At 48.9% G+C, this 115343-nt stretch carries 114 protein-coding genes and 2 riboswitches (2 of these 116 cut by a window edge); of the genes, 27 read left to right on the top strand and 87 right to left on the bottom strand.

The annotated features are described in order from the left end of the window. A protein-coding gene (locus AR333_RS08610; RefSeq protein WP_068774846.1) for a LysR family transcriptional regulator crosses the window boundary here: on the top strand, positions 1–277 show its 3' portion. It extends 605 nt beyond the left edge of the window; only the last 277 of its 882 coding nucleotides appear in the window; its start codon lies beyond the left edge, outside the window; it ends in the stop codon at positions 275–277. 128 nt (positions 278–405) lie between these two features. Continuing rightward, complete coding sequence (locus AR333_RS08605; RefSeq protein WP_068774845.1) at positions 406–1053, top strand: metal-dependent hydrolase; 648 nt, start codon at positions 406–408, stop codon at positions 1051–1053. Between the two features lie 129 nt (positions 1054–1182). On the opposite strand, the gene AR333_RS08600 is transcribed toward AR333_RS08605, so the two are convergent. The 10 genes from AR333_RS08600 to AR333_RS08555 form a co-directional block, all read right to left on the bottom strand. After that, positions 1183–1707 carry a GNAT family N-acetyltransferase gene (locus tag AR333_RS08600; RefSeq protein WP_068774844.1) on the bottom strand — a complete coding sequence of 175 codons (525 nt, stop codon included), beginning with the start codon at positions 1705–1707 and terminating at the stop codon, positions 1183–1185. A 172-nt stretch (positions 1708–1879) separates the two neighbouring features. Beyond that, positions 1880–2350 carry an SRPBCC family protein gene (locus AR333_RS08595; protein WP_068774843.1) on the bottom strand — a complete coding sequence of 157 codons (471 nt, stop codon included), beginning with the start codon at positions 2348–2350 and terminating at the stop codon, positions 1880–1882. A 144-nt stretch (positions 2351–2494) separates the two neighbouring features. Further along, complete coding sequence (locus tag AR333_RS08590) at positions 2495–3070, bottom strand: DUF1572 family protein (RefSeq protein WP_068774842.1); 576 nt, start codon at positions 3068–3070, stop codon at positions 2495–2497. 295 nt (positions 3071–3365) lie between these two features. Continuing rightward, the gene (locus tag AR333_RS08585; protein WP_068775182.1) at positions 3366–4655 is read right to left on the bottom strand and encodes a multi antimicrobial extrusion protein MatE; all 1290 of its coding nucleotides are present in this window, start codon (positions 4653–4655) and stop codon (positions 3366–3368) included. A 431-nt stretch (positions 4656–5086) separates the two neighbouring features. Further along, complete coding sequence (locus AR333_RS08580) at positions 5087–7330, bottom strand: MMPL family transporter (protein WP_068774841.1); 2244 nt, start codon at positions 7328–7330, stop codon at positions 5087–5089. 46 nt (positions 7331–7376) lie between these two features. Beyond that, positions 7377–8645, bottom strand: coding sequence for an NAD(P)/FAD-dependent oxidoreductase (locus tag AR333_RS08575; protein WP_068774840.1), 1269 nt, complete (start codon positions 8643–8645; stop codon positions 7377–7379). Between the two features lie 85 nt (positions 8646–8730). After that, positions 8731–9435 (bottom strand): methyltransferase domain-containing protein, encoded by a 705-nt coding sequence (locus tag AR333_RS08570; protein ID WP_068774839.1) that lies wholly within the window; start codon positions 9433–9435, stop codon positions 8731–8733. Beyond that, the gene (locus tag AR333_RS08565; RefSeq protein WP_068774838.1) at positions 9428–10588 is read right to left on the bottom strand and encodes a type III polyketide synthase; all 1161 of its coding nucleotides are present in this window, start codon (positions 10586–10588) and stop codon (positions 9428–9430) included. The genes AR333_RS08570 and AR333_RS08565 overlap by 8 nt, the downstream gene beginning before the upstream one ends. A gap of 286 nt (positions 10589–10874) precedes the next feature. After that, positions 10875–12044, bottom strand: coding sequence for an MFS transporter (locus tag AR333_RS08560; RefSeq protein ID WP_253735795.1), 1170 nt, complete (start codon positions 12042–12044; stop codon positions 10875–10877). Positions 12045–12172: 128 nt separating this feature from the next. Next, positions 12173–13381 (bottom strand): MFS transporter, encoded by a 1209-nt coding sequence (locus AR333_RS08555; RefSeq protein ID WP_068774836.1) that lies wholly within the window; start codon positions 13379–13381, stop codon positions 12173–12175. Between the two features lie 269 nt (positions 13382–13650). On the opposite strand from AR333_RS08555, the gene AR333_RS08550 reads away from it, so the two are divergent. Beyond that, positions 13651–14232 carry a DUF1003 domain-containing protein gene (locus AR333_RS08550; protein ID WP_068774835.1) on the top strand — a complete coding sequence of 194 codons (582 nt, stop codon included), beginning with the start codon at positions 13651–13653 and terminating at the stop codon, positions 14230–14232. A 94-nt stretch (positions 14233–14326) separates the two neighbouring features. Here AR333_RS08550 and glsA read toward each other — a convergent pair whose 3' ends face one another. The 9 genes from glsA to AR333_RS08510 all read right to left on the bottom strand — a co-directional run bounded on the left by glsA (position 14327) and on the right by AR333_RS08510 (position 24133). Beyond that, positions 14327–15271, bottom strand: a complete 945-nt coding sequence (gene glsA / locus AR333_RS08545) for a glutaminase A (protein ID WP_068774834.1) — start codon at positions 15269–15271, stop codon at positions 14327–14329. A 133-nt stretch (positions 15272–15404) separates the two neighbouring features. Further along, entirely contained in the window at positions 15405–16421 is a 1017-nt protein-coding gene (locus AR333_RS08540) for an aromatic ring-hydroxylating dioxygenase subunit alpha (protein ID WP_068774833.1), read from the bottom strand. Continuing rightward, positions 16418–17578 (bottom strand): GNAT family N-acetyltransferase, encoded by a 1161-nt coding sequence (locus tag AR333_RS08535; RefSeq protein ID WP_068774832.1) that lies wholly within the window; start codon positions 17576–17578, stop codon positions 16418–16420. The genes AR333_RS08540 and AR333_RS08535 overlap by 4 nt, the downstream gene beginning before the upstream one ends. Next, positions 17566–18768: an ATP-grasp domain-containing protein gene (locus tag AR333_RS08530; protein WP_068774831.1), complete on the bottom strand. Its 1203-nt coding sequence runs from the start codon at positions 18766–18768 to the stop codon at positions 17566–17568. The genes AR333_RS08535 and AR333_RS08530 overlap by 13 nt, the downstream gene beginning before the upstream one ends. 7 nt (positions 18769–18775) lie before the next feature. Beyond that, a complete protein-coding gene (locus AR333_RS08525) occupies positions 18776–20092 on the bottom strand; it encodes a F390 synthetase-related protein (RefSeq protein ID WP_068774830.1) in 1317 nt (438 codons plus the stop codon). Then, on the bottom strand, positions 20089–20955 hold the full coding sequence (locus AR333_RS08520; RefSeq protein WP_253735748.1) for an MBL fold metallo-hydrolase: 867 nt from the start codon (positions 20953–20955) through the stop codon (positions 20089–20091). The genes AR333_RS08525 and AR333_RS08520 overlap by 4 nt, the downstream gene beginning before the upstream one ends. A 2-nt stretch (positions 20956–20957) precedes the next feature. Then, positions 20958–21953, bottom strand: coding sequence for an NAD(P)-dependent oxidoreductase (locus AR333_RS08515; RefSeq protein WP_253735747.1), 996 nt, complete (start codon positions 21951–21953; stop codon positions 20958–20960). After that, positions 21838–23148, bottom strand: coding sequence for an ATP-dependent carboxylate-amine ligase (locus AR333_RS25335; RefSeq protein WP_253735746.1), 1311 nt, complete (start codon positions 23146–23148; stop codon positions 21838–21840). Before AR333_RS25335 ends, AR333_RS08515 begins: the two co-directional genes overlap by 116 nt. Then, positions 23138–24133, bottom strand: coding sequence for a beta-ketoacyl-ACP synthase III (locus AR333_RS08510; protein ID WP_068775180.1), 996 nt, complete (start codon positions 24131–24133; stop codon positions 23138–23140). The genes AR333_RS25335 and AR333_RS08510 overlap by 11 nt, the downstream gene beginning before the upstream one ends. A gap of 391 nt (positions 24134–24524) precedes the next feature. Between AR333_RS08510 and AR333_RS08505 the strand changes: the two genes are divergently transcribed. Together AR333_RS08505 and AR333_RS08500 are read left to right on the top strand one after the other, a co-directional pair. Continuing rightward, positions 24525–25316, top strand: a complete 792-nt coding sequence (locus AR333_RS08505; RefSeq protein WP_068774828.1) for a DUF6492 family protein — start codon at positions 24525–24527, stop codon at positions 25314–25316. Positions 25317–25410: 94 nt separating this feature from the next. After that, positions 25411–26808 (top strand): sugar phosphate nucleotidyltransferase, encoded by a 1398-nt coding sequence (locus AR333_RS08500; RefSeq protein WP_068774827.1) that lies wholly within the window; start codon positions 25411–25413, stop codon positions 26806–26808. A gap of 69 nt (positions 26809–26877) precedes the next feature. On the opposite strand, the gene AR333_RS08495 is transcribed toward AR333_RS08500, so the two are convergent. From AR333_RS08495 to AR333_RS08460, 8 genes are all read right to left on the bottom strand, one after another. Further along, positions 26878–28284 carry an SMI1/KNR4 family protein gene (locus AR333_RS08495; RefSeq protein WP_068774826.1) on the bottom strand — a complete coding sequence of 469 codons (1407 nt, stop codon included), beginning with the start codon at positions 28282–28284 and terminating at the stop codon, positions 26878–26880. Between the two features lie 117 nt (positions 28285–28401). After that, a complete protein-coding gene (locus AR333_RS08490; RefSeq protein WP_068774825.1) occupies positions 28402–28623 on the bottom strand; it encodes a hypothetical protein in 222 nt (73 codons plus the stop codon). 38 nt (positions 28624–28661) lie between these two features. After that, the gene (locus AR333_RS08485; protein ID WP_068774824.1) at positions 28662–29072 is read right to left on the bottom strand and encodes an NUDIX hydrolase; all 411 of its coding nucleotides are present in this window, start codon (positions 29070–29072) and stop codon (positions 28662–28664) included. A 270-nt stretch (positions 29073–29342) separates the two neighbouring features. Next, positions 29343–30833 (bottom strand): FGGY-family carbohydrate kinase, encoded by a 1491-nt coding sequence (locus AR333_RS08480; RefSeq protein WP_068774823.1) that lies wholly within the window; start codon positions 30831–30833, stop codon positions 29343–29345. 159 nt (positions 30834–30992) lie between these two features. Further along, positions 30993–31952 (bottom strand): ABC transporter permease, encoded by a 960-nt coding sequence (locus tag AR333_RS08475; RefSeq protein ID WP_084783536.1) that lies wholly within the window; start codon positions 31950–31952, stop codon positions 30993–30995. Further along, on the bottom strand, positions 31945–33477 hold the full coding sequence (locus AR333_RS08470) for a sugar ABC transporter ATP-binding protein (protein WP_216638962.1): 1533 nt from the start codon (positions 33475–33477) through the stop codon (positions 31945–31947). Before AR333_RS08470 ends, AR333_RS08475 begins: the two co-directional genes overlap by 8 nt. A 135-nt stretch (positions 33478–33612) precedes the next feature. Beyond that, on the bottom strand, positions 33613–34557 hold the full coding sequence (locus tag AR333_RS08465) for a substrate-binding domain-containing protein (protein WP_068774821.1): 945 nt from the start codon (positions 34555–34557) through the stop codon (positions 33613–33615). 224 nt (positions 34558–34781) lie between these two features. Next, a complete protein-coding gene (locus AR333_RS08460; protein ID WP_068774820.1) occupies positions 34782–35150 on the bottom strand; it encodes a GIY-YIG nuclease family protein in 369 nt (122 codons plus the stop codon). Positions 35151–35425: 275 nt separating this feature from the next. Here AR333_RS08460 and AR333_RS08455 point away from each other — a divergent pair, with 275 nt between their 5' ends. Continuing rightward, on the top strand, positions 35426–37048 hold the full coding sequence (locus AR333_RS08455) for a diguanylate cyclase (RefSeq protein WP_253735745.1): 1623 nt from the start codon (positions 35426–35428) through the stop codon (positions 37046–37048). Positions 37049–37150: 102 nt separating this feature from the next. Here AR333_RS08455 and AR333_RS08450 read toward each other — a convergent pair whose 3' ends face one another. Beyond that, the gene (locus AR333_RS08450; protein WP_301336114.1) at positions 37151–37708 is read right to left on the bottom strand and encodes a M15 family metallopeptidase; all 558 of its coding nucleotides are present in this window, start codon (positions 37706–37708) and stop codon (positions 37151–37153) included. Positions 37709–37791: 83 nt separating this feature from the next. Continuing rightward, positions 37792–38685, bottom strand: coding sequence for a hypothetical protein (locus tag AR333_RS08445; protein ID WP_068775178.1), 894 nt, complete (start codon positions 38683–38685; stop codon positions 37792–37794). 192 nt (positions 38686–38877) lie between these two features. Here AR333_RS08445 and AR333_RS08440 point away from each other — a divergent pair, with 192 nt between their 5' ends. Then, positions 38878–39093, top strand: a complete 216-nt coding sequence (locus tag AR333_RS08440; RefSeq protein ID WP_068774817.1) for a hypothetical protein — start codon at positions 38878–38880, stop codon at positions 39091–39093. Positions 39094–39196: 103 nt separating this feature from the next. Here the strand turns inward: AR333_RS08440 and AR333_RS08435 are convergent, their stop codons facing one another. After that, on the bottom strand, positions 39197–39664 hold the full coding sequence (locus AR333_RS08435) for a hypothetical protein (RefSeq protein WP_068774816.1): 468 nt from the start codon (positions 39662–39664) through the stop codon (positions 39197–39199). Positions 39665–39849: 185 nt separating this feature from the next. Further along, positions 39850–40065: a hypothetical protein gene (locus AR333_RS08430; RefSeq protein WP_068774815.1), complete on the bottom strand. Its 216-nt coding sequence runs from the start codon at positions 40063–40065 to the stop codon at positions 39850–39852. A 128-nt stretch (positions 40066–40193) separates the two neighbouring features. Here AR333_RS08430 and AR333_RS08425 point away from each other — a divergent pair, with 128 nt between their 5' ends. Next, positions 40194–40931 (top strand): TIGR02206 family membrane protein, encoded by a 738-nt coding sequence (locus tag AR333_RS08425; RefSeq protein WP_068774814.1) that lies wholly within the window; start codon positions 40194–40196, stop codon positions 40929–40931. 125 nt (positions 40932–41056) lie between these two features. Here the strand turns inward: AR333_RS08425 and AR333_RS08420 are convergent, their stop codons facing one another. The 12 genes from AR333_RS08420 to AR333_RS08365 form a co-directional block, all read right to left on the bottom strand. Further along, positions 41057–41485 carry a response regulator gene (locus AR333_RS08420; RefSeq protein WP_068774813.1) on the bottom strand — a complete coding sequence of 143 codons (429 nt, stop codon included), beginning with the start codon at positions 41483–41485 and terminating at the stop codon, positions 41057–41059. A 153-nt stretch (positions 41486–41638) separates the two neighbouring features. After that, entirely contained in the window at positions 41639–42316 is a 678-nt protein-coding gene (locus AR333_RS08415; protein WP_068775177.1) for a Na-translocating system protein MpsC family protein, read from the bottom strand. A 214-nt stretch (positions 42317–42530) separates the two neighbouring features. Beyond that, positions 42531–43418, bottom strand: a complete 888-nt coding sequence (locus tag AR333_RS08410; RefSeq protein WP_084783535.1) for a carbohydrate ABC transporter permease — start codon at positions 43416–43418, stop codon at positions 42531–42533. Between the two features lie 2 nt (positions 43419–43420). Then, complete coding sequence (locus AR333_RS08405) at positions 43421–44275, bottom strand: carbohydrate ABC transporter permease (RefSeq protein WP_068774812.1); 855 nt, start codon at positions 44273–44275, stop codon at positions 43421–43423. 79 nt (positions 44276–44354) lie between these two features. Beyond that, entirely contained in the window at positions 44355–45641 is a 1287-nt protein-coding gene (locus tag AR333_RS08400; RefSeq protein WP_253735744.1) for a sugar ABC transporter substrate-binding protein, read from the bottom strand. Between the two features lie 226 nt (positions 45642–45867). Further along, the gene (locus tag AR333_RS08395) at positions 45868–46206 is read right to left on the bottom strand and encodes a hypothetical protein (protein WP_068774811.1); all 339 of its coding nucleotides are present in this window, start codon (positions 46204–46206) and stop codon (positions 45868–45870) included. Between the two features lie 184 nt (positions 46207–46390). Continuing rightward, positions 46391–46708 (bottom strand): co-chaperone YbbN, encoded by a 318-nt coding sequence (locus AR333_RS08390; protein WP_068774810.1) that lies wholly within the window; start codon positions 46706–46708, stop codon positions 46391–46393. Further along, positions 46705–47076, bottom strand: a complete 372-nt coding sequence (locus AR333_RS08385; RefSeq protein WP_068774809.1) for a MerR family transcriptional regulator — start codon at positions 47074–47076, stop codon at positions 46705–46707. The genes AR333_RS08390 and AR333_RS08385 overlap by 4 nt, the downstream gene beginning before the upstream one ends. Before the next feature lie 113 nt (positions 47077–47189). After that, on the bottom strand, positions 47190–48113 hold the full coding sequence (locus AR333_RS08380) for a phosphotransferase family protein (protein WP_068774808.1): 924 nt from the start codon (positions 48111–48113) through the stop codon (positions 47190–47192). A 44-nt stretch (positions 48114–48157) separates the two neighbouring features. Further along, positions 48158–49180: a TrkA family potassium uptake protein gene (locus tag AR333_RS08375; RefSeq protein WP_068774807.1), complete on the bottom strand. Its 1023-nt coding sequence runs from the start codon at positions 49178–49180 to the stop codon at positions 48158–48160. A 138-nt stretch (positions 49181–49318) separates the two neighbouring features. Then, positions 49319–49579 carry a YqkE family protein gene (locus AR333_RS08370; RefSeq protein ID WP_068774806.1) on the bottom strand — a complete coding sequence of 87 codons (261 nt, stop codon included), beginning with the start codon at positions 49577–49579 and terminating at the stop codon, positions 49319–49321. A 115-nt stretch (positions 49580–49694) separates the two neighbouring features. Further along, positions 49695–50699 carry a formylglycine-generating enzyme family protein gene (locus tag AR333_RS08365; RefSeq protein ID WP_068774805.1) on the bottom strand — a complete coding sequence of 335 codons (1005 nt, stop codon included), beginning with the start codon at positions 50697–50699 and terminating at the stop codon, positions 49695–49697. 193 nt (positions 50700–50892) lie between these two features. Between AR333_RS08365 and AR333_RS08360 the strand changes: the two genes are divergently transcribed. From AR333_RS08360 to AR333_RS08350, 3 genes are read left to right on the top strand one after another with little or no spacing between them, the layout of a single operon-like run. Further along, positions 50893–52386: a spore germination protein gene (locus AR333_RS08360; protein ID WP_068774804.1), complete on the top strand. Its 1494-nt coding sequence runs from the start codon at positions 50893–50895 to the stop codon at positions 52384–52386. A gap of 10 nt (positions 52387–52396) precedes the next feature. Beyond that, the gene (locus tag AR333_RS08355) at positions 52397–53509 is read left to right on the top strand and encodes a GerAB/ArcD/ProY family transporter (RefSeq protein ID WP_068774803.1); all 1113 of its coding nucleotides are present in this window, start codon (positions 52397–52399) and stop codon (positions 53507–53509) included. Further along, complete coding sequence (locus AR333_RS08350) at positions 53506–54639, top strand: Ger(x)C family spore germination protein (protein WP_068774802.1); 1134 nt, start codon at positions 53506–53508, stop codon at positions 54637–54639. Before AR333_RS08355 ends, AR333_RS08350 begins: the two co-directional genes overlap by 4 nt. Positions 54640–54889: 250 nt before the next feature. On the opposite strand, the gene AR333_RS08345 is transcribed toward AR333_RS08350, so the two are convergent. From AR333_RS08345 to AR333_RS08305, 9 genes are all read right to left on the bottom strand, one after another. Continuing rightward, positions 54890–56122: a cell wall-binding repeat-containing protein gene (locus AR333_RS08345; protein ID WP_068774801.1), complete on the bottom strand. Its 1233-nt coding sequence runs from the start codon at positions 56120–56122 to the stop codon at positions 54890–54892. Between the two features lie 217 nt (positions 56123–56339). Next, on the bottom strand, positions 56340–57410 hold the full coding sequence (locus AR333_RS08340; protein WP_068774800.1) for a cell wall metabolism sensor histidine kinase WalK: 1071 nt from the start codon (positions 57408–57410) through the stop codon (positions 56340–56342). Next, positions 57407–58099: a response regulator transcription factor gene (locus AR333_RS08335; RefSeq protein ID WP_068774799.1), complete on the bottom strand. Its 693-nt coding sequence runs from the start codon at positions 58097–58099 to the stop codon at positions 57407–57409. The genes AR333_RS08340 and AR333_RS08335 overlap by 4 nt, the downstream gene beginning before the upstream one ends. A gap of 121 nt (positions 58100–58220) precedes the next feature. Next, the gene (locus tag AR333_RS08330) at positions 58221–59249 is read right to left on the bottom strand and encodes an S-layer homology domain-containing protein (protein WP_068774798.1); all 1029 of its coding nucleotides are present in this window, start codon (positions 59247–59249) and stop codon (positions 58221–58223) included. A gap of 13 nt (positions 59250–59262) precedes the next feature. Beyond that, on the bottom strand, positions 59263–60294 hold the full coding sequence (locus tag AR333_RS08325) for a hypothetical protein (RefSeq protein ID WP_068774797.1): 1032 nt from the start codon (positions 60292–60294) through the stop codon (positions 59263–59265). A 36-nt stretch (positions 60295–60330) separates the two neighbouring features. Continuing rightward, entirely contained in the window at positions 60331–61335 is a 1005-nt protein-coding gene (locus tag AR333_RS08320; protein ID WP_068774796.1) for a PD40 domain-containing protein, read from the bottom strand. 141 nt (positions 61336–61476) lie between these two features. Next, positions 61477–62874 (bottom strand): cell wall metabolism sensor histidine kinase WalK, encoded by a 1398-nt coding sequence (locus tag AR333_RS08315; protein ID WP_068774795.1) that lies wholly within the window; start codon positions 62872–62874, stop codon positions 61477–61479. Further along, positions 62871–63560, bottom strand: coding sequence for a response regulator transcription factor (locus AR333_RS08310; RefSeq protein WP_068774794.1), 690 nt, complete (start codon positions 63558–63560; stop codon positions 62871–62873). The genes AR333_RS08315 and AR333_RS08310 overlap by 4 nt, the downstream gene beginning before the upstream one ends. Before the next feature lie 149 nt (positions 63561–63709). Then, positions 63710–64441, bottom strand: coding sequence for a ZIP family metal transporter (locus AR333_RS08305; RefSeq protein WP_068774793.1), 732 nt, complete (start codon positions 64439–64441; stop codon positions 63710–63712). Positions 64442–64768: 327 nt separating this feature from the next. On the opposite strand from AR333_RS08305, the gene AR333_RS08300 reads away from it, so the two are divergent. Continuing rightward, a complete protein-coding gene (locus AR333_RS08300; protein WP_068774792.1) occupies positions 64769–65368 on the top strand; it encodes a nitroreductase in 600 nt (199 codons plus the stop codon). 169 nt (positions 65369–65537) lie between these two features. Here AR333_RS08300 and AR333_RS08295 read toward each other — a convergent pair whose 3' ends face one another. The 3 genes from AR333_RS08295 to AR333_RS08285 form a co-directional block, all read right to left on the bottom strand. After that, positions 65538–66314 carry a MerR family transcriptional regulator gene (locus AR333_RS08295; RefSeq protein ID WP_068774791.1) on the bottom strand — a complete coding sequence of 259 codons (777 nt, stop codon included), beginning with the start codon at positions 66312–66314 and terminating at the stop codon, positions 65538–65540. A 206-nt stretch (positions 66315–66520) separates the two neighbouring features. Next, entirely contained in the window at positions 66521–67663 is a 1143-nt protein-coding gene (locus AR333_RS08290; protein ID WP_068774790.1) for a zinc-dependent alcohol dehydrogenase, read from the bottom strand. Positions 67664–67745: 82 nt separating this feature from the next. Beyond that, positions 67746–69272, bottom strand: a complete 1527-nt coding sequence (locus AR333_RS08285) for a BCCT family transporter (protein WP_068774789.1) — start codon at positions 69270–69272, stop codon at positions 67746–67748. Between the two features lie 883 nt (positions 69273–70155). Here AR333_RS08285 and AR333_RS08280 point away from each other — a divergent pair. Further along, positions 70156–71196: a lytic polysaccharide monooxygenase gene (locus tag AR333_RS08280; RefSeq protein WP_068774788.1), complete on the top strand. Its 1041-nt coding sequence runs from the start codon at positions 70156–70158 to the stop codon at positions 71194–71196. 65 nt (positions 71197–71261) lie between these two features. Here AR333_RS08280 and AR333_RS08275 read toward each other — a convergent pair whose 3' ends face one another. The 4 genes from AR333_RS08275 to AR333_RS08260 form a co-directional block, all read right to left on the bottom strand. Continuing rightward, complete coding sequence (locus tag AR333_RS08275; RefSeq protein WP_068774787.1) at positions 71262–71846, bottom strand: MFS transporter; 585 nt, start codon at positions 71844–71846, stop codon at positions 71262–71264. After that, positions 71839–73281: an FAD-binding oxidoreductase gene (locus tag AR333_RS08270; protein WP_068774786.1), complete on the bottom strand. Its 1443-nt coding sequence runs from the start codon at positions 73279–73281 to the stop codon at positions 71839–71841. The genes AR333_RS08275 and AR333_RS08270 overlap by 8 nt, the downstream gene beginning before the upstream one ends. A gap of 187 nt (positions 73282–73468) precedes the next feature. After that, positions 73469–73708: a hypothetical protein gene (locus AR333_RS08265; protein ID WP_068774785.1), complete on the bottom strand. Its 240-nt coding sequence runs from the start codon at positions 73706–73708 to the stop codon at positions 73469–73471. Positions 73709–73825: 117 nt separating this feature from the next. Beyond that, positions 73826–74377 (bottom strand): hypothetical protein, encoded by a 552-nt coding sequence (locus AR333_RS08260; RefSeq protein ID WP_068774784.1) that lies wholly within the window; start codon positions 74375–74377, stop codon positions 73826–73828. Between the two features lie 343 nt (positions 74378–74720). On the opposite strand from AR333_RS08260, the gene AR333_RS24935 reads away from it, so the two are divergent. After that, positions 74721–74864 (top strand): hypothetical protein, encoded by a 144-nt coding sequence (locus AR333_RS24935; RefSeq protein ID WP_172798808.1) that lies wholly within the window; start codon positions 74721–74723, stop codon positions 74862–74864. 171 nt (positions 74865–75035) lie between these two features. On the opposite strand, the gene AR333_RS08255 is transcribed toward AR333_RS24935, so the two are convergent. The 4 genes from AR333_RS08255 to AR333_RS08240 all read right to left on the bottom strand — a co-directional run bounded on the left by AR333_RS08255 (position 75036) and on the right by AR333_RS08240 (position 79871). Next, positions 75036–76328 (bottom strand): N-acetylmuramoyl-L-alanine amidase, encoded by a 1293-nt coding sequence (locus tag AR333_RS08255; RefSeq protein ID WP_253735743.1) that lies wholly within the window; start codon positions 76326–76328, stop codon positions 75036–75038. 154 nt (positions 76329–76482) lie between these two features. After that, positions 76483–77085, bottom strand: a complete 603-nt coding sequence (locus AR333_RS08250) for a nitroreductase family protein (RefSeq protein ID WP_068774783.1) — start codon at positions 77083–77085, stop codon at positions 76483–76485. Between the two features lie 217 nt (positions 77086–77302). Next, complete coding sequence (locus AR333_RS08245) at positions 77303–78568, bottom strand: multidrug effflux MFS transporter (RefSeq protein ID WP_068774782.1); 1266 nt, start codon at positions 78566–78568, stop codon at positions 77303–77305. 220 nt (positions 78569–78788) lie between these two features. Continuing rightward, complete coding sequence (locus AR333_RS08240; protein WP_068775173.1) at positions 78789–79871, bottom strand: lactonase family protein; 1083 nt, start codon at positions 79869–79871, stop codon at positions 78789–78791. A gap of 249 nt (positions 79872–80120) precedes the next feature. Between AR333_RS08240 and cdaS the strand changes: the two genes are divergently transcribed. Beyond that, positions 80121–80765: a sporulation-specific diadenylate cyclase CdaS gene (gene cdaS / locus AR333_RS08235; protein WP_068774781.1), complete on the top strand. Its 645-nt coding sequence runs from the start codon at positions 80121–80123 to the stop codon at positions 80763–80765. Here cdaS and AR333_RS08230 read toward each other — a convergent pair. Genes AR333_RS08230 through AR333_RS08220 form a run of 3 tightly spaced genes read right to left on the bottom strand, consistent with a single transcriptional unit; the run spans position 80762 to position 82249 of the window. Beyond that, positions 80762–81088: an AzlD domain-containing protein gene (locus AR333_RS08230; RefSeq protein WP_068774780.1), complete on the bottom strand. Its 327-nt coding sequence runs from the start codon at positions 81086–81088 to the stop codon at positions 80762–80764. The two genes, cdaS and AR333_RS08230, sit on opposite strands and share 4 nt — an antisense overlap. After that, positions 81079–81819 (bottom strand): AzlC family ABC transporter permease, encoded by a 741-nt coding sequence (locus AR333_RS08225; protein WP_253735742.1) that lies wholly within the window; start codon positions 81817–81819, stop codon positions 81079–81081. The genes AR333_RS08230 and AR333_RS08225 overlap by 10 nt, the downstream gene beginning before the upstream one ends. Continuing rightward, positions 81806–82249, bottom strand: coding sequence for a MarR family winged helix-turn-helix transcriptional regulator (locus AR333_RS08220; protein WP_068775171.1), 444 nt, complete (start codon positions 82247–82249; stop codon positions 81806–81808). The genes AR333_RS08225 and AR333_RS08220 overlap by 14 nt, the downstream gene beginning before the upstream one ends. Before the next feature lie 150 nt (positions 82250–82399). Here AR333_RS08220 and AR333_RS08215 point away from each other — a divergent pair, with 150 nt between their 5' ends. Further along, positions 82400–83944: an MDR family MFS transporter gene (locus AR333_RS08215; protein WP_068774779.1), complete on the top strand. Its 1545-nt coding sequence runs from the start codon at positions 82400–82402 to the stop codon at positions 83942–83944. Positions 83945–84067: 123 nt separating this feature from the next. Here the strand turns inward: AR333_RS08215 and AR333_RS08210 are convergent, their stop codons facing one another. Together AR333_RS08210 and AR333_RS08205 are read right to left on the bottom strand one after the other, a co-directional pair. Continuing rightward, complete coding sequence (locus tag AR333_RS08210) at positions 84068–84343, bottom strand: HesB/YadR/YfhF family protein (protein WP_068774778.1); 276 nt, start codon at positions 84341–84343, stop codon at positions 84068–84070. A gap of 58 nt (positions 84344–84401) precedes the next feature. Beyond that, a complete protein-coding gene (locus tag AR333_RS08205; protein ID WP_068774777.1) occupies positions 84402–85634 on the bottom strand; it encodes an aminopeptidase in 1233 nt (410 codons plus the stop codon). 425 nt (positions 85635–86059) lie between these two features. Here AR333_RS08205 and AR333_RS08200 point away from each other — a divergent pair, with 425 nt between their 5' ends. From AR333_RS08200 to AR333_RS08190, 3 genes are all read left to right on the top strand, one after another. After that, positions 86060–87508, top strand: coding sequence for a SulP family inorganic anion transporter (locus tag AR333_RS08200; protein WP_068774776.1), 1449 nt, complete (start codon positions 86060–86062; stop codon positions 87506–87508). A 255-nt stretch (positions 87509–87763) separates the two neighbouring features. Continuing rightward, on the top strand, positions 87764–88744 hold the full coding sequence (locus AR333_RS08195) for a YpdA family putative bacillithiol disulfide reductase (protein WP_068774775.1): 981 nt from the start codon (positions 87764–87766) through the stop codon (positions 88742–88744). A 98-nt stretch (positions 88745–88842) separates the two neighbouring features. Then, complete coding sequence (locus AR333_RS08190) at positions 88843–89529, top strand: DUF6483 family protein (protein WP_068774774.1); 687 nt, start codon at positions 88843–88845, stop codon at positions 89527–89529. A 176-nt stretch (positions 89530–89705) separates the two neighbouring features. Here the strand turns inward: AR333_RS08190 and AR333_RS08185 are convergent, their stop codons facing one another. Then, entirely contained in the window at positions 89706–90491 is a 786-nt protein-coding gene (locus AR333_RS08185) for an alpha/beta hydrolase family protein (RefSeq protein ID WP_068774773.1), read from the bottom strand. A gap of 154 nt (positions 90492–90645) precedes the next feature. After that, positions 90646–90766, top strand: a riboswitch (SAM riboswitch). A gap of 84 nt (positions 90767–90850) precedes the next feature. Here AR333_RS08185 and AR333_RS08180 point away from each other — a divergent pair. The 3 genes from AR333_RS08180 to AR333_RS08170 are packed head-to-tail and all read left to right on the top strand — an operon-like array spanning position 90851 to position 93413. Beyond that, a complete protein-coding gene (locus tag AR333_RS08180) occupies positions 90851–91876 on the top strand; it encodes a methionine ABC transporter ATP-binding protein (protein ID WP_068774772.1) in 1026 nt (341 codons plus the stop codon). Then, positions 91863–92522, top strand: coding sequence for a methionine ABC transporter permease (locus AR333_RS08175; RefSeq protein WP_068774771.1), 660 nt, complete (start codon positions 91863–91865; stop codon positions 92520–92522). The genes AR333_RS08180 and AR333_RS08175 overlap by 14 nt, the downstream gene beginning before the upstream one ends. A gap of 39 nt (positions 92523–92561) precedes the next feature. Further along, positions 92562–93413, top strand: coding sequence for a MetQ/NlpA family ABC transporter substrate-binding protein (locus AR333_RS08170; protein WP_068774770.1), 852 nt, complete (start codon positions 92562–92564; stop codon positions 93411–93413). Between the two features lie 151 nt (positions 93414–93564). On the opposite strand, the gene AR333_RS08165 is transcribed toward AR333_RS08170, so the two are convergent. The 4 genes from AR333_RS08165 to AR333_RS08150 all read right to left on the bottom strand — a co-directional run bounded on the left by AR333_RS08165 (position 93565) and on the right by AR333_RS08150 (position 98802). Further along, positions 93565–94437, bottom strand: coding sequence for a sugar phosphate isomerase/epimerase (locus tag AR333_RS08165; RefSeq protein ID WP_068774769.1), 873 nt, complete (start codon positions 94435–94437; stop codon positions 93565–93567). A 21-nt stretch (positions 94438–94458) separates the two neighbouring features. Then, complete coding sequence (locus tag AR333_RS08160; RefSeq protein ID WP_068774768.1) at positions 94459–95517, bottom strand: Gfo/Idh/MocA family protein; 1059 nt, start codon at positions 95515–95517, stop codon at positions 94459–94461. A 253-nt stretch (positions 95518–95770) separates the two neighbouring features. Beyond that, complete coding sequence (locus AR333_RS08155) at positions 95771–98095, bottom strand: ABC transporter permease (RefSeq protein WP_068775170.1); 2325 nt, start codon at positions 98093–98095, stop codon at positions 95771–95773. A gap of 2 nt (positions 98096–98097) precedes the next feature. After that, positions 98098–98802, bottom strand: a complete 705-nt coding sequence (locus tag AR333_RS08150; protein WP_068774767.1) for an ABC transporter ATP-binding protein — start codon at positions 98800–98802, stop codon at positions 98098–98100. 508 nt (positions 98803–99310) lie between these two features. Here AR333_RS08150 and AR333_RS08145 point away from each other — a divergent pair. Continuing rightward, positions 99311–99610: a hypothetical protein gene (locus AR333_RS08145; protein WP_068774766.1), complete on the top strand. Its 300-nt coding sequence runs from the start codon at positions 99311–99313 to the stop codon at positions 99608–99610. 126 nt (positions 99611–99736) lie between these two features. Here the strand turns inward: AR333_RS08145 and AR333_RS08140 are convergent, their stop codons facing one another. From AR333_RS08140 to AR333_RS24930, 8 genes are all read right to left on the bottom strand, one after another. Further along, a complete protein-coding gene (locus AR333_RS08140; RefSeq protein WP_068775169.1) occupies positions 99737–100300 on the bottom strand; it encodes a DNA-3-methyladenine glycosylase I in 564 nt (187 codons plus the stop codon). A 31-nt stretch (positions 100301–100331) separates the two neighbouring features. Further along, complete coding sequence (locus AR333_RS08135; protein WP_253735741.1) at positions 100332–101180, bottom strand: TatD family hydrolase; 849 nt, start codon at positions 101178–101180, stop codon at positions 100332–100334. Between the two features lie 79 nt (positions 101181–101259). After that, positions 101260–102030 carry an ABC transporter ATP-binding protein gene (locus tag AR333_RS08130; protein WP_068774765.1) on the bottom strand — a complete coding sequence of 257 codons (771 nt, stop codon included), beginning with the start codon at positions 102028–102030 and terminating at the stop codon, positions 101260–101262. Between the two features lie 15 nt (positions 102031–102045). Then, positions 102046–102807, bottom strand: a complete 762-nt coding sequence (locus AR333_RS08125; protein WP_068774764.1) for an ABC transporter permease — start codon at positions 102805–102807, stop codon at positions 102046–102048. After that, positions 102804–103097, bottom strand: a complete 294-nt coding sequence (locus AR333_RS08120; RefSeq protein ID WP_068774763.1) for an MTH1187 family thiamine-binding protein — start codon at positions 103095–103097, stop codon at positions 102804–102806. The genes AR333_RS08125 and AR333_RS08120 overlap by 4 nt, the downstream gene beginning before the upstream one ends. Before the next feature lie 44 nt (positions 103098–103141). Further along, on the bottom strand, positions 103142–104161 hold the full coding sequence (locus AR333_RS08115; protein ID WP_068774762.1) for an ABC transporter substrate-binding protein: 1020 nt from the start codon (positions 104159–104161) through the stop codon (positions 103142–103144). A 72-nt stretch (positions 104162–104233) separates the two neighbouring features. Then, a riboswitch (TPP riboswitch) is annotated at positions 104234–104346 on the bottom strand. A gap of 95 nt (positions 104347–104441) precedes the next feature. Next, positions 104442–105290 (bottom strand): patatin family protein, encoded by an 849-nt coding sequence (locus AR333_RS08110; RefSeq protein ID WP_068774761.1) that lies wholly within the window; start codon positions 105288–105290, stop codon positions 104442–104444. Between the two features lie 220 nt (positions 105291–105510). After that, positions 105511–105651 (bottom strand): hypothetical protein, encoded by a 141-nt coding sequence (locus AR333_RS24930; protein ID WP_172798807.1) that lies wholly within the window; start codon positions 105649–105651, stop codon positions 105511–105513. A 244-nt stretch (positions 105652–105895) separates the two neighbouring features. On the opposite strand from AR333_RS24930, the gene AR333_RS08105 reads away from it, so the two are divergent. Next, positions 105896–106213 carry a hypothetical protein gene (locus tag AR333_RS08105; RefSeq protein ID WP_068774760.1) on the top strand — a complete coding sequence of 106 codons (318 nt, stop codon included), beginning with the start codon at positions 105896–105898 and terminating at the stop codon, positions 106211–106213. A gap of 98 nt (positions 106214–106311) precedes the next feature. Next, positions 106312–106941 carry a uridine kinase gene (udk, locus tag AR333_RS08100; protein WP_068774759.1) on the top strand — a complete coding sequence of 210 codons (630 nt, stop codon included), beginning with the start codon at positions 106312–106314 and terminating at the stop codon, positions 106939–106941. A gap of 303 nt (positions 106942–107244) precedes the next feature. Here the strand turns inward: udk and AR333_RS08095 are convergent, their stop codons facing one another. Next, the gene (locus AR333_RS08095; protein ID WP_068774758.1) at positions 107245–108447 is read right to left on the bottom strand and encodes an MFS transporter; all 1203 of its coding nucleotides are present in this window, start codon (positions 108445–108447) and stop codon (positions 107245–107247) included. A gap of 82 nt (positions 108448–108529) precedes the next feature. Next, positions 108530–109096: a hypothetical protein gene (locus AR333_RS08090; protein ID WP_068774757.1), complete on the bottom strand. Its 567-nt coding sequence runs from the start codon at positions 109094–109096 to the stop codon at positions 108530–108532. 229 nt (positions 109097–109325) lie between these two features. Between AR333_RS08090 and AR333_RS08085 the strand changes: the two genes are divergently transcribed. Then, on the top strand, positions 109326–110441 hold the full coding sequence (locus AR333_RS08085; RefSeq protein WP_068774756.1) for an aminopeptidase: 1116 nt from the start codon (positions 109326–109328) through the stop codon (positions 110439–110441). 156 nt (positions 110442–110597) lie between these two features. On the opposite strand, the gene AR333_RS08080 is transcribed toward AR333_RS08085, so the two are convergent. From AR333_RS08080 to AR333_RS08070, 3 genes are all read right to left on the bottom strand, one after another. Continuing rightward, positions 110598–111788: a hypothetical protein gene (locus AR333_RS08080; protein WP_068774755.1), complete on the bottom strand. Its 1191-nt coding sequence runs from the start codon at positions 111786–111788 to the stop codon at positions 110598–110600. 182 nt (positions 111789–111970) lie between these two features. Continuing rightward, complete coding sequence (gene infC, locus AR333_RS08075; RefSeq protein WP_068774754.1) at positions 111971–112465, bottom strand: translation initiation factor IF-3; 495 nt, start codon at positions 112463–112465, stop codon at positions 111971–111973. Positions 112466–112761: 296 nt separating this feature from the next. Further along, complete coding sequence (locus AR333_RS08070) at positions 112762–114477, bottom strand: L,D-transpeptidase (protein WP_068774753.1); 1716 nt, start codon at positions 114475–114477, stop codon at positions 112762–112764. Positions 114478–114741: 264 nt separating this feature from the next. Between AR333_RS08070 and AR333_RS25605 the strand changes: the two genes are divergently transcribed. Then, positions 114742–114873: a hypothetical protein gene (locus AR333_RS25605; RefSeq protein WP_301336113.1), complete on the top strand. Its 132-nt coding sequence runs from the start codon at positions 114742–114744 to the stop codon at positions 114871–114873. A gap of 123 nt (positions 114874–114996) precedes the next feature. Here the strand turns inward: AR333_RS25605 and AR333_RS08065 are convergent, their stop codons facing one another. Further along, positions 114997–115343: the 3' portion of a PH domain-containing protein gene (locus AR333_RS08065; protein WP_068774752.1), read on the bottom strand. Its footprint extends 31 nt past the window's final position; 347 of the gene's 378 nt are visible here — the last part of the coding sequence; its start codon lies off the right edge, out of view — the gene reads right to left on this strand; the stop codon is at positions 114997–114999.

The raw sequence follows: 115343 nt of genomic DNA, 5'->3' as shown, positions 1-115343 counted from the left end.
ACGGGCATCTTTCGATAGCTATACCAAACAATTGGGGTTGGACATTCAGCCGGAGATCGAATTAGGCAGTCTCGATTTGCTGCTTGAATTCGCAAGTATGGGATTTGGTCTGGCTTGTGTCGTTCGGGAGTTTGCCCGGGATGACCTCATTCGGATGGGACTAGGTGAGGTTCGCCTGGAGCACCCCTTACCACCCCGGAAGGCCGGTATCATCACACTAAAAGATGTACCCCTGACCACCGCTGCCAAACGTTTCGTTGAATTACTTACTAAATGACGCCTGGTGACCACTAGAAGTTCTTCACTTTTTTTATTTGTTCGCTTGTCAGCTTTTTTAAGACCCCGTATAATAACAAAGCAAACATACGTTTGCCAAAACTATCCTGGTCAGTCTACGGAGGTCTTATGAAAGGTACAACACATCTTATGATCGGCACGGCTATCGGCCTGACCGCTTCTGCTTTTCAACCGTTTACTGTGCAGAATTTCGCCTTATACATAACCGTTGCGGCATTCTCAGCATTAAGCGCTGATCTGGACGGGCCAAGTATGCTAAGCAGCAAACTGAGCAAAATCTCCAAAATGCTCCGTGAATTTTTTCTTTGGGGCGGAGCTATTTTTCTCGCGGGGGTTAGCTTTCAATACTTCGTGCAGCATCTGTTCTATCCCAAGCTAATGACTGCGGCCGTTATGATATTCCTCATCGGTTTTGTAACCAAACAGGGATTTATCCGTAACGCTTTGGTCAGCGTTGTCGGGATCGCACTTATTTATATGGGCTGGGTCATGACGATGAGGTGGTTGATCGGACTCGGTATATTCGTCGCCTGGGCTCCTTGGCTGAAGCACCGGGGGATGACTCATACAGTCTGGGCACTGGCCTTCTGGGGAGCTATCGGTTACGAGCTCGAGCAGCAGCTTCAAATTGAAGGTATCATGTTCGTTGCTTTTGCCGGTTATTTCTCCCATCTATTCGCGGATACCTTGACACCAAGCGGTGTGAAGTGGCTCTATCCGATCTACAGGAAATCCATTAAGATTCCTTTTCTGTAGGTCAAAGATAATCCTTACTTAACTGTTGAGTGCAAATGTACATAGGGAGCACACGAAGAAGTATCCGCGCACCTTTCGGATACTTCCCTCCTTTATGACACGTTAATCACGAACTTTGCCTGTGATAGCTTAGCAATCCAGATCCCTCTCTGTACTGTATAGACAGGTCAAGATATTCCGGTTCCGCTCATTAACGAATTCAAGCTCTTTCTTCATCCCCAGCTTCTCGGCCGTCTTCCGGGATGCAGTATGATTGTATGGCATGTTGGCAACTATCCGGTTAAATCCTAACCGACTCTGGCCATAATCCAGGCACGCCTGCGCCGCTTCCGCACCATAGCCTTGCTTCCAATACCGGTGATCGATTATATAGCCCAGATCGACTTCCACTTTCCCGTTGATTTCTAAATGTCCGAAGCCGCAGTCTCCAATCATTTTATTGTTCCCGATTAGAGCTGTAACCCATCTTCCATAACCGAACTCCTTGTAATTTGATGCACTCTTTACCATCCACTTCCTAACCTGCTCCACGCCGAAAGGTTCGGGCCAGAAGGACATCGTTTGTGGATTGGAGAATATACGCAGTGCATCTTCATAATCCGACTCTTCGTACTCTCTCAGAATTAGCCTGCACGTTGTTACTATTGTGTTCATAGGACCTCCATTAATAAAGATTTTTTGATAGTCTGTCAGGAAATTAGTTCAATCATTTCCCGGGCAAGCGCACAAATCGATAAGTTTAGCGCCAGAATGACAAATCATTCACTCTTCTGCAGCAACAACGAGTCTGTTGTCGGATGCAGCAATCTGTCTGAGGTTTCCGGATTCAAAGAAGATCATTTTGCCCCTCGGCTATCTTCTTTAGTTCTATATTTCTGTGGTTAATGAAGCTTTCCATATATCTTCTTAGAATCAAGCGCTCCACCAGCCACCCGATCATGCCGAAAGGCGCTTCGAATAGAAGCGTATCCTTCATCAACGTTCTGGAATCGTTCAATTCAACAAATTCATGTGTATGTTTAAGACTTTTAAAAGCTCCTCTGAGCATGGAATCGACAAATATATACGGTCTCTTAAATTCTGTGATTTGAGACGTTAATTTCTGCCGTACTCCCAAATGCGTCGCTTGAAAAGTTACGGTCTCCCCAGCGCCGATACAACCTGTTACAGTCCCCCTAATTGCTTTTTCTCTTGTATGTTTCCATACGGTCCTGGTATGAACGTCAATGTTGCTGGCTAAATCGAAACACCGTTCAATGGGTGCATCAATTTCAATTTCAGTCGTAACCTTAATCATCTTATCCCGCCCCTGCTACTGGTCTCTAGACTTCATTATATATAAAAAAGTCCCGCAGCTTCCACAAAGGAACGCAGAACTCATATACTTGACTTCATTTATCTAATATCTGTTAGTTAACACCGTAAATCATAGTCATCCAATCTATTGCAGCTTTTCCAATTCATCTTCTGTAAAATTCTTTATCGTCTTGTCTTTAGCAAATTTGTTCTCGTTATAAGCGCGGGAATTATTCTTTGGAATAGATAGGCTTTTCCATTCACTTTCCTTCAATAGCTTCGCTGCGTAGATCATTTGGCCGATATGATAAGGATAATGAGCCAATTGGCGGCTTAGTGCTTCCATAATGGTATGCCCTTCATTCCGTATATAAATAATCTCTGTTAACTGATTAGGCTCAGTGGAATCAAGTGCGCCCAATAAGCATCTCCAGCCCTCTTCCCAGATCAGAAGCAGCCGCTCCAAGTCCGGGATGTCGTTCTCGAATTCACCATCTCTGTCTCGCCATTCTTTTTCGCCGTCCGTTGTGCGGAAATCCGTCCATCTGGATATCATGTTGCCCGATAGGTGCTTAACAATAGTAGCGATACTGTTGCTGTTCTCGTTAGGTCTGACGAATAACAACTCCGGCGTCAACTGATCCATTGCTTTTTCTCCCAGCGTTTTGTAATACAGAAATTGTTTCTTAAGCGTATCTAAGAAAACTTGATTGCTGTCCATTTCAACCTCTCCTTTTGCGGTTTAACTGACTGCCGTAAGCAGCAGCCATACTATGATACTGCCCATGTAACAACGTCTCCTTTGCGGATTTTGATAAACTCTTCTTGTCGTAAAAGCTTCGCATGGACTGCGCGTTCTACCGGAATTTCTTGTAAATCAGGAATCTGACCTTCATTATACCCGTCAATTTGCACATTTGGGAATAACAAGAAGACGATTCCAATCCATTAAAGAACGGAACCATCTTCTATGTTAGAGATACTATTTCAAGGCGGACATTATTCGAAAGCGGAAATCATGCTTCCTGTGAAGGATGCAGAAGTACGGACTCCCTGCCACGCTTAACAGCTATCATCACGACAGTCAGCTCCGCTAAAGTACCTAACGACTGGGCAAAAGCTCCAATCATTCCGTTCCATCCTGGCGTCATCACGATGAGGATGATCAATGTACTGAGCATAACGCTTACGTTAGCAGACTGGGAGTACACCATCGTTTTTGTTTGTCGGCGCAGCATGAGAATGCCGTTCCCGTAATCCAGCCAAGGAAAGACCAGTGTTAAGATCAGGAACACTCGCAGGGCTTTGATTATTTCAGTCAGCAAACGGTCACTTACACCGATCACGTTACTAAGAAACCACGGGCCTGCTTCTGTATAAGCAAGAATGCCAACAAGTACTGATGGGATAAATGCGATCATCAGGACGAACGAAGTCACCCGTCCCGGATTGATCCGGTAGAAGTTCAATACGATTTGATGAATGTAGGAAAAAAAACTTTGCATCAGCTGCGTCAAATTGAAAGCAATGGCGAATGCCGCAATGGCTATCTCCGCATCCCCTGCTTTTCCGAGCATCGCGTTAAGGGCAGGTCCGATCGTGACCGCAATAAAAGACGAGAACAATAGGGGCCGGTAAAAACGGAAAACATCCGCTGGCTTCTCTACACTATGCCCGGGGCTCTTCTCCGGAATTTTACGTTTAAGAAGTGAGCTTCCTTCCCAGAAAGCAACTGCGCTTTCTATCATCATGCCAACAAGAAAAATAATTGCCCCGACACTGCTGCCCTGTACTCCCGGTCCCAGAATAAAGAACTGAGCGACCGCGTACATACCGATTAAACGGACCACCATCCCTATCGTGAGCCAGAAGGTCCTTTTGTTGTATATAATCAATCCATGATACAAACAGCGCAGACCCGAGAAGAAACTAACGAACATGAGGATCCGGTACACATTCAACACATTCTCAAGCTGTGACTCGCCGATTCCAAAAATAGCGCCGATCATCCAGCGTCCTGGCGGTAAATAAGAGAAAGCCAGACCGACTACCATAATGGCGGCAAACACGTACACTGCCACTGTGCGCATAGCCCTGAACGATACACGATCTCGAACTAGTGCCGAGCAAGTTTGGCGCAGTAATGTTGCCGGTTTTTCCGTAATTCCGAGCAAACTCATGGCTATCGCGTACCCGGCAATCACATATTCGGGATCAGGAGAACGCGCAAGGGTACTGTTAATGATGGAATGGGATAATGTAACCAGACTTGCCGAAATTCCCAAGGGCACGAAGAAAATTAACATTTTCCAGAAAGTGACCGTTTCTTTCAGGGAATGAGGGGACTTCGCATTCCCCTTATACTTGTCATTCTCGCCCTCTTCCTCAATGATCAAGATGTCGCTTGCAACTGCAGCCGGCTGAACATCTGTATCCCCAACCCTCCGCAGACCGGGAATTTGCACAGATTCCTTACTCTCTTCCGGCTTTCGTACATTCGCAGCATGTAAAGCTTGTACAGGACTGCTGCTGTCCTTCTTATCGTGGGATTCATCGTCTGACATATGGGGTCTCCTTACCCAACCAGTGTAGGAACAATTAATAGACCGAGATCTTAACCTAACCCGATTGTAGCATAAATTGGCGGATCGTCCCCTCAAATTGTTAAAAGTTCGTAAATAAAGCAAACAGACCTTTCTCCTCGGAGAAAGATCTTAACAGAGTGAACCATTTTCATTTAAGGTGCCCACCAGTTCCACTTGCCCATCAGCTTCATCAGTGAAGGCACCAGAATCAACCGGATAATCGTCGCATCTATAAAAATAGCAGCGGCGATACCAATGCCGAGCTGCTTGACTCCAACCACATCTCCCAGCGCAAATGGTAATGTTACCGCGATCATGATGGCAGCTGCTGAAGTAATGATACGGCTGGTCGAGGCAGTCCCCAGGAGAACCGATGCGTGATTATCACCGGTGATCCGGTAGCTCTCAGCGATTCGTGATACGAGAAATATCCCATAATCCATACTGATCCCAAAGACAAGACCAAATATAAAGACTGGTATCATTATGGCAATACGGCCGGGCTCCGTGCCAAGGCCCCATTCTTCCGTGCTGAATACCCATGCCAATATCCCAAACGAAGCTCCGAGACTAAGAAAATTCATTAGCACGGTTTTGATCGGTACGAGAATGGAGCGGAAAGCTAAAAATAATACGATCAAATTCGATCCGACAATAAATAGAAGTGCTCCAGGTAAATATTCAAGAATGGTATCTCTAATTTCTTGCTCATATTTAGCCTTGCCTCCAAGCAAGAAAGTAATGTTATTCCCGTGTGAATTTTTATCCGGAGTCTGTTCAACCTGTAATCGATGATCGATAAGTTTACTCTTCACACTATCACGTATTTCCGCTAAGGAATGATCACCTTTTCCTAACCGCTCCCATTTCCGAACCCAATTGATCGCTTGTTTAGAATCAGCCGCATTTTTAAGCTTTACAGCTATTAACATTCGATTGTTGTGCACAAAATGCCTGGTGTAAGACTCATATAATTTGAACAGACCCGGTTTAGCAGCTAGTTCAGCCCATTGATCCCCAGACAAGCCTCTATGAGAAAAAACAGAATCGACACGCTGCACATCCGGATCTGTAGCCAGTATCTGTGTTAGCATATGTGCGTTTATCCAATCTTTTTCTTCTAACCGGTCCCCCCTGCCCTCCAGAAGCAGATATACAGTTTCCTCTAGGGGGCCGTCAAAATGTGTATGGAGCACGTCAGCAACAAAGCGGGATTCCGCCTTCACCGGCAAGGAGGTCTCATCCGGAATCGACACCTTCATCGCCAAAACGGGAAGTGTGCATACAACAAGCAAAAGACAGGAAACAACGACCATGCGAATCGGCCTCTGCATGACATAGTACGTCATAGAATGCATTAAATTTGCATGTGACAAGCTCCGACTTCTGCGGGTGCCCCGGTTTTCTTTAAGAACGTAACCCACAGCCAAGGAAAGCAGTGCAGGCAGCAGTGTAAAGGTAAGCAGAACAGATACAACGAGGACTACAACCGCTCCAGCCGCAACTGTACTGAAGATCGGCAGAGGAATGAACATGACCCCTGTCAAACCAAGCAATACACAGCCCGCGGATAGCAGTACAGCCCGGCCAGCCGTCTTCATCGTAACCGACATCGCTTCCTCCGGACGATGAAACCGGATTTCCTCTCTGAACCTGCTGACTACGATTAGAGCAAAATCTACACTCAAAGCAAGCCCCGCCATCGGTATTACGTTATACACGAAATTAGACAACTCCACATGAACACCTATCGCGTACATGATTCCCATTGCAATAACTACGCCGGATACCCCGATCAACAGAGGGATGACGGCCAGTACCACACCGCCAAAAGCAATAAGCATGATGATGAATGCCGCTGGTATTCCAATAAGCTCAGCTTTCTGCAAATCTGCTGTACTGGCAGCGTTCACATCTTCTTGAACTGCTGCTTTACCCGTTATTTTCACTGAAATGTGAGGATCTTCCGGCAGCAGCTTGCGAAGCTCTCCAAGTACCGCTCTCATTTCATGGGGCTGTTGTCTAAATGCGGCTAATGTATAGGCGAAATTACCTTCTTGCCTGTCCTCCCTCTCCCACGAAGACTCGGCAAACATAAATCCGGAAATACGCTGTAGAGACGACTCTATCTGATAAGTAACCTTACGAAAATAATCCGAATTGACCCCGCCTTCATTCTCATACAGAAGAATAACAGGGTCTGCCGGGATTCCGAATTCAGACGCAAGTTTATTCTGCACTTGATGGTAGGAGCCTTCAAGCTGCAGACCATGTCCTTGGAGGACGGAAGGCAGCTTGAAGGCGTAGTATCCGCCGAAGACTAGGAAGATCAGAACAAGCCCGATAATTCTCGCCGGTCTTCGAAAGGAGAGTATGGCTAGCTTGTGTGCGCTCATACTCCACACCCCTTTCGTTCATATTGACCGGCAGGAAATACTCGGGCTAGCGTTCCGGTTTCAGACGGGTGGCTTGGATAAGCCCCGCTGCCAGGGCCGGGGAGAGCTGAGCCAAGCCCATCACAGCCCGTGGCATCCAGCTTACGCCGAGGGCAGCTTGCAGCAGCCGCCCCCAGCGGAGCGGGCTGTTGAATTCTCGCTGCAGCGCGGCGGTGTATCTCTCTTCCCAGAGGGCGAGACCGATCTCTCCAAGCAGGTAGCTGTTTGCCAGCGGCGCACACAGTGCAGCCGAGCGAAGCGCCATCGACATTCCGTCACCGCACAGCGGCGGAATCATGACGGTGGCGTCGCCGACCTGCGGGATGACATCCCACGCAGTAAGCCCGCGCTGCAGGTCGACTGGCGCCACGGCCGCCTGCGAGCCGGCCACCGGAGCAGCCGGCTCCAGCCGCTGCTGCAGCTTCGGATTCATTCTCGCCGCCGCGGCGATAATCCCGGCAACCGAAGAATCGGTTCCCCGGACAAGCTCACGCGGCAGCAGCGCCGCGGCGTTCACGATCCCGCCCTCGACAGGTGCGAGGCCTACATAGCCGCCGGGCACGAAATACAGCTCGACGGACGACCCCATCCCGATGCCTGTGAAATGAGACTTCACGCCTACGTGCGCAGTTCCGCCTGCAGCCGGAAGACGCCGGTTCGCGCTATATACTGGCTCTGCTCCGGCAGAGCGGCTGGCTGCGCGAACCGTTGTTCCCGGCTGCCCGATGAGATCAGCCCCGCCTCTCCAGCCTGCGCCTGTAACAGGCACACGCCGGCCTGCCCCCCATGCCGCGATAACTGCTCTCGCTTCAAGCTTGAAGTTATGCCCGTGCCTCCTGACTTCAATGGTGTACCCGTGGCCCTGAGTAGAATGAGCAGGATGAACAGGAGGAGCATGGATACCCGTCACGGTGGATGCCGTATACACCTGAGCCCCTGACTTAACCGCAGCCTCATGCAGGGCTGCGTCCAGGCAGTAGCGGCTGATGCCGATAGCCCGTCCAGGCAGTGGAATGCGTACGGAGCTTCCTCCGCTCTCAACAAGATATGCCTCTGTTATGGTGCGAGGGCCAAGGCTTTCGACCAGCTGCAACAGGCCGCACTCTTCCAGCGATTGAAGAGATTCAGGCGAAAGAAATTCACCGCAGACCTTGTGCCTCGGGAATTGCTGCCGGTCGATTAAAGAGACGCTCCAGCCCATATCCGCCAGCATCTTGGCCAGTGTACTTCCGGCGAGACCTGCACCGAGAACAGCCACATCTACTTTATCTATCATCTGGCTCAGCTCCGCTGATCAATATTGTATTCGGCTTTCTTTGATTCCCAGCACCACCCGGATCGTTGACCATCGCTAAGCCGGCTCACTTAGGAATAACCACTGCATGCCGGAACAGCGGCCTCCACGAGATGTGAAAATTCGAGACGGCCAGCTCAGATTCCAGCTTCTTCCATTCGGAAGACCGGAATCCCTTGGCAACCGACAGCGGACCGTCATTCAGAATATAACGGTTCCTGGAAATAAATCTTGTAGTGAGCCACACGGCCGCCCAGGCAATCCAGTGCCGGTGTATATCGTTAAGGACGACACCGTACCGTGAAGCTTCTCGCATACTTTGCACCGCAGCGGCAAGCTCATCAGAGGCGAAATGATGAACAAACTGAGTGCCCGTCACAATATCTGCGCACTGTACGGGCAAGGCAAACAAGTCTCCACGTACGACCTGTACACGGGGCTCGTTCTCAAACAGCTTACGGGCCTCCCGGCAGGCTTCGTCCGTAATATCCATAAGTGTAATCTCCAGTGCGATTCCGTTCCGGTCCGCCCAGCGGAGAAGCTGCTGATTAACATCTCCCGATCCCGCACCAATATCCAGCACAGTCAAACTCCCGGGCTTTCCGGCCGCGATCCACAGCCTGTGTACCCCGTATACGGTCGGCCCTGCTGCTGCAAAAATTTTATTCAGCAGCCGCAGATGAACCAAAGCCTCTTGCAGCTCTTCCCCGCCTGTTGTCAGATCATCCATCAATTCCGGCTCCGCAGCCCGCAGCTTCAACCGCTTAAACATATAGTTGATCCGGTTTTGGCATGACTTGTGCTCCAGAGGGGATATAGGAGATACGGAGCAGCTCCGCCGTTAAACCCGGCCCGAATGCCAAGGCAACGCCTTCCGCTTCGGCGGACTGATCTGCTGCCAGACGTTCTCTTAATTCACGAAGCACGAACAGCAAAGTAGCCGATGACAAATTGCCAAAATTACTGAGAACAGTACGGCTCGGACTCACTTGCTCATCGGTCAGCCCGTACATCGCCTGGACAGCGTCGACAATTCCTCTGCCCCCAGGATGAATCGCCCACAGCTCAGGCAAATGATCGGCGCCTAACAAACGTTCTACTTCGGCTGGTATGTACTGACTAATATGCTTCGGAATATGAGGTGAAAGATACAAGTTGAAGCCGTGATTCCCTATTTCCCATACCATTTCTTCGGCCGTATCCGGCAAAAGCACAGACCGGTAGTCGCCCAGTGTGAATACTGCCTGTTCTTGAGGCTGCTTTATTCCTGGAACCGCTACAACACAAGCGGATGATCCATCACCGAAGAAAGAAGCCCCGAAGAGATCCTCCCGGCGGGCAGATGGCTGTATATGCAGGGTGCATAATTCAACGCAGACAATGAGCACCTTAGCCTGCGGCGAAGCACTCACCAGATCTTTTGCCATACAGATCGCTTTCAAACCGGCGGCGCAGCCTTGGAATTGGAACGGATACCGGACGATATCCCGCTCGAGACCCAACTGGTCGATTAACGCACTGTCAAGTCCGGGCAGGAATTGTCCCGTACAGCTGACAGTTAACAGGTGTGTGATCTCCGCTGACTTAGTGCCGCTGTCCGCCAGTGCTTGTCCGGCTGCTTCAAGCGCTAGAGGAACCGATTCTTTTTTATACAGCTGCATGCGCTCTTCGGTTGAAGGAACCTCATCCAGAGATTCACGGATCAAGTACCGGCACTGTTCCGGGGGCTCGAGCAAATTAGGCTCGCAGGTAAAGCGGTTTACAACCCCGCATTGGTGAAAGATCCTTCTCGCCCAGCGGGCAGAGTCCGGATAATCCTGTAATGCCTCCGCTAACCGGGAGGCAACCTCCCGCTGTTCCAGACGGTAAACAGGAACAGCGGTCCCGATTCCAAGTATGGCGGGTTTAATCGATATCTGTTTCATCCCGTGCCCATCCCCTCATTCAATGAATACAAAGGTTAACCCAACTGTACGCGGACAGTAATGGAACAAGCTTTACGTATATGTATTCATAGGAAAGACTAATTAGTACTATACTCGTACTACTTTTCTGCAGGATTCCATCTTCGTACGGGCTCATTAGTTGAATGCCAGACAAAGAAAAAAGACCGCGTTTCCGCGGCCTTTTATCCGTATTTTATATTCATTCTCAATACAGCATGTCCTGTTCACTATTCCTAACCGCTGCTAAACAGCATGCTCCAAAACGTCATTTATCCCCTGCCGGTTCTATATAACGGTTACTTCCTGCACTCCATCCGACAATGAACATCAGGCTCGCGACAAGAATAAGCAGCAGAATAGGAATACGCCACCCTCCGCTGACATCGTGTAAATAGCCGAATAAGGTTGGAGCTGCAGCAGCAAGTAAATAGCCGAATGACTGCGCCATACCTGATAATTCCGATGCTTCCTGTGTCGTCCGGGTCCGCAGCGTAAAGAACATCATCGCCAGACTGAAGGCACTCCCCCCGGCAACACCGCACATCGCTACCCAGAGGGGAATCCACTGCGCACTTCCAAGCTCCAGCCCCGAGAATCCCGCCATGAACAACACGAAAGTAAAGGTAACCAGCAGACGCTGATTTGCCATACGTCCCGCTAGTATGGGAACAAGGAAAGTAAACGGTAACTGGGCCAATTGCATCAGGGACAACATCCAGCCCGCTTGATCAGGAGGAAGTCCGCGAGACGTTAGGATTTCGGGCAGCCAGGCAACGAATGAATAGAAGAACATCGACTGGAGGCCCATAAACAGAGTAATTTTCCAGGCAAGAGATGAACGCCACATCTGGACGGGCTTATGTTCGGATACTGCGCTTATCGCAGCCACAGCTAATCGGCTTCGCCGCTTGAGCACTTGCGGTGCCCAGAGCAGCAGAGAAACCAAGCTTAACAGCGCCCATCCGCCGAGTGAGCCTTTCCAACCCATACCCGCTGTAGTGACAAGCGGAACACTTATTCCCGATGCAATAGCTCCGCACAGATTCATAGATACCGTATAAATCCCGGTCATGAGACCGATCCGTGCGGGGAACTCTCTTTTAATAAGTCCAGGCATAAGTACGTTGCCGAGCGCGATTCCAAGCCCGAGCAGGGCTGTACCTAGAAACAGCGTGCCTGCGCCTGAGGAAGAACGGATTAGAATACCGAGAGTCAGCAGGCCCATAGCCCCCAACAGCACCATTTCTACGCCGTACCTTCGTGCCAGCTTGGGTGCAAACGGCGAGAAGAAAGCAAAAACCAGGAGCGGCAAGGTCGTCAAAGATCCTGCCATCGTGTTGGACAGATTTAAATCATCCCGGATCGTTCCGACTAACGGTCCTACCGATGTCATGGGAGCCCGGAGTACAGCGGCCACAAAAATAATTCCGATCAATAAAGCCCAGGTCGTGCGCTTATCTGATACGACTTCTGGTGATAAGGAAGAATTCGGCCCGGTTGTCTGCTTGCTGCTTGAAGCCAATCTCTATCCCTCCATCCCCATTTGTTATAGTCCGGCAACTTTCAATCCAGTTCTTTCCCCTTGGTCTCTTTGCCCAGGAACAGCACGGCCATTGCACCGACAATAATAGTGACAAAGAACAGGATGAAAATCGTCTGAATTTCTACTTTCCAGCCGACAAGCATACCGACAAGCAGCGGGGCAATAATGCCTCCGATTCTGCCGACAGATGCGGCAAGCCCGACACCCGTGGAACGTGTGGAAGTCGGATACAGCTCAGGCGTGTAAGCATAGAGTCCGCCCCATGCGCCCAGGTTGAAGAAGGACAGACAAATCCCGGCTGCTATCAGCATTCCGACCGATTCTGCACTTCCGAACCAGATTGCGCTTACGGCAGTCAGAAGCAAGTAAGTCACGAGGACGAATTTCCGTCCGTATTTCTCGATAAAATAAGCGGCCGTAAAATAACCCGGCAGTTGGGCAAGCGTCATAATGAGCACATACTGGAAGCTTTTTACCAGACTGAATCCTTTCATAACCATAACGGTAGGAAGCCACAAGAACATGCCATAATAGGAAAACACCACCGTAAACCACAGCACCCACAGCATAATCGTGGAACGGCGGTAATCGGCGGACCAGACGGATTGCAGCTTGTGCAGAAAGGACGTCTTCAGCTCCTGCCGTATGAACTTGGGCGAGTCTTCTATCGCCCGTCTTAAGTAAAGGGCATACAGGGCGGGTACGGCTCCTATAATAAACGCGGACTTCCATCCGTAATACGGAATGACGAAGTACGCAATCAGAGCGGCCAGAATCCATCCGCCTGCCCAGAAGCTTTCCAGCAGAACAACGGCTCTCCCGCGCTCCTTAACCGGCATACTCTCGGACACTAAGGTGGAGGCGACCGGCAGCTCGCCGCCAAGACCGACCCCCGCAATAAATCTTAGTGCGCACAGTACCGTAAAACTCGCTGCGAGGGCAGATAAACCGCTGGCGGCCGAGAAGAGCAGCAGCGTCCAGAGCAGCACGGATTTGCGGCCGTAGCGGTCCGCCATATATCCGGCTAAAGCGGCCCCGACCGCCATTCCCACGGAATTAATGCTCGTCAAGACTCCCACCTGCCCGGGGGATAAATTCCAGTCTATCGCAAGTGCGGCTACAATAAAGGAAATAATTCCGACATCCATCGCATCAAACATCCAGCTCAGACCTGCACTGAACAATAATTTGCGTTGTTTGGGGTTTCGCAGCATGGCTAAGGTACTCATAACCTGTCTCCCTTGTATAAGCTCATCTTTTTGCAGCCGAGCCTGTATTCATTCGTTTTTTGAGAAATCCACCGGCACCTTTTGCCCCGGATATCTTGTATCGAACTAATCCCGCAGCTATCTTACCATAACCCGACTAAATTATCCCAAAGAAATGAAAATTTCCTTAAGAATCTCTCATATATGATTAAGTCGGGACCTTAGGGGTAAAAATTAAAGGGCAACCCCCATAACACCTTAGAATACGCTTTAGCAGGGAGGATTACCAAATGGAGAGCGAGAAAAGTACAGACGACATCAAATCCGAAGAACTTCTTCTAAAGGAACTCGAAAAATATCCCGAGAAAAAGTTGAGTAAACACGATGTCTATCGGGTTTCGCAAATGGTTCATGAATACCAAGGCAAAATTAAATCTTATTTATATGAACAGCAGGAGAAGAAAGCCGACCGCTGGGACCGGATTGCGGACAAAGTTGCCATCGCTGTCGGCAGCTGGTGGTTCCTTATTATTTTCGGCAGCATCATCTTTGCCTGGACATTCATTAACAATGAAAGGAATTCCTTGTTTATACTGAGCTTTGCTCTGACCATTCTTTCTTTCTACCAATCGACCATGATTCAGATGAGCCAGAACCGGCAGGCGACCAAAGATAAGCAGGAACAGATGCTGGACATTGCGATTAATTATAAAGCAGAACAAGAAAATCTGGAGATCCAGCAGCATTTACTGGAACTGGAGAAACGTCTTCATATTATGGAGAGCAGCCTTACTTCTATCAACCGGAACCAAAGGAGAACTAGACATTTGCCGAAATCGCCCAGGGCAAAACGGTCCCATCGCAGCAAGTAACATGATAAGACTGAGCTAACCCCTCACGTCAAAAATGACATGGTAAGAGACATGTCTTTTTTGTGGTCTTGAACCACTCCGCGGCCGATATTGCTCAGAATAAACTCCAATCAAACTGCCGGGACATCCGCTGCAGAAGATGCACGCCCGCAACACTGTTGCCTTTCTCATTTAATGCTGGCCCTATAATTCCGATCCCATACCGTCCCGGCACAAGTGCCAGAATACCGCCCGATACGCCGCTTTTAGCGGGTAGACCTACACTAATGGCGAATTCACCGGAAGCATTGTACATGCCGCACGTTGTCATGAACGTTTTGGCGATTTGGACGAAACGCCGCGGAATCAGATTTCTGCCGGTAATAGGATCCGTGCCGTCATATGCCAGCACAAGCCCCATTCTTGCTAAATCCGCACAAGTAGCACGTATAGAGCAGTGACGAAAATAAACATGAAGGACTTCTTCCACACTTCCTTCAAGTACGCCATTATGCTTGAGAAAATAACCCAATGACCGGTTCAGATGCCCGCTGTCAAGCTCGGATTCGAATACTTTCTCATCATAATCAAGCGACTCGTTATTCGCCAACTCCCGGAAAAATGTTAGAATTCTTGCGGATTGTTCTTGAGAGGAACGCCCGCGAATCAAGGAAGAAACTGTAATAGCCCCCGCGTTAATAAGCGGATTAAAGGGGATACCCGGCTCGACCAGCTCCAGTTTCAACATGGAGTTAAAATCATCACCCGTAGGTTCTTTGCCCACCTTGGCAAAAACCTCCTCTTCCCCTCTATCCATCAGCGCCAGAATCAGCGTGAATACTTTGGAGACGCTTTGCATCGTAAAGGGGAACCCGCAATCACCCGCTGACGAAAATTCTCCCTGGCCATTCATAAGATGAATACCTAAAGCATCCGCCTGTATCTTCGCCAGCTCAGGAATATAGGTAGCGACTGCTCCTTCTGACGTCGTCAACCGGCTCGTCTCAAGCCAGTGAGGCAAAGATTCTCGAATCCGCTGAAATTCAGGTTGAGCCTCCATCCTCTGTCCCCCCGTACATTTGTCCTCTTCTGTTCCTATACCCTCACTATTAACACGATCCTACTTTCGTATTCCGTTACTATCCGTTTCGGGTATAAAAATTAGAGGATTGAGCTAGTTCAGAGGGAACTCCCTACACATGCAAATAAACCGTCTTTTCCAACCGGCTCGAATAAATTCTCCCGCGCATTAACTGCTCCAGATACGGGCGGATCAGATCTGCCTGTGTCGAATGAAAATCTTCTCCGCCGCCTCTTTCCAGAGCCGCCTGCTGCACTTCAACGATGCGGATATCCTGCTTGAGCGCTTTTTTCAGAAAAGGTGTGATGACGAGCTTCTTAAGGCTGCCTGGAATAAGTCCGCGTTTAACGGTGACAATGGCATAAATATCTTGATAATCTGCCGAAGTCGGTTTCATCAGTGCTGTAATGAGCAGCGTCAGCCCTTTGGAGGAACGGTATTCAATTTGTGCTATGCCGGGCATCAGGAACCGGCCATAGCTGGTCTGTCTGTCCCGTTCAAAAATGCGGGAAATCAAGCCTGCTTGGCCCGATTCGCCGCTGTACTCAATCTCAACTCCACTGCCGGAAGCCGTGATGCAGGCCTTCACCCGCTGCCTATTCTTGTCCGTACGAATAAGACCAGCATGAACATAATGCGTATGGGTTGCATCCAGCAAATTCTCGGCCGCATTAAGCAAAGTACCGCGGACAGCCGTCTTCCAAACGAACGAGTACAAGGTCGGGTCCTTCATAAAGGGCAGCGAAGCGGGAGCGCTCTCTCCTTCAGCGGCTGGCGCCTCTTCAGGCAGCTTGATCCATATAAATCCATCCTGCTCGGCAACGCGTACGGCAGCAGCATTCATATGCTCACCCGGCTTGAACGAACAAAGTCCGGGAACGCGCGTGCACACACCGCTGCCGTCAAATTCCCATCCATGATAAGGACATGTGATGGAGTTCCCGTGCACAACACCCCCGGATAAGGGAACGTTACGGTGCGGGCAGCGGTCCACCAGAGCATGGACACCCGCCTGGGTCCGGAATAATACAAACTCCTGATCCAGCACGGTAACAGCTAATGGTTTACGACGCAATTCCTCCACACGGCAGGCCGGAAGCCAGTGGCTCTGAAGTGTATGGGTGCTCATAGTTGATACTTCCTCATCACCGGTACCCCTATTCTATTTAAAATACCGCCAAGCACCGACCACATCATTCTTCTTCCAGGAGGAAGATGGCGGGTATAAACAGCGCTGTATTCGATGGCGGGTTCCCCTCCCCGGATGCGCTTATAATGAGCGGCGCCGGAGCTCAGATGAAGCAGCTGCCTCTGCCGCGCCGCCCGGTTCAAGACCAGACTCATCAGCATCCGGTACAAACCGAGTTTTTGAGGCAGAGAGGTGTCGTAGCCAACCAACGGAACCGTCATTATTCCCCCTCGGATAAAGCAGCCGACAACTCCTTGAAGAACTCCATCTGCATCTTTCAAGCCCTGCATGTACATCAAGCCGTTTCTATGGCAGTTTGATATATAAGCTTCGGTGAACTGGGGATTCAGCGCCGAATATTTTTGTATGTACAGCTGTTCATACAGGTCCACAATCCGTTTATAATCGCTTTCGGTAAAGTCTTCATGGTCCAGAATGGTATAACCTGACTTCTTGAGCAGCCTGGCATCCCAGCGATTATTCTGCTTCTCCAGATACTGGGGATTCCGGCCGTCAAAAAAATAGACCTGCCTGCTGGGAACAAAGCGGTATCCGAGACTTTTCAGAATCTCCATCAGACCGGAATTGGTTCTCTCGTTAAGCGAGCGCAGCACGATGGCATGCCCGGGGTAGCGGCTAACCAGCCTCTCGGTAGCCAGCCGGAGATCTTCCTTACCCATCTCTTCGTACAGATTGGTGGATAGCAGCCAGTTGTTCAGGTGGATGTTGCGGTTGATCCGTCCGGCTTTGAGCAGCGGCGCGATCGTCCCTATAACGCCCGCCAGCACAGCTCTCAGTGCTCTGCTGCGAAAAAGCACAAGTTCCTCATAGGCGTATGAGACATAAGTGGAATAAGGAGAACACACGTATGAATTCGAGTATTCCTTGTCGTTATACGTCATCGGAATAAGGTGCGGACCTACTTGAACCATTTGAACTTGTGTCCTTACATTTGCCATGTAGGCAGCGGCTCCATCTTCTATCAGAGGCAGCGTGTAGGCTTCCACCATCCCGTCCGGATTCGGTTCAGGCTCCGTATGAGGCTTAAGAGAGTCCGTTTCTCCAATACCGTTAAGATATGCAGTTATCGGTTCCATTCCGGTTCTCCGTCCCATTCGATATTCGCCGTTGCGGCGTTTTTGAAGCTGATCCTGCGTGTTAGACTGTCATAGACCGTTTCAACCAAACTCAATACATGATAAGGAATGACCCATGGGTCCGTCCGGTCCCACAGGACATCCCCGGCCCGGCCGTAGTCCCGCAGCCAGCATTTCATTCCTCGCAAGCCGTGATAAAACGGATTACCCAGCATCGCATAGGCAATCATTCTTGGTTTGGCGCTTGGCGCAGAGCGAGCAGTCCTGCCTTCGAGCCTGGCGTCTGTCAACGGTTCGTCTCCATCGAAAGAAGCTCTTGCACGCACGAACTCCAGCAGCGGCTTTACAAAATCATGCCGAGACACCAAATGTAAACCGCTGGTGGATCTCGGATTACATTCAAGCACGAATACATTCCCGGATTCTTCTTCGATAAAATCAAACGAGATGTGTCCGGTAAAATCCAGCTTCCGCACCAGTTCTGCCGCAAAATTCGAGATCCGCGGATGTTGCACAGGCTCAAAGTAGTAACCCGAAGCCTTACCCAGTCGATAGACGGGCTCGTAGCAGGACTCGGCGGCAATGACTCTGTCAACAGCCAGATGATAGCTGCACAGTTCCCTGCCGTGCACATATTTCTGTGCGATCCAGGGATCTTCCGGACTCGGGTTAACTGTATGCGGAAGCCCGGCAGGGGCAATGACGGTCCGTGAAGCGAATCTGCTGTAGACAGGTTTGAACACATAGCTGCTGGCAGGCAGCTTGAGCCCGGACATATCTTCCGGCGTAAGCATCAGCACCGTCTCCGGAGTTTGAATCAGGCAATCTGAGGTCAGCTGCGAGAATGTCCACTTGTTATGCAGCATCTTTAATTGCTCGAAAGGAGCGCAGAAGACACGGCAATCTGCCTCTAGCTCTTCCAGGAAAGGGGCCAGATAGAGAATCTCCTCGCTGCTTGGAAGCAGAAGCTGAATCCGCTCGCGTCGGATGACCTCCTGCAAACCCCGGATAAATCCTCGCAAGTCTTCTCTGGGAGAGGTTAGATAGAAGAAGCCCTTCAGAGCCCGTGAACCGGCACTGACGGGAAACCGCACACAGTCCGCGGCATACACCGAGCAGCCGCCAAGCTGTAAACGTCTGGCCATGTCCAGTGCCGTATAGGACCTTGCTCCTGTTAGCAGTACTCTCATCCCTTGCCTACTCCCAAACAAAGCGCCGCTCAACCCTGCGGAGCTTCTGCAGTCCCGGCTGGAACACATAGGGGACGAATCTTACCTGCGGAACCCGGCATCTCCGCTGCCGGAACGTGTCTTCCAGCTGCCGGCGCACAGCTTGTTCAACAGGCGTCTTTACGCCAGTGACACGCAGAGCAACTTCCAGCTCCGTCTCTGCCAGCTGGATCACTTTAAATTCCAGAATCTCGTCCGATGCCATCAGGACAGCCCGTCTGATAAAATCCGGAAAGATAGGAGCTCTTGTTCCAGACGGTTCCTCTAAGCCGCAGAACATATCATCCGTTCGCCCGCTGATCGAGTCAATGGCGGTAAAAACCGATCCGCACGGGCACGGCTGCTCACGCAGCGTCAGCAGGTCATTCAGCCGGTAGCGGATTATGGGCTGCGTCTTCCTGGAGAAATCCGTAATAACCGGCACGAATATTCTTCTGGATGCATCTACATACTCCCGCTGAATGACGAGAATATCCTCATTCAGATGAAGCGTGCCGTGGTCGCACGTGGCGCCCAGGAACCCTTCCGTGCACTGGTAAATGCTGTGCACCTCTCTGCCGAACGCTTCACGTATGCACATTTCATCGATCGGCTCCAGCACCTCCGCCACCGAGATGATCTTCTCCGGCTCGATGGGCAGCCGGCCGGACAGCTTCGCTTCGGCCAGCAGTCGCAGCATAGAGGGCGGTCCGATGAGCAGAGTCGGCTCCAGCTCGCAGAGTCTTTGAACGTGCTCCTCTATCGGCCGGATCAGATCAAAGAAGCAGAAGCGGATGCGCTTCGAGTTGACGGTCTGATACAGATTGCTGTCCGCCCGCAGGAAGAAAGCGATGCGGTGTTTGCGGAGCAGAGAGCCCGGCAGCGCCTTGGCCAGCGCAGCCCCTGCCCAGGCCGCCCGCTCATCGGCGCTGACAAGGAATAGTCCCCGGCTCCCTGAAGTTCCGGAGGATAAGCCGATCGTGATACCGCCGAGCTCCGGGGAGAAATCGCGCTCCGATTCGGCACGGAAGGCTGCCTCGAATGCTTCTTCTTTGGTAATACCAGCTGTATTCAGGCTATCAAAAGCATCCATCATCCTCGCTTTGTCCATAAGCGGCCAGTCACGCCAGTCCTGAAGCCTTAAATCTTTGTAGTGCTCCCGGTAAAACGGAGACTTCCGGAGGGTTTCCGTTAAATGCGCGATAACCTGCCGGTGCTGCCAGGCTTCAAGCGCTTCACGGTTCTTCCAATGGGTCCGGCGGTAACGGGTGAGCATATATTGCTTCAATAAACGGCTGAGCTTCACTCACAGTCACCTCCGTCATAAGGCAACTCGCACAGCGCCCGCGCTTCCGGACAATGCGTAAACACTTGTCTAAGACCCGGATTCTTCCGGCTGAGCTCCACCAGACGGCCAAAGGTGGCTTTGTAATCCCTGCTGCTGTCGAATACGGTAAACGCAAGCGGATGCGGGAGCCGGTTCTCCTGAACAGCCTTCCGTGACCAGCCCGCATCTGCTCCCAGCAGCACGGGCGGTGATGTCCCGTCTGTCAGCAGAATACCGATCTGATGGTCCGCATGGCCGGGGAGGGCAATCGCTATCAGCTTGCCGTCCCCGAATAAATCATACCCCTCAGCGAATGGAGCATACTCAGCGGGCAGCTTTACCCGGTCTGCGGATTCGATCCAAACCGCCCTAGCTTCGAAATCTGCGGGCATCAAGTCAGGCAGGAACGCTCTCTTCACTGCCGCAAATCCTTTCCGTACAGAAATGGCCGAATACCCCTCACGGGAGCATATAAACTTCGCATTCGGAAAATCCCGGAGGCCGCAGATATGATCCGCATGAAAATGCGAAATGATAATCGTGCGGACTTCATCCGGGGAATAGCCTGCGGCTCTTACATGATCTGCGGCCGTGAAATCATTCTCCATGTCAACGGGTGTCATCCAGCGGTAAATCCGATAGGGAAACTTGCGGGTCGCTTCCATAAAACGCGGAGCATATCCCGTGTCAAACAAAATCAATCCCTTCTCAGGATGTTCGATCATGCCGAAAATCCCGGGGAAAGAAATAAAGCGCCAGCGGCCTCCTCTTATCGAAAAAGCCTCCAGCTGCTTGCATGAACCTGTACTGCGCAGATTGAGCGTCAAGCGTTCCGGTCTCAATCTTATCCTCTCCCCTCCTGCTGTCTCCACCAGTTGCTAAAGCGATATATGCCCTCGTCTACGCTGATAACCGGCTGGTAACCAAGATCGCTCCGGGCACGGGAAATATCAAGCGTCTGGTTAAAAGCGAGAATGCCGACTGTATAGCGTGTCAGCATCGGTTCCCGGTCAACAAACGGCAGCATAGCGGCCGCTTCCATAGCCGATGCCAGAGAATATGCAGCGAGGTACGGAATCTGCCTGGACCGGAAAGGCGTATCAAGCAAAGCGAACAGCCTCTTCAGCAAGTCGTACAAATAGACGGGCTGTCCATTCGTAATATTGTACTTGCACCCCAAGGCATGATTCCCCGCATGCAGGGAGCACAGCAGCGCTTCCGTTACGTTGTCGACATACGTCACGTCCATGAAGGCTCTTCCCTTGCCGATAACCGGTACGAATCTCCGTTCATTGGCGCGCAGCAGACGGGGGAAGATCGCGTTATCTCCCGGTCCGAAGATTCCTCTCGGACGCAGGGTAATAACGGGGAGCCCCTTGGCAAATGCCTGGTCGATTTCCTGCTCGGCCAGCCGCTTCGTCCGTGCATACGCATTGACGCCGCGGGCAGGCAGCGGCTCTTCTTCCCCGATATTCAACCGGTCTTTGTAATCAAAATAGATCGATGGCGTGGAGACATGGATAAGCCTCTGCACCCCATGATCCAGACACCCTTGTATGACGTTTCTCGTTCCGATTACGTTCGTCCGGTAAAATTCATCGTAAGGTCCCCACGGAGCCGAGAAAGCCCCGCAATGAAAGACGGCCGAATGGCCTTTGAGCGTGCGGGGCATTTCCTCGGACGCCAAATCCATGCGCACAAAAGCCGCGCCCGCCGCTTCCAGTTCACGGCCGATCTCCGGACTCCGTCCTATTGCCGTTACCTCGAAGTCTTCGCTCAGCAGACGCCCGATCAAATTGCGTCCCAGAAATCCCGTCGCGCCTGTCACAAGGACTTTCATATTCCCCATTCCATTCCATATCATATGTCGTCATTTCTTTAACCGGTCTGCCTGCAGCGCGGGCTTGTTTCCAGAGATCAAGCAGTATCATCCCCTGAGCCAGGAATGGTCCGGGGTCGCGCCACTCAAAGATCACGTCCCGGCCGCGGAACATGCAGCCCATCCAGCGACGCAGTCCCGCCGGATTCGGCTCCCGGCCAAGACCGTAGAGCAGCATGGCGGCTGTAATCATTCGTTCGGCCGGCTTCCTTGGAATTAGACAAGGTGATTCTGGATTTACAGCCGCCTTAGCGGGCGCAAAAAAGGCATCGCCGATTCTATCCTCCGCCGAGAATAGGTGCAATCCGCTCGTTGCCCGCGGATTGCACTCAAGCGGCCAGATCGTTCCGTCCCGGTCGATTATAAAATCGAAAGCGAGTTGTCCGGTAAAACGGAACCTACGTACAAAGGCTTGCACCCATTCGAACAGTTCCGGATGACGCTGCTGTTTGAAATAAATACTAGCGCCCTTCCCTGCGGTGTAATCAACACAATAATCGGTGTATGCCTTCAGCTCTCCGTCTGCGGCTATCGCGTAGGTACAGTACTCAAGGCCTGTGACGAACGTCTGCGCCACCCAGGGAAACTCCTGCGATATCTCCAGTTCGGGAGGAATCTCGCCTGCTTCATACGTTAAAGTACGGGAAGCAAAGCGGGAATAGACCGGCTTCAACACCCATTTGCGTAAGCTCCGGGTATTATGAAGCTGGCTCAGCTCGCCGCATGACGTCAACAGCAAGGTCCCGGGCGCCGGCAGCCCCATTGCCTGCAACAGCTGGTTAAATGCCCATTTGCTGTGAAGCTGCAGCAGCTTATCGAGATCATCCGTGAACACCCGGCATCCGCCTGCTTCCAGCTCGGCTTTGCCCTCTGCCACATAAAAGATCTCTTCACAAGTCGGAATGAGCACCTGAATCCGGTGGATCGCAATAATGTCCAGCAAGCTGCTGAGAAATTGTTTTCTGTTAAATCTGGGACCCGGCACCTGATAAAACTGCTGAATACTGGCGGAATATCGAATCAGCGGTCTCGCCACACTATCTGCTGCATATACCCGGCATCCGGCAGCATCAAGCTGTCTAGCCAGTTCCAGGGCTGCAGGCGCCCTTCCCCCCGTTATCAATACCGCAGCACCCGCATTGTGATTAGTATTCAAACACAATCCCGCCCAGTGAGACTCCGGCTGAAATCCCTATGATCGCCGCCAGGTTGCCGCGTTCCAAGTGGCTTTGACGAATCGCTTCGTGAAGCCCCATCGGCAAGGATGCCGCAATCGTGTTGCCATGATTGCCGATAATGTTCATCAGCTTAGAATCGGGAATCCCTAATTTATGCTGGAGCAATCTCATCGCCATCGCGCTTCCCTGGTGGGGGATTACGATAGATAACTCCGACAAGCCAACACCTGCATCACGGAAAAGTTCTTCCATAAATCGCGGAAGGAGTTTGGAAGTTTTCTTAAATAGGGCTTCGCCCTGCATATCAAACAAGTAATCGGCGGCACGGCTGGCTTCATAAGAAGCGGCCGGCAGCTTCGTGCCGCCTCCCCGCACCTCGGATAGCGCATAGCCTGAGCCGTAAGTTTCCATGCGTGAAGCAAGAATGCGTGAAGTTTCCCCATCCTTGCTCATTCCCACTACCACCGCCGCAGCGCCGTCACCGAACAGGATCGAACTCTCCGACTGCTCGTAGTTTAGACCGGCTGAAGCAATCTCCGGTGCAACAAGGAGCACCTGTCTGTATTTGCCCATGGCCATGGTATAGGAGATCAGATCCAGTCCTGCCAAGAAAGACAAGCACGTTGAATTGACATCAAAGCAAGGTGTCCCGGAGTCGCCATACCCCATCTCGTTCTGGATTAAAGCTGCTGTGCATGGAATGGGCTGTTCGGGTACGGAGTTGGTGCAAACGATGCAGTCCAGGTCCGCGAAAGTCAGCCCAGCAGCCTTCAGTGCTTCTTCAGCCGCACGGGCTCCCATCTGCGAAACTGTCTCGCCTTCTGTGTAGTGCCTTACCTTCACTCCGGATTTCTTAAGTACCCATCCTGCGGGTTTGCCCAGACGTTCATCCAGTTCTTCCGAAGTCACCTGTCTTCCCGGTAAATATTTGCCGGTTCCAAGAATTCTAAGTTTTCTCTGCATTATGCTGGACACGTCACTTTCTCCTTAAGGCTGATACACACAAGGCCATCTATTTGTAGAGATAACGCTTACGGCAAAGATATTCATTCATTGAGCAAAGAACTGCGCCGGTTTTTGTATAGAACAAAAACGACCCGAATTTATTCGGCCCAGCAGCCGCTCAATTAGGTCTATAGTCTCTCTCATTCGACATGGAACGGGCATATCCTTCTTTTTTTTACCATCTGACGGACCGGTTGAAACTCTATTTCTCAAAATCTGTTGAATCTTCTTTTCTTTCTGGAGCCAAGAGTAGACAGCTACACAATCGGCTGCCTTATGCCTGGCATATTCTACTGCATAGCTTTAAAAGCTGGCCCGACACCCTATCCTTTGGTATGGAGATGAAGAGATGACGACTCATTCCGTGACTGGCAGGACCAAAATCGATGTCATCATTCCTGCGATCGACAAAGATCTCGCGACGCTTCCGCATGTGATTGATGGAATCCGCAAATATGTAAAGCATAAGATCGGCCATATTTTCATTATTTCCCCGGACAGTCCGCGCATTAAAAGCCTGTGCCTGCGCAAGAAATGTAAGTTTGTCCATGAGAACAGCGTACTGCCTATTACTAAGAGGCATATCCATTACCGCAACCACAAATGGGACCGCTCCGGATGGCTTTTCCAGCAGCTGCTTAAACTCAGCGCAGACAAAATCTCAACCCAGCGCTACTTTCTCGTCATGGATGCCGATACGGTTTTAATCCGCCCCCATACATTTCTGGAAAATGGAAAAACCATTTTTTACACCAGAAGCCGGAGCCATCAAGCCTACTTTAAAGTACACACTAAGCTGTTGGGGCAGAAAACATTCGCAGCAAGATCCTTTGTTAACCACTACATGCTGTTTGATTCCAGAAAACTCCGTCATCTTAAGCAAGAAATCGAAGCCCAGAGCGGCACAGCATGGTATAAGGCCATTCTTCGGAAGATTGATAAGACGTACAAATTCAGTTTCTCGGAATTCGAGACCTACGGCAATTTCGTCCGTGCCCGCTATCCGGGAACCTCGGTAATCAGAAGAAATCTCAATAAAGAAATTCGAACCGGCATTCGAACATTAACTCCTGCTCTGCGAAGTACACTGTCCGTTAAATTCCGCTCCTTATCCTTCCATGTTCGCAGAACGTATTATTGATTTTGTCTGCCCCAAAGTTTAATGCTCATACCGATTAGCAGAAAAACGCAGACCCTATTTGCCAGGCTGCTTTTTGATGAGGAGGAGGATCTTGTTGAAAATCATTTTGCTGTCCGGAGGTTCCGGCAAACGGCTTTGGCCTCTTTCCAACGAAGTCAGATCCAAAGCCTTTCTTAAACTTCTGCCGGCAGCAGACGGCGGAATGGAATCGATGATCCAGCGGGTGTGCAGGCAGCTCAGCGATGCGGGGCTGCTGTCTTCCACTCTGATCGTAACTCACAGCAGCCAGCTGGAAATCATGCAAAGTCAAATCGGCAGCCTCGTTCCGATTCTTACGGAGCCGCACAAAAGAGGCACGTTCACAGCCATTGCTTTAGCGACTGCCTATTTGCACGGGCAAGAGCCATTTACGGATGAAGTTTTGTGCTTTCTGCCGGTCGATCCCTTCGTCCAAACTGAATTTTTTGAACTGCTTCCCTCACTCCCCGCTGTCCTTAAACAGTCCGATTCCGATCTGGCACTGCTGGGAACCCGGCCGCATTTCGCCTCAACCCAGTACGGGTATATCGTCCCTGCCCTAACAACGGACACCGGTGCCTCATCCTATCTGCCTGTATCACGGTTTGCAGAAAAACCAGATTTAGCAACAGCCGAACAATTAATCGGGCAGAAGGCTTTCTGGAATTGCGGCGTATTTGCTTTTCACCGTTCATTCATGCTGGAAGCCATGCGCAAGAGAGGTCTGCCAACCTCGTACAAGGATTTGATCCGGTTATACGACAAACTTCCTGTAGCCAGCTTTGATGAAGAAATTGCCGAGAAAACCCATCATTCGGTTGTCGTTCCTTACGACGGGATGTGGGAAGATTTGGGGAGCTGGGGGGCATTAACTACCCATCTGGCCCAACCCGCTAACGGCCTAGGTTCGGTATCGGATGATTCCGTGAATACTCACTTGGTCAATGAGCTTCAAATTCCTGTTCATATCATAGAGGTACCCGATATTATCGTAGCCGCCAATGCCGAAGGAATACTCGTAGCCAGTAAACAAAGCAGCAGTCGGATCAAGGAGTTAAAACCGAATGAAGGCTTCCCTCCCATGTATGAGGAGAAAAGCTGGGGATCGTACCGCGTCCTGGATCTTCACCCCAGGAAAGCGGAAGGACTGTTAACGGAAGGAACCGTCACACGGAAAGTAAGACTTGAGGCGGGTAAACATATGCCCTATCAAAAGCATGCCCGCCGCAAAGAAGTATGGACCCTGCTGAGCGGGTCCGGAGAATTCGTCCTCAACGGCATGCTAATACCCGTTCAAGCGGGCGATGTGCTGTTAATCGCTCCCGAGACGGGCTGTGCCATTAAAGCGGAGCAGCCGATCGAACTGATTCAGGTTCTCATTGGAACCGATGTGAATCAAGAAGAAGTCCCGCCGTTCCCGGCTACCTGGGAAGAAATCGTACGTGCCTGCCGGAATGGACAGGACCCTTACTAACACGCCCATAAACACAAAAGGCTATCCCAGTTCCCGAGGATAGCTTTTTGTGTTTATGAAATGAATGGATTAGTTCATCACATACTCGTGGTAGTCCGCATGTTCTTCATCGGTCATTTCTCCGCTGATGGTGTAACTTATTTTAGAATCCCAAAGAGAACGGGTCTTCTTAAAGACGGAAAATTCACAAGTTATTGACTTCATACGTTTAAGCTTCCCGAGAACCGAATAATCTCCGTCCCGGCTGCTGCTAATCCGTAAATCTTTCAGCGTGGACAAGCTTCCCAGGAATCCGATATTATCCAGAGGCAGGTACATGATATCCAGCTCAATCAATTTCTTCAATTGCCCGATTTCGTGTAACGTCTGTGTCCTGATCTTAGACACATTCAGTATCTTCAAGTCAGGAATATCTCTCAAAGGTGCAAGATCCGCAACGGACAAATTCTCCAGAGACAATTCTTCCAGCGAGGAAAGTTCCCGCAGCTGACCGACGTCCCTCACCTGCGTGTTGCCGATGAATAGACGTTTTAAGTTCTTTAGGGGCAAAAGCGGAGTTACGTCCGCAAGCGGAGTTTTGGCCAGGAACAGTTCAGTCAGCTCGGTTAGCGAGGACAATGCCCCGAAATCCACTGTTTCCAGACCGCTTGCAATAAGTATTCGGAGATGTCCCATTTTCTTCAGCGGTGTCAGATCCGTAATTCCGGATCTCAGCAGATTCAAGCTTTTGATCCGGGCGACATCCTCCCAGGACAGGGGTACTGAGCCAACATGCTGGAGATATACGGATTTCCAATTCTCATCGAGAGACTTCCAGTAATCAGCGAATTCGCTCTCTATTTCTGATAAACCTTCTCTTTGGATCAAAGAGCTGTTCCTGCTGCTCGTTAGCAGCTCTTTCAGATCATCAAAAACATGGCCGTCTTCATGCCAAGAAGCGTAGAACTCGCCTTCGTCTTCACCTTCCAACACTTTACAGTTTCCGTTCTTAAACTGCTCCAGAATCAAATCAAGGAGCTCTTGGAAGCTATCCGCGATAACAAAGAGTTCTGTCTCATCGCTCCCGTAGTTAATAATTTGGCCGCTTACCCCAGATTCTCCAGGTGCAAAATCGATGCCCAAGTAATTGCCGCCCCCGTCATCCGCAATTGGAAGCCAGCACGGATGATAAGCGTACTCCTGAATTTTGCCGCTTTCAAATGAAATAACGGAACCCCAAACTTCATCCTCAAGCTCCCGGTAGGAATTCCAGTTACGGAGCATCTCCTGCGTGGAAAGAAAACCCAGACCCATGAAAATTCCCCGGTAATCCTTCTCTCCATTATGAATCCGCAAAAGCCGCTTGAACGCTTCTGGAAGCCGGAAACCCGTCTGGGCTTCAAGCTCTTGAATTTCTTCTTCGGCGGCTCCCTCATTCATTCCGCTGGAAAACTGAGGGAAATACATATTCAGTTCCTGAATAAAATGATGGCTCATTCGGATTCCTCCTGTATTGGCGGTGAGAAAATTTATGTAAATAAAGAGGATGATTAACCCTATTAAATATTTACTCTATGTATAGAAGTGCGAGTTACGGCTATTCAACCATCGCACTTATTCCTTCAGCCCGGGAAACCTTTTCTCGACTGTATCAAGGATCTCGGCGTAAGAATCCCGGAGTTCCCGGAGCGTAAGCAGTTCCGGCGTGTTCTCGATTTCTTCGGAGGTATGATTATTCAGTAAGCTGCTTAACCCCTGCACGTTAAAGCTCAATTCTTTGTGGGTTTGATCCAGTTTTTCCAGAATTACTCCGATCATGGTCTGGTAATGTTCCATAGCTGGCTCCTTTGCTTTCCATGTTAATTCGGCGGATCTCAGATCAGTTTCATGGACCGGGCTACCGCTACCGCAAGACCAAGCCTGAGATCGCTCCATTCTCCCGTATAGATCCGGCGTGTGACCTCATGAATCGGAGCCAGTATCACCTCGATCTCCTCATCGGCGTCAAGCTGCTGCCCTCCGCCCTCGGATACGGTATTCGCAAAAAACAACCGGGCGCGTACGTTGCCCGAGCTGTTGACATAAGCTCCAAGCGGGAGCAATTTGGCCGCCGAGAAACCCGTCTCTTCTCTTAACTCCCGCTGAGCGGCTTTCTCCGCTTCTTCTCCCGGCTCCACTTTCCCTCCGGGCAGTTCAATCGTATATGATCTCCGCTGTTTTCTATACTGGCGTATCAGCACAGCTTGTCCTTCTCTGAGCGCTAGAACTTTAACGACCTCTTTCATGGCTGTGCCTCCCTTTCCTGTGAGAATAAAGCATCCGCTGATTATCTTCTTCGATCATCTTATCTAAAACAGGCCGCCGGCACAACGACAGCTTGCTTGGATATACCGCAAGTAGGGGTTAACCGCTTGTGAAAGATGGGACCGTATATAATCCGCTTTATTTTATTTAAAACAATGAGCGGCAGAAAGTCAAAAAGGACAGCCCTGAGCTGTCCCGTTTTCCCTATTCTTAAGCTTATCCGACAAAAAGAAACCGCTGCTTCGCCCTCTTCAGAATACAGGACGAAGAGCCGGATAAAGCTTGAGGAATTTCTCGAACTTCCCCTGATAATGTTCGGCAATATCCGGATCGGGCGAGAATACCTCACATTGCCGGACGGTTCTGAGCAGCCCCGTCAGATCCTGATAATCTCCGCCCCAGCCTGCTTCTCTGAATCCGAGCAGAGCGGCACCCAGACACGGAAGAAACTGCGATTCCGACGGTACCGACACTTCCGTCTGGAAGATATCCGCGATGATCTGACACCAGACTCTGCTGCCCGCTCCTCCTCCGATCAGCGTGAGCTGGCCGGGAGCAGCTTCTCGCGCGCCCAGCCCCAGCATTTGTTTCATCGCGAGCGCAACTCCCTCCAGAACGGCAGCCGCCATATCGGTTCTGGATGTAGAAGGCCGGATGCCGACATAGCAGCCTGAGGCATGCTCATCCTGTACCGGGCAGCGTTCGCCATTCAGATAGGGCAGGAAAATCACCCCGCTGCTGCGGCGGTCCGCTGCCCCGATGAGGCGCTCCATCTCCTCATACGGGCTGCCGCCCTCAGATGCCTCGCCGCAGAACAGCTCGGCCGCCCATTGGTGGGCGTTACCTGCGTTCATCAGCGGCGCGATGTTGATATAACGGCCCGGCTCTACGTAGGCCAGGTTGAAGATCCCGGTACCGGAATCGGCAGGCTGGGCAGCGGCGCTGGCAATCCAGCCGGTTGTCCCGATGTAGGCATACAGCTCCTCGGGACGGTATACCCCGGCCCCGAGCGTCGCGGCGCCGGCATCCCCGATGCCGCAGAGCACCGGTGTCCCCTCGGCAAATCCGGTCAGCTGAGCGCCGGCGGCGTGCACGGTTCCGGCTATTTCATCCGGCCGCACAATGGCTGGCATTTTGCCGGAATCCAGGCCCAGCCGCCGGAACCAGTCCTGCGTCCACGACCGGGTCCGGATGTCCATGCATCCGGTCGTGGACGCGGATGTCGGGTCTGTCACGAAGCGGCCGGTCAGCTGGGCGATAACGTAATCCTTGGAGCTGATCAAGAAGCTCACCGTCTGATTGTAGAGTTCCCGCTCATGCCGGTGCAGCCACAAAATCTTCGGAAACGTGAGTGTACCGTCCATCCTGTTCTCCACAGTTTGGCGGATCGAATCTTCACCAAGTTCCTCTATGATCCCGGCGGCTTCTTCCCCAGCCCGGCTGTCCGAATAGAGAATGGCCGGGCGCAGTGCATCCATTCCGCTCCCCACCGGAATGCAGTCCTGCATTTGGCCGCTGAAGCTGATCAGGCCGATTTCCTGCGGATGCACACCGCCGCGCAGCCACTCGGCGGCGATAGTGATGACGGCCTGAAACCACTGATCGGGGTCTTGCTCGATCCGCTGAGGCTCCTGCCGGAGGGCGAGCGGCACATTGTGTTCGAATGAGAAACCGCCGTCCCGGTTGACCAGTATGCCTTTAACGTTCGTTGTTCCGATATCGAACGAAGCGATAAATTTCATGTTGAGTGCCCCTCCCGGCGGGCAAGCCTGAAGCTTCCCACGCCTTGAATCACTATAGTCGTTAGTACTCCATGACCAATAAACATCGCAAGTTATTTATTAATAGCATTAATAATATATGGGACTAACTAAATTTTAAAACCTGCTGTTTTTACTGATTTACGCAGTCGCTCTGCCGATCTTCTGCATTAACACGGCGGCGATGACAATACAGCCTGTAATCACGTCCTGCATAAAGGTCGGAACTTCAAGTATCGTTAGACCGTTGGCTACAATTCCGATAATCGCCGCACCCACGAAGGTCCCCCAAATATTCGGCACCCCTTCTTTGAAAGAAGTCATCCCGAGAAAAGCAGCGGCATAGGCCGACAGGAACAGACCGGAGCCCGCAGTCGGATGTGCCGAACCAAGGCGGGATGCCATCAGAATCCCGGTTAATGCGGCCAGCATCGCGCAAAGTGCAAATGCCATGTTCTTATTCCGCGCCACATGGACACCCGCGACACGCGAAGCCGATTCGTTCCCGCCGATCGCATACAGTTTTCTGCCGAATGACGTCTGGGACATGATGTACCAGAAAAGAATGCACATGGCGACCATAATGACGGATAGCAGCGGCAGCGCCCCCCACTCGGTCTGGCCCAGATATCCGAACGATTCGGGAATATTCTCGAAAACCGTCGCCCCGCCCGTCAGCCTGAATGTTATGCCTCCCAGGATCGTTCCCATCGCGAGTGTCGTAATGAAGGAGAGAACACGAAAACGCGTCACAATCCACCCGTTGACAAAACCAATCAGGAACGCTGCAGCCAGCGGCACCAGCAGACTGAGCCATAACGGATACCCGGCTACTGCAAGCTGGGCGGCAATGACTCCTCCGAAACTGGCCATGGAACCGACCGATAAGTCGAATTCGCCGACTGCCATGACGAGTGTAGCGCCTAACGCTATGATGACCAGAAATGAAATCTGCCTGCTGATGTTAATCATATTATCTAATGTAAAGAAAGAATCCGGACTTAAAACCGAAAATACCGCGAGAATCAGAAATCCTGCCATCACCGTCCCATACGAACGGATCAGACGCATAATTTGAATAGAATTGCGCTGCTCAGCCATGATGCTGCTCACTTCCTTTGTACGGGTTGTAACATATTGCCAGAACCTGCTCAGGAGTTATGCCCTCATTATCGAGCTCGCCGGCAATGCGTCCCTCGTGGAGCACATACAGACGATCGGATAATTCCAGTACCTCCTGAAGATCCGAGGATACGAAAAGCACTCCTCGTCCCTCGCGGGCCTGCTCGGTCAGCAGCCGGTGAATCTCTTCCCTTGTCATTACGTCGACAGCCTGCGTAGGCTCATCGCAGAGGAATAACGCAGGCTTCGATAGAAGCGCCTTGGCGAAGACCACCTTCTGCTGATTGCCTCCGCTGAGCTCGTGTGCCGGCTGCTCCATGCCGGATGCCTTCACTTGCATAGCGGTCATCCAGCCGCTTACTTCCTGCCGCTCGGCTCCTGCACGCATCCGCCATCCGGATGACAGCCTATTGAGGACGGAAAGCGTCATATTCTCCCGGATCGACAGATTCATAACGAGGCCGTCTCTTTTACGTTCTTCCGGGATTAGGACTATCCCCTGATCGAGCGATTGCCGCGGGCTGTCCGTCCGTATCTCATTTCCATGGAGCGAAATCTTGCCGGCACTCTGCTTGCGGAGACCGTAAATCGTCTCCAGAAGCTCGGTACGCCCCGCACCCGCTAATCCGAAAATCCCGACAACCTCGCCTTTGCGGACCTTCAGACTGACCTCTTTCACTTTGCCGTCTGCCGATGCCAGTGATTCAACCTCCAGCAGCTTCTCATCTGATGCACGGGAGTTTAAGCTTTGACGCTCCTTAAAGCCCGGACCTTCAGACGTAACACTACTCATCTGCTGGATAAGGAGCTCCCGGTTCGTCTGCCTGGTATCCGTAGTTGCGACGAATTGCCCGTTACGGAACACAGTCACCCGGTCTGAGATACGGGTGATCTCATCCATCCGGTGCGACACGTAGAGAATAGCCGTGCCCCGCTGCGCAAGTTTGCGGATTAAGGTGAAGAGACTTGCCGTCTCCTGATCTGTCAAAGAGGCGGTAGGCTCATCCAGAATGAGCAGGCGGCATTCCTGCATCATCGCCCGCATAATTTCCAGGAGTGTCTTCTCGGGCGGGGACATTCGAGCTGCAGGCTTGTTCAAATCAAGCTGCAGTCCCAGCTCTGTCATCAGCTCTTGCGCACGCTCTTGCATCTGCTTCCAGCCGATACCGAGTTTGTAACGATTCCGGGGATACGGAAGACCAAGGTATAAATTCTCCACTCCCGTAAAAGAAGGAATCAGATTGCGGTCCTGATGAACTACATTAATGCCCAGCTTCCTGGCGTAACCCGGATTCGTGATGTGCTCCGCTCTGCCGTCCCAGACAATCCGGCCTGCATCGGGGGTGTAGACGCCTGTCAGGATTTTGATAAACGTCGATTTGCCGGCGCCGTTCTCCCCGATCAATGCATGTACTTCTCCCGGGACAATGTCAAAACCGACTTTATATAAAGCATAATGGGGACCGAACGCTTTGTTCAGTCCCTCTACGTGCAGCAAAGTCAATTTCATCCTCTCCTCAGCTCTGCTTTTCGGACAAATCAAGTTTCACTAAAGCGCTAAAGCGCGAAGGCGAAAGAGGGACATGGAAGAGGAATCCGATCCTTAGGAGCAGATCATGCCCTCCGCCATGTCCTTTGTTTATTTCCCTGCGTTATCTTTCGTAATCAGGCTTGCAGGTGCATAGAGTTCTGTTGACTCAACCGGTTTCCCTTGGAAAACGAGATCCATCTGCTTGGCAACAATATCGGCCATGCCTGCGAAGTTCTGTTTGACCGTCGCTCCGAGCGGAGATCCTTTTTTAATCATATCCACAGCCTGGCTGTTCCCGTCGATACCTGTAACGAGAATGTTTTTGCGTCCGGCTGCTTCAATAGCCTGCGCCGCTCCGATGGCCGCTTCATCCCATCCGGCCCATACCGCTGTAATGGAGCCTTCTTCTTTATTAGCGAGCAGCAGACTCTCCATTTGCTTGCGCGCGTTTTCAATCGGCCCCGGAACTTGTACTTGCTGCTCTGTCACTTTAGTAATTGCCGGCTGACTCTTAAGCATTTCATCCAGCTGCTGGGTACGCTTCAGTACACCGGGATGCGGGCGGTGAGTCAGAACAACAACATTGCCTTTGCTCCCGATAGCTTGAGTCATGTGCTCGGTAATCATTTTGGACATGGCCACGTTGTCGCTTGTCGCATTCATGCTCATGCCTTCTATATAACCGGAGTCACATCCGAAAACAGGAATTTTTTTGTCAGCTGCTTTTTTGATTTGAGTTTTGAGCTGGTTCGGATCGGTACTTACAATAACAATGGCATCTGTTTTGGTGGAAATAACGTCTTCCATGCGGCTTGCAAGCTGTCCGACATCCCCTTTGGTATCTATCACATTGGTTTTCCAGCCTCTTTCGGCCGCCTGCTTCTTGAGTGATTCCACCATCTCGTTCGTTGTTACGGATGACAAGTATGGAGTCAGAATCGACACTGTTTTCTTCGCTTCACTTTCACCTGATTCACCTGAGTCACCTTTTCCACATGCCGTCAGACTCGTAATCAGCATAATTGCCATTAGGACGATCCATCCTCTTCTCATGCCCATATCCCCCTGCTATCTTTTCATCATGTTACGTGACATTATAAGAGCAATAGATGACATTGGCAAGAATAACCTTTTAAATCGCCTGTGATTGCTGGAAATCACCATTGTTATAATAACACGCTCACCTATCCGTTTCTTTTCTAATACACAAAAAAACAGCGGGTTCTACCTGCCCCCGCTGCTTCAATACCGCCTTATTCAGGACCTCCCGGAAAATTTCATTTCCCTGAAGCATCCGGATTCTCTTTGTTATATCCCCGGTCACCAAACGGTTTAAGTTTCTCTAACCATGCCTCTTCCAGCTTTTTGAGTTCATCTTTCTCATCAAAAAATTCGGACTTTTTCTTTTCCAGCAATTCGAGTATTTCAAAAACAAAAGCCTCTTCCCCATATTCGTTCCACTCTGCCTGCAGTAAACGCTGCATGCTCGAGCCTGCATTAAGTTCAAAGCGTTTTCCATTTAAATTTCTCAAATTACGGCTGCTGCTCACATAAATCTTGCCGTTAACGGTATTGCGTATCTGGAAAATTCCGGCTTCGATTTCTGTTTCCTTATATTGCTGGGCTAATTCTTTTCTCCGGTCCATCATATCTCCTCTTTCAATGAAATCTGATCAAGTTTGAAGAACACAATACACAAATCTAATTTCAAACAAAATCATTTTACGTTTACATTATAATAGATATAATATATTATCGTTTGCATTTATGTCAAACATTACTTTTGATTTTCAAATTTCTCCGCGAAACTTGAATTTCCCTCTAATCGTATGCCCTTACAAAGTCGATAAGAAGGGTAGGTCAGGATTTATCCTGCTCCTATTGAGCATGTAACCCAAAATGAAAGAGGAGTATGTGAATAATGCTCAACTTACGTACCGCTTTTGCGCTCGTTTTAGCTGTGATCATCTTTTTACTTACGTTTTTATTAAGCATCGTCATTAGCCAGAGAACAACAACACAAGTAGAAGAAAACATCGGAGCCTCGCTTTCTCAGGTCGCTTATCAGATGGCTGACAAACTCGATTACTTCATGTGGTCACACGCCGGCGAAGTCGATATGCTTAGTCAGATGCTCACATATGCGAATGCCGATAATCCGGATGAACTCCGCACACTGATCGAACAGCTCAAGAAAAGCTTTCCTTCCTTTACATGGGTAGCCTTTATAGACCCTTCCGGGAAGGTGAAGGCATCCAGTGACGGAATATTAACCGGATCGGACATCTCTGCCCGGCCCGTATTTACCGAAGGCAGGAAAGGACGGTTCATTGGCGATGTACATGAAGCTGTCCTTTTGTCCAAACTGCTGCCTAATCCAAGCGGAGAACCGCTGCAATTTGTAGATATCAGTACTCCGGTCTTCAATAAGAAAGGCGAGTGGATCGGGGTACTGGCTGCACACCTGAGCTGGGAGTGGGCTCGTGAAGTGGAGAAATCCATTCTGAAGCCGCTGCAGGACCGGATGAATCAGCTGGACGTATTTATTGTAAGCAAAAAGGATAACACTGTTCTGCTCGGACCCCGGAAATATGTATTCCGACCGATGGATACGGGAAGTATTCAACAAGCACAGAAAGAATCCAATGGCTGGACAACAGAACAGTGGCCGGAGGATAACGGAAGCTACTTGACGGGCTATGCTTATGGAGCGGGTTATATGAATTATCCCGGACTTGGCTGGAGCGTGCTCGTTCGTCAACCAGCTGATATTGCTTTTAGCTCCGTCAATGAACTGAACCGGTTTATCGTTGTGACAGGCATCATTATGGCCATCGTTTTCGCTGTCCTTGGCGCGCTTGTAGCAGGCTGGATCGCCAAACCGCTCAGAAGGATCGCACAGGCTGCCGATCAGCTCCGTAGCGGCTATCATGTGAAGATCCCAATATTTCATGCCATTAAGGATCTTAACATCTTATCTTCCTCCTTAAATAATCTGGTGGACAACTTGACGAGAACGGAAAGCGCCCTGGATCATATGGCCGATCTCGCCCATCACGATAAATTGACCGGTTTGCCTAACCGCATTGCACTCGATACTTATATGGAAATAGCCATGAAACAGGCCAGGGAGAACAACACCACATTGACCTTTCTCTATCTGGATCTGGATGGCTTCAAGCTTGTGAACGACACCTGGGGACACCCCTTTGGAGATAAACTCCTAAGGCATGTCGCCGAACGTCTCGGTGCTTATATGCAGGCCCAGGATGTCGTTTTCCGCATAGGCGGCGATGAGTTCGTTATCCTTCTAAAGACTCAGACCTCTACTCCGTCCGAGGAGACATTAAACATGGCAAATGACTTAATCCGTCTGCTCAACGAGCCGTTCCTGATCGAAGATGAAGTAATTCGGATCGGCTGCAGCATTGGCGGGGCGATCTGGCCGAGCAATGCAGGTGATCCTATCGAAACGATCCGGCTTGCGGATAAAGCCCTCTATGTTTCGAAGCAGAAGGGCAAGAACTGCGTAACCTTTTATTAGACGGTTCCAGCGAACCCAAAGAACCTCAAATCCTTCCGAGAAAGGATTGAGGTTCTTTATTATACGTCCGATGTCCATTCCGGGCGGTTCATTCATCATTCATCATTTGTCCAACAGAGCGGTTTTGGTACCACGCTGAAGCTGGGCGATACTTAGCCCGAAGCTCATCTGCAAATGAGGATAATCAGGGAAGTTTTCCCAGTCCCCTCCCCATTCGAAGCCTAAATCTTTGGCGATCTTAACTACCTGCATCCAATCTTTCTTACCGTCACTATTGCCATCGTAGTTCATATCCCATATAACTTTGCCGTCCTTCTTGCGAAGAGCGAAATCGACAGCCAGGCCGTAATTATGATACGATTCTCCACCTTTGGCTTTGGTCACAATGCTGCCGTCAGCCGAGCGGCCCTTCTTATATAATTCATCCTGAGCTTCTATGCTCCGAAAATCATCGGTTATGAGAATCGTGATGCCGATGGCCGCCGTTTTTTTGACAAGCTCCGCTTTTTTCTCAGCGACGACCGGATTCAGTTCCGTCAACAGGCTTTCACGGCTGAGCCCTTTTCTTTCCAGATTCTTTTCTGCCCGGTCCGTAAAAAATAATGGAATAAACAATAAAGCGGCGGAAACCGCGATAAGAAGGAATACCCATTTTTTCAATTTCTGCCGCTCCTTTAAGATCTAGCATTCTCTCTACTCTAGTTCTTAATTCTAGCAGCAATTAAATAGGGTTGCAAAATGGATTATACGCTGAGGCGCTGTTTTAGAATAAGTGCCAGTTCCTCCGGGGTGTTCCATGAAAAAGGACGGATTTGCTCCGATGCTACCGGAAGCATGCCTGCTGCGCTCTGCTCCACCGTCCATATCACAGGGATATCCAGTCCAAAGGCATATCCGCCTGCCAGATACACTTCCGGGGAAGCTTCGGTCAGATCCGCGATAACAAGCTTGCTGCCCGCGATCAGCTTGAAATTCAGATCCGCCCGCTTCTCTCCTGCTGTTTTCTCCGCCACCTGCGGCAGATAGCCGCACTGCTGGATAACGGGCAGCACCTTATCGAACCACTCCCTGCGGCGCTCCTCGTCAGCCGGAAGCAGCACACAGCAAGGCTTTAACAGCTTGCCGCCAAAACTGGCTTCGGCCGCTTTCCAGCCTGCTTCCGTCAGCTTAAATGTAGAACCCATCCGTTCAATCATCTGCTCATCCTTAAGCTTTTCAATAATATAGATGAGTTCCTGCAGGTTAGGCGAGTAGGTTAAATTGAATGACTTAGGCAGCTGATGCAGTACGACAGCTTTGCCTGGAGCGCCCGCATGCCGGTAGAAGAACTGAAGCAAGCGCGTGCTTTTATCTTCGATCGTCACCGGAACACGCGGCGAATGCCGGATCAGCTCGACATCTTCTATGGACAATTCCACTTGTTCCCCGCAGTCGGTCAATTCCCTTATATAGGCCGAAATAATCGGGAACATTTCGTGTTTGATTTGATACGAAAGCGCATGATAGGCTTCATAGCTCGCCTGCTGCATCCCGTATTTTCCATCCGGTGAACACAGGCATTTTTCATAATAATCGTAGTCGCCTTTCACTTGTATAGGAACGATCGCATCGCAGAATAAACAACGTTTTTTTTCCATAACCGTCAATCCCCCTCCTCCTTACTCTTTCGTAAACTATCCTGGATATGAGGGTGCGCATCAATAACTTCCAGTAAATTACCAGAACGTATATTCCTATCCGTTTATTTCTTAGACACTTCTCTTACCTGACGCCGTACCCTTTTTTGTGTTACCATCTAACTATTGGATGCAAGAAAAAGGAGACCAAAGATGGCCCATAACATGCGGTTATTAACCGACGATGATTTCCAGGACGCAATGGACCGCCGCTATCTTGTCCGTGTCTTTAAAAACGATCATATTGTGGATTCGGATGCGGTAATCAGCCGCTTCGACGATACCCTCATTGTGGTCCAGACCCGGGTTAGCGAGCTGACCTACCATGACCGCAAATCATGTGAGTTCTTTACGATGAAAAAAAGATAACAAATCTTATGCGGAAATGAATACGTAAAAAGGCTGCCGGATGGCAGCCTTTTTGCTAGAAGCTTGGTGCGGCCTTGCGCTTAACAGATGAAGAATTGGCACGTCAGCCCACTTTAGAATAAACGGCTACTTTCTCAACAGCCGGAATTACATGTAAAGATTGACTTAAGACACTGACAAAAGCCGGACGGCTAATCGTTGGGATAACCCATACGGTATGATCATGAATCATTGATTTAGGAAGACGGAAACTGTTCATCTTCAATTCTTTCTCAACCTTATCGCTGGTCTGAAGACTAAGCCGCAGCTTTATTTGCCCGCTAACTTTATACCGGTTGCTGTCATGCATATCCTGGGCCTCAGTCCATTCCGGCTCCTCCAAGCTCTCTACCTTAAACCACTTCGCAGTCCCCTGTTCATTGACCAGTCTGACCTGCCCCAGCTGTATGCAGCTCTCATTCAACTGTACTTGGGCCGCCTCCAGGGCATGTGTCCGGTTCGCAGCACGTACCAGATAGGAAATGGAAGCTTGAAAAAACATTTCTACCGTTTTCTGTTCTTTTTTATCCATAAATAACTAATCTACTCCTTCTGTCTATTTCTAGCAACGGGTCTTGCTTTAAAACTTTTAAGCCTTTGATTCTTTCATACTTATGACTGAAGAGTGTGAATTATGCTTTCTTTCTCAAGCAACAGATTAGAGTATACCTTTGCTAGACAGCGAAGTATGTCAAACCAACAGTGAAAATTATCCAATTAATTGTTGGAATTTGGCTCAATTCTGTCCGGTATTTCCGGAATAGGATCCGGTTTAATCTCCGGGGGAGTTGCTGGCGGACCTTCCGGTACGTCTCTTGGGGGCATTTCCGGTGTTACGTCCGGTTTAATCTCCGGTATAACCTTGGGCGGCATTTCAGGAATATCTGGAATCTCTTCTCTGCTGCGGTTAGAGTTATCAGGTTGGTTCATCATTCTCGACACCTCCTGCTCCTGTATTACCCCGATTCTTCTATTTTGATTGATCAATCTGTAAAAATTTGAAAGCCTGTCAAAAACCTGTGCTATGATAGAAAAAATCACTTTCTCAATCGGAGGTTCTTATGTACGCATTCTGGGATGCAAACAGTCCGGACTCGTTTGCCGCATACACCACGTCCCATCTGGTTGCTCTGGCTTTCCTGGCCGCAGCCGTCCTCCTCTTATTTGTTTGCCGCAGGCAGCTAAGGCAAAGTTCAGTTAAACGCCGGACAGTAAGCCTCACCATCGTATCCATCCTGGTCCTATCGGAGGTCACCCTGAACGTCTGGTATGTCCAGCAGGGCATTTATTCCATCCGGCATTCATTGCCGCTGGAGCTGTGCAGCATAACGCTCTACCTATGTGTAGCGATGCTTTTGCTGCGGAGCCGCTTCCTCTTTCAAATCGTTTATTTCACCGGAATCGGAGGTGCGCTTCAGGCTCTCTTGACTCCGGTCCTGGGTTACGCTTATCCCCATTACCGGTTCCTGGAGTTCTTTGCAGCCCATATCGCGATTATCTCAGCTGTTCTGTATATGGTCTGGGCCGAGAATATGCGGCCTACTTTCAGATCCATACTGTTAACTATGGGATTCCTGAATCTGCTTCTGCTGATCGTCATTCCGGTTAACGTTTATACAGGTGCCAACTATATGTTCCTGGCCCGCAAGCCCGACACGTCTTCGATTCTTGATTATCTCGGTCCATACCCCTGGTACTTGCTTTCTATGGAGGCAGTAGCGTTCATCTTATTTCTCTTCTTATATTTGCCTTTTGCGATCTCTGCTTCGGCCAAAGAAAAAAAGCTGTCCCTGCCGTAAGGAGCTACAGCAAGACAGCTTGGAGTTCAAGTTAAAATGAATTAGGAGTAGGTACACCGAAAGAGCCGGCGACTGCCCGCATCGGCTCTTCTTGTCGCTGCTTCAAGATTAACTCTTATACAGCGTTAAACTTTCGATTTGTAAGTATGAATATAAGGAGTCCATTTATCCAGCAGAGCGTCTATATGAGGTATTCTAAACGGCTTGCTCAAATAATCCTGCATGCCGCTGGCCATGCTCTGAATCTGATCTTCTTCTCTTGCATAGGCTGTTACCGCAATGATGACAGGCAAGTGCGGCGAATTCATCTTGTCACGAATGTTTCTGGCGGCTTCGAACCCATCCATCACGGGCATTGCAATATCCATGAACACAAGATCGTACGCTTTTCTTAAGACTGCTTCAACCGCTTCAACACCATTCTCAGCTATATCCGTCTCGTGTCCTCTTTTGGCAAGGATCATTCTCAATAGCTTCTGATTGATAAAATTATCCTCCACAATCAGAATTTGGAGGTGATCACTAGCTGCCGTACTTTGTTGCTCAATAGGCATAGCGGTCAACACTTCCTTCACATGATTTGAAACCGGATCGTTTAAATGGGCTTAGCTGAGGAAATAAAAAACCAAGAAAATACGCAGCGCGCGCTTTCCTTGGCTCATGACCAGCGTATGTATCCATATCTAGGCATTTTGACCAATATTCTGTTATTGGAATGTGTAGACGGCCACACTTTTATCTTTGTCAAAGCTCCAGTCGAGATACAGCCCGTTTACCTTCTTCCCGAGCGCCTCCACCAGATCCGTGTCTTCTACAAGATGAAGTTTTTCCAGAGAACGTTTGGCAACCCTCAGAGCATTTTCGTAACCGGTCTTCAGAAGTTCTTTCTCTAGCTTGATGAGTATACCTTCTCTTACAATAACAAGTGTTCTTGGATTCGTCCAGAAAGAAAATACATGATCTGGAAATCTTTGTACGTCCGCTGTGATTTGACTGATCTGATCATGAACCTTCTCATAGCCGGTATAGCATTCTTGTACGCCCGAATGGCTTTCATTCGTTAAACCGATCATAATACCGGAATGGTTCTCTAAGTCCCAGTCATAATACATCTCTTGAATAGAGAGGCCAATCGTTTGTTGAATCGATTCTTTCAGTTCCGGAAGGAGAACGTCCATCACCATCTGACGTGTTTCCCTCACCGCTTCATCTTTCTGTTTGTCCAGAAGAATCGTCTCCACTGCGCTTACGAAATTGCGGAAATGCAGTGTAATCCCGTATTCATTATACGATATAAAGATGGACTCAGGTCCTTTGCCAAAACGTTCCCTGAGCATCTTTCCCGTTTGGCTCGATAAATGGCTAAGTGCGGTTTTTTTGTCCAAAATACCCTTCCTTTGAATCATTGGCGGCAGTGTCCAAGGATCTTTAAAAAATTTATCCAGCAAATAAATCGATGGCATTCGTGTCCAAAGACCCTTAGAAATTATAATACATTTCGAGAAAATTTTAAAGACCTACTGCTTTTGTGTCTTTTAAGGGAGGAGTACGGAAAAAGAGCCGCATAAGGAATGCGGCCTTTACATGTATCGCAAGCACTTAACCTTTTACAGCGCCTGATTGCACGCCTTTAATAAAATAACTCTGGAAGCTGATAAACACGATAAGAATCGGCAGCAGGGCAATAACGGAACCGGCTGCAATCAGACGTGTATTGGTGACAAAGGTTCCTTTGAGATTATACAACCCCAGAGTAAGCGGATATAACTTGTCGTCTTCAATAACCAGATAAGGCCATAAGAAATTATTCCATGAGCCGATGAAGCTGAGAATCGCCAAGGTGGCCATCATAGGCCTGACCATGGGCATCATGATCGACAGGAAGATTCTCCACACGTTAGCACCGTCTATGACCGCCGATTCCTCAATTTCCTTCGGAATACCGAGAAACCCCTGCCTCATCAGGAATATTCCAAACGCCGACACAGCCGCGGGCAAAATAACTCCCGTATATGAACCCAGAAGACCCAGCTTATTCAAAATAAGATATACGGGAATCATAGTTACTTCACCGGGGATCATCATCGTCGCGACAATAATCAGAAATATCAGCTGTTTCCCTTTGAAATTCATCCTTGCCAGCGGAAAAGCGGCCATGGAGGAGAAAATAACCGGCAGGAGTACGCCAAAGAAAGCTAATACCGTACTATTCCATAGGTACGTCGGGATGGGAAGTGAATTCCAGACGGTTGCGAAATTCTCCAGCGTAAAGGACTGGGGAATAAATTGCGGCGGCATGGAATAGATTGCTTCATCCTGTCCTTTCAAAGAGGTAGATAACGTCCACAGAAAAGGGATTACCATGATAACGGAGATCAAAAGCAGGAAGAAGTATGAGACGGCATAACGGCCTATTTTGCGGCGTCCCCACAACCTGGTCTTGGCTGCTGCAGCAGGCGTTTGAGCTTGATGAATTTGTGTCTGCATACTCAGGCCCCCCTCTCGTCCATCGACCGCTTGTTAATCAGTGTCAGCAGCAGGATGACCAGGAACAGAATGAATGAAATTGCACTGGCGTAGCCCATATCGAGCTGTTTGAATGCTTGATCGAATACCATGTATACGACGGTTGTCGAAGCCCCGATCGGACCGCCTTCCGTCATCGCCAGCATCAGTGTAAACTCCTTGAAAGCTCCCATGGTTGAAACCACTGCAACAAAGAAAATGACCGGTTTCAGCATCGGGAACGTAATGTTCACATGTTTGGTCCAGAAGCCGGCGCCATCGAGCTCGGCCGCTTCGTAGAGGTCTTCCGGAACCGATTGAAGCCCCGCTAGATAGAACAGCATGTAATATCCAAGTCCCTGCCAGACCGTCACAATAGCCAAACTGGGCATAACCATATATTTGCTGGTCAGCCACTTCACAGGCTCAGAACCGGCAAGACTTAACAGATAGTTGAAAATCCCCTCACTCTGGAACATCCAGCCCCACAAAAATGCCGTAACGACGACCGAGACAAGCGCCGGGAAATAAAAAATCAGCCGGAACATCTTGATGCCGATCAGGGATTGATTCACCAGAATCGCAATAAAAACAGGCAGAACCACCAAGGCAGGGGTCACAAGAATCCAATAATAGAACGTATTGAACATCGCTTTCCAGAACTCCGTGTCCTGCACAACGGCTTTGTAATTCTGAAGGCCCACCCACTGCGTCGGTTCAAATATGTTATAGGAAGTAAAACTCAGATATAGAGCCGCTGCTGACGGGACAATGCTGAACAATAATAAAAGAATAGCTGCCGGCGCTAGGAAAGCCCATGCATGTATACTCTTGTACATCTTTACCAGACCTCCCTAGTAGTCATGATTCCGGCCGCAGAACCCGCGGCCGGGCCTTGGTACTACATACTCGGCGGATCTATTTGAGTAATTTATTGACGGCTGCCTCTGCATCGCTCAAAGCCTTAGCAGGATCTTTGTTCTCCAGCATGACTTTATGGAATTCATCATTAATGGCTTTGTTGATCTTCGAAATGTTCTCGACCGGAGGAAACATATTCTCTGATGATTCCAGCTGCTTGGCGGCCAGGTACAACCCTTTTTCAGCCGGATCTGCGGAGTCTTTGCCTTTCGTAAAGAACGGATCTTCGGCTGCTTTCTTAACGGACGGCAAAATCGCTACGATTTGAGCAAATTTCAGCTGATTCTCACCATTGGTAATAAACTTGGCGAATTCAGCCGCTTCTTTTTTGTGCTTGCTTTTATTCGATACCGCAATATTCATAATAGCGACATTGACTTTACCGCTTGACCCGACTAAAGCCGGTGCCGCATCGGATTTAGCATATACTTGCGGAGACAAATCTTTTACTTGACGGAACAATTGAGGACCTGTGCCCCAGAAGGCAATCTTCTCCTGCGCATACCATTCCTGCGGCTTGGCCTGGTTCAGCATAATTTCATCCGGAATCAGCTTATCTTTATACCGCTGCTGGAACTTTTTGAAGATTTCAAGCGTTTGCGGGGTATTAAAGGCCGCTTGCTTGAAGTCGTCACTCACAATTTTAATGCCATTCTGCGGCAGATATAAATGAATGTCTTTAATGGTATTTCCGTAGGAACCTGTTTTTTCTTTAATTGCTTTAGACATCGCCCATGATTCTTCTTCCGTTTTTGGCGGGGCATCGAATCCGGCTTTCTTCAATAATTCTTTGTTATAGAGCTGAACGCTGTTGGATAAATACCATGGAAGCGCATACGTAACACCTTGAAATTCACCCGCGGACCATACGCCCTCGAAGTAATCTTTCTTCACGTCACCGGCCAGTTCATCCATATTAGCGACTGCGCCCAAAGCCGCCAGCTTCTTCAGGTAGTCCGTATTCAGATTCAAGACGTCGGCCAGGGAACCTGAAGCTGCGCTTGTCAACGTTTTCTGTTCAATTGCATCGAACGGGATATCCTGCCATTTGACCTTCACGCCCGGATTCTTCCCTTCAAAATCCTTAATCACACCGTTAATGTAATCGTCAAATGTCGGGCTCAGTGCGATTGTCCAGAACGTAATCTCTTTCGTTCCTCCTGATGACTGATCGGCTCCTGGTGATGCCGATCCTCCCGCATTGTCACTTGGCTTGGAACATGCGGTTGTGAAAATCATGATGACAGCGAAAATTAAAGCAAGCCACTTCATAGAACTCTTCAAAAAAAACCCTCCTTCAGATTACTTTGTTTTGGAGATTACTACCTCCTTATTCTACGGTAAAAGGAAAATTCCTCTAATCGGTTCAGGATTTTGTATAAATTTGATAAGATTGCGTTTACATTAACTTTATTCGCCTACTGAAATGAAGGTGTTGCTTACTTCTGTATGTATAAAAAAAGACCCTGCATATGCGCAGAGTCTTCTGATTAGCTTGAACGTACGGGATTTATTGCAGCATCAAAGAATAGGTCGCTCTATCCGTTCCAAGAACGACGATCTCATTCTCAACCCCTGCCAGATTTAACCCGTCCAAAGGAATAACGAACGTGTTGTCAGGCAGCGCTTCTCTCTTTCCTTCATTAAGAACCGCGCCTTCACCGAATAATAGCAGAGCACTGCCATTCGTATAATCATCGATTGCATCCGGTTGATGTTCACGGTATTCGAACTGGGACAGCTGGAGGTCGACCTGATCCAGATCCCCCTGCTCTTCCTTTTTAATTCGGATTGCTTTATTGGTGTTCTCGTTCAGCCAGTCCGTCACAGATTGCAGTTGTTTATCCATAAAGAGGCACCTACCTTGTCAGCTTATTTGTTTCTATGTAGCATTACCCAATATCGGCTCAACTAGAACTCTGCCCTCTCTAATTCAACCGTAAGAATTAACAAAAACACTCCTCCTGAAGCTGGCTTCAAGAGGAGTGTGTAAGTTCATCCATGGATAAGTCACAAGACATCTTCGTGATGTCTTACATGTAACGGTTAACTACAGATTGGTAGACTTGCTTCGATCTCAGACCCACTAACTTCTCTACGGGCTCGCCATTATGAAAAACGATAACCGTAGGCGTTGCCATAACTCCGTAGTCTGATGCCTTCTGCGGTGAATCATCGCAATTGATCTTCAGAATATCGATCCTATCCGAATATTCTTCCTGCAATTCCTCCAATACCGGAGCCAGCGCTCTGCATGGCGGACAGAACGGCGAACCAAAGTTCGCCAGCAGGATGCCTTTCGTTTGCACATGGTTCTTGAATGTAGCATCATTTGCGGAAACCAGACTCATTCCAATCCCTCCTGTTTTGGTCCTTCATTAACAACATAACGGATTCTCTCTTCCAGGTTTAGTTTAATGCGCTGGAGTTCCGCGATCTGCCGGTCTATCTCCGTCAATTTCTGCGTATAGATCGGCAGGACCTCGCTGCAGAACGTCTCCTCGTTCTTCATCACACAATGCAGAAAACCTGCGATTTGCTCCGTCGTTAGTCCCAAACCCAGATAGAGCCGGATGGTCCACACCTGTTCTTCCGCAAAAGGAGAATACGCGCGATATCCGTTCTCCATGCGGATAGGAGCAAGCAGACCCTGCTGTTCATAGTAACGCAGCGAGCGGATGCTGACTCCTGTGCGCGCAGATAATTCTCCGATTCTCACAGCGCAAGACCTCCTTCCAATCCGTTACCACGAGTATAAACCGTACCGTTAATGTCAGGGTCAAGGGATTTTCGAATTCTGTACCTCATCACGCAGACGTTCAATTGATTAACTTAAACCCGCTTTAGTAAACTTACCAGATAGTCATCCAACCGCTCTATTATGAGCTCATTGGTAAGCCCGGTCATACCGAGGTCTGTCCATCCGGCATACACTTCCGGCGTACCGAATAGAATGTCCACTAATGAAACGAGATCCCAATAGGGCTGATAGGTAAATGCGCGGCCCGCATGTGAGATATATGCGCCGAGGAATGCATCGGCTGTCTCAACACCAAACATTTGCGCCAAGTCGACCCTGCAGTGACCGACATCTATTCCGGCCGGCCCCCTGCAGGCGTTCACCCAGTCTACGATCCCGCTCACGGCATGGTCTTTCCACAATACATTAGCGGGATGATAGTCTCTGTGGATAAAGCATGGCTGCACGGCCGGAGGCGCTTCTCTTATGATCTTAAAAGCCTCCTCCCATAAGTGCGGGTGCCTGGACCACAGCGGTTTTTGGACCGTCATGGGATCGTTGTATCTGAAGTGAGCCCAGGGAAAGCCCTCGGCATCCGTACGATGAACAAGAGCCAACGCTTCCGCCATACCATCGACCCAAAGCTCACGGTCAGGCGGACTCAGCACGACCGATCCTTCCAGCCGGGTCATGAGAACGGCAGGTACGCCGCTTGCTTCTCCCGTCCCGTCAAACGCGATGGCTTCAGGAGTCGGCACCTGGATTTGAGCTGCCCAGCGAAGACTCTCGGCCTCATGCAGAGCCAAATCGGGCTCCTCGCTAAGCCATTCCTTATTCGTCAGTTGACGCAGTACGAAGCTTTTCTCGATCCCCGAGTTATTCAAAGTGATACTATGCATCAGGGAAGAAATCCCTCCATACAGCCTCTGGATAGAGACCACGTCAGCCTGAGGGTCTGCAGCATTTACCACCCATTGAAGAACATGATCCGGTAAAAGATCCGTAAGTCGGTTCATATAACACGCATCCTTTTCATAGAAACAGCCCTAAAGGCGTTCCGCTATAGAATTTCCTTGCCGCTTATTTTCAAATAGGTCACGGGGTCGCAAACGACGAAGAGTCTGGCATCCGCGGGAATCTTCTCCTGCAGCTTCCTGTTAATTCCCAGGTCATTCCGGTCCGCAATCAGCGTAGCTCCCTGCTGCAGCAAATCCAGAAAAGCATCGTGGTACGTAACCCACTGCGGCTTCTGCCCGACTTCATAGAGATCGTCCCCGTGCTGACGGCTGAGAAGCTGCATATACAAATCTATCGTTCCTTCATTAAGCGCAGAGCGGACAACGAGTGTGGACACCGCATCGTGAGACAGTATAAAGTCATTTACTTTTACATATCTGAAGTTGGAAATATGTTTCTCGGACATGATCTCCGCGGTTGTATGTACGTCCGGGGCCAGCCTCTCAATGCTTGAAGCGATAAGGAGCGTTTTGCCGTCCACAAGAGAAATATCCGGGCTTCTTTCATCCGCGAATATAATCGCCGCTCTCGCCTTGCTCAGCCCCGCCTTCTCCAGCGTTGTCTCCAGTGCCGGGTCCCCGCTTATGTAATGGACCTTTTTGTGATCATATGGAAGCTTCTCGTTCTCATCAATAATTACGATTTCCAGTTCAGGGTCGGAAGAGATTAATTCCTCGACGGCTGAATGAGCCTTCTTGTTCCAAGTAATCACCACAATATGATTGCTGCCGCGATAGTTCACCTTACCGGTTTCCCTCCTTAGTTTTACATTTGAGAAGGCTTCGATTATTTTACCGATGACCAGACTCAGTAGACCGATACCGAACAGGTATAAGAAAATCGTAAACATTTTACCGGGTACCGTTGTCATGAAATAATCCCCATACCCGACCGTCGCCATAGTCGTCATCACCCAGTACAAACTGTTAAACCAGGTCTCAAACGTCTGGGGCTCGATCCAGTAAGCGATTAAGGAACACAACAGTACGAACGCTACCGTTAAAATAGCGATAAGGCCATTGCTCAAACGGAGCATCTGATTCACATATCGGAGTACAAAATGCAAGTTCTATTCACCTCCCTGCTCGTATTGTACGGAAAAAAAATCCAAAAGTCTCGTTTCCAAGCAAAAAATCGGCCGCTCCGCTTATGTGGAGCCCCATACAAAAAGACAGGCTGTCGGTCAGCCTGCCTTCTTAATTACTTACTTATATTTACGCCAATCCAGCTTGCTGTTCTCCAGCAGATGCCCGAAATTATTATCCAGCCGCTTCTGCTCCGCTTTCCGCTCTTCCGCCGCTTTTTGCTGAGCCGCTTCCCGCTGCTTGGCTTCCTCCGCCTTCATCTGGTCAGCCTGAGCTTTGAGTTTCTCCAGAATCCCCGGGTCCAGCAGGTCCTTTAAAGTGGCTGGCTGATCGGCTTGTACCGGCTTGGATGAAGGGGCCTGCCTATTCTTTTTCCCCATAGCGATCACCTCGATTTATCCCTATTATATCAGTTTGAGCGAAGGACCGAAACTGCGGGAATGAATTCCCTGTCCCAGTAGCCGGTTTAGTTCGCTTCTCCTGAATTCTGCGTTTCTACGCATCCGCGGCACAGCGGAAACCAATGTTCCCGGAGGAGCTGTCCGGCGTATTCTTGCTGCGCGCCGCCGTTCGGTAACGGTTGCAGTAAGATTTGTGGCAGAGATAGGAGCCGCCGCGCATGACGCGGCTGCTCCCGGCGGAGGGGCCCGCGGGATCTTGCGTCGGACTATGGGAATAGTAGCCGGGATCGAACCAGTCCGAGCACCATTCCCATACATTTCCGGCCGCATTATAGAGACCATATCCGTTGGGCTCGTAGGCGTCAACCGGCGCTGTTCCCCTGTAACCGTCGCTGCCGTTATCCTTGACATGGAATTTGCCCTGCCAGATGTTGCAGTGATGACTTCCTCCCGGCTTGAGTTCATCGCCCCATGGATAGCGCTTCTGATGAAGCCCTCCTCTGGCTGCATATTCCCATTCCGCTTCGGTCAGCAGCCTTTTACCTGACCACTTGCAGTAGGCATCCGCGTCATTCCATGACAAATGGACGGCCGGATGATTCATCCGGTCTATTATCGTTGAATCCGGTCCCTCCGGGTGCCTCCAGTCTGCTCCGTTAACGACGTACCACCAAGGAGTCTGCTGCGGTACATTCACTACCAGATCGGCTGTTTCCTGGGAAACATAGTGCTGAAATACATACGACCAGCCGAAATGTTCCGCTTCGGTCACATAGCCTGTTGCGGCAGTGAAACGCTCAAACTGCTCATTGCTGACGCAGTATTTATCGACATAGAAAGGTGACAGGCTGACTTCGTGAACAGGTCCTTCTCCATCAGCCGGAAAACCTTCCTCGTCGTCTGTTCCCATATGGAAGGAGCCTCCCGGCAGCAAGATCATCCCCTCCAACGGGTCCTCCACGGACCGATCCGCGAACACGCTGCCTGTAGTTCCTGCAGATTCTAACTTACCTGCTCCCGGTTGACTTCCCGCACCCGCGCCTAAGTTCGCCCGGCTGGCCCCGCAGCAGCTTGGGGCTGATCTGGATTCAGATAACATTACGGCACCTCCGCTCAATACATGTACTGTTTCTTTTATCTTAAAATATAGCATAACTTCAAGCTTTAATCCCTATATTTAACTCGGTTTAGTTGCATTTCCCGTTTAACTAACATCTGTAAGTAAATTGATGAATGACAGGCCATACTAAACTAAGATCCTGATTCGGATTAAATAGGAGGGACCTTCTCCCATGCAGTCATACGTGATCCGTAATTATGAAGAGTTTGCTGCCTACTGCTCCCTGAGTACCAGCCAGATCCAACGGAAAACGGTCGGGATTCCCGGGGAAACCTATGAGCTGTTCTTTGTGGAGCAGCTAATCGATAAAAATACCCTGCACCGGGATGTTCTGCACCCGCTTCTTGAGATTGGCGGCGGCATGAGCTCCCAGCAATTGATGACTTATCTGCCAGTCGGAAATGCCCTCGAAAGCCATGACTGGAATGAAATCCTCACTCTGCTCCTCAGCGGATGGATTTACGTAGGCAGCTCCGCGTGTTCCACCGGCATAGTCGTTAACGCAGAGCACATACCCAGCCGCTCCTTAAGCGCTTCGGAGAATGAAAGTCAGATTTTCGGACCGCAGGTCGGCTTTGCGGAGTCTATCGATCAGAATATCGCCCTAATCCGGAGCTATCTGAATGATCCTCATTTCAGGAGCGAATCCTTTACGATCGGGAGTAAAACCAAATCTAGAATTCTGATGTGCTATGTCGAGGATACGAACAATGAAAGCGCCCGGAAGCTGGTGCATCAAAGACTGGCAGACTTTCAAATGGACGGTGTTCTGGATTCCGCTATTCTATCCCAATTTATCGAGGATACCAAGGGAAGTATTTTCCCTCTCTATTTCTTAACCGAACGGCCGGATCGTGCGGCAGCTTCCTTACTCGAAGGCAAAATCGTCATTCTGGTAGGCGGCAGTTCAAGGGTTATTGTCGGTCCTACCACATTTCTGGATTGTTTTAAAAGCGAAGAAGACAGGTACTTGCGCTGGCAAATGTCCGCTTTTGTCTTTACTCTCAGAATGATAGCGGTCTTCTTCTCTTTACTGCTGACTCCATTCTATGTGGCGGCTTTAACGTATCACTACGAGATGATTCCTTCGGCTCTTCTTGATTCACTGGCAAGCTCCAGAGCCAAGGTCCCTTTCCCCCCTCTATTCGAGGCCCTTCTGCTGGAAATTATCATCGAATTGCTGCGGGAGGCAGGCGCAAGACTCCCTACCAAGGTCGGACAAACCATGGGTATCGTGGGGGGTATCGTTGTCGGTCAAGCTGCCGTTCAAGCGGGATTTACGAGTAATCTCCTTATTATGATCGTAGCTTTGGGGGCGCTGGCTTCCTACACATCTCCCGGTTTCATGATGGGATCCGCCATTCGGATTCTCCGTTTTCCCATGATTTTCATAGCAGGGTGCTGGGGCGGAGTAGGGATCGTCATCGGTCTTTCTTTCCTGATAATCCATCTGCTGAGATTGACCTCACTGGGAGCCCCTTATCTCAAACCGATCTATCCGCTGAATATCCCTCAGGTTGTAGCGCTTTTTATCCGCCCGCCGCTGCCTGATTTTATGAACAAAATCGTGTCTGTCTTGTCGGGTACATCCGCGAAAAAGACTAGTGCTTCTTCTGATTCCACCCAAAAAGCAGATATTTTCGAACAATTTCAAGAAGAAAAATAGGTGCATACAGATGCAGAAATCTCCAGTAACCCGTATGTTTTCTTTTCGAGCCTACTTACTGTTCTTCATAATATCCACTGCGCAGATCGGTGTCGGCGGTGCCAGTTTTCAGCGTAATCTGTACAAAATCGTGGAGCAGGACTCCTGGATAGCGGTTATTATAGCAGGCCTGGCTGCCCATATCGTAGTAGCGGCCTTGCTTTTCTTCCTCGGGAAAAACCCTGACATGGATCTATATGACCTTCATCAAGGTGCATTCGGCAAGTTTGCGGGTGCTCTTTGTTCCACGGTCTACATCCTCTATTTAATGACGATCGCGTTGACCATTCTGCGAAATTATATCCAGATTGTCCAAACTTGGATGTTCCCGGATATGCCGACCTGGTTTCTTAGTCTCGTTGTATTAGCTCTGATGCTGTACGGTATTCTGGGAGGCCTCCGGGTTATAATTGGCGTCGGTTTGATAAGCGTCATTACAATTACAAGCGAAGTTGTCCTGTTCTACTATCCGATTAAATATGCAAATTGGGGGTATTTGCTTCCCGTAATGGAACACCCGTTGTCCGATATGATAAAAGGAGCCTTCTCCATGTCCTTTACCATCGTCGGCTTTGAACTCCTTATGTTCGTCTATCCTTTTGTCAGTAATAAAGCAAAAGCGGCCAAGTATTCTCACCTGGCTATTGCCTTTACGACGCTGACTTATTTGATCTTCATCGTTACGACTCTCGTTTATTTCAGCGGGGAACAATTGATTCATACCATTTGGCCTACCCTGACACTTCTCAAAATCGTCGAATTTCCTATTTTCGAGCGGGTGGAATATATTACGGTTTCCCTGTACCTGATCGCTATTTTGCCTAACACGATGCTTTACGTCTGGTCTGCAAGCCGCGGACTCAGCAAAATTATCCGGATCAAGGAAAGACAAGCACCAGTGTGGATCGCAGCCGCTTTGTTTATCAGCAGCGTCTTATTTACCAGTCACCTTGAAGTTGAAAGACTGAACAGCTTTTCAGGCCGTTTCAGTGTGATTATGTCCTTTTTGTACCCCTTGATCATCTGCTTGATTCTGACCGTAAAAAGAGCGCTAACCCGTCCGGGAAAACGGAGGCTGACATGAAACATTTGCGATGGGCCATCCCATTTATTTCGGCTGTCTGCCTGCTGACCGGCTGTGTAACCCCCAGCGTGTTTGAGAGCCTGGGTCTTATTGTCGCACTCGGGTACGATCAGGGAGCAAAGGGAACGATTGAGGGTACCTCAGTCATCTACAAGCTTGACAAAGATGTTCCCAGTAAAGTTACCGTTCTCTCTAACAACGCCTACACCAGCAAGAAACTAAGAGAAGACCAGAACCGTAAAGCATCCAAGAAATTATTGCTCGGCCAGCTGCGCGTTGCCCTCTACGAAGACGCCGTTGCCGAGAACGGGATTATCAACCTGGTGGATTCGTTATCCCGCGACCCTTCTATCGGCACCAAAATATTCCTGGGAATAAGCCGCAAAAAAACAGCAGACCTGCTTCAATATTCGTACAAAGATATCGGAAATATCGGGATCTATCTGTATGATACCATCAAGCAAAATGTCCGGGAGGGACAGGTGATCTCTTCTACGCTTCATGAGTTCCTCAGGGACTATTATTCGCCCGGAAAAGATCCGCTCCTACCTGTCGTAGTGCGAGATGGCGAATCCATTGTCATGGATGAAATTGCTGTCTTCCGATCGGACAAACTGGCTGGAATCCTGCCCAGCATCGATTCTTCTTTCCTCAAATTGGTCCGGGACCATTTTAAGACGGGTTTATTCGAATTTGGGCTGAGCAGCGAAGAACTTAGTCCCCACTATAAGAAGAAAGAGGAAACGACTAAAGAGGAAATCCATACCGTAGTTCGGCTTCTAGAGAATAAACCCAAGATTAAACTGGTTGATCCGGAAAATTTGATTTATGAGGTGAAGCTCGATTTTAAATTTGTATTGGAGGAGATCACAGCCGGAATTCGTTTGTCCGAGCCTCAAGTCATCGAAACTCTTGAGAAATTAATTGTACAAAAGTTCAAGAAAAAAACCGAACATGTCCTCAAGAAAATCACCGAGCTTAAAGCAGATCCGATCGGATTCGGGGAAATTTATCTTCAAACTGTCAGAGGTTCTTCTTTCACTAAAGAGGAATGGCACGATCGTTTTCCCTCGGCCAAATTCAATGTTCAAGTAAAAGCAGAGCTGCTGCGCACCGGAGTTGTTGAATAAGCAGACTGAATGCTCGTGCGGGATGCTTCATCCCCACCAGTAAGAAAACAGGGCGGTCTCAAAAGTCATTTCAAGAAAATTCAGTCCCCGCTTTTCACGTGATATTCGGTTGCAAAAGAACCTTCAAATCCACTTTTATAGTGGTTTTGAAGGTTCTTTTGCAAATAGTTAGGATTGCCTCACTCAGGTTACCTTTTGGAGACAGCTCCCTATGGAATCTCAACCTGTGAATTCGCGTATCCGCTGCAGGCTAATGACCGCCATGGCCTCCGCCGGATTTTGATGTAATTTCCAGCATACTGTCAATTTCACCTTGTGCACCACTCGTCAGAGTATCGCCGCTTCCCGTTAACCAGGCGTGGTTAAAGGGCCCTTCAACCGGCGATTTATCATATTTCGGCTGAACCGACATGACGTAATCCATCACGGATTTGGGCATCTTGTCCTGATCAGTCAGCAGAAGGGGCGCATGCTTGCCCAAATGCGAGAAAGGCGCGGCAGCCAGAGCAAGCCCCGTCTGCGTTTTATTCACGAACGAAAAGTTGTGACCCGGTGTTGTGATTCCCCAGCCAAATCCCGTCACAGGATCCTGATATCGGGCAAAGGCAATCGCATTCGCATAGGGGTCCTGACCCGCAATCCGGACAACCTTACCCTGCTCACCAAGTTTCTTCTCTACGGATGCGGATACGACCGATTCCGGGCCGAGGATGTATATATTCGCTTTGCCTCCGCGGGTTTTGAGGGCGTCAATCGTTTCCTGCGGCACTTCATCCTTACCGACGTAGAGCAGAGGCTCCGGCATGTGGGAAATCCAGTTTACAGCCGGCAGTGTATATTCCGGACTTTCTTTGGACCCGATGATAACAGAGGGTGAGGTTTCTTTGGCAACCTTCGTATAATAGGCATCCACCGATTTGGCCACAGCCTCCGGAGTGCCTCCCTCTATTTTCTCCGTCTTAAGGCCCAGCTCTTGGAGCTGTTCATCGACCTTCGCCGCCACTTTGCCGACCACCATAACCTGCACTCCCCCGTTGGATTTCACACCAGTGGGCTGAAGACGCTTGAGCTCGTTCAGCGTTACTTCGGGAATGCCGTCCTTATTGACGAATAGCCGGGGACCATTGTTCGGATGGTGAATCAGGTTCGCGCTCACTAGAGAAGTCTGCCAGTCCTCGAGATCCGTCAGAATGACGCCTCCCGGACGATTGTCGCCGCTGGTCGCCATCCACAAGGTTCGCGAGACCAGCACCGCAGCCTCGTACGGATCGCCCGAATTGATCCGCGTTGTGTTCTTGGACGCGATCCAAGGCGTCTTGCCCGCAGGCAAAGTCTGCTCCGTCTTAGCCGGTGACGGCTGCATGGCATGTCCATCATGTTCACCGCCCGCAGTCGCTGCCGGAGTCTCACTTCCGCTCGTACAGCCAGTCAAGGCCAATAATGCAGTTAGGGACACAAGTCCAAATTTCCAGTTCTTCTTCATCGTGTTGATTCCTCCTTGAGATTGTCAGACCTCATCCCGCTTGCTTCCAATGAGTGGAAGCAAGCGCAGAACTGTCTACTCTCTCAAGTGTACCCATAACTTTTGAAGAACCTGTGAAGACCGTGCCGCAAATGGCAAATCAGCATTTAAATGCAAATGCCGCCTGCTCACTCATATAAGCCTGCACTGCTTATTGCGCCGGAGCTCTACTTGGTATCTATGAGAAAGGCAGGCGCACATAAAATACCGCCCCCTGTGAACTTTCCGCCCAGACCTCTCCTCCATGTGCCTGAACCAGCTTCTGTACGATAGCCAGACCGAGGCCGCTGCCTCCCGACTTGCGGTTTCGTGACTTATCACCCCGATAGAAGCGCTCGAACAGATACGGCAGATCGGTCGGACTGATCCCGGCCCCTGTATCTCGCACCGTGAGCAGCACACTGCTCTTCTCTTCGCGGGCTTCAACAGTGACTTCACCCTGCGGGGGTGTGAATTTAAGCGCATTACTTAATAAATTCACAACAATTTGCGTTAAACGGTCACGATCTGCGTACAGCTTTATATCGGGAACCGCCTTAAGAGTCAGGCGGACTTCTTTCTCACAGAAAGCAGCCGACATCAAGTGAGTGACTTTCTGTAAGAGCGGGTCAAGCTCCACTTCTGACCGTGCCAGCCGGAAAACAGGCGAATCCAGCTCGTTGAGCGCCTCCAGCTCCACGATGAGATCCGCGAGTCTTTCGATCTCTTCGTAGCAGGAATGAATGCGCTCCGGAGTCGGCTCCCAGATGCCGTCTTCCAAAGCCCTCATATGACTTTTCAAGGTAGCCAGAGGTGTACGCAGCTCATGGGCGATGTCCTCGGTCATCGTGACCCGGATTTTCTCCATCTTCTGAAGCTGCTCGGCCAGCTCATTGATTGAGGTTCCAAGCTCCGACAGTTCATCCGTACCGTGTACAACAGTCCGGACGTCGAGCTGGCCCTCCGTCATTTTCTCCGCTACCAGCTTCATTCCGATCAGCGGAGCCGATATTTTCCTGGCTACGTATAGACCTAGACATATCGCTAGTACGATTGCCCCAAGGCATGTCCACAATACAGACTGAAGAATCGCCTGCTCCAGATGGCTGTTTAACTGCGGCATATTATGATCGGCTCCAGCCGCCTGTTTCTCATACATCGTTATATGATAATGCGTGGTGATGGAGAAACTGATGGCCGAGATGAACAGAATGCCTGTAGCCATCGCTACAATGATGGCTGCCAGCCGGATATATAGTTTGTTCTTCATGTCCCTTCACCCGAGAACCGATACCCTGACCCGTATACGGTCACGATATAGGACGGCCTTTTAGGATCGCGTTCGATTTTGTGCCGGATATTCTTCACGTGCTGGTCGATGGTCCTGATATCCCCGCTGAATTCGTAGCCAAGCACTTTATCTACCAGCTCATCCCGTGTAAAGTGCCGCTTCGGATACTTGGCCAGCGCTATAAGGAGCTTGTACTCGCTCGGTGTCAGACTGACAGGTTCTCCGCCGCAGTATACTTTCTGCTGAAGCGAATCAATCTCCAGATGCCCGTTGTCGTAAGAAACCCGGTCCGCCAGCAGCTGCCCCTCGTCCGTCCGCCTCAAGATAGCGCGAACCCTTGCGACAAGCTCCCGGGGATCGAACGGCTTCGTTACGTAGTCGTCCGCTCCGAGAGACAATCCCTGAATCCGGTTCGCATTGGATACTTTAGCCGTCAGCATCAGAATCGGAACCGAGTTCATCTGCCGGACGGCTCTGCACACCTGCTCCCCGTCCATATCCGGCAGCATAAGATCCAGAATCAGCAGGTGCACTCCCTCTTTCTTCACAAGCTCCAGCGCCTGCGCCCCGGTACCCGCCTCCAGAGTACGAAAGCCGTCATTATTCAAATAGGAGACCACAACGTCCCGGATCTTCTCCTCATCATCGACCACTAGTACGGTTCGCAAGCCGTCCCCCTCCATTCTATCTTTCCAGTCAGAATAGCAAATAACTGTGTAGAAGTTATATAGATTGTAGTATGTGCAGACACAAAAGAAAAGCCGCATGGCCGCGGCTTTCCGATTCTTCTTACTTATGATTATTGAGACTGCTTACGTAGGCCTTGGCAGCCTCATTGACGGATTTGAGTTCTCCGCCCTGAATATAAGAATCCATATTCTTGGTATCCGATTTAATGATGATCGAATTCTCAGATGCGATTAGGAGCTGATCCGTGTCACCGAAGTAGTAGAACGTATTAGCCTTATCCTGGAAAATCGCCGATCCGCCAAGTTCTTCCTTCGCCTGATGAAGATCCGCAGAGGGGCCTCTATACGTGATCTCTGCGATTTTACCGTTCATGTAAGTCAGTACATAGTTTTTATACTTCTCATACGGCGCACCGTCTGCATCATCTTTGCCTGTCTTCAGAGGCTGGCCCAGGATAGCTTGCGCCTGCTCAGCGGTCTGCCCCAGCATCAGACCATGCGTACTAAACATTCCGCTTGCCGCTTTTACATCGGGCTGATCATATCGTTTGCCGTACAATCCATTCTTCTCAAAAAGACGATCCACAATGACTGCCGCCTCTGCACGTGTCAAGTTTTCCTTCAATGCCAGATCTCCATCTGATCTTCCTTCCAGAATCCCCTGTTTTTGCATTGCAGAAGAAGCTGTTGCCTCATCTACTGGCTTGAAGCGCAGTGAAGGGTCCAGAACACGGCTTACAATCCGGGCTATTTCCAGCCGGGATATCGGCTTGTTCACATTTTCTTTACTATAAGACGCATCGACAAAGCCCTTGGCTTTCTGAGCTTCATCTACATAAGGCTGCCACCAGTTATTGCCTTGACCGGCAGCCGCAGTAAAAGAAGGATGATCCGTCATGACGATCATTTTCATAAACTGACCCCAGGTCACTTCACTTTGAGGAGCATAATTCTCGTCCGTCATTCCGTCAATCACGTTCATCTGATGTGCGTTTATAATACTGCTCTGCGCCCAAGGCACACTATCGATATCTTTATACAGCCAATGGGCCTGAGTAACCGAACTTACCGAAATCAACAGAAATCCGCTTACAGCTGCAACAGTTGTCCATTTTTTTAATTGTCTCATAACAATCCCACTTTCATTTTTTAGTTGGTTTCAAGCTGTCCGGGAACTGTTCTTGCACCCGGTTGTCGAGACTTCCCCAGAACTCGGCAATGCCGGCCTTGGGATCTCCAAAGATACTTTCGCCCTCCTTGCCGGGGTTATAAATCACATCGTTATTATCCTTCAGGACCCGGAGGTAGGCTCTGACTATCACACCCGTCTTGGAATCCGGATGTTCCTTAACCAGACGTTCATAACTCTGTTTGACTTCGGGAAGCAGTTTCATCGAATTATCATCGACTGCCTCGTATCGGTATCCATGAATATATTCGCCTAGATACATCTTATACAATTGAAGAATGTCCTTCTTTTTGAGAGCGTCGGAATGGCGGGTCAAATAATTTTCGGCAAGCAGTAATCTGGTGCCTAATTCATCTCTGGTAATAGAGATACTCCCATCGGAAGTGGCCTTAACGTCAGACTCTACGGCTCGTATCGTCAAATATTGTTGAAGGTCATCGGACAGGTAGGCGGAATATGCTTTATTCAAAGCCGCATAATCGACCTTCCAGTAATAATCCCCTTGCAGGTCGCTAAGCGCCAGCTTGCCGGCCGCCTGATTCTTCAGCCACTGCTTCAACGATTCATCGCCTTGGATTTTATTGAAGTCTACCGGATATCCCATCCGGGACAGTTTGTCCGCGGCTCCCGGTTGTGTCGTGATCTCGGTCAAGTTCGCGTTTAATCCCGGCAGATGCTTGTCATAATACTGTTCCAGTTCCAGGAACATCCTGTCCGCTGTCGCCTTATCCGCCTTGGATAGATTCGCGTCCAGGAAAGCGGTGACTTCTCTTGCTTCTTTGGCTTGTGCAGTAATCAGAATAAAGTGATTGTACAAGCTATCATTCGGGTTAATGCCGGAATCAGACGGAGCAGACGGAACAGCCCCTGTCTTGACGGGTTCTTTGACGGTCAGACCGGTATTCTTCTCACCGCACCCGGTTACTATCAGAGCGGCCGCCATTAGAAGCAGGACAGCCCTTGTACTTATACCATTGCGTTTCAACTTCTTCTCACTCCGATGCCTTGTATTCTTGCGCTTTTATTTCAACCGGTACACGGTTGTGGATAAAGTATCGGTCAGCTCTCCCGGCTGCATTTCGCTCACAATAAATGAACTGCCGGATGGATTCCATTCGATAGAGCTTTTTAAATTTTGTTGGTAAGAGACCGATGTCATATGACCCGTTGAAGCGTTCATCACATAAAGTCCGGTCATTCCCTGATCGAGAGAAAAGGCGCTGAAAGCCAGCTTATCACCGGCAGGAGACCAGGAAATCTGCTGGATGAGTCTTCCTTTGGCAACTGTTTTGCGCTGAATACCGCGGGAGCTTTCCGCTATCACCATCGATTTCTGGTTAGAGCCGGTGTCTGCGACAAAGACAATTTGCTTCCCGTCGGGTGATAAGGCGAAATCCGTTACTTCACCTTCCTGCCACAGAACCGCGAGACTCCCCTTTTCCAAGACAGTCAGCTGATTGCCGCTGTCCAGCGTGTACAGGCGATTATCTTTGCCTTCCACTTTGACTATGAACTGCTCTGGTCTGAACTGAGCTAGAGATACGGACTCGATCATTCCATCCGTATTTACGATGTACAGTTTTGGAACTTGGGCTGATCCCGCAGTGGCGGTCAGGAAGGTATTCCCGTTCATCCAGCTTCCTTCTGTTCCTCTGGTATCAAACGGCAAACGTGTGCCAGCGCCGCTAGCTAAATCGACCATTTCAACTTTGAATGCCCGGTTTTGATGAATGACCGCGTACTTCCCGTCAGGTGATACGTTAACCGAGGTGCCGGCTTCCACTCCGGCATCTTTATTCTGACCTTTGACGACATTCCGAATAAACAAATGAGGCCTCGCTTCTGTCGAGGGGGTCGTTCCGATCATCTCACTATCGGATAACCAGCCCATCGCATAGAATCCTTCTATACGCTGGATTCCCTCCAGCAGCACTTCTCCAGTCTGATTAACAGCGGGCGGCTCCAGGATGGTTAGGGATGTACCGTCATTTCCTTCACAGGCTGCGGCAAATGTCAGAAGAATCATCCACGCTGCACATCTGCCGACTCTTCTTCCCCTCGCTTTTCTTACGAGCTTCAGAGTGATGCCCTCCCTTCAAGCTCTAACCCGATTATAGAGCGTAATCATTTCAACCTCATTTCAACTTATTTCGAACTTGTAAACATTTCACTTTTTATTAATCGCGAAAGAAACGACAAAACGCGTGCCTCCCTCTTCAGGATGCTCCACCCGGATGTTTCCGCTGTGCCTGTCCACCCATTGTTTAACCAGAGACAGGCCCAAGCCGCTTCCGCCTGACTTCCTTGCCCGGTCTTTGTTAACGGTATAGAAAGGCTCGAAAATTTTGTCGCCAAGCTCTTCGGGTATACCTACTCCGGTATCGGTGATTTCAACTAGGAGCCGGTTATCCATCATCCGGTTCTTCACGGTAACAGAGCCGTTGTCCTTGTTATATTTGATCGCATTATCCAGTAAATTAACGAAAATTTGCATCAGGCTTTCACGATCTGCCCATATTTCGGCCGTTTCCAATTCCCTGTAAATTTTAACTCCGAACACATCCGCTTTCCCTTTCATCCGGGCGCACAAATCTTCGAGGAAGGACGCCATCTCTACCTTTTCCAGCTGATGTTCGAATTCATACTTGTTCATGGCTGCCAAATTCAGCACTTTCTCAACTAAATCGTATAATCGTGCCGCTTCTTTATCGATGACCTCTCTGGCTTCTTTGATCAGCGCAGGGTCATCTCCGTACATATGCAGTAAATCGGTATAGGCTCTTATGGAGGTCAGGGGTGTTTTGAGTTCATGAGAAATATTATTGATAAAATGCTGCTGGGTGTTCATGCTCGCCTGAATAGCCTGGCTCATGTCATAAATACCGCCGCTCAGCTCCCCCAGCTCATCCTTGCGTTCAAACGGAGGCTCTGTAATAAAAGTTCCTTTGCGGATACTGTCGGCCGCTTCTTTCAGCCTGGAGATCGCTTTGGCTTGACGGTTCATATAGAAGAGGCCCAGTCCAAAACTGATTAAGAGAACCATGGTTCCCGTTACCACAAACTGTTCCTGTAAATTTTTATAAAATGCCTGCTGGCTGCCGAGCGAAGCCTGAAAATGAATAACGCCAAGCTGGCCGTCCGTTCCTTGTACCGGGGCCAAATAATCCTGCGTATCGCCTGCAACCAGATAGGCGATTTTGTTCTGCAGTGCGTAGTTAAGCGCTTCCCCTGTATCCGGGACCTCTTCCATCGGAAGAGAATCGCCGGCCTTGGCGCCGCTGATATCGTACAGAAGGACCCTCATCCCACTGGTCGAGCCGATTTGTACGGCAAGGTTCTGTCCCTGCAGCTGCATGAATGTCTGCGGATCGAACCGGGTTCCGGACACGTACTGCTGCCGGATCCGGTTACCCGCAATATCCGCCTGCTGCTGCAACGAAATCTCCATCTGTTCCTTCTGATATCCGGCCACTCCATTAAGTACGAGTGTGCTTAGAATGCCGATAGCGAACAGCAGCAGAGCCGCGATAAACAGCGCGAATTTCCATTTCAGATTCAATTTCATGGTACTTCCCCTATCGCCTTGTAGCCCACCCCGTAAACGGTCTGAAGAAGATGCTGATAAGGCTCGCCCAGTTTGGTGCGCAGCCTCTGGACATGAATATCTACCGTCCGTGTACCGCCTTCATATTCCATGCCCCAGACAAGGTCCAGCAGTTCCTCGCGCGTGTAGACTCTTTTGAGATGAGAGATAAATAAGGCCAGCAGGTCAAATTCCTTCGGGGTCAGCGTAAGTGCCTCACCCTTCAAATAAGCGCTTCGCTGCTCGGGATAAATGACGAGTTCTGCCACTTTAAAAGAGACCGGGTCCGGCTCCGATTCTGTCTTTTGCAGGCGCCTCGCCAATGCTTTCACCCTGGCGATCAGTTCCCTTAAATCAAACGGCTTCGTCATATAATCATCCGCCCCGAGTTCCAGGCCTAATATCTTATCTACCATGTCATTTTTGACCGTGAGTAAAAGAATTCCCAGATTTTTGCGATTTTCCAGCTTGCGGCACACATCAAAGCCATTCATTCTCGGCATCATCACATCTAACACGAGGACATGAGGCTCGAAGCTGTCCGCCTTGCGCAGAGCTTCCTCACCGTCCGCAGCCGTTTCTACCGTATACCCTTCTCTCTTAAGTCCATAGGCAATCGCATTCGCTATGGTCTGCTCATCATCAGCCACCAGCACTTTTACCGTCATGTCTTCTCCTCCGCCTGATCCTTATTCTGTCTATGGATCTATCTTCACTATTTCATCTTCATTATACTTGATGGATCAGGCCCGCTGTACACGATCCGATCCTAACAAAAAAAACCACATTCGTGGTTTTTCCTAAAGCCGTTATTCTCTTATCCCCAAAAATAACCGACATAAACCATCAGCAACAGGCCTAATATAAACGAATAGGTGGAAACCCGTTCATAACCGTGGCCGTGACTTTCGGGAATCAGTTCCTTATAGGCGATAAACAGCATCGCACCCGCCGCAAAAGCAAGACCGTAGCCCACCAGCCAGTCGATATAGCTCGCCGTAAAATAACCAATGACGGCTGAAACCATTTCCATAAAACCGGTCAGAGTCACAATCAGGAACGACTTAATCCGGCTTACGTTCGAATTCAGCAGGAACACACCGAGAATGAGTCCTTCCGGCATGTTCTGGGCACCGATCGAAATAGCCACCATCGTCCCCAGGCCTTCGCTCTGGCTGGCATAGCTGAAGCCTGTACTCAGACCTTCGGGGATATTATGAATGAACAAAGCAATAATGACGAGAAGCGTCTGGGCGTCAAAAGATTTAATACCGGAATCGTTCTCCACGTCGATATGCGGGATATTCTTCTCGATCCGGTCGAGCACAAAAATACCGATTAAAAGTCCGATGGTCATCTGAATCAGGTTTGATTCTTCAATTGATTGCGGCATCAATCCGAAGGTAGAAGCAGAAACCATGATGCCCGCGGTAAATGCAACCAGAATATCTTTCCACTTCTCGGACAATGTCTTAACGAACAGCAAAGGCACAGCGCCGAGTACTGTCGCCATCGCGGATATAAAACTGCCGATTAATGCTGTCTCCATAGATGAACTCCTAACTCTTCAGTGTCTTTTTCTATAAGTACGTAAGCTCATCAGGCCTCACCGCAAGTCTGGGTTCCTATGTATCTTATGAAAAACTATCCTATATGCGCTTATAAATCAAGTCCTTTCTACATCTTATTACCCGCTGCAAAATGATAAAAATCAGGTTTTTCACCATCAAGACCTTATTTTCCCTTCACTTGCAAAAACTATGCAAAAGAGCATGTGAAGTTGACAGTCTCGCTTCCAATCTCCTATGCTTTTATCAAGACCTTACAAATCTTTTTTGTATCATGAACTGAGCAAGTTGAGTTGGAGGGAAACGATATGTCCACAAGTTTGACAGTAGCAGAAGCAATAAGCGCACGCAGATCAATCGGTAAAGTACAGGATACCCCGGTTGACAAGAATATCATCGAGTCTATCCTGGAAGCGGGTAACTGGGCTCCGAGTCACCACTGCACCGAACCGTGGAGATTCTTTGTCATGACCGGTAACGGCCGCAAAGTTCTCGCCGAAGCCTATGCCGATATCGCATGCGAGGGGTCGGATGCAGCCGGAGACGAGCTGGAGACATTCCGCGCCAAACAAGGGCTCAAAGCTTACCGGGCCCCGCTGATCATTGCCGTTGCGGTTACGCCTTCCGAAGCCGCTAACGTGAACCGCAGGGAAGAACTTGCTGCGGCGCATGCAGCTGTTCAGAATATGCTGCTTGCCGCGCATGCGTCAGGGCTTGCATCCATTTGGCGCTCCGGCGACCCGATGTATCATCCCCGTATGAAGTCCGCCTTCGGCCTCGGTGACGAATCCGAAATGGTCGCACTGATCTACCTGGGCTATCCCGTGAATCCGATCCATCCCGGCAAAAGAGGCTCCTTCGAGGATAAGACCGTCTGGATTTCCGAGGGTCCGGCAGATCAAGCCTAGAACTTCCTGTAACTCCGGCGCGCCGGACCCATTAATAACCGTACACCAAAATCCCCACAGCTGGCGTGGAATATATCCACGTCCGCTCCGGGGACTTTTTGCCTTTGCAGCTACTTTGCTCTGCCTTTACATGCAGGACCCAGGCGTCTTTCAATTTCGCCGTCGTGATCTATTGCTCTTGGGACCTGTCCAACCGGTCGCAATAAATATGCATGGCTTCCTTCAGAAAAGCTGCCAGACCCGGTTGATACTTGTCGATGTTAGCCGTAAACCTTTCATCATCGACGTACAGATCACCAAGCCCGCGGAAGATTTCGGGTGTACATTCATAGAAATGATCCGTGATCCACTGCCTTAGTTCTCCTACCGCCTCCTGCACGTGAGGGTCATCGGCGCCTCCACTCATCTCGGCTATTACCTTGGCGTATATATGCCGGGACTCCGACATGATTCCTTCCCAATTTTCTTTGGTATAGGAGCCCGTACGCTTCTCTACCGCATCAATGGTTTCATCTCCATATTTCCGCCGCGTCTCTGCCTCATATTTTTTCTTATGCTCCTCCACAGAGCGCAGATCAAAACCTTCGAACATTTCTTTTCCGCTCATTACAGTTCCTCCTTCGATGGAATCAATGGTTCTATCCACGGTGCTGATGATATCTTTAAGGCGTTTCAATTTTTCCAGCAGCAGCTCTTTATGTCCGATCAATGCCCGCTTGCGGTCAAAGCCGGGACTGTTCAGCAGCGTTTTGATCTCTTGCAGCGAGAATCCGATTTCCCGGAAAAATAAAATTTGCTGCAGCCGTTGGAGTCCTTTATCGGTATAAAGCCGGTATCCGGCCGCATTCACGTAATCGGGATGGAGCAGCCCGATTTCATCGTAATGATGAAGCGTGCGCACACTGACCCCAACCAAATCGGCCACTTCCTTCACCTTATAGGGCACTCTCCTCACCTCCTGAGAATCATCCTACACTATCACGTTACGTGAGGGTCAATACACTTCGTTCATTCTTTTATATTCCATCTTTGTCTTCCTGCAAGTGAACCCTGATTACTTTCTGCTAAGCACCCCTCAAGCGTCCCTTGAGTGATCGCAAAAAAACCGTAAACCATTACGGCTTACGGTTTCGGCGGAGTCATCCCTGCTCCCTAAGGCTTTAACACTACTTTAATGCAATCCTCCATTTTATCAATGAACACCTTGTATCCGTGCTCCGCTTCAGATAAAGGCAGTCTATGTGTGATTATATCCGTCGGATCCAGCTCTCCCGTACGGATTTGGCGGTACAGCTCGGGCATATAATGAATGACTGGCGCTTGTCCCATCTTCAATGTGATATTGCGGGAAAACAAATCACCGAGCGGGAACATGTTGTAATTCATCCCGTATACGCCGATCAGTTGAATCGTACCGCCTTTACGAATCACACTCGTAGCAGTCTGAACAGGACCCAGCGTGCCGCCCTGAAGCTTGAGCGCTGTTTCAACTTTCTCCACAACCGACTTCTCCCCGTCCATTCCTACGCAGTCTATCACCACATCGGCGCCGCCGTTCGTTTCATTAAATAAAAATCCTTCAATATCATCTTTATCTTTGAAATTATAGGTTTCAACCTTATTCACGCGTCGGGCATGATTAAGCCGGTAATCGACATGATCGACGGCAATGACACGCTTAGCGCCTTTCTGCCAGGCAAATTTCTGTGCCAGCAGACCGACCGGTCCGCTGCCCAGAATAATGACGGTATCCCCTTTTTTGACTCCCGCATTATCTACAGCCCAGTATGCGGTAGGCAGAATGTCCGATAGAAACAGCACCTGCTCATCTTCCAGCTCCGCTTCCTCCGGAATCACAAAAGGCATGAAATTGCCGTATGGAACCCTCAGAAGTTCGGCCTGTCCGCCAGGATAGCCGCCGTAAGATTCCGAATAGCCCAGGTAGCCGCCTGTATCTTTCTTTGGATTATCATTTGAATTATCGCACTGGCTCTCCAGCTGATTTTGACAGAAATAGCATTCACCGCAGGAGACATTGAAAGGAATAACGACACGGTCCCCTTTCTTGACGCGTGTAACATCGGGTCCGACCTCTTCCACGATTCCCATCGGCTCATGGCCGATCACATAATCATCCGGCATACCCGGAACCATTCCGTTGACCAGATGAATATCGGAGCCGCATATGGCAGTCGTCGTAATACGCACCAGGATGTCGTCCTTTTTCTCCAGTGACGGATCTTTTACCTCTTTGACTTTCACTTTCTGCTTGCCTTGAAAAGTAACAGCTTTCATGTGGTCGCTCCCTTCAAGTTGAATCGCTCTACTTGTTTATTTACACACTGGTAATTAAATGTAAACTCAAGAAACTGTCTGACTAGGCATGATCCCTTAACAGCTTCTCGAATTTAGCCCGTTTATGCTTCTCTTGTTCCTTCTTATGATGCTCTTCCGCCTTAAGCGCTATGTAAAGTGACACGCACATCAGACACAGGATAACGGCAAAAGGAAGCGCCGCTATTATAGAAGCGGTCTGAAGGGCACCTAGTCCGCCGCTGATCAGAAGAACCGTTGCAATCGCGGATTGAAGTACTCCCCATGTGATTTTGACACGGTTGGATGGATTGAGTTTCCCGTCACTGGTGAGCATGCCAAGCACAAAGGTAGCCGAATCTGCTGAGGTTATAAAGAAAATCGTGATGAGCACAATGGCGACGCCTGTCAGGAACGTTCCCCAGGGAAGCTGCTCGAGTGTCATAAACAAGGCCGCTGTCGTATCTTTCTGAACCGCTTCCGCCAAAGGGACCCCGTCAAATATTTGCATCTTGAGCCCTGTTCCTCCAAATACGGCAAACCAGATACAACCGAACATGCTGGGGACAAGAAGAGCCCCGAGGACAAATTCTCGGATCGTTCTTCCTTTGGAGATCCGGGCAATAAAAGTGCCCACGAAAGGCGCCCAAGCAATCCACCAGGCCCAGTAGAACAACGTCCATGTCCCGACCCAGCTCCCCCCCGAGAAAGGCGTCAAGCGAAGGCTCATTTGAATCAAATTCTGCAAATACCCGCCGAACGATTCCGTCAAAGTTTCCATAATAAAGGCGGTCGGTCCCATTATGAATACGAACAACATCAGCACAACGGCAATAATCAAATTTGTATTGCTTAGAAGTTTAATTCCTTTGTCCAATCCGGAAGTAGCCGATATAAGGAAGAGAACCGTTACCACCAGAATAATACCGATCTGAACACCGAGTGAATTCGGCCAGCCCAGAAGATGATTAAATCCACCTGCAATTTGCAGTGTACCCAATCCTAACGAGGTCGCGACGCCGAAAACCGTGGCGATTACAGCCAGTGTATCAATGAGCTTACCGATGGGACCATTTACTTTGTCCTTAAGAAGCGGCTCAAAGGTGGCGCTGATCAGCCCCTTTTTTCCTTTACGGAATTGAAAATACGCAAGGCACAGCGAAATGACCGTATATACGGCCCACGGATGAAGCCCCCAATGGAAGAAAGAGTACCTCATCGCAAGCCGTGCGGCTTCAGAAGTTCCGGGCTCTGCTCCTTCAGGCGGGAGCAAATAATGAGAAAGCGGTTCGGCAGCTCCCCAGAAAACAAGCCCGATGCCCATTCCTGCACTGAACAGCATGGCGAACCAGCTGACCAGCGTATAGACAGGCCGCTCATCATTCTGGCTCAGCCGGATTCTCCCGTATTTGCTGAAAGCCAGATAAAAGGAGAAGAGCAGGAAGAAGAATGTCGCCAGCAGATAAAACCATCCGAAATTAGAAATCGAATAGCTGTAAACCGCATCGGTCACTGAAGCAAATTGTGTTGGCGCCAAAGCTCCCCACAGCACGAAAATCAATATAATAACGATCGAAATGCCAAAAACCATCCAACTTCCTCCTTTACCGTAACTCAAGCAAACAAAAAAGGAGCCTCTTAATACGCTCCTCCCTACTAAGTATTTGGTTTGTTTTCGTTAATTATCCATTCTGCCGTTTGGTGTTTTTAGATTCTGATCCTCTCCTCCGGGAGTTCCGCCAGCCGGTCCAGTTTTTCATCAAACAGAGTACTACCGGTATTCATACCTCCCCTTTTACGCAAATTTCTGCATAATTTTTTCACAACCTGTATGTTTTCGAGTTTTTTTATATGCGGTTTTGACGGACTTTTTGCTGGATATTCTTCATCAGGGCAATAAATTTGGCCAAGTCCTCCTCATTCAGGTTTAGGCGAGACGATCGGCCGACTTCCATTTTTCCCGACAATAAATATGGTATTTTTCCATAATGAAACTTCTAATCCCGCTCCCTGTCTGGGATTCCACAGAAGCACGCTATACTTTTAACACTTTTTAAATGGAAATTAATCGCTTAGTTATTATAACAATCGGGATCAAAATAACTTATATCGAGTCCATTCATCAAATAGTGGAATTATCCACCAAAATTCGACACAAAATTGGAGGCAATTTTGTATAAAAATAGTTAAAATAACAGTTTAAAACTTCGCCGACTTAGTTTATAATCATTGTTATGAAGGAGGTGAGCGATGGGAAATAGGAGAAGCACAGAATAGGAACAGGAGGTCGATCAGCTTAGATTCACTAGACGATTTGCTGCATGAGTCTTTAAATGGAAATACAGCAGTTCCCTGGTTTCGAGTTAATTTGATAATTCGAATGTTCTAGAACTACTATTTTTCTCATTAATGAAAGCGGATTCATCTTGCACGTACTTAATACTAAACACAACTACTAGGAGGAATATTATACTATGGTTCAACAAACAAGACTATTCAAGGTATCGCCAGTCCTTACTGGCATTGTGATGGTAATGCTGGCGGTAGCTTTTTCACTTCTTTTTGCTAAAAGCGCTTCTGCACACGGTTACATCGAAGGTCCTGCCAGCCGCGCGGCTCTTTGTAAAACTGGCGCTAACGTAGGTTGTGGAGCTATCCAATACGAGCCACAAAGCCTTGAAGCTAAAGGTAACTACCCTGCTGCTGGTCCTGCTGATGGTCAAATCGCAGGCGCAGGCGCATTCCCTGAACTGAACGTTCAAACAGCTGACCGTTGGACTAAAGTAAACCTGAACACTGGCGCTAACAACTTCACATGGAAATTGACTGCAGCTCATGCAACTAAAGAATGGAAATACTACATCACTAAGCCAGGTTGGAACCCTAACAAAACACTTGCTCGTTCCGACTTCGACCTGTTCTGTTCTTTCAATGATGGCGGCAAACGCCCTGATTTCAGCGTAACTCATTCTTGCAACATCCCAACTGACCGCACTGGTTACAACGTAATCCTGGCTGTATGGGAAATCTCCGACACAGGTAACGCTTTCTACAACGTAATCGACGTTAACCTGGGTGGTAACAATGGCGGCGGCGCTACACCGGCAGCTCCATCGACTCCAGCTAACCTGGCTTCTTCCGCTCAAACTACTTCCAGCGTGAGCCTTAGCTGGTCTGCTTCCACAGCTGCTAGCGGCATCAAGAACTACGAAGTATACCGCAACAACACACTGGTAGGTACAACTACTACGACTTCTTATTCAGATACTGGTCTGACTGCTAACACAACTTACTCTTACACGGTAAAAGCTGTAGACAATGCGGGCACAAAATCTATCGCATCCTCTGCTCTGTCCGTTAAAACTGCAGGTAGCAGCTCTGCATTCCCTGCTTGGAATGCTACAACTGCCTATGTAGGCGGCAGCAAGGTAACACACAATGGTGTTTCCTACCAAGCTAAATGGTGGACTCAAGGTGAAACTCCTGGATCCGCTGGCGTATGGCAAGCTATCTAATCTAACCAAGTAAAGAAGACCGCTCAAAAGTTTCATTTTGAGCGGTCTTTTTCTGTGAAAAAAATTCAAATCTTCTCCCCGCCCGATACTTCCTCATGCTTAGAGGCTCCGAACGATACTCGCCGTTGTCTCCAGATCAACCAGGAGCTGCCCGCATATAGGATAGCACTAAAGTAGAACAAAGCATCAATGGTCAGCCAGTCGATGATCGTCCCGCCGATTATGACCGCAAACCCTGACGCAATCGAGGTCCAGAAGTGATAATTCCCGATTACCGGACCGCGGGACCCGCTCTCCGTGTAATCGGCGAGAAGCAGCCTCTCACTCATTTTCTGCATCGCATTGCATGAGCCCATCACTATTTGCAGGACTAGAACCCACGCATACGAGATAACCCAAGGAAAAGCCAGCATCACAGCCATCATTCCAACTGAGCTCATGAATAAACTATCATGGCCGCGCCGGTCCAGTCTCGGCCCTAACCACTGGGATACTACAGCGGAACTAATGGTGAATACGGCAAAGGCCAATCCGTATTTCGAATAGCTGTTGCCGAGATTTTTTAAGAATAGCAAATAGTACGGATATATCATGCCTGCGGCCAGCGTTACCACACTCTGAGAGCGGATCAGCCATTGAATCTTATTCATGGTTTCCATCCCCTCTGTACTGTTCATAGAAATAATTCATAAACAGATGCTCCGGATCGTAGCGGTCTTTGCCCTCAAAAAACTCCTTCTGCCGGGGATAGACAGTCTGAAACTGAGTCTGGGTCGGATAGGCCGCATAGGGAAGATAATATGTACCGCGGTGACGAATCACTTCCTGGATTATTTTCTGTATAGCTGGCTTAATTTTGGCTTGCTCTTTGTCCGATAAAGGAACGTTGAACAAACAAACGAGCGCAAACATATCTTCCCGTGCATAAGATAGAACCGCTTCTTCATCTTTTTGGACAAACCTGACGGAGATATTAAGCAAATTTAAATTTTCCTGCAGCAGAACGCTCCGCATATCCGCAACAAAACCTGCAAATTCATCGACTGGAATGAAGTATTCCTGAAGAAGATCATTCGTCCCCGTTCCTCGATATTCCATAAAAGCCGATTCTGAACGCATGGCATTATTCCGGCTGACGATAACATTCTGCTGGCTGTTGAAATACAATTTCTGCGTGGACCAGAATAAGTTTTTCCCCCAATCCGAGCTGCGGTTGACATGGAACATGATTTTACTCGGGATAACGCCTTGTTCATATTCTTTTAAAGTATGATGTTCCGCGAGAGGGAGTCCAGGATCCTTCCTGTAATTCATCGCATACATATCTGTCAGGAAGCCCTCCGGCGCTACGGAAATTCTAGCGATGCTCATCCGAACCGATCCGTCCAGAAGAATATTTTCTTTAAAATAGCAGCTATAGTCCTGGACAGAAGTCGCTTCTGTCGTCATCCGGTATACTTCATCCTCCGTTAAAGTCAGCGTAACGTCCAGAATAATGCCGAACAACCCATAACCGCCTAGAGCCAAGGAAAAAAGCTCCTTATTCTCTGTCCGGCTAACATTTTTTATTTCCCCGCCGGCTGTAAGAAGACGAAAAGACTCCACACTGTTAATCAAAGAACCATTGTGAAGATCACGACCATGTGCATTGATGCTGATTGAACCGCCTATCGTAAAAATATTTTGAGACTGCATGGTTTTAACTGCAAGCCCGTAAGGGTTAATCTTGTCCTGTACATCTTTCCATGTCGCCCCGGCCTGTACCCGGATGACTTTGGCGCTTGGATCAAAAGAAAGAATGTTGTTATAGGTCTTCATATCGATGACAATTCCATCTTTGTAGTAAGTATGTCCGCCTTGGCTGTGGCGCTGTCCTGCTATGGATACAGTTAATCTCTTATCCTTTGCTTCCTGCAGGATGCGGATCAGCTGCTGGACTTCTCTGCCCTCTGTGACCCGTTCCACTTTGACCGGATGAAGCCGGCTGTAATCCGTAATAAGATAAGGATCCTGATCCGCTGTACGGGTACGGGCATATTCATAAGAACAGACTGCGATCAGCAGAACGAGGCAGAACCATTTCATTTTCGATGAAAAAAGTCCGCTATTTGAAACAGGTGCTTCTTTCAGTTGGAATCCCCCTTTCGCCTCAAATAAAACCGGATTCCAATAAAAATAGCAATGACCGGATTCCAACTGGAAAATCGGCCATTGCTATGTCTGTTATCCATTTGTCTTCTTCACCGTCATTCACAATACGTACCTCTTTCACCTAAAAACCGGAATGATATTTATCCGGGCTGGAGGAATTGTGTTTGGTTCCTTTTTTATCTTTCTCATCTTGCTGCTCTATATTTAAATCTTCCACAGGTATCGGGTCCACATTCTGCTGACTTTCATACAAATCGAAGAGACTTTCTTTCTCCGTCGGATATTGCTCTGGATGATCGCGGTTTCCCTTCTGTTGAGTCTGCTGTTCAATCTCTTGTTCGGTCTTCTTAGGTTCTGGCATATAACTCACCTCACTTCGATTGGTATATCTTAAATACCTCAAATCGAAGGAAGTCAAACAGGAGGATTGCATTTCATCTTGCCCGCCAATGATATAGGCGAATATCTGTATTCGCTTTCAGAAACGTTCCAGCGCTATATCGAAAACTAATAAACGTTTTCCGCTGCGGTCCAGAATCTGCATAGCAGACTGCAGAAGTTCGGACATCGCTGAATCATCATTGGATGGTATATCTACACTTCGGGGTGCCTGATCATCCAGCGTAACATCGGCCAGCTTCCATGTGCCATCAGCATGATCGGTCACGTTGGGTACGTGATCCAGCGCCATTTGCAGCGCACGCCTTAGAGCGGTTGTCGCATTGAGGCCTGAACATCCGTACCAGAGGCCATTCGTTCCAACCCACATCACAGGGAAACCGAACAAATCCTCTTCTGATCCAAACAAGGGTAACCCGCTGACGGCTGTTAAATCTTGCAGAAGTGCGCGACATCTTTCGTCTTCTACTGTCCCCAGCTCTAGTTTTTTAATAACCGGTTTCTGGGTTTGCTGCCTCTTGCCCATTTCCTTGTCCAGATAACTCTCTAATCCGCTGCATACCCCTTCTACGAAAAAAGGCCATGCCCCCACCGTACCCAATCCTTCCGGCTGCAATTTTCCCATGTCCATGATCCACTCTCCTTTCCATTCATTCTGTGAGTATAAACCGCGATTCATTAGTATTCTTGCTGGATAGCGCAAAATCCTGCCGAAACTTAAGTGATTTTTCTAAATATTTATAAAATTCTCTTTAATGTCACAACTATCCTGATTTTTGTTAAGTTAACCCTTCGCTCCGCTCTGCCCTCCCCTCATCTCCCTTATATGTTACATCATATAAAAATCAGGTTGTCTTGATGCTTGACCTTACTATTTTCTTTTGGAGCAGGGACATTCGCACAGTCTCCTGTTCGTTTAGGTGCATATTCTATCTCGTTCTAACAATCTTTTACCGAATAGGAGCTGGATACGAATGGGTTATGTTGGCGGAGTCGGTGGCGTAGGTGGAGTCGGTGGCGTTGGCGGTTATGGTGGCGGAATTGGTTTTACAAGCACCGGAGCCATTCTTGTTCTCTTTATCCTGTTGGTCATCATAAGCCGTGCTTTTCTGTATTAATTAGCTGCGCAGTTGTGCTGAGGGCTTATTCTAAGGCTGCACACAACCATTGTTTGACTGGTGCCGATCCCCCGGCACCAGTTTTTTTGCTCATCTCTTATGTGAAATGATCCATCACTGAACCGGCCACAGTGACGATTATCGCTGTCCCCGGGGAGTTTTTCGCAGACCTCACTTGTTCATAATCTGTTCGTAGAGACGCTTAAGAATGAGTGCTTCAGCCCACAGGGGTAAAGGCTGTTCGACATTTTGTTTCCATACCGGATCTGTCAGAAGCCCCTGTTCGTATAGCCATTCAACCGCCTCAAGTTTCCAGTCAGCAGGACCCGAAGGGTCGGGTATTTGGAGGCCCATTGCTTTTGCCACCCCATCTCCAATAGAATCGGCAAGCTTTTGTAAGAATGACGGATTTTTCAGTAGATTTGCATCAATTAAATTGTCCACGAATAAATTTTCGATCAGCAGGGCATCCATTTTTGTCTCGCGGAGAACGGCAAAATTCGCTTCTTTCTTTCCGCGGTCTTTCACACCCTGCGTATTCAAAAACTTCATGATTTCATCATGAACCACAGTTTGTTTCTGACCACTTGCTCCATTCCGGGTTCCCGGATAAACATACGTTTCGAATCCTTCCCCGCCCCCTGCATTATGATGCAGAGCAACGAAGTAAGCGGCATTCCAACTGTTAGCCAGATTTGCCCGTTCAGACAGTTCCAAGAACACATCGGTATCCCGGGTCAGCTTTACATTCGCGGAGTAAGCATTTACTAAACGATCCCGGACTTTCAAGGTCAGATGCAGCGCGAGTGATTTCTCTACAAGTCCGCTGCCTTGGGCGCCGGAGTCCTTCCCTCCATGTCCCGCGTCCAGCACAATGAGGGGAAGAACCGGAGCTGCCGGACCGGAGGCCATCATTTTATTGTACAGCTTCAGAATGGAGTGGCCATAGGTCTCTCCAGCTTGCAAGGCGTCTTGCAGCGATGCGTATTTCTTCCGGTCGTATCCCGGGACTGCCCATCTGCCGGACAGGTCCTCCCAATTCGGGGCGATGCCACGCGTAACTAAATGAAAGCGAGGATCCATTATCACTTCGCCCGCCGGCAGCGGATTTTTTGAAGCATAAGCATATAGATGCTGGATCTGTGCGGTCACACCGGCTGCAATAGTCGGGAAGCTGTTGCCGGGAACACCGCCGGTCGCGCCGATTCCCGCGAAATTGTTTTGTTCAGGTTTGACATCTCCCCCGAACCGGAACCAGTTGGTTTCATGTATCGACTGTGCAACAGCAACGTCTCCGCGCACGCCGTATTTGGCCCCAATGTCAACAAAGTTGCGGGCGATCTCCGCATTAAAAGACGGATTTACGGTGCGGATAAAGTTCGTAATTTTACTCGCATCAGCCTGAGTCCTGCCCATAATCGGATGTCTGGTCACAGCGGCTCCACTTATGCCGTACTCTTCCACCTGCCTCACCTCTCATCTTGCGTTTGTACTTATTACTTATAGTTTATGATAATTCTGACTTTATGCGAGTGTGTCTGTCCATTTTGTTCAAAAATACAAAAGCCGCCTTCATATGAAGACGGCTCATCATCGTTACACCTATACCTATGCAAATTTATTTAAAAACTTTTACACGCTCTTCAAGCGGCTGGAATTCCTTCTCGCCCGGCTGCATGGTCGGTTTGCCGAAAGGCATTTGAGCAATCAGCTTCCAGCTCGCAGGAATGTTCCACTCCTGTTTCACCGCTTCGTCAACAAGCGGATTGTAATGCTGAAGAGAAGCGCCTAAACCTTCGGCTTCCAAGCTGGTCCATACAACAAACTGCAGCATACCTGAAGAATGTTGAGACCAGATCGGGAAATTGTCTGCATACAGCGCAAAATTCTTTTGCAGTCCTTCTATAACGCTTTGATCCTCGAAGAAAAGAACCGTACCGGAACCGCTTTGGAATGCAGCCATTTTGTCTGCGGTAGAAGCAAACTGCTCTTCATTGTTCACAACTTTACGCAGGGTTTCTTTCGTAATGTTCCAAAATTTATCATGTTGTTCATTTAAAAGCAGAACGACTCTTGCGCTCTGGGAGTTAAAAGAGGAAGGCGTATGCTTAACAGCCTCGTTAATCAGTTCCTGAATTCTATCTTCTGAAACAACGGTTTCTTTGCTGATTCCGTAAATAGAGCGTCTGTTCTTAAGCGCTGCAATAAAATCCATAGCCATATTGTATAGCCTCCTACGTTTTGTTAGTAACCTACTTTATTATTGTAACGTATTCTTTAGAAAAGTAAACCCCTTTTTAAAAATACCGTTGATAGAATGCGTATTTGATGACTGCTTTATTCTTCGAAGCCGCCAAACCAAAAAAACCGGACGGAGCGACATAGGCGTCGTCTGTCCGGTTTCTTGTTATGGTAGCACAGTGTATGTTCGGCTGCGTCTAACTGGAAAGATTGGCTTGCGGAGCTTCGGCACGCTTGCGGCGGATCATAACCCAGTAGCACAGCACAGCTCCAAGATCAGAGGCTGCAATCACAACTCCCATCGGCACCGCTGTTGCGCTTCCTGCAATTCCTACCAATGGCGCCACCAATGCACCGAGTATAAAAGAAAGCAGCCCAAGCAGTGCCGAAGCGCTTCCTGCCGAATGACCGTAGTTCTGCATAGCAAGCGAGAAACTGGCGGTGCTTACAATCCCGACACTCGATACTACGAAGAAGAGCGGAATAAGAATTGCAGTTAATCCAGCTCCGGCAAGAATCATAGCCAGCAAAGATACACCGCCCAATGAAGCAATAAGCAGGCCGCTAACGAGCAGCTTCGTTTCACTGACCCTTCCTGCCAAACGTCCGGCAATTTGCCCCGCAATGATAATGCCGATGCCATTGATGGCGAAGAACAGGCTGAACATTTGCGCAGAGGCATGGTGAATATTTTGTATCACGAAAGGAGATCCCGAAATATAAGCGAACATGGCCGCGGAAATCAGCCCCTGCGTCAGGGCATAGCCCATAAACATTCGGTCTCGAAGCAGAGTCCGGAAGGTTCTGATGGTCTGTTTCATGCCTCCTTTGAATCTTCTCTCCGCAGGAAGAGTTTCAGGCAGACCGAACAAAGACGTCAGCAGCATGAGAATACCGATTACTGCCAAGACTAGGAACACGCCCTGCCAGGATGTGAACTGGAGCAGCTGTCCACCTGCAATAGGCGCCAGAATGGGTGCCGCTCCGTTAATCAGCATAAGGAGCGAGAAAACCTTCGTCAGCTCTGAGCCGCTGTAAAGATCCCTGACCACCGCTCTGGAGATGACAATCCCTGCCGCGCCCGCCATTCCCTGAATAAAGCGGAGCAGGATCAGGCTCCAGATCGACGGTACAACGGCACACAGCAGCGAGGCTGCCGTATAGACACCGAGGCCTGCGAGCAAAGGCAGGCGGCGGCCTTTGATATCACTGATTGAGCCTGCAAAAATCTGACCGATCGCAAGGCCGAGCAGGCATGAAGTCAAACTGAGCTGTGCCAGTGAAGCGGTTGTGTCCATATCATCTGCCAGAAGCGGCAGCGCCGGCAGATACATATCCAGCGACAGCGGCCCGAAGGCGGATAGAGCGCCCAGTACAAATACAAGCCATATTTTATTCGAGCGGAAGGAAAAAGAAGGGTTCTGAAGTCCCCTCTCTTCCTGTTTGCTTCCGGTACCTGGCATCACAATCATCCTATCTTTGTATAAGAAATTAAGAAACCATCTTGCGAGAAAGCCAAGATCAACGTCTACACTAACGCACACTTTACTGTGTGTCAATACCGCTTCGGGCGCAGACCTAATCAGGCTGTGCACAAGAAAACAGGCCCATCTGACGGACAGAAGGGGCCTGCATGGGGAGTCAGCTTACCGGTATTGCTTCCTCTTCTACATCAGCTACATCCTACAAGTAGCAGGGCTTCACGCATACCGGCTTCGATACGGATAACGTATATCCTGTGAACTCCAGTCGTCCGCTGCCCGAATCAACCCGATAAGTTACCACGTTGTCTGTATCGCGGTTAGCCGCAATAAGATAACGCCCTCCCGGGGTCAAGGTAAAATGACGGGGATGCCGCCCTTCCGTAGAGACATGCTCGATCACGCTCAGCTTCCCCGAACCGTTGTCGATCTTGCAGACAACAATGCTGTCATGACCGCGGTTAGAGCCGTACAAATAATTACCATCTTCCGATACTGTGACTTCTGCGCAAATGTTGTCGCCCTCGTAGGTCATTGGAAGGGTGGAAAGAGTCTGAATCGGATTCAGCTGTCCCGATTCTGACTCATAAGCGAACGCGGTCAGGCTCGAGTCAATTTCATTGATCACATAAGCAAATTTACCGCTCGGATGGAAGACCATATGACGCGGACCAGCTCCCGGATGAAGCTTCGTCTCTCCGCTGAGCTCAAGCACTTTATTCTTCGGATCAACCGCATAGGCAACAATCCGGTCCAAGCCCAAGTCGGGGATGAACACGAAACGGTTATCCGGGCTGAACAGCGCCGAGTGCGGATGCGGCTGGTCCTGCCGCTCCGGATTCGGGCCTGTACCTTCATGCTGCTCCACATCCAGCAGTTCCCCGATCGTTCCGTCCTCATTCAGGGCAACTAGACCGATGAGCCCCCCGTGATAACTAGATACGACCAGAAACTTGCCGCTCCGGTCGCGTTGAATATGACAAGTGGGCGCTGAAACGGTTGCCGCCCGGCTGTAAGAGCTCAGCTTCCCGTTTGCCGGGTCGACCGTTAAACACACGGCCTCCCCTCTTTTACCGCCGTCATCCGCTGCCGCTTCCGAAATAGCATACACTCTGAGGCTCTTTGTATCCACATCCAGGAAAGTAGGATTTTTAAGACCGGATACCTGATCCAGCAGCGTCAGTTCTCCGGTTCCTTCATTGAGCTGAGCTGTGTACACACCTGGTCCGTCCGCTTCCGCATAAGAACCTATCATAATAAAATGTTTGTCCGATAATGTTGTCATAAAATGTTCCTCCTCGGTTGGATTATATATGTACTGGATTATTTCCGTTATGATACCGCCGTACAGACCTTCCACAACAGCAGATTCGAACCTTATATTTTTTTCCAATACAGACGGTTCCTTTAAATGTACACTGTATCCCTTAGCAAAATCAAACAAAGGAATCCTGCTCTGGTGATTATTATAGAGGCTGTCTGTAAACAATTTAACTAACGCTTTAATCACCTTACAAAAGAAGGAAGTGGATTCATGCTTTCCCCCTATAAAGAGTGTGACTTTTCTCCAATGAAAGAAAGTCTCAAGGAAGATATGCTGCTGTTGACCGGCAGAATACAGAAAAGCATTGAAACCCTCGATCAGGATAATTACTGCATGCTCAAGGAAATTGAACAAATTAAAGAGAGTTTTCTAAGCATCGAATCCCGTGCATCCACCTTTTACTTAAACTGCTACTTGTCGCCTTTTACCGATAAATACACGGAACTTTCCATCTCTGTCCAGAATTTGTCCCGTAGACGGCATGGTGCTTTGATCGTAATCGAACGCAGCGAACCGCTTGCAGCCATCATCCAAACCGGCGTACCGATCGGCGCTGAAGTGACCCAGTCTCTGCTGGAGTCGCTTTTCTACCCGGGGACTCCCCTGCACGACGGAGCGGTTCTCATTCGGTACAATCAGATTGTTTCGGCCAAAAATATTTTGCCGCTGTCGCATATTATTCAGCCTGAACCCAAGCTTGGCACCCGTCACCGGGCTGCGATCGGGTTATCTGAATTAAGCGATGCCATCATACTCGTTGTATCTGAGGAAACAGGGAAAGTTTCCTTTGCCTCGAAGGGGAACTTGTATCCCATTGTACCTCAGCAGACCGCTCCGAATCAGGTGAGCGTTTAGACAAGCAGTCTCAATAGTGCGAGGCTGACAATTCCTGCGATCACAGTGCCGAACAAACTTCGTGTCCATACGGCTATGCAGATAGCCGGTATTGCGGCAAGCAGTTCCAGAGCATTATCTGTCAGATTAAACCGGCCTTCATTCAGAAGCAGTTCCTGGGCCAGCAGCGCGGCCATTACGGCAACCGGAATATGCCGGAGCCATCTTATTCCCAGGTCAGGCAGCTGAAGCCTGCTCAGTGCAAGCAGAGGCAGCACGCGGGGAATCCATGTTACAAGTGATGTTCCGACAATCATCCACCAAAACCATTCTCTTACTTCCATTTCTCAATCACCAGCCCAGCCGTCGCTGCAATCAGAATAGCTGCAAGGACATTCAGATTCGGATCCAGTACATAACTTCCGCCTACGACCATCGCAGCTGCCGTCACGGCTACAATCAAATCAAGCCGCAGCTGCCTGCGCGCCGCAAGCTGCAGAACAAGCAGCCCGATAAACATGGCTGCCAGCGCAAAGGTGAGGCCGAATTTCTCCGGATCGGGAATACGCTCCCCCAGAAATCCGCCTACCATATTAGCGGCAAACCAATTGAGGTAAGCCGTCAGATTAAGTCCGAGCATCCACTTGTAGGACAGCCGCTTCCGGACCGCTCCCCGGTTGACCGCCACCCCGAAGGTCTCGTCTGTCAGCTGGGAACCGATCGTCAAGTTCTGCCACCAGGTGAATTTGCTGAAATAAGAAGCTAAAGCGGCGCTCATAAGCAAATGCCGGAGATTCACGAAGAATACGGTCGCGATGATCGCCAGAACGGACTGGCCGGCAGCGATCATTCCAGCCGCAATAAACTGGCCTGAGCCGGCGTACAGCAGCAAGGACAAGAGAGCGATCTCTGCCAGACTCATTCCCGCAGTCTTCTCTACGACACCTGCGGCAAATCCGATACTCAAATAACCGAGTAAGGTAGGCACACAATCTTTGACACCCTGCCGGAACGTATCTTCTTGCGAAGATTCTATGCCTGCTTCCCCTGCAGGAGCAGTTCTATTCCGGATCACGGGAATAGCTTCCTATCTGTTCGTTCGCAAGTTCAAAGACTCCTGTCATTTGCGTGAGAAAAGAATGAATGACCTCCAGCTCTTCCTGTGTATAAGATGAACAAAGTTTTTGGGTATGCTGAGATAGAGGCTCATACAGGGTGTGATAAGATTTTTGACGCACCAGATTGGGAACGATGATTACACGTCGGCCATCCCTCGGATCTTTCTGCCGGGTAATAAATCCCACGTCCTCCAGCCTATCCAGAAGAGCGGTGACGGTACCGGTTGTCAGACCCGTAATTTTGCTGAGTTCTCCGGCCGTGATCGGACCGGTTTCATTTAAGATATCGGCTGTTTTTAAATCCGTATGGATGACACCTATGGAAGATGCAGCATTTTGATGAAAAAGAACGATTCTTGTCGACAACTTTCTCATCTGCGAAATCATTGCAGGTACAGGTGTAGGTTGCACAGGCAAATCACTTGACAAGTAAAATTCCTCCTCATAAACTAGAAAATATCTTGACCATCAAGATAACGGCTGACAGGTTTTATTCATTTTATCGAATCTAAGACAGTTTGCAAAGGAGAAACCGCTTTGATAGACAAAAGTACCAATCTTAAGTATGTCGTAACCGGGCTGCTTCTCGGCATTCTGATGTCGGCCATGGATAACACCATCGTAGCCACTGCAATGGGCACGATTGTTTCGGATCTGGGCGGCTTCGACAAGTTTGTCTGGGTGACCTCGGCTTACATGGTGACAACGATGGCCGGAATGCCGATATTCGGTAAACTCTCGGACATGTACGGGCGCAAACGCTTCTTCCTGTTCGGATTAATCGTGTTCCTGATCGGTTCGGCTTTGTGCGGAATTGCACAGGATATCGTGCAGCTCAGTATTTACCGGGCTATTCAGGGCATCGGAGGCGGAGCTCTGATGCCAATCGCCTTCACGATTGTATTCGATATTTTCCCACCGGAAAAACGCGGCAAGATGACAGGTTTGCTGGGTGCCGTATTCGGAGCATCGAGCGTACTCGGTCCTCTGCTCGGAGCTTATATTACCGAATACATAAGCTGGCATTGGGTGTTCTACGTCAATGTTCCGATCGGGATCGTATCTCTGATCTTAATCGTCCGGTACTACCACGAATCCAAACAGCATGTGAAACAAAAAATCGACTGGTGGGGTGCCACCACACTGGTTGTGGCCGTCGTCAGTCTTATGTTCGCGCTTGAGCTCGGCGGCAAAGACGGATTTGCTTGGGATTCCACTCCCATCATCAGTTTATTCGCAAGCTTTGCTGTATTCTTTGTCCTGTTCTTTATCATTGAAACTAAGGCCAAAGATCCGATCATATCCTTCTGGCTGTTCAAGCAGCGCTTGTTTGCAACGTCTCAGATACTGGCCGTCCTCTACGGAGCCACTTTTATCATTCTGACCGTCTATATTCCGATCTACGTTCAAGCGGTTTTCGGAGGATCGGCTACCAATGCCGGCCTTATCCTGACTCCGATGATGCTGGGAAGTGTAGCGGGCAGTGCGATCGGCGGTATCTTCCTGGCGAAGACCAGTTTCCGCAACCTCATGCTGATTTCGGTTTTCTCCTTCTTCATCGGCATGTTCCTGCTGGGCGGACTGACTCCGCAGACTAGCCGCAGCATGCTGACCGTGTTTATGATTATCGCAGGATTCGGAGTCGGCTTTTCGTTCTCCCTTCTTCCTACGGCTTCAACCAACAATTTGGACCCCCGGTTCAGAGGAACCGCGACATCCACGAACTCCTTCTTGAGGTCGTTTGGAATGACTATCGGAATCACGGTCTTCGGCACGATTCAGAGTCATGCATTCAGTAACAAGCTCGCGGAATCTTTCCAGGGGATGGCCGGAGGCGCTGCAATGGGCGGAATCGATATGAGCAGACCCCAGCAGCTTTTCCAAGCGGAGGCGCGGGCCCAAATCCCCCCGGACATCCTCGCTAAAATTACAGATGCGATGTCTCAATCGATTGCATATACCTTTATGCTCGCCTTAATTCCTATCGGAATTGCGGTCATCACGGTATTCTTCATGGGGAACTCCCGTGTCGTCTCGTCGAAGGAAGCCGCCAAAGAAACAAGCGCCGCTTCCAGAATCTGATTTTCAGCCCGATCATTCCGTGAACAGTTCCTATGGAGCTGTTCTTTTTTTTGCCCTCTTCAAGCAGCACAAAGAGCCTTCGCCGATACGAAAGCTCTCTGCGCCTGCTATAGGGATGAACACTCATACACGTGAAATCGAAATATCTTCCCCGTTCCCGTCGATCACAAGATCTCTGCCTTCCAGATACCAAATGTCGCTCTGTTCCATAAAGAAGCTGATCCCATCCTCCTCGGCAGTCATACCGGGATAATGCGGTGAATCTTTCATAATACCGAACGTAAAAGCGTCTTCTCCGCCTCCGCTGTAACGGACAAAAATACGGACTTGATCGCCGTTCTGAAAGCCCCAGTCACCTTTAAAACACGCAATTGCACCCGCCGATACACGGATTCCCATCTCGGCCGCGCCTCCTTCCACTGTCTAAGATTTACTGTTTGAGATTCCTCTCTTCTTCTTAAGTGATCCAATTCCCGCTGCGGAATATAGGTTCCATGGTACCGTCGGGCAGTTCACCGTCAATGTCCAGATCAGCGGAGCCGATCATGAAATCGACATGCGTCAGACTCACGTTACCCCCATGCGCTAACAGCTCTTCCGGGGTCATCTTAGTCCCATTCTCCAGAGTAAACGGATACGCGCTGCCTAATGCAAAGTGGCACGACGCATTCTCGTCAATTCCCGTATTATAGAAAATGCGGCCCAGATTCGAAATAGGCGAATCATGCGGAACGAGCGCCACTTCACCCAGGTAATTCGCCCCTTCGTCCGTTTGCAGCAGCGAAGTCAGATGCTCCATCCCGACTTCTGCCTTGTAGTCAATCACCTTGCCGTCTTTAAAGGTCAGCTGGAAGTTATCTACCAGCCGTCCGTTTAAATTAAGCGGCTTCGTGCTGCTGACCGTACCGTTAACTCCGCCCCGTTTAGGCATCGTAAAGACTTCCTCTGTCGGCATATTCGCGACGAAATACACGCCCTGCTCGTTGACCGAACCGCCGCCCAGCCAGAGATGCCCTTCAGGGAGCTCTACGGACAAGTCGGTACCCGGAGCTTTATAGTGCAGTCTGCGGTATTTCTTGGCATTCAGATGCTCATGTGTCTCGGTCAGCTGTCTGATATGCTCCTGCCACGCTTCAATCGGCTGCTCCTGATCGACCCGGTTAAACCGGAAAATCGTCTCCCACATAGCCTCGATTTGTTCGTGCTCAGGCAGCTCGGGGAATACCCGGGCCGCCCACGCTTTGGTCGGTGCCTTGACCAGGCACCAGCTGAACTTGTTGCTCCGCACGTAGCTTTGGAACCGCTGTCTGGCTATGGAGGCCGCTTTGCTTGTCCGGGACACCTTCGAAGTGTCTATCCCATTGAACAGCTGGGGGTCCGGCACTTTTATATTGAGCAGAGCGCCGCCGCTTTCCGCGATTTGCTCCATCATTCTCGCTGTCCATTCCGGGTAGAAAGAGAAAGATTCATCCGGTGCGGATTCGTAACGGATCCGGGTCGTCGCTTCATCGCTCCATTCCACCTGCACATACTTTGCCCCGGCTTCATAAGCCTTCCGTACAATGATCCGCGTAAATTCAACCGATTCGATCGGCGACTCAATATATAGGACTTGGCCCGGCTGAATATTCACCCCGACTTTAACGACTAACTCTGCATATTTGTCCAGTTTGTTCTCAAAAGAATTCATATTTGCCGCCCCTTAAGGTTAAATTTTATGTAGATAATCTTGTCCAAGTATAAATTACTGCCATACCCTAACTTTACTCCTCACCCTCGCAAAAAGAAAGTCCGGTACGTTTGTCAGTCAAAGCTCCCTGGGCCTCTCTTGAAATAAAAAAGATATTAACGATTTCCGGACAGAAACCTTTTTCTCTTATTATGAAGTCTTATGAATGAATGAATACAAGTATATAAGGCGAAAAATAAAGAAATCAGGGGAATACAGGAGTAATCGGTAGAAAATTCCTTGTTACAACCTGTTTTTAAGCAAGAGACGATTAGAATCGAATTCATTCCTCCGCTATAATGTCACCTAGTTAATCATCGGCCCCGACTTTTCTGAGAGTGGAAAGTCATTATCCAAATTGTATAAACACGGGAGGATTATTTGTCTTGCTTACTCAACTGAATACGACCTGGTTTTCCAATCCGCGCAGTGATATTTTATCCGGCATAACCGTCGCCCTTGCGCTCATTCCGGAAGCCATCGCGTTCTCTATCATAGCGGGTGTCGACCCTATGGTGGGACTCTATGCGTCTTTTTGTATGGCTGTTGTCATTTCGTTTACAGGCGGCAGGCCGGGCATGATTTCAGCGGCTACTGGTGCTATGGCGCTCCTGATGGTCACGCTTGTGAAAGATCACGGACTGGAATACTTGTTTGCGGCTACCGTTCTCACGGGGATTCTGCAGGTGATTCTCGGGTTGCTCCGGCTTGGCAAGCTGGTCAGGTTTGTACCCCAATCCGTTATGACAGGCTTTGTCAACGCGTTAGCCATTCTTATTTTTGCTGCTCAACTGCCACATTTTATCGGTCAAAAGTGGGTCATGTATGCACTCGTTGCGCTTACCCTGCTGATTATCTATGTACTGCCCAGATTTACCAAGATTATTCCTTCGGCTCTTGCAGCCATCCTGATAATATCGGCCATTACGATCGGCTTCGGCATGGATGTCAGAACCGTCGGTGATATGGGACAAATTACGAGTACCTTGCCTTTGTTTCATTTGCCGATGATCCCTTTAAATTTTGATACGCTTGCCATTATTTTTCCATACGCCATATCACTTGCACTAGTCGGAATTCTAGAGTCACTTCTCACCGCAACGATCCTGGATGATATGACGGATACGCCAAGTAACAAGAACCGGGAAGTACGCGGACAGGGATTGGCTAATATCGTCACCGGTTTCTTTGGCGGTATGGCAGGCTGCGCCATGATCGGACAGTCCGTAATTAATGTTAAATCAGGCGGACGCACCCGTTTATCCACACTAGTCGCAGGTATATTTCTCCTATTCCTCATTCTTGTACTGGGTAAAGTGGTTGAACAGATTCCCATGGCTGCGCTGGTCGGTGTCATGATCATGGTATCGATCGGAACTTTTGACTGGAAATCCATTCCCGGGTTAATCCGGGTACCGCTTTCGGACGCAATTATCATGATCGTTACGGTTAGTATTGTAGTGGTCACTCACGATCTTTCCAAAGGCGTATTCGCGGGCGTGCTCCTGAGCGCAGTAGTTTTTGCTTACAAAATGTCCAAAATCCGTGTTACGCGGACTTTTCAGGGAAACACTGCAACCTATCAGGTGCGCGGTCAAATGTTTTTTGGCACAACCACCCATTTTGGCGAACAATTTATCTATACAGACGATTCTGACCGTATTATCATTGATTTCAGCCAGTCCCATATATGGGATTCGTCCGGTGCTGCGGCTCTTACGAAAGTGCTGACGAAGTATCACCAGATGAACAAACGGGTATCGATTACCGGTTTGAACGCAGATAGCAGGCATTTGGTGGAGCGTATCGGCGTTACCGCTGGCGGGACGCATTAAGCAGCGCAGCTCTGCAATTTACGATTACCAGACTCAGACTCAGACTCATTTCAGGACGGCATTGCTGCATAGGTCCCTGGAATGAGTTTTTATTTGGCTCTTACTCGGCCCATTCCGGCAATCCGGGGCAGCCCAGTTGTTTTTGAAGCCAAGATTGCGTTACTATGAGAATAAAACCGTCGCCACTCTACATGTCAGACGCAAGTCCTAAGATCTTACGCCTGTCTTCATCCGTGACGGAAGGAGGCTAATTCAATGGAACAAGTTGTTATTATCGGAGCCGGCCCTTGCGGAATTTCTGCAGCCGTAGAAATGAAAAAAGCGGGGATTCCCGCGATTGTTATCGAGAAAAACTGTCTGGTACATTCGATTTACCAGTATCCGACCCATCTGCAGTTCTTTAGTACCCCGGATCTGCTGGAAATCGGGGATGTTCCATTTACTACACCGAATGATAAACCGTTCAGACAAGAGGCTCTGCATTATTACCGTAACGTAGCCAGACATTACGGGCTGCAGATCCGCAGCTATGAGGAAGTGACCTCCATCCGTAAAGAGGGAGATTCCTTTCTTGTGCGTTCCGTGGACCGTGCGGGCAAAGAAATCGTAACGAATGCCAGCCAGGTCGTCATTTCGACCGGATATTTTGATACGCCTAATCTGCTCGGAATTCCAGGCGAAGATCTTCCCAAAGTCACGCATTACTACCGGGAAGCTCATCCATACACGAACATGAAAGTAACGATTATCGGGGGAAATAACTCTGCCGTGGATGCCGCTTTGGATCTGATGCGGGTCGGTGCGGATGTAACCGTTGTTTACCGCGGCGACCAGATGTCAGCCAGCATCAAGCCTTGGGTGAGACCAATCTTCGAGAGTATGGTACAAAAAGGCCGTATCCGCATGCTGTATTCCTCTCGGGTTGTAAACATCGACGATCTGACCGTAACGATTGATGAGAACGGGATCGAAACAAGCATCGATAATGATTTCGTACTCGCTCTGACCGGATTCCGGCCGGACCGGAGCCTTCTTACCAGTTCGGGTGTAGAGCTTCAGGGAGAGTATTTCCAGCCGGTCTATAGCCCCGATACGATGGAAACGACCACACCCGGACTGTATGTAGCCGGCGTCATCGCTTCGGGACATAATGCGAATGAAATCTTTATCGAGAGCGGACGTAAGCACGGCAAAGCGATAGCCGATCATTTGCTTACCCTACGCGAGAACCGGTAAGCAGTTAAGGAAGCACGAATATACCTCGCATCGTTTAATTCTAGACTCTTAGGGGCTAGGCGGCAGAACTGAAACGCTTCATAACGGAGGGGATTCATTTGTTCGAACGCAAAGACTATCTGATCACCATGATTTCCAGAATGATCGAAGCCATCGCAAGCCGGGTCGCTAAACTCCGCAAAGAGAACAAGCATGAAGAAGCGCTGGAAGCGCTCGGAGAACTTTATGGAAAATTCTATCTCCCCCCTGCCAAAGTTCTCGGATCCGTACAGGAGGAAGATGCGTTTCGCATGCTCCGAACAGGACCGGCTCTTAACAACGAGAAGCTGGTCGCGGCAGCCAGGCTGCTTCGTGAAGAAGGCGAGATTTATGAGGATATGGGACAGGAACGGGAAGCCTATCAGCGACGTGCTAACGCCCTGTACTTGTACTACCATGCGGCCGAGCAGGGTGCCGATACCAAAGATATTCCGGTACATGAGGAAATTACGGCCCTTCAGAACCGGCTGAAAGCTTACCGTTTGTCCCCTGCCACCCATTTTAAACAAATGGAATACTTCGCAGCCCGGGGCCGCTTCGATGAAGCCGAGAACATCCTGTATGAATTGGGACGTGAGATAAGTGACGACAGGCAGCTTCCTGAATGGGGATTACATTTCTACGAACGGCTGCTTCATTTGAGCGATCGGGAGCTGGAGGACGGCGGACTTCCCCGCAGCGAAGTCGAACTCGGACTCCAGGAATGGAAATCTGCTTGGCCCCGGCTCGAACAATCCGTCACATAACTGACAGCTGCATTTGTCCGGATATCAGAAAACCGCTGCCCTAAGGCAGACGCCAGTTTCGCGTATGCGCTGTATGGCAGCGGTTTTCGCACAAGGACCAGCCTATACAGCTGCACCCTTCAGTCGGTTCTTTAGTTATTCAGAGATTCTTCTCGGCTTGGGCTACTAAGTTAACTTCATTCGTTATCTTTGAGTCCGTTCACAGGAAGCCAGTTCAGCACCTTGGCAATCTGCCTGTCCCAATAGGCCCACTCATGAGCTGTGCCTTCTTCCTCTTCGTAGTGGGACGTAATTCCGAGGTTCAATAAATGATCGCGGAAAGCCGTATTCTCCTCAAAGAGAAAATCGGTTGTTCCGCAGCACTGATATAACCGGGGAAGCGTGGTCTTCTCTTCGGCGGCTTTGGCAGCCAGTGCAAAAAGATCATTCTCCGCCGCAAGTTCCCTGCCTTCTCCGAAGATTAACCGGTAATCATGCGGAACACGTTCAGCCATCTCCTGCACACGCATAGCTCCCGACAGACTCGCGGCGGCTGCAAACCGATCGGGTTGGCGCAGGGCCCACTTGAATGCGCCATACCCTCCCATAGAAAGACCGGCGACAAACGTGTCCTCCTGCCGGTCCGATAATGGGAAGAAGGACTGGCATACCCTCGGAAGCTCTTCCGACAGGAACGTCCAATAGTTGTACCCGCAGGCCATATCCGTATAGAAGCTTCTTCCGATATTCGGCATAACGACAGCGATTCCGAGCGGAGCCGCGTATCTTTCGACAGCCGTGCGCCGCATCCAGATGGAATGATCATCGGACAGGCCATGAAGCAGATACAGCGTGGGGTGTTTGCGCCCGGACGACCTGCCTTCCATTCCGATTTGTGTGGTCGTCTGCTCGGGCAGAAGAACATTCACTGACGTAGATACACCCAGTACTTCCGAATAGAAATCACATTGGATAAATGCCATCTTAATCTCTCCTGACTTTGGTTAAATAACCCATGGTGAAATAATGATTGACTTACCAAACTCCGTTAGGTTATACTCGGAATTGTCTTTTTCAACGAATGAAGCAATAAAGAAGCAATCCCTTAGCAAACCAGACAACTGTATATGCTAAATTTTCTTATCAAGAGTGGCGGAGGGACAAGGCCCGACGAAGCCCGGCAACCGATTGCAGCGATTTCACGCAATGACATGGTGCCAATTCCTTCAGAATCCTAATCGGTTCTGGCAGATGAGAAGGTCATTTTCGATATCCGAAAAGCCCTTTTTGTCCTATACAAATCGGGTTTTTTCTTATTTTTCCGAGCAAAGAAGGTGAAGCTATGATCAAGCTGCAGCAATTGAGAAAAGAATACCGCAGCGGTTCGCATACAACGCATGCCCTCAAAGAAATCAATCTCACGATTGAGAAGGGTGAAATTTTCGGTATTATCGGTCATTCTGGCGCCGGTAAAAGCACGCTCCTCCGGAGCATCAATCTTCTGGAACGTCCGACCGAAGGAAAGGTTATTGTGGATGGAGTCGATCTCACATCCCTGAGCACGAAGCGTCTGCAGGAGCAGCGCCGCCGCATCGGCATGATTTTCCAGCACTTCAACCTCCTCTCTTCCGCAACCGTGGAAGAGAACATCGCTTTCCCGCTTCGTTTGGCGGGGACAAGCAAATCCGCGGTACAGGCCCGAGTCCGCGAGCTGCTGGATCTTGTCGGCCTTGGCGAGCAGGGCCGCAAATACCCCGCACAGCTGTCCGGCGGACAGAAGCAGAGAGTCGGCATCGCTCGCGCGCTTGCAACGAATCCGGACGTGCTGCTGTGCGATGAAGCCACATCGGCGCTCGATCCGCAGACGACGAACTCGATTCTGGCTCTGCTGCTCGACATTAACAGCAAGCTGAATATCACAATCGTGCTCATTACGCACGAAATGCACGTCATCCGCTCGATTTGTGACCGTGTCGCCGTTATCCACGCGGGTCAGATCGTCGAGCAGGGGTCTGTTGCCGAGGTATTCATGAAACCCCGGCATGGAGTTACCAAGCAATTTATCGAACAGGTAGCCGACCCGGTGGAACTGGATGCAGCTGCAGCAGATCAGACTGATGTCAGCGGCACCGTAATCCAGATCAATTTCCTGGGTGAGACGACTTACGATCCGATTCTATCCAGAGCCGTGCAGCAGACCGGCGTCACCTTCTCGATCTTGCAGGGAACGATTTCCCGGATGAAAAACACGCCTTACGGCCAGCTTGTCGTAAGGCTGCAAGGACCGGCCGAGGCCGCAGAGCAGACCATCGTCCTGCTTCGCGAGAGCGGCCTTGATGTGGAGGTGTACAACCATGGATTGGTCTAGACTCGACTGGAGCGAGATCGGAACAGCTACTAATGATACGCTTATTATGCTTGGATTATCCGCCGTGTTTACTTTCGTAATCGGACTGCCGATCGGAATTCTGCTCTTCCTGACTTCCAAAGGCAACCTGCTGGAGAACCGGCTGTCCAATATTATTTTGTCCTTTGTCGTCAATGTGCTGCGGTCTGTCCCGTTCGTCATCCTGATGATCGCGGTCATCCCGCTTACCAAAGTACTCGTGGGCACATCCATTGGCGTCAAAGGTACTATCCCGCCGCTCGTCATTGCAGCGGCGCCGTTCTTCGCACGGCTGGTCGAAACGGCCCTGCGCGAAGTGGACCGCGGCATTATCGAAGCCGCACAATCCATGGGTGCGGGACGCGGACAGATCGTACGCCGAGTCCTGCTTCCGGAAGCCCTGCCGGGCCTAGTCGCCGGCATTACGATCACCACGGTCACACTGGTGTCCTACACCGCGATGTCCGGGATGATCGGCGGCGGCGGACTGGGTGACCTGGCGATCCGCTACGGCTACCAGCGCTTCCAGACAGAGGTCATGATCACGACCGTCGTCATTCTTCTTATCCTGGTGCAAATTTTGCAAATGATCGGAGACCGTCTGGTTCTTCACTTCACGCGCAAATAATGCGATAAATAGAATACATTAAAGGAGGAAACCTGCAAGATGAAAAAGAATACACTGTTCGTCTTTATCCTGATTATCGCCCTGGCTGCTTTGTCGGCCTGCGGCAACAAGCCTGAATCCGGTGCAACACCTTCCCCTGAAGGCGGTACTGGCTCCGGGAATGCCCCCAAAGAAGTAACGCTCAAGGTGGGCGCAAGCGCCGTTCCTCACGCAGAGATCCTCGAATCCGTGAAGGACAAGCTCAAAGCAGAAGGTGTCACTTTGGAAGTTAAAGTATTCACCGACTATATTCTGCCGAACACTCAGCTGAGCGAGAAACAGCTCGATGCAAACTTCTTCCAGCACCAGCCTTACCTGGATCAATTCAACAAAGACAAAGGAACAAAGCTTACCAGCGTAGGCGGCGTTCATATCGAGCCTTTCGGCGGATATTCCCGTAAAGTAAAATCCGTTGATGAAATTAAAGACGGAGCAACCGTAGCGATCCCGAACGATCCTTCGAACGGTGGCCGCGCTCTGGCCCTGCTTGAGAAAAGCGGACTGATTAAGCTTAAAGAAGGCGTTGGTGTCTCCGGTACTGCGAAAGACATCACCGAGAACAAGAAGAACCTGAAAATCAAAGAGCTCGAAGCAGCCATGCTGCCGCGCGTACTGGACGAAGTTGAGCTTGCCCTGATCAACACCAACTATGCGCTTGAAGCGAAGCTGGTACCTGCGAAAGACGCTCTTTTCATCGAAGATAAAAATTCGCCATACGTGAACATCATCGCATCGCGTGAAGATAATAAAAATGCAGAAGCGGTTCAAAAGCTGATCAAAGCTCTGCAAACGCCAGAAGTTAAGAAATTCATCGAAGACAAGTACCAAGGCTCCATCATTCCAGCATTCTAATTACAGCAGAACTGGCTTATTACCCCAGAGTGTTCCATGACTGGGATGCAGGAACGAAAAACCTTTCCGCCGGAAGTCCGGTTGGAAAGGTTTTTTGGTGCGCCGATAATGTCAGGCGGCGTGCTTGTCATAGCCCGGCCAGCCGTTCTTATTAACGGTATGCTTTAATAAATTCGACTGCTTTACGGATATCTTCGGCAGGGTTATCCCCTACTTCACGCTCTATCGTCAAATAGCCTTTAAATCCGATATCTTGAAGCGCTTTGAAGTACTGGTCAAAATCAACCTTCCCTTGACCCAGCGGAAGCTCTTCGAACAGCTTGCCTTCACGCAGCATGTCTGCAATACGCTCGTGTCCCATCGGCTCAAAGCCTACCGCTCCATATAGAATGCGCGGGTCAAATTCCTGATGACGCAGGCCGTCTTTTACATGGGTGTGTACGATATAGTCTTTGAGCGTATATACGCCCTGTACAGGATCGTCACCTGTAACCATGATCATGTTAGCCGGGTCAAAGTTAACGGAGACGCCATTAGTGCTAAGCGTGTCCAAGAAGCTTTTGAGATGGGCGGCCGGCTCAGGGCCTGTCTCAATTGCAAAGTAGGCGTTCATGCTTTTCGCATATTGTCCAAGCTCTTCACATGCTTCCTGCATGGCTTCGAAGATTTCGTCCTGCTCGGAAGGAACGATCCCGATATGCGTCGTAACAATATTCGTACCGAGCTCCAGAGCGAGATCCATTACGCGCTTGGATTTCTCGATCTTTTCTTTATTGTCCGCCCGCACCTGGAAACCGTGTCCGCCGAAATCGCCTACCAATGCGGATACCTCAAGCCCGAGTGAATCAATGTACGCCTTAAGCTCTTTGCGCTGAGCCGGGTTCAGGTTGTCCGGGTACATTTCACCTTTGATGGCATAAATTTGAACGCCGTCTGCTCCAACTTCTTTGGCTTTCTGCAAGCCTTCACGTACAGGCAGCCCGAAGCTGTCTACAATAACGCCGATTGGATTCGGAATACTCATATAGCTGTTTACCTCCGACTATTATAATTCGATTTCTTTGCCTGCCGCACTGGATTCATAAATACCGCACAAAATTTTCATCAGCTCTAAGCCGTCTTCAACGGGTGAAATCGTCTCATGGTTGCCCAGACAGCAGCCGACGAAATGATCCACTTCACGAAGGAAGCCCGCTTCAAAATCAAAGGTCAGGTGATCAATCTGTGGAGTCTGGTTAAGAATTGTGTTATGTTTCTCCGTTACGATCATCAGTTCAGGCTCGATTTCAGCTCCGCCTTGGTCGCCGAATAATTTAACGGAAATTTCATCTTTCTTGGCATGCAGGGTAAAACTTGCTTCTACGGACAGCGCCGCCCCATTCTCAAAACGGATCAGAGCAGAAGCCATATCTTCTACCGTATTCTTGGCCGCATCGTAATCCGCAGCCTTATAGAAGCTTAAATTCTCAATATGTGAACGATTGCCCAGCTTGTCATATGTAACTGCAGATACGGACTTCACCTTTGGCTTGCCCATCAAATACCAGCATAGATCTATTACATGAACCCCGATGTCGATTACAGGCCCGCCGCCGGAGCGTTCCACATCAGAGAACCATCCGCCGGGATTGCCGAGACGTCTCAGCACAGTAGCTTTGGCATAGTAAATCTCGCCTAGCTCACCCGCTTCAATAAAACGTTTGGCTACGTTTGTATTCGTTCCAAAACGGCGCACAAATCCGACCTGCAGCACCTTACCCGACTTGCGGACGGCTTCCTGTACTTGTTCTGCTTCTTCTACAGTCTTACACAGCGGCTTCTCTACAAGTACGTGCTTGCCTGCTTCTACAGCAGCCTTACTTATTTCTGCGTGCGTATTGTTCCATGTGCAAATGCTTACTGCATCAATTTCAGGATCGGCTAATAGCTGGTGATAGTCGGTAAACGTTTTCACAGCACCGTATTTATCAGCCTTGGCCTTCGCCCGCTCCTCGTTCAGATCGCATACCGCATGAATTTCGACTTGGCTGTTCTTTGCGTACGCGCCGAAATGATACTCGGAAATTGAGCCGGCACCAATGACACCGATTTTAAGTTTTGACATGCTTCTCCTTCTCCTCCATTGTCTATAGAGTTCACTCCTCCTCCATTCTTGCATGAAAAGGAAACGTCTTCAAGCTAATTTAAGGAAGCAGTGAACATTTTTTTAATTATAGTGATTAATATTATTTATCGTTTTATAACCTGCACTGCAGTACAAAAAGCATACCTGATTTAACTGGTATACTTTCCTTATTATCATAATAACGTATTTGCTTCTGCCTTCATTGTAGGGGCCACATAAAGCTACAGCTTTATCATTCGATACTTTTTAATGATTCGATCATACTTATTTGGGCTACTTTTCTCCTTAGCAGCAGGTTAGATACAACGGTGAGTAAGAACGCTAGAATAACAGAGATCATTATAATAATAATATTTAGTTTATCCAGGATTTGTTGATGGGTGCTGGACAGTGCCTTTACAACATTTGAATACATATACCCGCTTATCGGCAAAGCTGCAACTACTGCAAATGTGGTCAGTATGATGTTCTCAAAAAATATAAGCCTGTTTATTTTATATTTTTGGTAGCCTAAAACTTTAAGTGTTGCAAGTTCACGGTTCCTTTCGTAAATGTTTATGGAAGAAATCGTATACATGGCGCCAAAGGAGAGTACAACGGCACAAATGATGAACATAATAAATACAAAACTGTTCTGTTTCACTATATATTGAGCTGTTTTCTTCAGATCATGCTTGTCTGTAATTGTGTCTACTTGAGGATCTTGTTCAAAATAGGCACGAACGTTTGCGAGATCTTTCGGGCTGTCTGCTTCAACTAAAAGCGAGGTTGGGCTGTAATTTATGTCAAAACTCTTTAAATAGGCGGGTGTGGAATAAAAAGCGGGATTCGAATACTGGGTGGATATATGTATAACTTTCATATCTATCGTTTTATTCTCAAGCTCCGGTGCTGTGAACTTTACTTGGATGGTATCCCCTTCTGCAATTTGATAGTTGTCGGCGTAAGATTTGGGTACCAATAAACCATTATTTTCCAAGAATAACTTCTTGTCATATTCGTCAAAGAAATGAATGAGATTATTTTCTTTTTCCGTAACGACTAACGTCGCATTCTCCTTTTCGCCATCTTTTAAGAACACAACTGGAAAGGCTGCTAAATCATAACTTTTTGTAATTCCAGAGGGCAGTTTAATCGAATCAGAATTCGTTCCCCTCGTATAATCTACTCGTAAATCATAGGAATAAACATCTTCAACTTGGCTGGCTACTTTTAACAAGGCTGATTGCGTACCCAAAGCAGTTATCAATAAAGCCGTGCTTACAACAATACCGACTGAGCTCACTAATGCTTTTTGTTTATTTAAAAATATATTTCTAAGAATGAGCTTGTAACTATAAGAAATACGCGTCCATAAACCCGGAATTCTCTCGATCCCTATCTTTTTCATCGTTTTTGGCGGTTTAGGTCGCATAGCCTGAGCTGCTCGTTCTTTGAGTATTTTTCTGCCGCTGAAGTAACAGGAAAGGAGTCCAAAAGCGCTGGAGAAAATAATAGGAGGAATGAAAGAAAAAATAGAAAGGGAGTATGTAATGTCTGGCAGAGAGAAAGACCTTGCACTCGACGTAGTTACAAATGGAATAAATACAAAAGCAGCAACGAAAGAACCCAGGATTGAGCCCGCAATCCCGGCAAGCACAGGGTATCCCATGTAATGAAGCATGATATTTCGGTCTTTAATACCCAAAGCCTTCATGATCCCTACTTGATTTCTTTGCGAATCTATAATCATCGACATGGTAAGAAACAGGATAACAGCTGAAATCACAAAGAGAACGAAAGGGACAACCTTACTCATCAATCCATTATTTTGAATCGTTTGATTGATTTTGGAGTAAGCGAAACTCCGTTCTTTACTTACTTGATCCAAATAAGCAAGGTGCTTGGTCCGGGCTTCAATGGTTTTACCTAATTGGTCAATATCCATACCTTCCACAGCATCAATGATAATTTCGTTATAGAATAAACTTCCTGCGATTTGGGGTACAGCTTCTTCGGCCATATAAGCTACCCCGTAGGTTTTGTGGTCTTGCGTTTCGTTCTTTTTTACATGCTCGACATTTTCTCCCAAGCCGCTAATTGTAAACGTAAAGTCTTTTTCGTTCGCACTTATACGGATTTGATCGCCTACACGATACTGATGCTCCCTGGCATAACGGGAATCTAAGAAAATCTCATCCATTGTTGCCGGGATACGCCCCTCCATCATAGCAAGTGTATTAATTTCATTTTGGTCCGGGATCGAATGAATCTTTAAGGAAGCTTTGTAATCTTCAAAGACCTGCACGGCATCCAAGGTATAACGTTCTTCAACTTTCGTTATCCCTTCAATTTGGCTTAAGTCAGCCACATCATCTTTCGTAATGTGCTTATAATATACATTTAAGTCACTTAAATTATGTTCTCGAAAGTAAGCCTTCGTATAAGCGCTAAGCTTATCACTGTATGTTACCAGCCCCGCATAGAAAAAAGCTCCTACTGCGATTATCAAAACTAAGGCCATAAACTGTCCGAGCGATTGTTTAATATCCCTAAGCAATTTCACAAATAATTTCATTATCACCACTCAATCCCCTCAACACTTTGTTTATTCTCGTTGATCGTAACGCTTTCGATCCTCCCGCTCTTCACCTTAATCACTTTATCAGCCATAGGAGCAATAGCGGAATTATGTGTGACCAACACGACGCATTTTTCCGTTTCCCTGTTCAAATCCTGAAGAAGCTTTAAGACGGCCTTGCCGGTCATGTAATCCAAAGCTCCTGTCGGTTCGTCACAGAGTAAAAGCAGAGGATTTTTGGCAACAGCTCTGGCGATCGCCACTCTTTGTTGTTCGCCTCCCGAGAGCTGGGAAGGGAAATTGCGGAGCCGCTCGTGCAACCCGACTTTATGTAGTATATCTCTAGCATCCAGATGATTTGTACATACTTCAGTTGCAAATTCAACATTTTCCAGAGCGTTTAGATTTGGAATTAAGTTATAGAATTGAAATACAAAACCTACTTTCTCCCCGCGGTACTCTGTTAACTTTTTTTCATTAAAAGTAGTAATTTCTTGATCACCAACAAACACTTGACCTGAGGTAGCCGTATCCATACCCCCGAGTATATTTAAAATCGTACTTTTACCCGCGCCGCTTGCACCCAAAATAACGACAAATTCTCCCTCTGATATCGATAAATCAACACCATCCAGAGCTTTAATCGGTACTTCTCCTATTTTGTATTCTTTCGTTACTTCTTTAAATTCGATTAACTTTTTCACTTATTGTATCTCCTCGCAAACTATTTTTTTGAAGCTTCTTATCAGGAAAATTCTTCCTTTTAGTGGTTTGATGACACTACTTAATGTCCGCGAACTAACGGGGCAGCGTCCGAATTGTAACCATATCCCTTTTATAAATGTTCCTCCCATTTATGGATAAGTTGATCTGCGCAATTAAGTTGATTATACGAACGCACATCAAAGGGAACAACCATCTCGGGTCCATCCTGCACCTGGACCAAAGTCGGGCCCAATCAAAAAAGCACCCCATTTCCCATACGGGAAAGGAGTGCTTTTTTGATTGATGCACAAACTCGGGCATACAAGCGTTACAGGAGGGACTAGGTCTTCGAGTTTGAGAATAATAGGGGATTGTTTGTCCATAATTAATTGCCATTTTAAGAAAAAATATGGAAAAACATCTTCACATCAGAACAAACGTTTGGTATACTAATAACAAACATTCGTTCGCTTATCTAAAGATAAGCGGCCCAAGGAGGGTCTTGCTATGAGTCTGTGGAAAAATGTCCGCTTCATCGAACGCGATTTTTGGTTTCAGAAAATGTTGAATGATACAGATTCTCTCCATCCATGGCAGATCGACAGCTTGCTCGGTGAGACGAATGCTCAATGGGATGACCTGACTTTCAAGTTTTTTGCTGACGGTTCCGTCACAATTATAGATAACGATACAGACAGCCGAGTTTCACCCCGTGAGCTGACAGGAGCAGCGCTCGATTTCTTCATCCGTAAGCGCATTGAGTTTATCAAGGCCAGCTTGGAAGAGAAAATCCTGTTGTACGCTTGATTAATTCATCGCTATTCCGCGGTAAAGAAAGGGAACCCCGGCACTTTATCCTGGTTCCCTTTCAATCCTTTTTATCTGAATGCTTCCGAGCTTTCACCCGTCCATCCTCCACCAGTTTCTCACATGTCATTCCGAAGAATATCTGAAACACGATGTCAAATGGTCATCGACCATCCCTGTAGCCTGCATGTAGGCGTAACAGATTGTAGTACCGACAAACGTAAATCCGTCTTTTTTGAGCGCTTTGCTCATAGCGTCTGATTGAGCTGTTGATACAGGAACTTCCTGGAGGGATTTCCAGTGGTTCTTGACGGGTTCGTCACCTACAAACTGCCAAATGTACCGGGAGAAACTGCCGTGTTTCTCTTGAATGTTCAAAAACGCCTGTGCATTCTTAACAAATCCCCGTACTTTAAGACGATTGCGAATGATACCCGGGTCATCCAGCAATTCAGCGATTTTCTCTTCATTATATCTTGCAATTGTGGCAGCATCAAAGCCGTCGAATACCTGCTGATAATGTTCTCTCTTCTTTAGGACCGTATACCAGCTTAATCCTGCCTGTGCTCCTTCTAAGCAGAGCATCTCGAACAGTTTCCGGTCATCTTTCTCCGGAATGCCCCACTCATGGTCATGATAATCTATGTACAACTGGTCTTTATTTACCCATCCGCAGCGGTTAATTTCCATTTCCATTCAATGCCTCCGATTAAACTTTTTGCTAAACCCGATACTCACCGATCCTGTAAAATCGGCTAGTATTCGAATAGATGCGGGCTGCCGTTTCTTCGACGCCGGCTCCCTTAATGGCCGCAATATGCCTAACAACATCCGCCACCATAATAGGATGAGTCAGTCTGCCTTTGTATTGACCTTCAAAAGGCCACGGTCCATCGGTTTCTACCATAATCAAATCCAGCGGATAAACCGAGACGAGTTTTTGAATGTCCTCTTCATAGGCTATATCCGGTGTAACGGATATACAGTACCCCGAATCTATCATGCGGTTAACTGTCTCATCCGAACCTTTAAACCAATGAAAATGCGCACGTTGTATGTGATGCTGCTGTAACAAGTCTATTACACGTTCGGCGTCCTCATATACAGCATGAAGAATAATAGGTTTATTATGGCTGGCTGCCAAACGAACAAACTTCTCCAGCAAATCGTAGTAAGGCTGAAGCTCAAATGAACGCTTTTGTGATTCGGCTTCCTTCCTCATATAGTAAGGCAGTCCCACTTCGCCTACCGCCACAGCATCCTTAATATGTTTCTCCATCCATACCAGAAGTTCCTGCTGCTGTTCTCCGGCAGGGAGCTCCTGCTCAGGATGAAAACCATAAGCTGGCTGAATCAGGTTTGGATACTTCTCCGCAAGCTCTTTAGTTTTGAGACTGGAAGCAAGATTCATTGAGACAGCTATAACAGCGCGTAAGGCAGGATGGTCTGCAATCTCTTGAATCATGACATTTCTCTGCATTTCTTCATAGAGATCAATGTGAAGATGAGAATCAATAAATTGCAACGTTTCATTCATGATTATATCCTGACCGCTTAACCTTTCTTTCATATGGCTGTCCCCCCCCTTCTAGATAAACCTCCACCTACTCCATTGGTACAAAAAACCGCGGAACGCGGAGTCTGATCTATCAGCTTCCACTATCCACAGCTTTCAGCAAATCATATAATTCTCTTCTCATGCGGATAAATTCGGGCTCTTCCGGGAGATGCTCTGACCGCGGCCTCTCGAAAGGCACCCGTACTTCTCTCACAATTCGAGTCGGTTTATTAGAAAGCACATAAATCCGGTCAGAGAGCAGCAGCGCTTCCTCCAGACTGTGTGTGATAAACAATACCGAACGTTTATTCCGCTCCCATATGTTGAGCAGCCAGCGCTGCATATCCTCACGGGTAAGAGCGTCCAGCGCCCCGAATGGTTCATCCAGGCACATGAGTTCTTGCGGACTTAGTAAGGCGCGCAGAAAGGACACACGCTGCTGCATACCACCGGATAGTACACCCGGGAATTCACGTTCATAGCCTTGAAGTCCAACCTTGCCGAGCCATTCTCTGGCTAACCGCAGTGATTCATGTTTGGGCAAGCCGGCTATTTCGCGTGTCATAATGACATTCTCCTCAACGTTTCTCCAAGGAAACAGAGAAGCTTGCTGCGGCATATAGCTGACCAGACCCTTCATTCCCGTTACCTCTCTGCCATCCAGGTAGATGCCGCCGGACGTGGGCTGGATCAAACCGCCAATCAAGTGGAACAAGGTAGTCTTCCCGCTGCCGGATGGTCCCAGGATGGTAACGAATTCGCCTTCTTTCACATGCAGATCGATCCCGTCCAGCACTTGCACTTCACGTTTCCCTTGTACCTGGAAAGACTTAGTAAGGTTCTTTAGTTGAAGCTTGGTCATGCTTGCTCACCCCTGTCATGGTTTAGCCGTCTTCCAGCTTACAATCCACTTCTCAAGCAGAGCAATTGCACCGAACAGCAGAAGACTAAGGACGACAATCAGGACAATCGCGACGAATACCCGATCGGTGCGAAAAGAAGACTTGGATAAGAGCATGAATACACCAATCCCTCTATCCGAGCCAAGCCATTCCGCGATAACGCCGCCCATAACACTGTACGTCGCCGAGATTTTGAGGCCCGAAAAGACAGACGGAAGTGCGTAAGGAAGTTCGAGTTTCCAGAACAATTGACTCCTGCTGGCTCCAATCATTTGTAAATACCGGTGCATTCCTGAATCCGGATTCGATAATCCCCCGAGGGCAGCCACCGTTACCGGAAAGAAACAAACAAGTGCAATGACAATAAGCTTAGGCAGGATTCCGAAGCCGAACCAGATCATAAGCAGAGGAGCAAGCGCAATGGTCGGGATATTCTGCGACAATACAAGCAGCGGATAAAAAGCTGATTTCATGCCGGGTGTCACATGAAGTACACATGCGATAATAAGGCCGAGGGCGGAACCGATCGAGAAGCCAAGCAGCGTTATCGTGACGGTGTGACTGATATGCTTGCCCAGCACAGGAGCCTGGCGAAGACCTTCTTCTATAATCGTAAGCGGAGCCGGAAGTCTCCATGTAGGTGTGCCTGCTATCATGACGCCAAACTGCCATAGAAGCAGGAGAAGGATGGCCGTAAGAAGAGGCGGCCATCCTTTGTTCCAGATCGAGCGGATCATGAACGGTATTTTTCCGTTAAGCGATCCATCGATGCGCCCTCGGGATTGTAATAAATTTTGACTTGAGAAATGACACTTACGCTTCCGATTTCCATCATAGCTTCGTTCATTTTTTTGACAATGTCGAGCAGTTCGCCAAGCTCGCCCTCCATCGTCGTTTCAAGAGGATGAACTTCATACCGAACGCCAGACTGCTGAATGATTTCTATAGCTCGGTCCACATAAGGAATGACGTCTTCCCCGTTCTTGGTTTTAGGAATAATTTGAATGCTTACTAGTGCATTAGCCATTGTGAAATCCCTCCCAGCTGAATGATGAATTGTATTGCTCGATACTAAGAACCGGACGGCAGAAATTGGTTTGTGTAAGCTTTATCCGCATCCAGTCCCTTCTCCAGAAGCTTGTAGTCCTGCATCCATTTGGCATAATTCTCCCAAACTTCCTTCTTCTGTTCACCCCACCGCGGCGCATCGTCCTTATATTTGGGACTCAGCCACTTTTGGCTGGCGAGTACGAGATTCTTATCCAATTCCGGAACGGCTGCCGAGAGTACTTCAGCCGCCTCTTCCGGTTTATCGATTGCAAACTGATACCCTTTGGAAGCGGCTGCGAGGAATGATTTCACGAGTTCTGGTTTATCTCCAATCATTTTTTCACTTGTAGCCAGAACAGGTGTATAGAAATCCAACTGCTTGGAATATTGCGTGAGGTATACCATGTTGATCGGTTCTTTGCGGAGCTCCGACTCAATGCCCGTCCACCCGTAATAAATCCAGGCGAAATCAATATCCCGTTTTACCGCTGTGAAGAAATCGGCTTCCCCAATATTAACGATTTTAACTTTGGAAGGGTCCGCCTGATTGTTATTCATAAGAGATTCGATCATGGCATTCTCGTTCGGAGAACCCCACCCTCCATATACTTTGCCCTCGAAATCTTTGGGCTTCGTAATATTCTTGGCTTGCGGTGAAGCAAAACCGGACGTATTGTGCTGAATAACTGCCGCGATGGAAACAATCGGCACCTGTGCGGTTCTTGCCAAAGTAATTCCTTCCTGGTTACTGACGCCGAACTCAGCCGCTCCGGAAGCAACCATCGCATCCGCTCCGCCGGCCCCAGGTTGGATGATGTCTACATTAAGACCCTGCTCCGCAAAATACCCTTTGGCTTTGGCTACATACAAGCCAGTATGATTCGTGTTCGGTGTCCAATCCAAAACGACCTTAATATTCGTGACAGGTGCTGCCGCTGACGGCGTAGTTCCCGGACTCGGCTGGCTTTCTTGGGCTCCGCAGCCCGATAGTGCGACCAGGAATGCTGCTGCAATTGCTGTTGTTCGGTAAAACCGTTTCATAGTCTTCTCCCCCTCATTCTGGGCGGAGCAAACATCAAAAAGCGCCCCCTGACCGGGAGCGCACTCAAAGACTACGAGAATTCGTACGTTTTCCTACGCTGGCATTATCCAGATCAGGTTGTAAGGGTCAGTATCTTATGGGATACAATCTCAGCCGGCCAATTCCAGCACCCCTGCTTTTATTCAGTTGTCCGCATTTCTGGGTTAATTATAGCATACCACCCGGGTTTGTCTAGCCAATTTTAGCCGACATTCTGCGGGCCTTTTGCAGAACGGACAGTTAAACCAGCCATTCGCGCAGCCTGCTCGCCGTCTGGCTGGCGTCTTTGTAACCAAGATCGTGAAGAGCTTCTAACTTCGAAGAGTCTTTCTCCATTCGACCCACTTTAACTTGGGCAGAAGGGCGGATGACGAGCACTTTCCCCTCATCTTCCATCCTCTCGATATCTTCCAAAGTCCGGTTATACACGAGACTTCGCTCCACAAGAGCACGAACCAGACCGGGGTAGCCGGGATAGAACCGCTGAGCGAACCACTGTTGTTTGAACGGTTTCTTGCGGTAACCTCTCGGACGCGTCAGAATAATGATATTGCGTTCATTACCGTCTCTTATCGATTGATGAATCGGGATAGGCGCCGAGATTCCCCCATCGAACAACGTGCGATTATCATGTTGTACGGGCTGGGAAACAAACGGCAGCGATGAGGAAGCACGGATGAGCGACAGCGTCATATCCAGCGCTTCATTTTTCCGGTAAAATACCGCCTCCCCGCTGATAGCATCTGTTGTGCCAATAACCAGCTCGTTACCCCTGCCATAAAATGTCTCAAAATCAAACGGGACTAAATTCTGGGGAATTTCATTGAAAATAAAATTCATGCCGAAAATACTGCGTTCCCGCATTAAATTCCGGTAACTGATATATCTTTTGTCCGTAATGAAGCCGATAGTAACTTTCTTATTCCGTCCAGGCTGCCGGGATAGATAAGAAGCCGCATTGCACGCGCCTGCAGAAACTCCGATGACATAAGGAACGTACCAGTCGTTCTCCATAAAATATTCCAGGACACCTGCGGTATAGACTCCCCGCATGCCTCCTCCTTCAAGCACTAAACCAAGTGAGTTCATCTCTTCTCACCCTCCTGTCCATACCAATTATTATCCAATATGATTAGCATACAACAATTTTAGATATAAACAAAATCCGATGGACAAGCAAGGAATCAATCCAGCATAAGCATATCTATCTATCCTCATATGATCTCTCGTTCTTTCATACAATCTTACTTTTACAGACAAACAAAGACACTACCCATTAAAGGATAGCGCCTGTTTCAAAAAAGAACACCTAAGTCTGTTCGTTTTTATCGATTTCATTAAGATTCGGCGGGTAAACCGATGCTTTACGCGCATTCAAAGTAATGATTTCTTCTTTTAAGCGGCTTTTGTTCTGTTTGTCGTCAATTTTGTTGGATTTGTTAAACGGCATTGAGAATCACCTCCGGTCTGCCTCATCATTAATAAGATGTCCCAAAAGCTTACCCTCCATTACATACCCAAACAAAAACAGCGATTGAATAATATCAATAATTCAGAAATTTCTGTCGAATAAGCGCCTGCTTTATCACTTTCTGCGCTTACCCAGGAAATATTTCTGCTGCGGGAAATAAACAATCGAAGCATGAAGAGGATCCGAATTGCGCATCGTAATGAACAAAGGAGGCTGATACAATTTGGTAGAAAGTCAGCAGCATCAACAATATATTGAGCACGCAGTCGAAGCTGCAGATGCAGCAATTCTGAACGCACAAGAGGCTGAACACGAACTGCAGGGCGCTATTACGCTTGCAGACCCTGTCGCCATACAGCGGGCACAGGCTAAGCTGGGTTCGGCGAAGCGGCAGGTCAGAGAAGCCCAGGGTCAAATTCAATCTTTTGACTCGCAGAAATACGGTCAACAATTGGAACAGACAATCCAGCAGCTTCATCAGGCCGCACAAGATCTGGAAGTGTCCGAGGACAAATTTCATACACCGCGACAAATTCGTTAAGCCTAGGCTCCGTAAGGAGCTTTTCTTTGTTGAAAAAAGCCCACACTGTGATAAACTATTCAGGTACAAATGCTTATCAGGGAGGGCCATCATCATTTATGTTAGTCATTGGAATAGCCGGGGGAACGGGCTCGGGAAAATCTACGGTCGCCCGTTCCATCATACACGAACTCGGGACAAAGAATGTCACCTTAATCTGTCAAGATAATTATTATGCGGACCGCAGTGAATTAACCATGGAAGAGCGTGTTAAGATCAACTACGATCATCCGCATGCATTTGAGAACAAACTGCTGCTCAAGCATCTCGGCGAGCTGCGCCTCGGCCGCGAAATTGAGGTTCCGATATATGATTTCACCCGTCATGCCCGTTCCTCAGAGACTCTGCTTGTGCAGGGTACTCCCATCATCATTATTGAGGGCATTCATGTACTGACGGACGAAGATCTGCGAGGGGCACTGGATATCAAAGTGTTTGTCGATACGGACCCGGATGTCCGTATTCTGCGCCGGATCATGCGTGATACGCAGGAACGAGGGCGCTCGCTGCAATCCGTATTCGACCAGTATTTGACGACGGTCAAACCGATGCACGATGCCTTCATCGAACCATCCAAGAAATACGCTGACATCATCATTCCCGAAGGTGGAGAAAATGAAATCGGCATCCGTCTTCTGACCACACTGACGGAGAGCTATATGGATACACTTCTGGCGGAAATAGACTAAATTCGGTCTGTTCCTGAGCATTCTCACATTTTGTGGTTCCTCACAGCCTGGCTGATTTATCAGAGAAAAAGACCTGAACGCAGATTCATAGCGTTCAGGTCTTTTTCTGATAGTGATGTCCTTTTCTCATTGCGAATTCATGCGGCTAAGGTTAGGGATGTTCTTATATAAACTCCCGAGTCCAGAAAGACCATTCAAATGTTAGCAGCCATCCTGCTGCCCCGCATCATCCTCAAGTACCCGCATTCGTTAGTCCGATGCCCGGCAATCCTGAATCGAAGAGTTCCGGACCTATGAGAACAGCTAGAGAGCTCTGCTCTCAGTCTCTCTCTCCGTCCCCTGTCTTCGCGTACCTTTGAAAGCAAACCCGCTAATCACGAAGATCAGGAAAACGGAACCCAATGTGTAGAACAGGCTGCCAAGCGAGATATATTGCAAGCCCAGTCCGCCCAGATTAGGTCCGATTACACTGCCCAAACTGAACAGAATAGAGCCGATCACATTCGCAGACGGCAGCAGATCACGCGGCAGCAAATCCGCGGCATAAGCCAAGCCAAGCGAGAAGAAAGAACCGATCATTCCTCCCGCAGCGAATAGAAGAAGTCCGATTCCGAGGATGGAATCGCCTGCTAGAGGCACAGCCATGAAAGCAGTGCCTCCTCCAACTGCAGCGGCCAGCAGCACGGGCTTACGGCCGATCCGGTCGCTGAGTATTCCAAGAGGCAGCTGAAGAATCAGACCGCCTATGCCGACAAGCGGCAGAAGCATCGACACCGATGTATCGGTAAGACCCATCCGCAAACCATACAGCGGGAAACTCCCGTTCAATACGGCTTCCGTATACCCGTATAGAAAAGTCGGGATGAGTGCAAACCAGGCTATCCGGACCGCAGTTCCGTATCTTTTCTTAGCAGGCGCCTGCTTGTCTCCTGTCTGTAACGGCTGCTTAGGAAGCTTCGTAAGCAGCAAAGCGACCAGCAGGTAGAACACGGCTACGATAAAGAAAGGGGCAAACCGCCCGAACGACAGCAGATTAATCCCTGCGGGACCTAAACTGAATCCGATTCCGTATGCCATTCCGTAATAGGAGATGTACCGTCCTCTGCGATCTGGCGGTGCGGACGTCAGGATCCACAACTGCGTCGTGTAATGCAGAATCGAATTGCCGAATCCGATGGTAAACCGGAGAAGGAACCAGAACGCGAGATTCTCCCACACAGGCAGCAGCACTAATGCCGCTGTCTCGAGCAGGATGCACGCAATGAGAATTCTTTTGAAGCCAAGCGCAAGCAAAATCCGTTCCACTACGAACATCGACACGAAACTGCCAATATACATGGAAGCGGCATTAAAGCCGTTCAATCCCGGTGAAACCCCGCTGGATTCCAGCATGATCGCAAGCAGAGGAAGCAATAGTCCTTGGCTTAAACCTGAAATTATGACAACCAGCAGCAGAATAAGCAGGCGGCGTGTCGGTGTCATCGTCTCTGAAGACGATTCTGTCATGATGCCTACCCCCCATGCATAATGAAAACAACTCGACTATTGTACCATCTGCTGCTGTGATTGTGAATCAACCTACGGTTTATTAATTTACGCCAGCTTCCTGCCCATTTTCTTCAATGAAATCCATCCGGTCTGTGAACGCGAGCAATTTGGCCGGAAGCGGTACGCCAAACCTTTTCCATACAAGCAGACGGACTTCCCTGATCCACTCCTCAAACCCTTTGTATCCGGCAAACAAAGCTGCATAATGATCATTCATCATGACAAAATAAGGACGGGAATATTTATCCGTCAGAAAGCGAAGCGAAGTATCCACCGGGGTGTATTTCTTACGCTTTCCTTCCCAGGTATCGATAGTAATCCTGCTTTCTCCGGCACCGTTCCCGCTTACTCCTTCCACCAGCTCCTCCAAGTTCTTTACCCGCTTATAATAAGGAACGGCGCAGGCGATATTCATCCGGCGAAGACTGTCTTCGTGCTGTGGATACAGAACAACTGTATTAAATTGGCGCTGCCGGGCTAATTCCAGAACAATTGCCAAATCATGATCTGTCCATTCCTCAAAAGTCTCAAATACAAGAAGTGTGCCGCGCCGCTTAGGCTGCTCTTCCTCATAACCAAACGGAACCATACTGTTGCCGCGAGCCATCAGACCGCCTCCTTTTCTTTTTTTCATTTTACCCCGAAGTGGAGAGAAGGACACACAAAATGATTTTCAATCGGAAAGAGGATTCTTTTGACCTGTGGTAGAATAATTATTCCAAACAGCACTTTACAACCGGAAGGAAGCTTCATCATCTGTACCAAATGTACTATAATAGATGTGAAGCATGACCGCGAATGCAGTGCTTATCCCAACTAATAAGGAGTTCCTGTACATGAGAGATCCACGAATGGTTACATTTGCACGCAATATTATCCGCTACTCGGTTGAACTGAAAGCGGGCGAAAATATTTTGATCGAACTCATTGGAATTAAAGATCCGGAGCTTGCGAAATGCTTTATTGAAGAAGTGTACGCAGTTGGGGGCAATCCGATTGTCGAGCTGCGCGATCCGGCCATTAACCGCAGTATGATGCTCGGAGCTACGCGCCAGACATTGGAGAAGAAAGCCGAGCTGGAGCTTAATCGCATGAAAGAAATGCAGGCGTATGTCGCTGTCAGAGGCGGAGACAACGTGACCGAAACAGCTGACGTGCCGGAAGACCGTCTCAAGCTCTATATGAGCGTCTATTCCAGACCTGTAACCAATCAGCGCGTTAACCATACCAAATGGGTTGTGATGCGTTATCCGAACGGTTCGATGGCTCAGCTTGCCAACACCAGTACAGAGGCATTCGAAGATTTCTACTTCCAAGTATGCAATTTGGATTACAGTAAAATGGAAGAAGCCATGGAACCTCTCGTTGAGCTGATGAACCGTACCGACAAGGTCCGTCTTGTATCCCCTGGCACAGATTTGACCTTCTCGATCAAGGATATTCCTGCTATCAAATGCTGCGGCAAACGCAACATTCCCGATGGTGAAGTCTACACAGCTCCAGTTCTTAACTCTGTTAACGGAGTCATTTCGTACAATACTCCAACCGTGTACTCGGGTACTTCGTTTGAGAATGTGGTCCTGAAGCTGGAGAACGGTAAAATTGTGGAAGCAACCAGCAACAATACCGCGCGTATGAATGACATTCTCGATACAGATGAAGGGGCACGTTATATCGGCGAATTTGCCATCGGCGTGAATCCTTATATCCAGCATCCGATGAAAGACACCTTGTTCGATGAGAAGATCGATGGGTCCATCCACTTTACACCTGGGCAAGCCTATGAAATAGCCGACAACAGCAACCGTTCTTCCGTTCACTGGGATATCGTGCTGATTCAGCGCCCTGAATACGGCGGCGGCGAAATCTGGTTTGACGATGTACTGATCCGTAAAGACGGCATTTTCGTTCTTCCAGAACTGCAATGTCTGAATCCGGAAAATTTGAAATAAACTTTACCCTGTTTCACAAGAGCCCGCATCCTTACTGCATCGGGCTCTTTTTTCGTTTCCGCCAGAATCCACATTTTGTGAATTTATTCAAAAAAGAGCAGGGATATGATTATGATACTCAATCTACGCCCGCTCTTCCCTTCTATTCGATTACAGCTAATTCAATTCAATTACATTTAATTGAGCTTCACCTTCATATTTCAGAGGATCCATCACAGAAAAGCCAAGATAACTCTCACTATTAAACAATTTGGAAGTAGTTAATTGATGACTTGATATTTCCAGTACTTTACCACTCTCAAGATCTAGAGAAAAAATTTGGTACATTGAATATCTATAATATAGTTTATTTCCGCGTATAAAGGGGGTGTCTAACGTAAGATCCTTGTCTTGCGCCTCAATGATATGTTTTATTTCCCCGCTATTTTTATCTGCTACGTATAATTTCCCTATTTCTGTCCAGACAAACCACTTATCATCCGCCGTAAAATCTACAACGCCTGTTCCTTCTTTCAAAATTTCGGGCTTTTCATTAAAATCATACGGATAATAGACAATCTCAATTTGTTTTTCGTCTATCGAGGCTGATTCTTTATTGAAGGACGTTTGCTGCACCAGAATTCCTTCTTTTAAAGGGCGTTGCAGCACCATGAATATTCCATCTCGTTGATCCATTTGATCGTTTAGTTGTTCTGAAGCAATGGTATCCATCTTTCCCTTAATGGGATCAAATACGATTAAACTGCTTGTAATGATCTTATCCTCAATTGTTTTTTTAATCCATGTAACCTTGTTATCTTCCATTCTTAAGACAGGAGGTTGGAGTTCAAGATCGAGGTATCCTTGATCCACGACTTTAACTTGTTTAGTATCCAAATGTAAGGTTTTGATTTCCCATTCCTTTTTCTTTTCATTACTTCTATTATATTCGACCCAGTAAAGATTATCTTTGACCCCAACAAGCGAATTAATGATTTTTTTATTAGGCGCATCGTAAATTTTATTAAACGTTTTTTCCCCTCTATTCATTAGTCCGATTGAACTTTGTTCCGCCTCACTTTGATCATATTCAAAAGCAATTAATGTATCATTAATATAACTTGCTGTAATAAAGGTTGAGATAAATTCATTGTTTTTCAATTCATAGTTTTGAACGGAGCCGACAGGAGCGGATTCAGATTTGATCTCATTTTTGTTTACGTTATCTTCATCTTCGTATACTGGCATTGCTTCCATGTTATCCTTTGAATTGTTTGAGGGTTGGGGTTCAGAACTTTTCAGAACATAAATTGTACCCGCCGTAAATATTAATATTATCAGTAAGGACGTACTTATATATTTCTTCAAAACCGCCCCCCCCTTAAACATTAACAATAAAAAGGGCTTATTAGGCCCCGGTTATCTCCATACGATACTTGCGAAAATGCGCTGATTTGCTGCCCATACTTCATCAAATGACATTCTCTCGTTTTACACTACGAGTCATTTATTGCTCCTGACATAACTTCACGAACTACAGAAATTTCACTTTATAACAGGCCTATCGGATTTATCTTAACCGCAGCCTGCTTGCCGCTCACTTGAATCCCTGTTTCTTTAATGCCTGTAACTGCCAAATCTTTAAGCAGACGCTCCAGTAAAGCTTTAGCTTTCGGTCCCTCTTTTCCTTGAATGCGAACCACCAGCTGTACCGAATTGCCCGTAACAAGAAGCTTCTCTGCCTGCCTTTGCTTCGTCTCATAGTCGTGATCCTCGATATTTACGGTCAGACGCAACTCTTTCACTTTAAGGGGTGTCCCGCTCTGCCGCTGGGCCTGTTTTTCCTTCTGAGCGGCTTGTTTAGCCATTCCACGTGCAACAAGCTTACAGGGAGGAGGGCTGGACATTAAAGAGGTACAAACCAGATCCGCCTTGGCTTCCTTCGCGGCGCGCAGCGCTTCCTCACGGGATACGATCCCGAGGTCTTCTCCATTCAATCCGGTGAGCAGAACCTCAGCGGCTTTAATTTTTTCATTCGTAATCATAGGTGACCTCCACTAATACGAGTTCGTTATTTGGATGCATTAGGAACTCCTTGTATTCTAGTAGATTTCACGGATAAAAACAAAAATACCTTCAAAAAATAGAGGAAAGCAGCCGCGGCCTAAAACCTGCCGTACTCTCCTGCGTGGAAAGGCTCATCGAATCAGACTCGAATGGTAAACTTCGCCCGCTCTGCGGGTATTATATCCCCGCCTCCAACCCACATCCCATACCCCAACTTCCATGCATCTCCCGCTCTCTCTATGCTTAGAAGCGGGCGGCATGCGTGAAAGTTCGGTTAGCCCAGCCAGTGAAAAACCTTGCCTGGGACATGCTCATTCACTGAAGAAAGCTGAGCAGGCCGCAGAGCAGCCGCAGCGGCCGCAAGCTCACCTCCGTGCTCGGAGACCGGCCGCTTCAAAGCCGGCACACCGGCCTCGTCCAGCGAGGCGACCACATGCAAGGCGGCCCCCTTCGGCACGAGGGCGAAGAGCGCCAGCATCTCGGCGTCGTCCACACGGACGCAGCCGAGTGAGCGGGCGGCGCCCACTGAGGCAGCGTCCGCCGTGCCGTGCACCGCGATGCTGCCGAGCCCGAGAGCCGCGGCGCCGTACACTCCCGGCGCCCTGCCCGCTGGAGCGAGTACCCGCTCCAGCACGGAGTACGTGCCGCCCGGCGTCGGTGACTCCGGGCGGCCGATTCCCGCACGGGACGCTAGTACCGTCCCGTTGCCGGCCTGCAGCAGCAAGCGGCGCTCCCGCTTGCTTACGTACACCTGCACCGGCTCCAGCTGAATGTTCGCCGGTGCGGATAACGCAGCGCTGACGGGCTGTGCGACCGCCAGAGCGGCAGCCGGCAGGTTCGGGCGCAGCACCGAGCCTGGATCGTCAGCGGCGGGAATGTACACCCAGCCGCCTCCACCGTCATAGTAAGGGCTTACGCGACTCGAGCCCGTCAAGACCTCCTTTGGCAGAAAGCTTAAGTAATTATCCGGGTAGCTCCGTATTAGCAAATCAAGAGACGCCGGATAGGTGCCGTCATGATCTGCAGCATAAGCTTGCAAAGCCGTCCGGATAATTTGCGCACCCGCCACTGTAAGTGCCTGCGCCTGCGGAACTCCTTCACTTATGTAATAAATCTGAATGGATGAACGAAGCTGCGGTACATATTCGGCAGCAACGAATGCATTCTCCAGGCTTGCTTGGCTGTCTAGCGGATAAGCTTGCCCCGGTCTTAACTCTTCCCGGATAGCTTGTCCGCCTGAGGATGAAGATCCTAGTGGATCTGTTCTGCCGGATTGCTTACCATCTACAACAAACCCGTAGATTACACGGTTCTGGCGGGAATTCTCTTGTACAAGCCGGTTCATTTCACGCAGCAGCTCGGACTCGATCCACTCCGCACCCACTCCTGCCGGAAAATCCATGACATAAGGAACATCCTTCTCTGGCACTGGCATAGAGGCATCACCACGCACAGAAGCAGCTTCTGTAGAGAAGCTGCTTCCTGTTCCTTGTGCGGGTTTACCGGAATCACTGCCGGCAGCAAGCGAGGAAGCAGCCGCTGAGGCCGATGCCGCAGCAGAGTTGTCCTCCCCCGCACTGCCCAGCAGAGCTGCCAGCAGAATGAGATTGATAAGAATAAGCGCATACAAAAACATCCGCAGGAACCGGTTGAATTTGCCCTTGGTCGCCACTTCCAGTTCTGTTCTTGCCTCCTCCAAATCTGCTTGCTCCTGAAGCGCCAGATCGCGGAGCGCTCTGTTAGCTTCGTAGTAATACGGTGACGAAGAGGTTTTCATTACTTCCTGATAGTGAAAAATCGCCCGGCTGATATTACCCTGTTCACGGGCACGCTCGCCCATTTTGAAATGGGCTTCCGGAGAGGTCTTGTCCGCATAACGAATTACTTTATCGAAATACTGCGGATCTCCCTTGCTGATGAGCAAGTTTTTATTCAAGCGTACAAGCTGCGGTTCCAAAGGATTAGAAAATCGTTTCTCCGATCCTCCCATTCCCGACCTCCTGTCTACCAATTGCGATATTTTTCCATAATCCTTTCGATACATATTGTATCAACAACTATACATTTTGTATATAAAGATTTCAACCTTCGCGAACTCCTTCTAAACCAATACAAGTGAAGACTTCCATAAAATGCAGTCGGATAAAAGCTGCTATACATGTACATATAATGGAGGGGTCATTAAGCCGGCAGGTTGAACGGCTAAGGTATGAATTTGATTCTTTGCAGCAAACTAGTATCGGAGGTGAATGCTATGTCAGGAAGAAACAGCAAGCCCAAAAATCGCGGTCCAGCCAGTCATCCCGGACGACTGGACCAGTTCGGCGACAAATTGTCGGATAGCAAAGGCCCGGAGCCCAAGCCTGAGAACGTTTGCGGGGAATAAACTGATTTCAACCAGCATATGATTCGCTTCTTCACAAAGCAAAAAAGAAGCCTGCACGCCATTGGCGCGCGGCTTCTTTTTTGTCGTTACTTAAGTATTTATAAAGGGGCAGATGATGATAACTTAACCCAGAATATGCTGGCTTAGAACGAAATACACCTCATTGATATTTGCGCTTTTATTAAATTTTTTGACGATCGGTTCCGCGCTTCCGGTCAACCAGATTTTAAGCTCGGCATCCAGATCAAAGGTACCCGCACTTTCTTTGGCGAAACGGATAATGCTTCTGTAAGGAATAGACTGGTATTCGACCTTCGATCCTGTCACTCCCTGCTTATCAATCAAGATTAGCCGCTTATTCGTAAACACAAATCCGTCGCGGATAACTTTGTACGCCCTCTCCACCCGTTCATCCGCCAGCAGGAACGGTTCCAGCTCCTTCTGCAGCTTATCCGGCGTTAATTCCGTTG

It is taken from the genome of Paenibacillus sp. FJAT-26967 (assembly GCF_001541095.1).
Classification (GTDB): Bacteria; Bacillota; Bacilli; order Paenibacillales; family NBRC-103111; genus Paenibacillus_F.
This window is presented reverse-complemented; position numbering and strand designations above follow the sequence as displayed.

Bases quoted from the DNA above. Each gene is read 5' to 3' on its own strand.
- AR333_RS08195 (WP_068774775.1), top strand. From the start codon at position 87,764: ATGGAACAAGTTGTTATTATCGGAGCCGGCCCTTGCGGAATTTCTGCA.
- AR333_RS24935 (WP_172798808.1), top strand. From the start codon at position 74,721: ATGGGTTATGTTGGCGGAGTCGGTGGCGTAGGTGGAGTCGGTGGCGTT.
- AR333_RS08315 (WP_068774795.1), bottom strand. From the start codon at position 62,874: ATGAAATTGAATCTGAAATGGAAATTCGCGCTGTTTATCGCGGCTCTG.
- AR333_RS08250 (WP_068774783.1), bottom strand. From the start codon at position 77,085: ATGGCTATGGATTTTATTGCAGCGCTTAAGAACAGACGCTCTATTTAC.
- AR333_RS08410 (WP_084783535.1), bottom strand. From the start codon at position 43,418: ATGCAGACACAAATTCATCAAGCTCAAACGCCTGCTGCAGCAGCCAAG.
- AR333_RS08495 (WP_068774826.1), bottom strand. From the start codon at position 28,284: ATGAGCCATCATTTTATTCAGGAACTGAATATGTATTTCCCTCAGTTT.
- AR333_RS08510 (WP_068775180.1), bottom strand. From the start codon at position 24,133: ATGCAGAGAAAACTTAGAATTCTTGGAACCGGCAAATATTTACCGGGA.
- AR333_RS08130 (WP_068774765.1), bottom strand. From the start codon at position 102,030: ATGACCAAGCTTCAACTAAAGAACCTTACTAAGTCTTTCCAGGTACAA.
- AR333_RS08310 (WP_068774794.1), bottom strand. From the start codon at position 63,560: ATGACGGTAAAAGTGCTGGTGGCTGATGATGAGCAGACCATAGCGAAT.
- AR333_RS08125 (WP_068774764.1), bottom strand. From the start codon at position 102,807: ATGATCCGCTCGATCTGGAACAAAGGATGGCCGCCTCTTCTTACGGCC.
- infC (WP_068774754.1), bottom strand. From the start codon at position 112,465: ATGATTACGAATGAAAAAATTAAAGCCGCTGAGGTTCTGCTCACCGGA.
- AR333_RS08405 (WP_068774812.1), bottom strand. From the start codon at position 44,275: ATGTACAAGAGTATACATGCATGGGCTTTCCTAGCGCCGGCAGCTATT.
- AR333_RS08085 (WP_068774756.1), top strand. From the start codon at position 109,326: ATGAGAGATCCACGAATGGTTACATTTGCACGCAATATTATCCGCTAC.
- AR333_RS08590 (WP_068774842.1), bottom strand. From the start codon at position 3,070: ATGGACAGCAATCAAGTTTTCTTAGATACGCTTAAGAAACAATTTCTG.
- AR333_RS08395 (WP_068774811.1), bottom strand. From the start codon at position 46,206: ATGGATAAACAACTGCAATCTGTGACGGACTGGCTGAACGAGAACACC.
- AR333_RS24930 (WP_172798807.1), bottom strand. From the start codon at position 105,651: ATGCCGTTTAACAAATCCAACAAAATTGACGACAAACAGAACAAAAGC.
- AR333_RS08340 (WP_068774800.1), bottom strand. From the start codon at position 57,410: ATGAAGAACAAACTATATATCCGGCTGGCAGCCATCATTGTAGCGATG.
- AR333_RS08585 (WP_068775182.1), bottom strand. From the start codon at position 4,655: ATGTTAATTTTCTTCGTGCCCTTGGGAATTTCGGCAAGTCTGGTTACA.
- AR333_RS08475 (WP_084783536.1), bottom strand. From the start codon at position 31,952: ATGGCTGAGCAGCGCAATTCTATTCAAATTATGCGTCTGATCCGTTCG.
- AR333_RS08230 (WP_068774780.1), bottom strand. From the start codon at position 81,088: ATGGAAGTAAGAGAATGGTTTTGGTGGATGATTGTCGGAACATCACTT.
- AR333_RS08465 (WP_068774821.1), bottom strand. From the start codon at position 34,557: ATGAGAAGAGGATGGATCGTCCTAATGGCAATTATGCTGATTACGAGT.
- AR333_RS08345 (WP_068774801.1), bottom strand. From the start codon at position 56,122: ATGAAGAAGAACTGGAAATTTGGACTTGTGTCCCTAACTGCATTATTG.
- AR333_RS08245 (WP_068774782.1), bottom strand. From the start codon at position 78,568: ATGCCAGGTACCGGAAGCAAACAGGAAGAGAGGGGACTTCAGAACCCT.
- AR333_RS08435 (WP_068774816.1), bottom strand. From the start codon at position 39,664: ATGGATAAAAAAGAACAGAAAACGGTAGAAATGTTTTTTCAAGCTTCC.
- AR333_RS08440 (WP_068774817.1), top strand. From the start codon at position 38,878: ATGGCCCATAACATGCGGTTATTAACCGACGATGATTTCCAGGACGCA.
- AR333_RS08165 (WP_068774769.1), bottom strand. From the start codon at position 94,437: ATGAGTATTCCGAATCCAATCGGCGTTATTGTAGACAGCTTCGGGCTG.
- AR333_RS08555 (WP_068774836.1), bottom strand. From the start codon at position 13,381: ATGAGTACCTTAGCCATGCTGCGAAACCCCAAACAACGCAAATTATTG.
- AR333_RS08205 (WP_068774777.1), bottom strand. From the start codon at position 85,634: ATGAATTCTTTTGAGAACAAACTGGACAAATATGCAGAGTTAGTCGTT.
- AR333_RS08455 (WP_253735745.1), top strand. From the start codon at position 35,426: ATGCTCAACTTACGTACCGCTTTTGCGCTCGTTTTAGCTGTGATCATC.
- AR333_RS08360 (WP_068774804.1), top strand. From the start codon at position 50,893: ATGCAGTCATACGTGATCCGTAATTATGAAGAGTTTGCTGCCTACTGC.
- AR333_RS08275 (WP_068774787.1), bottom strand. From the start codon at position 71,846: ATGAATAAGATTCAATGGCTGATCCGCTCTCAGAGTGTGGTAACGCTG.
- AR333_RS08070 (WP_068774753.1), bottom strand. From the start codon at position 114,477: ATGGGAGGATCGGAGAAACGATTTTCTAATCCTTTGGAACCGCAGCTT.
- AR333_RS08540 (WP_068774833.1), bottom strand. From the start codon at position 16,421: ATGAGCACCCATACACTTCAGAGCCACTGGCTTCCGGCCTGCCGTGTG.
- glsA (WP_068774834.1), bottom strand. From the start codon at position 15,271: ATGGAGGCTCAACCTGAATTTCAGCGGATTCGAGAATCTTTGCCTCAC.
- AR333_RS08420 (WP_068774813.1), bottom strand. From the start codon at position 41,485: ATGCCTATTGAGCAACAAAGTACGGCAGCTAGTGATCACCTCCAAATT.
- AR333_RS08260 (WP_068774784.1), bottom strand. From the start codon at position 74,377: ATGGACATGGGAAAATTGCAGCCGGAAGGATTGGGTACGGTGGGGGCA.
- AR333_RS08180 (WP_068774772.1), top strand. From the start codon at position 90,851: ATGATCAAGCTGCAGCAATTGAGAAAAGAATACCGCAGCGGTTCGCAT.
- AR333_RS08175 (WP_068774771.1), top strand. From the start codon at position 91,863: ATGGATTGGTCTAGACTCGACTGGAGCGAGATCGGAACAGCTACTAAT.
- AR333_RS08430 (WP_068774815.1), bottom strand. From the start codon at position 40,065: ATGATGAACCAACCTGATAACTCTAACCGCAGCAGAGAAGAGATTCCA.
- cdaS (WP_068774781.1), top strand. From the start codon at position 80,121: ATGCTTTCCCCCTATAAAGAGTGTGACTTTTCTCCAATGAAAGAAAGT.
- AR333_RS08390 (WP_068774810.1), bottom strand. From the start codon at position 46,708: ATGAGTCTGGTTTCCGCAAATGATGCTACATTCAAGAACCATGTGCAA.
- AR333_RS08460 (WP_068774820.1), bottom strand. From the start codon at position 35,150: ATGGACCGGAGAAAAGAATTAGCCCAGCAATATAAGGAAACAGAAATC.
- AR333_RS08445 (WP_068775178.1), bottom strand. From the start codon at position 38,685: ATGGAAAAAAAACGTTGTTTATTCTGCGATGCGATCGTTCCTATACAA.
- AR333_RS08575 (WP_068774840.1), bottom strand. From the start codon at position 8,645: ATGATAGATAAAGTAGATGTGGCTGTTCTCGGTGCAGGTCTCGCCGGA.
- AR333_RS08570 (WP_068774839.1), bottom strand. From the start codon at position 9,435: ATGTTTAAGCGGTTGAAGCTGCGGGCTGCGGAGCCGGAATTGATGGAT.
- AR333_RS08425 (WP_068774814.1), top strand. From the start codon at position 40,194: ATGTACGCATTCTGGGATGCAAACAGTCCGGACTCGTTTGCCGCATAC.
- AR333_RS08505 (WP_068774828.1), top strand. From the start codon at position 24,525: ATGACGACTCATTCCGTGACTGGCAGGACCAAAATCGATGTCATCATT.
- AR333_RS08210 (WP_068774778.1), bottom strand. From the start codon at position 84,343: ATGGGAATCCGTGTATCGGCGGGTGCAATTGCGTGTTTTAAAGGTGAC.
- AR333_RS08270 (WP_068774786.1), bottom strand. From the start codon at position 73,281: ATGAAATGGTTCTGCCTCGTTCTGCTGATCGCAGTCTGTTCTTATGAA.
- AR333_RS25605 (WP_301336113.1), top strand. From the start codon at position 114,742: ATGTCAGGAAGAAACAGCAAGCCCAAAAATCGCGGTCCAGCCAGTCAT.
- AR333_RS08280 (WP_068774788.1), top strand. From the start codon at position 70,156: ATGGTTCAACAAACAAGACTATTCAAGGTATCGCCAGTCCTTACTGGC.
- AR333_RS08320 (WP_068774796.1), bottom strand. From the start codon at position 61,335: ATGATTCTTCTGACATTTGCCGCAGCCTGTGAAGGAAATGACGGTACA.
- AR333_RS08290 (WP_068774790.1), bottom strand. From the start codon at position 67,663: ATGAAAGCTGTTACTTTTCAAGGCAAGCAGAAAGTGAAAGTCAAAGAG.
- AR333_RS08170 (WP_068774770.1), top strand. From the start codon at position 92,562: ATGAAAAAGAATACACTGTTCGTCTTTATCCTGATTATCGCCCTGGCT.
- AR333_RS08090 (WP_068774757.1), bottom strand. From the start codon at position 109,096: ATGGCTCGCGGCAACAGTATGGTTCCGTTTGGTTATGAGGAAGAGCAG.
- AR333_RS08595 (WP_068774843.1), bottom strand. From the start codon at position 2,350: ATGATTAAGGTTACGACTGAAATTGAAATTGATGCACCCATTGAACGG.
- AR333_RS08120 (WP_068774763.1), bottom strand. From the start codon at position 103,097: ATGGCTAATGCACTAGTAAGCATTCAAATTATTCCTAAAACCAAGAAC.
- AR333_RS08095 (WP_068774758.1), bottom strand. From the start codon at position 108,447: ATGACAGAATCGTCTTCAGAGACGATGACACCGACACGCCGCCTGCTT.
- AR333_RS08480 (WP_068774823.1), bottom strand. From the start codon at position 30,833: ATGAAATTTATCGCTTCGTTCGATATCGGAACAACGAACGTTAAAGGC.
- AR333_RS08350 (WP_068774802.1), top strand. From the start codon at position 53,506: ATGAAACATTTGCGATGGGCCATCCCATTTATTTCGGCTGTCTGCCTG.
- AR333_RS08490 (WP_068774825.1), bottom strand. From the start codon at position 28,623: ATGGAACATTACCAGACCATGATCGGAGTAATTCTGGAAAAACTGGAT.
- AR333_RS08565 (WP_068774838.1), bottom strand. From the start codon at position 10,588: ATGAAACAGATATCGATTAAACCCGCCATACTTGGAATCGGGACCGCT.
- AR333_RS08300 (WP_068774792.1), top strand. From the start codon at position 64,769: ATGTCCACAAGTTTGACAGTAGCAGAAGCAATAAGCGCACGCAGATCA.
- AR333_RS08515 (WP_253735747.1), bottom strand. From the start codon at position 21,953: ATGAAAGTCCTTGTGACAGGCGCGACGGGATTTCTGGGACGCAATTTG.
- AR333_RS08285 (WP_068774789.1), bottom strand. From the start codon at position 69,272: ATGGTTTTTGGCATTTCGATCGTTATTATATTGATTTTCGTGCTGTGG.
- AR333_RS08305 (WP_068774793.1), bottom strand. From the start codon at position 64,441: ATGGAGACAGCATTAATCGGCAGTTTTATATCCGCGATGGCGACAGTA.
- AR333_RS08155 (WP_068775170.1), bottom strand. From the start codon at position 98,095: ATGAAATTATTTGTGAAATTGCTTAGGGATATTAAACAATCGCTCGGA.
- AR333_RS08265 (WP_068774785.1), bottom strand. From the start codon at position 73,708: ATGCCAGAACCTAAGAAGACCGAACAAGAGATTGAACAGCAGACTCAA.
- AR333_RS08380 (WP_068774808.1), bottom strand. From the start codon at position 48,113: ATGAACCGACTTACGGATCTTTTACCGGATCATGTTCTTCAATGGGTG.
- AR333_RS08530 (WP_068774831.1), bottom strand. From the start codon at position 18,768: ATGAGAGTACTGCTAACAGGAGCAAGGTCCTATACGGCACTGGACATG.
- AR333_RS08185 (WP_068774773.1), bottom strand. From the start codon at position 90,491: ATGGCATTTATCCAATGTGATTTCTATTCGGAAGTACTGGGTGTATCT.
- AR333_RS08370 (WP_068774806.1), bottom strand. From the start codon at position 49,579: ATGGGGAAAAAGAATAGGCAGGCCCCTTCATCCAAGCCGGTACAAGCC.
- AR333_RS08600 (WP_068774844.1), bottom strand. From the start codon at position 1,707: ATGAACACAATAGTAACAACGTGCAGGCTAATTCTGAGAGAGTACGAA.
- AR333_RS08580 (WP_068774841.1), bottom strand. From the start codon at position 7,330: ATGAGCGCACACAAGCTAGCCATACTCTCCTTTCGAAGACCGGCGAGA.
- AR333_RS08160 (WP_068774768.1), bottom strand. From the start codon at position 95,517: ATGTCAAAACTTAAAATCGGTGTCATTGGTGCCGGCTCAATTTCCGAG.
- udk (WP_068774759.1), top strand. From the start codon at position 106,312: ATGTTAGTCATTGGAATAGCCGGGGGAACGGGCTCGGGAAAATCTACG.
- AR333_RS08550 (WP_068774835.1), top strand. From the start codon at position 13,651: ATGGAGAGCGAGAAAAGTACAGACGACATCAAATCCGAAGAACTTCTT.
- AR333_RS08140 (WP_068775169.1), bottom strand. From the start codon at position 100,300: ATGGAAATTAACCGCTGCGGATGGGTAAATAAAGACCAGTTGTACATA.
- AR333_RS08355 (WP_068774803.1), top strand. From the start codon at position 52,397: ATGCAGAAATCTCCAGTAACCCGTATGTTTTCTTTTCGAGCCTACTTA.
- AR333_RS08135 (WP_253735741.1), bottom strand. From the start codon at position 101,180: ATGAAAGAAAGGTTAAGCGGTCAGGATATAATCATGAATGAAACGTTG.
- AR333_RS08145 (WP_068774766.1), top strand. From the start codon at position 99,311: ATGAGTCTGTGGAAAAATGTCCGCTTCATCGAACGCGATTTTTGGTTT.
- AR333_RS08330 (WP_068774798.1), bottom strand. From the start codon at position 59,249: ATGAGACAATTAAAAAAATGGACAACTGTTGCAGCTGTAAGCGGATTT.
- AR333_RS08535 (WP_068774832.1), bottom strand. From the start codon at position 17,578: ATGGAACCGATAACTGCATATCTTAACGGTATTGGAGAAACGGACTCT.
- AR333_RS08605 (WP_068774845.1), top strand. From the start codon at position 406: ATGAAAGGTACAACACATCTTATGATCGGCACGGCTATCGGCCTGACC.
- AR333_RS08485 (WP_068774824.1), bottom strand. From the start codon at position 29,072: ATGAAAGAGGTCGTTAAAGTTCTAGCGCTCAGAGAAGGACAAGCTGTG.
- AR333_RS08110 (WP_068774761.1), bottom strand. From the start codon at position 105,290: ATGAACTCACTTGGTTTAGTGCTTGAAGGAGGAGGCATGCGGGGAGTC.
- AR333_RS08240 (WP_068775173.1), bottom strand. From the start codon at position 79,871: ATGACAACATTATCGGACAAACATTTTATTATGATAGGTTCTTATGCG.
- AR333_RS08220 (WP_068775171.1), bottom strand. From the start codon at position 82,249: ATGATTTCGCAGATGAGAAAGTTGTCGACAAGAATCGTTCTTTTTCAT.
- AR333_RS08365 (WP_068774805.1), bottom strand. From the start codon at position 50,699: ATGTTATCTGAATCCAGATCAGCCCCAAGCTGCTGCGGGGCCAGCCGG.
- AR333_RS08115 (WP_068774762.1), bottom strand. From the start codon at position 104,161: ATGAAACGGTTTTACCGAACAACAGCAATTGCAGCAGCATTCCTGGTC.